The sequence below is a fragment of the Pseudomonadota bacterium genome, assembly GCA_026388255.1.
In the GTDB taxonomy this organism is placed as follows: Bacteria; Desulfobacterota; Syntrophorhabdia; order Syntrophorhabdales; family Syntrophorhabdaceae; genus JAPLKB01.
Genome location: JAPLKC010000084.1, coordinates 1 through 90,418 on the forward strand (window position 1 = coordinate 1; position 90,418 = coordinate 90,418).

82 protein-coding genes, 1 rRNA gene and 1 pseudogene are annotated in these 90,418 nt (G+C 43.1%); 53 read left to right on the forward strand and 31 right to left on the reverse strand.

All coding sequences use genetic code 11. The annotated features are described in order from the left end of the window. A partial coding sequence (locus NT178_10655) for a ParB/RepB/Spo0J family partition protein (GenBank protein ID MCX5812989.1) occupies positions 1 to 361 on the reverse strand: 361 nt, incomplete at its 3' end. A gap of 1,162 nt (positions 362 to 1,523) precedes the next feature. Then, positions 1,524 to 3,842 carry a hypothetical protein gene (locus tag NT178_10660; protein ID MCX5812990.1) on the reverse strand — a complete coding sequence of 773 codons (2,319 nt, stop codon included), beginning with the start codon at positions 3,840 to 3,842 and terminating at the stop codon, positions 1,524 to 1,526. 370 nt (positions 3,843 to 4,212) lie between these two features. On the opposite strand from NT178_10660, the gene NT178_10665 reads away from it, so the two are divergent. The 9 genes from NT178_10665 (at position 4,213) to NT178_10705 (ending at position 11,649) form a co-directional block, all read left to right on the forward strand. Further along, positions 4,213 to 5,079, forward strand: coding sequence for a pirin family protein (locus tag NT178_10665; GenBank protein ID MCX5812991.1), 867 nt, complete (start codon positions 4,213 to 4,215; stop codon positions 5,077 to 5,079). A 59-nt stretch (positions 5,080 to 5,138) separates the two neighbouring features. Next, positions 5,139 to 5,456 carry a holo-ACP synthase gene (acpS, locus tag NT178_10670; GenBank protein ID MCX5812992.1) on the forward strand — a complete coding sequence of 106 codons (318 nt, stop codon included), beginning with the start codon at positions 5,139 to 5,141 and terminating at the stop codon, positions 5,454 to 5,456. Between the two features lie 15 nt (positions 5,457 to 5,471). After that, on the forward strand, positions 5,472 to 7,046 hold the full coding sequence (locus NT178_10675; protein MCX5812993.1) for an NAD(P)H-hydrate dehydratase: 1,575 nt from the start codon (positions 5,472 to 5,474) through the stop codon (positions 7,044 to 7,046). Next, a complete protein-coding gene (tsaE, locus tag NT178_10680; GenBank protein MCX5812994.1) occupies positions 7,009 to 7,425 on the forward strand; it encodes a tRNA (adenosine(37)-N6)-threonylcarbamoyltransferase complex ATPase subunit type 1 TsaE in 417 nt (138 codons plus the stop codon). The genes NT178_10675 and tsaE overlap by 38 nt, the downstream gene beginning before the upstream one ends. Positions 7,426 to 7,568: 143 nt before the next feature. Further along, complete coding sequence (locus NT178_10685) at positions 7,569 to 8,801, forward strand: aspartate kinase (protein MCX5812995.1); 1,233 nt, start codon at positions 7,569 to 7,571, stop codon at positions 8,799 to 8,801. Further along, positions 8,798 to 10,363 (forward strand): citramalate synthase, encoded by a 1,566-nt coding sequence (gene cimA / locus NT178_10690; GenBank protein ID MCX5812996.1) that lies wholly within the window; start codon positions 8,798 to 8,800, stop codon positions 10,361 to 10,363. Before NT178_10685 ends, cimA begins: the two co-directional genes overlap by 4 nt. Before the next feature lie 193 nt (positions 10,364 to 10,556). Beyond that, positions 10,557 to 11,012 carry a hypothetical protein gene (locus NT178_10695; protein MCX5812997.1) on the forward strand — a complete coding sequence of 152 codons (456 nt, stop codon included), beginning with the start codon at positions 10,557 to 10,559 and terminating at the stop codon, positions 11,010 to 11,012. A 133-nt stretch (positions 11,013 to 11,145) separates the two neighbouring features. After that, a complete protein-coding gene (locus NT178_10700; protein MCX5812998.1) occupies positions 11,146 to 11,475 on the forward strand; it encodes a zinc ribbon domain-containing protein in 330 nt (109 codons plus the stop codon). Between the two features lie 18 nt (positions 11,476 to 11,493). After that, positions 11,494 to 11,649, forward strand: coding sequence for a hypothetical protein (locus NT178_10705; protein MCX5812999.1), 156 nt, complete (start codon positions 11,494 to 11,496; stop codon positions 11,647 to 11,649). Positions 11,650 to 11,709: 60 nt separating this feature from the next. Here NT178_10705 and NT178_10710 read toward each other — a convergent pair whose 3' ends face one another. The 6 genes from NT178_10710 to NT178_10735 form a co-directional block, all read right to left on the reverse strand. Further along, positions 11,710 to 12,384: a PilZ domain-containing protein gene (locus NT178_10710; protein ID MCX5813000.1), complete on the reverse strand. Its 675-nt coding sequence runs from the start codon at positions 12,382 to 12,384 to the stop codon at positions 11,710 to 11,712. Between the two features lie 187 nt (positions 12,385 to 12,571). Beyond that, the gene (locus NT178_10715) at positions 12,572 to 13,312 is read right to left on the reverse strand and encodes a L,D-transpeptidase family protein (protein ID MCX5813001.1); all 741 of its coding nucleotides are present in this window, start codon (positions 13,310 to 13,312) and stop codon (positions 12,572 to 12,574) included. After that, on the reverse strand, positions 13,309 to 15,753 hold the full coding sequence (locus NT178_10720; protein MCX5813002.1) for a glycogen/starch/alpha-glucan phosphorylase: 2,445 nt from the start codon (positions 15,751 to 15,753) through the stop codon (positions 13,309 to 13,311). Before NT178_10720 ends, NT178_10715 begins: the two co-directional genes overlap by 4 nt. 217 nt (positions 15,754 to 15,970) lie before the next feature. Beyond that, positions 15,971 to 16,375, reverse strand: coding sequence for a carboxymuconolactone decarboxylase family protein (locus tag NT178_10725; GenBank protein MCX5813003.1), 405 nt, complete (start codon positions 16,373 to 16,375; stop codon positions 15,971 to 15,973). Between the two features lie 13 nt (positions 16,376 to 16,388). Then, positions 16,389 to 18,329 carry a SpoIIE family protein phosphatase gene (locus NT178_10730; GenBank protein ID MCX5813004.1) on the reverse strand — a complete coding sequence of 647 codons (1,941 nt, stop codon included), beginning with the start codon at positions 18,327 to 18,329 and terminating at the stop codon, positions 16,389 to 16,391. Beyond that, a complete protein-coding gene (locus NT178_10735) occupies positions 18,316 to 19,317 on the reverse strand; it encodes an ABC transporter substrate-binding protein (protein ID MCX5813005.1) in 1,002 nt (333 codons plus the stop codon). The genes NT178_10730 and NT178_10735 overlap by 14 nt, the downstream gene beginning before the upstream one ends. A gap of 263 nt (positions 19,318 to 19,580) precedes the next feature. Here NT178_10735 and NT178_10740 point away from each other — a divergent pair, with 263 nt between their 5' ends. The 8 genes from NT178_10740 to NT178_10775 all read left to right on the forward strand — a co-directional run bounded on the left by NT178_10740 (position 19,581) and on the right by NT178_10775 (position 30,136). Next, positions 19,581 to 21,218, forward strand: a complete 1,638-nt coding sequence (locus NT178_10740) for a methyl-accepting chemotaxis protein (GenBank protein ID MCX5813006.1) — start codon at positions 19,581 to 19,583, stop codon at positions 21,216 to 21,218. A gap of 517 nt (positions 21,219 to 21,735) precedes the next feature. Next, positions 21,736 to 22,446 carry a peptidoglycan editing factor PgeF gene (pgeF, locus tag NT178_10745; protein MCX5813007.1) on the forward strand — a complete coding sequence of 237 codons (711 nt, stop codon included), beginning with the start codon at positions 21,736 to 21,738 and terminating at the stop codon, positions 22,444 to 22,446. Between the two features lie 41 nt (positions 22,447 to 22,487). Then, positions 22,488 to 24,626, forward strand: a complete 2,139-nt coding sequence (locus NT178_10750; GenBank protein MCX5813008.1) for an ATP-binding protein — start codon at positions 22,488 to 22,490, stop codon at positions 24,624 to 24,626. A 15-nt stretch (positions 24,627 to 24,641) separates the two neighbouring features. Then, positions 24,642 to 25,541, forward strand: coding sequence for a ParB N-terminal domain-containing protein (locus tag NT178_10755; protein MCX5813009.1), 900 nt, complete (start codon positions 24,642 to 24,644; stop codon positions 25,539 to 25,541). Continuing rightward, positions 25,522 to 26,469 carry a hypothetical protein gene (locus NT178_10760; GenBank protein ID MCX5813010.1) on the forward strand — a complete coding sequence of 316 codons (948 nt, stop codon included), beginning with the start codon at positions 25,522 to 25,524 and terminating at the stop codon, positions 26,467 to 26,469. The genes NT178_10755 and NT178_10760 overlap by 20 nt, the downstream gene beginning before the upstream one ends. Then, on the forward strand, positions 26,466 to 27,251 hold the full coding sequence (locus NT178_10765; protein ID MCX5813011.1) for an SDR family oxidoreductase: 786 nt from the start codon (positions 26,466 to 26,468) through the stop codon (positions 27,249 to 27,251). Before NT178_10760 ends, NT178_10765 begins: the two co-directional genes overlap by 4 nt. A 1-nt stretch (position 27,252) precedes the next feature. Beyond that, positions 27,253 to 27,912, forward strand: coding sequence for a DUF4013 domain-containing protein (locus tag NT178_10770; protein MCX5813012.1), 660 nt, complete (start codon positions 27,253 to 27,255; stop codon positions 27,910 to 27,912). A gap of 85 nt (positions 27,913 to 27,997) precedes the next feature. Further along, entirely contained in the window at positions 27,998 to 30,136 is a 2,139-nt protein-coding gene (locus NT178_10775) for an AMP-binding protein (GenBank protein ID MCX5813013.1), read from the forward strand. A gap of 1 nt (position 30,137) precedes the next feature. Here NT178_10775 and NT178_10780 read toward each other — a convergent pair whose 3' ends face one another. The 4 genes from NT178_10780 to NT178_10795 all read right to left on the reverse strand — a co-directional run bounded on the left by NT178_10780 (position 30,138) and on the right by NT178_10795 (position 35,104). Beyond that, entirely contained in the window at positions 30,138 to 32,189 is a 2,052-nt protein-coding gene (locus tag NT178_10780; GenBank protein MCX5813014.1) for a PAS domain S-box protein, read from the reverse strand. A gap of 13 nt (positions 32,190 to 32,202) precedes the next feature. After that, a complete protein-coding gene (locus tag NT178_10785; GenBank protein ID MCX5813015.1) occupies positions 32,203 to 33,345 on the reverse strand; it encodes an FIST C-terminal domain-containing protein in 1,143 nt (380 codons plus the stop codon). Positions 33,346 to 33,417: 72 nt separating this feature from the next. Further along, positions 33,418 to 34,032: an RlmE family RNA methyltransferase gene (locus NT178_10790; protein ID MCX5813016.1), complete on the reverse strand. Its 615-nt coding sequence runs from the start codon at positions 34,030 to 34,032 to the stop codon at positions 33,418 to 33,420. Continuing rightward, complete coding sequence (locus tag NT178_10795) at positions 34,025 to 35,104, reverse strand: hypothetical protein (GenBank protein ID MCX5813017.1); 1,080 nt, start codon at positions 35,102 to 35,104, stop codon at positions 34,025 to 34,027. Before NT178_10795 ends, NT178_10790 begins: the two co-directional genes overlap by 8 nt. 232 nt (positions 35,105 to 35,336) lie before the next feature. Here NT178_10795 and NT178_10800 point away from each other — a divergent pair, with 232 nt between their 5' ends. Then, positions 35,337 to 36,062 (forward strand): MBL fold metallo-hydrolase, encoded by a 726-nt coding sequence (locus NT178_10800; protein MCX5813018.1) that lies wholly within the window; start codon positions 35,337 to 35,339, stop codon positions 36,060 to 36,062. A 9-nt stretch (positions 36,063 to 36,071) separates the two neighbouring features. Here NT178_10800 and NT178_10805 read toward each other — a convergent pair whose 3' ends face one another. The 5 genes from NT178_10805 to NT178_10825 all read right to left on the reverse strand — a co-directional run bounded on the left by NT178_10805 (position 36,072) and on the right by NT178_10825 (position 40,207). Then, complete coding sequence (locus tag NT178_10805; protein MCX5813019.1) at positions 36,072 to 36,248, reverse strand: hypothetical protein; 177 nt, start codon at positions 36,246 to 36,248, stop codon at positions 36,072 to 36,074. 89 nt (positions 36,249 to 36,337) lie between these two features. Next, positions 36,338 to 37,279 carry a phosphotransferase gene (locus NT178_10810; protein MCX5813020.1) on the reverse strand — a complete coding sequence of 314 codons (942 nt, stop codon included), beginning with the start codon at positions 37,277 to 37,279 and terminating at the stop codon, positions 36,338 to 36,340. A gap of 77 nt (positions 37,280 to 37,356) precedes the next feature. After that, positions 37,357 to 38,088, reverse strand: a complete 732-nt coding sequence (locus tag NT178_10815) for a nucleotidyltransferase family protein (protein ID MCX5813021.1) — start codon at positions 38,086 to 38,088, stop codon at positions 37,357 to 37,359. Next, positions 38,085 to 39,503: a SpoIID/LytB domain-containing protein gene (locus NT178_10820; protein ID MCX5813022.1), complete on the reverse strand. Its 1,419-nt coding sequence runs from the start codon at positions 39,501 to 39,503 to the stop codon at positions 38,085 to 38,087. Before NT178_10820 ends, NT178_10815 begins: the two co-directional genes overlap by 4 nt. Before the next feature lie 578 nt (positions 39,504 to 40,081). Continuing rightward, positions 40,082 to 40,207: a hypothetical protein gene (locus tag NT178_10825; protein ID MCX5813023.1), complete on the reverse strand. Its 126-nt coding sequence runs from the start codon at positions 40,205 to 40,207 to the stop codon at positions 40,082 to 40,084. A gap of 269 nt (positions 40,208 to 40,476) precedes the next feature. Between NT178_10825 and NT178_10830 the strand changes: the two genes are divergently transcribed. The 7 genes from NT178_10830 to NT178_10860 all read left to right on the forward strand — a co-directional run bounded on the left by NT178_10830 (position 40,477) and on the right by NT178_10860 (position 50,461). After that, positions 40,477 to 41,124, forward strand: coding sequence for a hypothetical protein (locus NT178_10830; protein MCX5813024.1), 648 nt, complete (start codon positions 40,477 to 40,479; stop codon positions 41,122 to 41,124). A 134-nt stretch (positions 41,125 to 41,258) separates the two neighbouring features. Continuing rightward, on the forward strand, positions 41,259 to 44,903 hold the full coding sequence (locus NT178_10835) for a protein kinase (GenBank protein MCX5813025.1): 3,645 nt from the start codon (positions 41,259 to 41,261) through the stop codon (positions 44,901 to 44,903). Positions 44,904 to 44,921: 18 nt separating this feature from the next. Continuing rightward, positions 44,922 to 45,512, forward strand: coding sequence for an ATP-dependent Clp endopeptidase proteolytic subunit ClpP (gene clpP / locus NT178_10840; protein ID MCX5813026.1), 591 nt, complete (start codon positions 44,922 to 44,924; stop codon positions 45,510 to 45,512). Positions 45,513 to 45,560: 48 nt separating this feature from the next. Next, positions 45,561 to 47,771: a serine/threonine-protein kinase gene (locus NT178_10845; protein ID MCX5813027.1), complete on the forward strand. Its 2,211-nt coding sequence runs from the start codon at positions 45,561 to 45,563 to the stop codon at positions 47,769 to 47,771. A gap of 82 nt (positions 47,772 to 47,853) precedes the next feature. Then, complete coding sequence (locus NT178_10850) at positions 47,854 to 48,294, forward strand: hypothetical protein (protein MCX5813028.1); 441 nt, start codon at positions 47,854 to 47,856, stop codon at positions 48,292 to 48,294. Between the two features lie 596 nt (positions 48,295 to 48,890). After that, entirely contained in the window at positions 48,891 to 49,688 is a 798-nt protein-coding gene (locus NT178_10855; protein ID MCX5813029.1) for a hypothetical protein, read from the forward strand. A 191-nt stretch (positions 49,689 to 49,879) separates the two neighbouring features. After that, positions 49,880 to 50,461 carry a hypothetical protein gene (locus tag NT178_10860; GenBank protein ID MCX5813030.1) on the forward strand — a complete coding sequence of 194 codons (582 nt, stop codon included), beginning with the start codon at positions 49,880 to 49,882 and terminating at the stop codon, positions 50,459 to 50,461. Positions 50,462 to 50,731: 270 nt separating this feature from the next. On the opposite strand, the gene NT178_10865 is transcribed toward NT178_10860, so the two are convergent. Then, positions 50,732 to 51,139: a transposase gene (locus NT178_10865; GenBank protein MCX5813031.1), complete on the reverse strand. Its 408-nt coding sequence runs from the start codon at positions 51,137 to 51,139 to the stop codon at positions 50,732 to 50,734. A gap of 186 nt (positions 51,140 to 51,325) precedes the next feature. Here NT178_10865 and NT178_10870 point away from each other — a divergent pair, with 186 nt between their 5' ends. The 3 genes from NT178_10870 (at position 51,326) to NT178_10880 (ending at position 54,802) form a co-directional block, all read left to right on the forward strand. Continuing rightward, positions 51,326 to 52,090: a hypothetical protein gene (locus tag NT178_10870; GenBank protein ID MCX5813032.1), complete on the forward strand. Its 765-nt coding sequence runs from the start codon at positions 51,326 to 51,328 to the stop codon at positions 52,088 to 52,090. 538 nt (positions 52,091 to 52,628) lie between these two features. Further along, positions 52,629 to 53,558 (forward strand): ParB/RepB/Spo0J family partition protein, encoded by a 930-nt coding sequence (locus NT178_10875; GenBank protein ID MCX5813033.1) that lies wholly within the window; start codon positions 52,629 to 52,631, stop codon positions 53,556 to 53,558. Between the two features lie 92 nt (positions 53,559 to 53,650). Continuing rightward, positions 53,651 to 54,802 (forward strand): PQQ-binding-like beta-propeller repeat protein, encoded by a 1,152-nt coding sequence (locus tag NT178_10880; GenBank protein MCX5813034.1) that lies wholly within the window; start codon positions 53,651 to 53,653, stop codon positions 54,800 to 54,802. 92 nt (positions 54,803 to 54,894) lie between these two features. Here the strand turns inward: NT178_10880 and NT178_10885 are convergent, their stop codons facing one another. From NT178_10885 to ftsH, 5 genes and pseudogenes are all read right to left on the reverse strand, one after another. After that, positions 54,895 to 55,608, reverse strand: coding sequence for a pyridoxine 5'-phosphate synthase (locus tag NT178_10885; protein MCX5813035.1), 714 nt, complete (start codon positions 55,606 to 55,608; stop codon positions 54,895 to 54,897). 64 nt (positions 55,609 to 55,672) lie between these two features. Beyond that, positions 55,673 to 56,317 carry a CdaR family protein gene (locus NT178_10890; GenBank protein MCX5813036.1) on the reverse strand — a complete coding sequence of 215 codons (645 nt, stop codon included), beginning with the start codon at positions 56,315 to 56,317 and terminating at the stop codon, positions 55,673 to 55,675. 59 nt (positions 56,318 to 56,376) lie between these two features. Further along, positions 56,377 to 57,117: a diadenylate cyclase CdaA gene (gene cdaA, locus NT178_10895; protein ID MCX5813037.1), complete on the reverse strand. Its 741-nt coding sequence runs from the start codon at positions 57,115 to 57,117 to the stop codon at positions 56,377 to 56,379. A 51-nt stretch (positions 57,118 to 57,168) separates the two neighbouring features. Beyond that, a pseudogene (folP, locus tag NT178_10900) lies at positions 57,169 to 57,832 on the reverse strand (dihydropteroate synthase). A gap of 16 nt (positions 57,833 to 57,848) precedes the next feature. Further along, positions 57,849 to 59,660: an ATP-dependent zinc metalloprotease FtsH gene (gene ftsH / locus NT178_10905; GenBank protein ID MCX5813038.1), complete on the reverse strand. Its 1,812-nt coding sequence runs from the start codon at positions 59,658 to 59,660 to the stop codon at positions 57,849 to 57,851. Positions 59,661 to 59,806: 146 nt separating this feature from the next. Here ftsH and rplM point away from each other — a divergent pair, with 146 nt between their 5' ends. The 4 genes from rplM to NT178_10925 all read left to right on the forward strand — a co-directional run bounded on the left by rplM (position 59,807) and on the right by NT178_10925 (position 62,319). Next, on the forward strand, positions 59,807 to 60,253 hold the full coding sequence (gene rplM / locus NT178_10910; GenBank protein ID MCX5813039.1) for a 50S ribosomal protein L13: 447 nt from the start codon (positions 59,807 to 59,809) through the stop codon (positions 60,251 to 60,253). Then, entirely contained in the window at positions 60,246 to 60,638 is a 393-nt protein-coding gene (gene rpsI / locus NT178_10915) for a 30S ribosomal protein S9 (protein ID MCX5813040.1), read from the forward strand. The genes rplM and rpsI overlap by 8 nt, the downstream gene beginning before the upstream one ends. 9 nt (positions 60,639 to 60,647) lie before the next feature. Next, positions 60,648 to 61,670, forward strand: coding sequence for an N-acetyl-gamma-glutamyl-phosphate reductase (gene argC / locus NT178_10920; GenBank protein MCX5813041.1), 1,023 nt, complete (start codon positions 60,648 to 60,650; stop codon positions 61,668 to 61,670). Positions 61,671 to 61,833: 163 nt separating this feature from the next. After that, on the forward strand, positions 61,834 to 62,319 hold the full coding sequence (locus NT178_10925) for a response regulator (GenBank protein MCX5813042.1): 486 nt from the start codon (positions 61,834 to 61,836) through the stop codon (positions 62,317 to 62,319). Between the two features lie 479 nt (positions 62,320 to 62,798). Here the strand turns inward: NT178_10925 and NT178_10930 are convergent, their stop codons facing one another. Next, positions 62,799 to 63,821: an SPASM domain-containing protein gene (locus tag NT178_10930; protein ID MCX5813043.1), complete on the reverse strand. Its 1,023-nt coding sequence runs from the start codon at positions 63,819 to 63,821 to the stop codon at positions 62,799 to 62,801. 300 nt (positions 63,822 to 64,121) lie between these two features. On the opposite strand from NT178_10930, the gene NT178_10935 reads away from it, so the two are divergent. Continuing rightward, positions 64,122 to 64,820 (forward strand): RluA family pseudouridine synthase, encoded by a 699-nt coding sequence (locus NT178_10935; GenBank protein ID MCX5813044.1) that lies wholly within the window; start codon positions 64,122 to 64,124, stop codon positions 64,818 to 64,820. 330 nt (positions 64,821 to 65,150) lie between these two features. Beyond that, the gene (locus NT178_10940) at positions 65,151 to 65,351 is read left to right on the forward strand and encodes a hypothetical protein (GenBank protein ID MCX5813045.1); all 201 of its coding nucleotides are present in this window, start codon (positions 65,151 to 65,153) and stop codon (positions 65,349 to 65,351) included. A 60-nt stretch (positions 65,352 to 65,411) separates the two neighbouring features. On the opposite strand, the gene NT178_10945 is transcribed toward NT178_10940, so the two are convergent. From NT178_10945 to NT178_10975, 7 genes are read right to left on the reverse strand one after another with little or no spacing between them, the layout of a single operon-like run. After that, positions 65,412 to 65,828, reverse strand: a complete 417-nt coding sequence (locus NT178_10945; GenBank protein MCX5813046.1) for a secondary thiamine-phosphate synthase enzyme YjbQ — start codon at positions 65,826 to 65,828, stop codon at positions 65,412 to 65,414. Positions 65,829 to 65,831: 3 nt separating this feature from the next. Further along, positions 65,832 to 66,875, reverse strand: coding sequence for a hypothetical protein (locus NT178_10950; GenBank protein ID MCX5813047.1), 1,044 nt, complete (start codon positions 66,873 to 66,875; stop codon positions 65,832 to 65,834). After that, positions 66,872 to 68,047, reverse strand: coding sequence for an MFS transporter (locus NT178_10955; GenBank protein ID MCX5813048.1), 1,176 nt, complete (start codon positions 68,045 to 68,047; stop codon positions 66,872 to 66,874). Before NT178_10955 ends, NT178_10950 begins: the two co-directional genes overlap by 4 nt. Positions 68,048 to 68,050: 3 nt before the next feature. Beyond that, positions 68,051 to 69,502, reverse strand: coding sequence for an FAD binding domain-containing protein (locus tag NT178_10960; protein ID MCX5813049.1), 1,452 nt, complete (start codon positions 69,500 to 69,502; stop codon positions 68,051 to 68,053). Further along, the gene (locus NT178_10965) at positions 69,499 to 71,802 is read right to left on the reverse strand and encodes a xanthine dehydrogenase family protein molybdopterin-binding subunit (GenBank protein ID MCX5813050.1); all 2,304 of its coding nucleotides are present in this window, start codon (positions 71,800 to 71,802) and stop codon (positions 69,499 to 69,501) included. Before NT178_10965 ends, NT178_10960 begins: the two co-directional genes overlap by 4 nt. 4 nt (positions 71,803 to 71,806) lie before the next feature. Beyond that, complete coding sequence (gene hisC / locus NT178_10970) at positions 71,807 to 72,919, reverse strand: histidinol-phosphate transaminase (protein MCX5813051.1); 1,113 nt, start codon at positions 72,917 to 72,919, stop codon at positions 71,807 to 71,809. Further along, positions 72,912 to 74,192: a hypothetical protein gene (locus tag NT178_10975; protein MCX5813052.1), complete on the reverse strand. Its 1,281-nt coding sequence runs from the start codon at positions 74,190 to 74,192 to the stop codon at positions 72,912 to 72,914. Before NT178_10975 ends, hisC begins: the two co-directional genes overlap by 8 nt. 317 nt (positions 74,193 to 74,509) lie before the next feature. Between NT178_10975 and NT178_10980 the strand changes: the two genes are divergently transcribed. The 19 genes from NT178_10980 to NT178_11070 form a co-directional block, all read left to right on the forward strand. Then, positions 74,510 to 75,154, forward strand: coding sequence for a DedA family protein (locus NT178_10980; GenBank protein ID MCX5813053.1), 645 nt, complete (start codon positions 74,510 to 74,512; stop codon positions 75,152 to 75,154). A 69-nt stretch (positions 75,155 to 75,223) separates the two neighbouring features. Then, on the forward strand, positions 75,224 to 75,658 hold the full coding sequence (locus tag NT178_10985; protein MCX5813054.1) for a DUF192 domain-containing protein: 435 nt from the start codon (positions 75,224 to 75,226) through the stop codon (positions 75,656 to 75,658). 679 nt (positions 75,659 to 76,337) lie between these two features. Then, on the forward strand, positions 76,338 to 77,831 hold the full coding sequence (locus NT178_10990) for a S1 RNA-binding domain-containing protein (protein ID MCX5813055.1): 1,494 nt from the start codon (positions 76,338 to 76,340) through the stop codon (positions 77,829 to 77,831). Between the two features lie 189 nt (positions 77,832 to 78,020). Next, positions 78,021 to 79,778 (forward strand): cache domain-containing protein, encoded by a 1,758-nt coding sequence (locus NT178_10995; protein ID MCX5813056.1) that lies wholly within the window; start codon positions 78,021 to 78,023, stop codon positions 79,776 to 79,778. A gap of 67 nt (positions 79,779 to 79,845) precedes the next feature. Continuing rightward, positions 79,846 to 80,499 carry a 50S ribosomal protein L3 gene (rplC, locus tag NT178_11000; GenBank protein ID MCX5813057.1) on the forward strand — a complete coding sequence of 218 codons (654 nt, stop codon included), beginning with the start codon at positions 79,846 to 79,848 and terminating at the stop codon, positions 80,497 to 80,499. A 143-nt stretch (positions 80,500 to 80,642) separates the two neighbouring features. Continuing rightward, positions 80,643 to 81,011: a 6-carboxytetrahydropterin synthase gene (locus tag NT178_11005; protein MCX5813058.1), complete on the forward strand. Its 369-nt coding sequence runs from the start codon at positions 80,643 to 80,645 to the stop codon at positions 81,009 to 81,011. Positions 81,012 to 81,018: 7 nt separating this feature from the next. After that, a complete protein-coding gene (gene folE2 / locus NT178_11010; GenBank protein ID MCX5813059.1) occupies positions 81,019 to 81,810 on the forward strand; it encodes a GTP cyclohydrolase FolE2 in 792 nt (263 codons plus the stop codon). Continuing rightward, positions 81,807 to 82,286 (forward strand): hypothetical protein, encoded by a 480-nt coding sequence (locus tag NT178_11015; GenBank protein ID MCX5813060.1) that lies wholly within the window; start codon positions 81,807 to 81,809, stop codon positions 82,284 to 82,286. Before folE2 ends, NT178_11015 begins: the two co-directional genes overlap by 4 nt. A gap of 59 nt (positions 82,287 to 82,345) precedes the next feature. Then, positions 82,346 to 82,468 carry a hypothetical protein gene (locus NT178_11020; GenBank protein MCX5813061.1) on the forward strand — a complete coding sequence of 41 codons (123 nt, stop codon included), beginning with the start codon at positions 82,346 to 82,348 and terminating at the stop codon, positions 82,466 to 82,468. Positions 82,469 to 82,503: 35 nt separating this feature from the next. Further along, entirely contained in the window at positions 82,504 to 83,229 is a 726-nt protein-coding gene (yqeC, locus tag NT178_11025; protein MCX5813062.1) for a selenium cofactor biosynthesis protein YqeC, read from the forward strand. A 97-nt stretch (positions 83,230 to 83,326) separates the two neighbouring features. Beyond that, positions 83,327 to 83,548, forward strand: a complete 222-nt coding sequence (locus tag NT178_11030; GenBank protein ID MCX5813063.1) for a hypothetical protein — start codon at positions 83,327 to 83,329, stop codon at positions 83,546 to 83,548. Between the two features lie 7 nt (positions 83,549 to 83,555). Continuing rightward, a complete protein-coding gene (locus NT178_11035; protein ID MCX5813064.1) occupies positions 83,556 to 84,629 on the forward strand; it encodes a Xaa-Pro peptidase family protein in 1,074 nt (357 codons plus the stop codon). A gap of 120 nt (positions 84,630 to 84,749) precedes the next feature. Beyond that, complete coding sequence (gene efp, locus NT178_11040; protein MCX5813065.1) at positions 84,750 to 85,313, forward strand: elongation factor P; 564 nt, start codon at positions 84,750 to 84,752, stop codon at positions 85,311 to 85,313. 316 nt (positions 85,314 to 85,629) lie between these two features. Beyond that, complete coding sequence (gene tmk / locus NT178_11045; GenBank protein MCX5813066.1) at positions 85,630 to 86,253, forward strand: dTMP kinase; 624 nt, start codon at positions 85,630 to 85,632, stop codon at positions 86,251 to 86,253. Continuing rightward, complete coding sequence (gene holB / locus NT178_11050; GenBank protein MCX5813067.1) at positions 86,243 to 87,205, forward strand: DNA polymerase III subunit delta'; 963 nt, start codon at positions 86,243 to 86,245, stop codon at positions 87,203 to 87,205. Before tmk ends, holB begins: the two co-directional genes overlap by 11 nt. Continuing rightward, positions 87,202 to 87,981 carry a regulatory iron-sulfur-containing complex subunit RicT gene (gene ricT, locus NT178_11055; GenBank protein ID MCX5813068.1) on the forward strand — a complete coding sequence of 260 codons (780 nt, stop codon included), beginning with the start codon at positions 87,202 to 87,204 and terminating at the stop codon, positions 87,979 to 87,981. The genes holB and ricT overlap by 4 nt, the downstream gene beginning before the upstream one ends. A gap of 101 nt (positions 87,982 to 88,082) precedes the next feature. Beyond that, entirely contained in the window at positions 88,083 to 89,609 is a 1,527-nt protein-coding gene (gene metG, locus NT178_11060; GenBank protein ID MCX5813069.1) for a methionine--tRNA ligase, read from the forward strand. Positions 89,610 to 89,706: 97 nt separating this feature from the next. Next, positions 89,707 to 90,000, forward strand: coding sequence for a DUF721 domain-containing protein (locus NT178_11065; protein MCX5813070.1), 294 nt, complete (start codon positions 89,707 to 89,709; stop codon positions 89,998 to 90,000). A gap of 280 nt (positions 90,001 to 90,280) precedes the next feature. Then, a 16S ribosomal RNA gene (locus tag NT178_11070) occupies positions 90,281 to 90,418 on the forward strand; the annotation flags it as partial.

The following is a 90,418-nucleotide window of genomic DNA, read 5'->3' on the forward strand; positions in this document are numbered from 1 at the left end:
GAATCCCCTTTGCCTGATCTATGGGATTTAAGTCTTCCCGCTGGAGGTTCTCAGTGAGTTGAAGGGCTATGGTTTCACCCAATTCCTTACCTGCTTCTATCACCCGCACCGGTACAGATTCCAGTCCGAGTTGTCGGGCTGCAACAAGACGCCTCTCCCCGCAGATAAGTAGATATGTCCCGTCTTCCTGTCCGGTTACAATAAGAGGTTCCAGGACTCCTTTGTCTTTGATAGACTGCATAAGCGACTTGAATGAATCTGTTTCGACATTAATATTTGATCTAACCTGTTCCAACACCACGATGTTTGCTACGGGAATGTACAAAAACTCCGGGCTTACACTTGTTTTCTTCGTTGCCATATTGTTTCCCCCTTATTATTTCAGTGAATAGTCGTCAGTAGGCAGTGCATGGTCGTAACCTATTCACCGCTTTCATCACTGTTCACTATCTACTGACGACTATTCACTGCCTTTAATCCTCCTTGATGTCGCTATTTATTGTAGATATTTAGAAACAATGTGTCAAGACATTTACGAGCTTCTTGCAGGGAATACTGGCAACCCTGCACTCTTTGCGTCGAGTATTTCAGAACGGGATTTGTTTTATTTGGAATTGGGTAGTGCACCAATCGCGCATAAGGACTTTTGACTTTGATCGTAGGTTACGGGAACAAATGCTGGTTTCATGAACAGCACAATCGGTGCAAAAAACAAGACCTGACCCCCGAGCCTCTCTGGTGGTCGTGATGGGCCAATGGGCATATCAGCATGACGCCGGAATAGCGCGATGCATAAAAACGCCTGCTGGGCATACTGCCAAGGCATTTCCCTAACATCAGACACAGTCATCAAACGATAACGCGCCGAACCGCGAAACCAAAAAAGCTAACTAAATAATTCGCGGTTGCCGCCCCCGATCAATCAGCAAATACCTTTTTGCACATATCCTCGCACTGGGCGCGGTCATTCGGGCTAACCTGATCCGGTCGTACGCAAACATCACTGCAACCAGTTCTGGCGTTAGCAAACGCTGTTCGGCCCTCCCTCATACAGGATTGCATGAAACTGCCGCTATAATGAGCAATATCACTACCGGAGTAGGTCCTCAAAGCCGCTTGGCATTTGTTCATTATGAAATCATTTATCTCGGATGACAAGCTCCGCCCCGGCGCAAGGACAACGAAGCTGACTACTACTAATAAAATAAAAAACAGTATTTGTACTCTGTGGACTAAATAACGCATTTCTAACCTCCTGATCGATATTCTGTGCTGAATAAAAAACCGTGGAAAATCAAGAATTATAACTTTACTACTTAACTGACTATGTAAATTTAATCATATCAATTTCCTCCACTCTTCATTGAATAATATTACTTAAGAACCTTAAAACATTACAGGGGGTGCATAAAACCAGTCTGAAGAAAGCGCAACACTCATATTTACCACGAGGCCCTGGGGGTCGTACCCTTCTGCTATTCCTTAACCCGTGCGCTGTCTGCATCCTTTCTCCTCTCCCGGCATTACTTGCCGGGTGGTATCAACCGTAACAGTCGCCCCACATGACCCAACTGGTTGTCAAATACCCGCCCGGTTTCGTCAAATCGGAAAACATGGCCCCAAATGCTGAATTCACGGTTCTCCGGTTTTCCGCCAGGATACGTCCATGTGCCTGCTGCTTTTGTTCCTTTATTGTAACCCGTTGCTTGCCATTGTCCTGACGAAGAGATATACTGGACAGTGTAACGTTCTCCCCCCTTAATCGTTCCAAGAGGCCAGTTTTTTTCATTAGAATCTGTTACCGCATCCAAAATAACGCTCACTGGATTCCCTTTGGATAAGATAGATACCCAATCCAGGGACTGAGGCTTGCTGGTGTCGGCAATACGGAAGGAACCGGCGACGATTTCCTTAGAACCGGATGAGACAACCACTTTATATTCACCCGTTGGCCAGCGTTTTCCGGGCGCCAATGTGTAATTGAACTCTGCCCAATTATTATTTGGGTTCAGGTTAATCTCTTCTCCACCCATAAAAAAGGGATCTTTCTGGCTCAGAAAATACCAGGCTGATTTGATCTTTCCCTGTAATCCGGTCCTGTCCAGACGCACCCACATGTAAATGGGGTTGGTATCCGGCGAAAATGAACCGGCAACACCAACTGGTTTACCGTCACGAACACCCGTTGCAAATACAATCTCCTTAACAGCAGGCATTGTAAGCGTGGTATCCTGTCGTTTGTCAGTGCCTTCCCACCAGCGGCTTATCTTTATCTCCGATGCTTTGATCGTCCTGCTGATTCCAAAGCCGGGGATAGCATATACAACAGACCCTGCAGGTACTTCCCGCTCCGAGCCTGTTACAGATTCTTTCACCCTTGCCTTTCCTTCGAGTACCAGAAGCCCTGTTTCACCATTGTATCCCACATCCACAACCGCCTTACCTGCAAGTGTCATCTGGGCAGAGGGTGTTAAAATAAACACATACTCCGGAGAACTTGAAGCTGCAAGGATAATAGGATATTTTATGAAATCAGCCGCTGTCGAGCCGTCATTTGCATTCGAGAACGCCAGGAGGGTCTTTTTATCAGTATTTTTGATAAAATCTCCACCGCCGTTTACTTCTCCTTTAACGCTGGAATGCTCGGACGAACAGAATACTGCTTGTGGTCCTAAATATTTAAAATCATAAACATTATCTTTTATTTTCGCATATTCAGTATCTGATGATTTGCTTTTCCTGTATTTCACCTTTGTTAAGCTCTTTGGGCAAATATTCGGGTATGTCGCTTCGAGGATAAGTCTGTTCAGTTTGACAATATTTTTTGCTTCAGACTCAGATAGTTGTGAAAAACGTTTTTGACGGTAATTTTGTGTTTCATAGACAAGTTTTTCAGCTTCAAGGCTTAGCATCTTATTCTTCTCGCGCCAGATATCATAAAAATTGGGCATCTGGAGGAGCTCGTTCAGCCTTTCTATGGAATCGTCCGGCTTTTGCAATACAATTTTATATCCATCTCTTGCTATTGCCTTACTGAGGACTCCAACCACCCCGGCCTGGAATTCATCCATGGAAAAGTAGGTAGCAGCAGTGTAAGTACTTATTATTTTACCATAGTTCTCGGGAAAAAGATTCCTGACCGTATTTTCAAAACCCCTTTCCTTTTCCTTAATTTCTTCTTCCGGGGCTTCTGCGGGAAGCAAAACCGGCAAAAGCGCGGGCTTATTGGAAAAGGCAAGTTTATTACTTAACGATTCAGGGATGTTCATGCTTTTACCCTTATTATTAACTGCATAAAATTTCCCTGTATTATCTCTGACCACTAAGAATGCATCCTTGCCGATAATCTCCTGTATGGCCTTTTGGAGCGGAGGTTTAGCTTCCATCAAACGCCTGACGCTTTCAAAAATGACGCTTTCAAAAAGAAAAGGAGGCGATTCTTTCTGAACGTATGGCTCAACCTTCTGGGAGCCGCACATTGAAACAAGTTTCTCCAGCCGGGACATGTATTGCGGCCATGAGCATTTTTCATAATCCTGGAATGTGCCTTTGCTCCATACGGTAAGGCATTCGGCAGGTCCCGAATAATTTTGTGCGGCTTTAGGCAGACCCCCATCAACCGCTTTCCAGACATACTCAAGGTCTTCGGGAATGACCGCATACCATGGGCTTGTCCCGGTGTAGAACCGTCTACTCTTCTCGCCTGATTGAATCTTTTGGTAGCTTTGTCGTTCGGATTCAATTTGAGACCTCGCTTTTAAGCAATCCTTTTCTGATGGACCTGCGTATACAAAAGTGCTTAAACCAAATGTTATTATAGTAATAAAGAGAAATAATTGCATAATGCCCCCTATCTTGCAGGTAGTCAGGTTTCTTTGGCAATTGACCCTCCTCAAGTATAGCGAATTCACAGAGAATGTCAATTTGCTTTTCGAAACATTGATCTGACAAATCTATCCGGGCCAAAACCGCGCAGCGTGCATTGCAGGAATCTATTCGCGACTTTTGGTTGCCGACCAACAGGTCGATCACATTGAAGATTCATTCCCGCATTGTTTTTTCACTGAATAAGGCTTATGATTTTGAGTAGAAGACCCGGTAGGACCCGAATTAATGCTACAGCTCGGAACGGGATCAAAGAAGGCCAGAGCTATAAAGAGTCAGGATTATGGCTGCGGAAGAGACCGATTTTCAGAGACAAGGAGGATAACGATGGCAGAAATCAGAACAATTCGGAAGGTGATAAAGAGCAAACCTACTATCGAGGGGGCGGGCGTTCATCTGAAACGGGCCTTTGGTGCGAGCGAAGTCCCCGAATTCGATCCGTTTCTGCTGCTCGACGATTTTCGTTCGGATGACCCGCGGTTTTACTCGAAAGGTTTTCCCTGGCACCCGCATCGTGGAATCGAAACGATTACCTACGTTCTCCGTGGCAATGTCGAGCACGGGGATAGTATGGGAAATGTGGGTGTAATAGCCGATGGCGATGTTCAGTGGATGACGGCGGGCAGCGGTATTATCCACCAGGAGATGCCTAAGGGGGATGAATCGGGACGGATGGGCGGTTTTCAGCTCTGGGCAAACCTTCCGGCATCCCACAAGATGATGGAACCCCGTTATCGTGGGCTGACGAAGGATCAGATACCGGAAATTTCTATTGGGAATGGAGTTAAAATCCGGATTATTTGCGGCGAAATAGATGGTACAAAGGGCCCTGTCACCGATATAGTCATTGACCCGGAATACCTCGACGTGACCATCCCGAGCCATTCAGCTTTCACCCGCCAAACCAAGCCGGGCCACACAGTCCTCGCTTACGTAATAGGAGGAGAAGGCTATTTCGATATGGAAAGAACATTTTCAATCGGCAACAACAATCTTGTGGTCTTCAACGATGGTGAGCAGGTGGTGGCTTTCACGGATGTGGAAAATATACGCTTCCTGCTTATCTCGGGAAAACCGATAGGTGAGCCGGTGGCCTGGTATGGGCCAATAGTGATGAACACCCAGGAGGAATTACAGATCGCCTTCGAAGAATATCGCGCGGGCACCTTCATCAAGCACGGCAAAAAGGAGTAAAATATCTCCTTTAAAATCAGTATATTTTATGTTAATGTGTTTGTCTGTGCGAGTTTACTATGGTCGGTATTGATATTATTGAAATTATAAGGATGCAGAATATGATTGACAGGTACGGTGACAGATTCCTCAACAAGGTCTTCACCGATAACGAAATTCAATACGTCAGCAACATGCGCAGAATCTCCGAATCCCTTGCCGGACGGTTTGCTGCCAAAGAGGCATTCATAAAAGCCCTCGGCAGAAAGGTGCCCTGGAAACTTATCAACGTATTGCAGTCCGGGGGGAAACCGTATATCGAATATCTCGGGGAACGCTATGACGGGGTAAGCATCTCACACGAGAGAGCATACGCAGTATCAGTAGTAGTAATTTAGTAGGGGAGTACAGATATGAAAGTGCTGACGCCTGAACGGATGGCAAAATACGATGAGTACGCGATAAAAACGTGGGGCATACCCTCGGCTGTGCTCATGGAAAACGCTGGTCGAAATATGTACAGGCTCATTAAAGAACGATATCTTGAGGGCAAACACCGCATTGTAATCTTTTGCGGAAGAGGGAACAACGGCGGTGACGGATTTGTAATCGGCCGGTATGCCCTTGAGGCCGGTTACCGTGTCAGGGTTTTTCTTTTGTGTAAAAAACAGGATCTGAAAGGTGATGCAGCTTTGAATATGGGGTTATATGCGTCTATGGGCGGAGATATCGTCGAGGTGGACGACTCATTCGACATGCTACGGAGAGGCATACAACATGCCGACATTATCATAGATGCAATTTTTGGGACAGGACTTTCAAAACCAGTAGAAGGCATAGAAAAGGCAGTTATAGAGCAGATTAATGAGTCAGGTAAACCTGTTATAGCCGTTGATATCCCATCAGGCATTGACGGAAAAACCGGCATCCCCCTTGGATGCGCCGTCAAGGCAATCCATACATTTACCTTTGCTTATCCGAAAATCGGACAGATCCTCTGCCCCGGTGCATACCATACAGATAAATTGACGGTTATAGACATATCCATACCATCCTTTGTCGAAGATAAAATAGGGTTTGACGGACATGTTGTTGACGGCACTATGTTGAGAGGTGCTCTGAGGGAAAGAACTCCCTGGTCGCATAAAGGGACATACGGCCATGTGGCAATAATAGCCGGCTCTCCCGGAAAGACCGGCGCAGCTTATTTGGCTTCACTGGCTGCCTTAAAAATAGGTGCAGGTCTTGTAACGCTTGTTATCCCTGAAAGCTTGAACAACATCATGGAAGCAAAGCTGACGGAGGTAATGACATATCCTGTGGCAGATAATGGTAAAGGGTATTTTACACTTTCTTCTTACGACAGTGTAAAGGCATTTGTGGAAGATAAGGATGTGATAATCGTAGGCCCCGGTCTTTCGCAGAACCAGGCGACAATGGAATTTGTAAGAAAACTCTATATGGATATAGATAAGCCCTTTGTCATTGATGCCGACGGCATCAATGCCTTTCAGGGGTACTTTGATATGATAAAGAAGGCAAAAAGGAATGCTGTTTTTACCCCGCATCCGGGCGAACTTGCACGCCTCACCGGGCTTTCAACAAAGGAGATAAATGAGGACCGGATTGGTGTCGGCAGGAAATTCGTTGAAGAGACCGGGGTCAACCTTGTGTTAAAAGGCGCCCGGACTGTTGTTTTCAACCCACAGGGGGATTTTTTTATAAACCCCACAGGCAATCCGGCCCTGGCAAAAGGCGGAAGCGGCGACATACTGACAGGTTTTATAGGAGGATGCGCTTCCCAGGGCAGTTCCCTCATTGAAGCTTCTTTGGCAGGTGTATACCTCCACGGTTATATAGCGGATGACTGGGTTGAAGCCAAAACGGATATGGACCTCCTTGCCGGCGACCTCCTTTCTGGTCTGAGTAAGGCCATACGGGATATACGTGATGGAAGAGAAAGAGTTTATATCGAAAAGTCCCTCTGATACATGGGATATAGGTGAGCAACTCGGTAAAAATGCAAAACGAGGCGATTTGTATACCCTCTATGGTGAGCTTGGCGCAGGGAAGACCCAGCTTGTGAAAGGAATGGCAAGGGGCATCGGGGTAAAAGACTGGCAGTATGTAGTAAGCCCCTCTTTTACCATTATGAATATTTATGAAGGAGACCTCATCCTTTGCCATGTAGATCTTTACAGGATTGACGGGGGCGAGGTTGAGAGCTTTGCGCTTGAAGAGTTTCTTGATAACGGTATAGTTGTGGTAGAATGGGCACAAAGGGCAACATGGCAGGATGGAGTGATCAGGATAAAGATTGAAGCAGTAAGCGAGGAAGAAAGAAAAATTGTGGTAAACAGACCATGAAGGCTTTTGTGTAGTTTGTAATGTGCAGTTTTAGATTATTTCTACTTTGCAGGGATTGAACCGCAGTTGCTTAAATCTTCAATCATGATTTAACCTCTACGGAAAGCGGGACGATCTGCAATTACAAAGGATGGAGGTATAAGATGCTTGTCGTACAGAAGTATGGAGGGACATCGGTCGCAGACCTTGAAAGAATAAGCAATGTAGCCAAACGTGTTATCGAGTATCGGGAAAAAAATAATGATGTAATTGTTGTTGTTTCCGCTATGTCAGGCGAGACAGACAAATTGCTCAACCTTGCGCATAGTATCAGCAAAACCCCTGATGAAAGGGAGGTTGATGTACTGATTTCAACAGGCGAACAGGTAGTCTCTGCGCTTCTTGCCATTACATTGAAAACAATGTTATGTGAAGCTGTTTCAATACTTGGTCACCAGGTAAAAATCCTAACAGACTCAAGTCATACCAGGGCAAGGATAATGAATATTGAAAAGCATCAAATTATGTCTGAGATCAGTAAAGGAAAGGTTGTTGTTGTTCCGGGATTCCAGGGGGTAGATGAATTGGGGAACATAACAACGCTCGGCAGGGGAGGCTCGGATACATCGGCAGTGGCGTTGGCTGCGGCGTTGAATGCCGACCTTTGCGAAATATACACGGATGTTGACGGTGTGTACACGGCAGACCCGAATATATGTGATCGCGCAAGAAGGCTTGACAGAATATCCTATGAAGAAATGCTTGAAATGGCAAGCCTTGGGGCTAAAGTCCTGCAGATAAGATCTGTCGAATTTGCTATGAGATACAACGTGCCAATTCTTGTAAAGTCTTCCTTCACGGACGGCGAGGGAACATTAGTATGTAAGGAGGTATCGGATATGGAAAAAATGGAAGTTACAGGCGTTACGCATAACAAGAACGAAGCCAAGATAACTGTAAGCAAGGTACCGGATATGCCGGGAGTGGCATCAAAGGTATTCACCGCCCTCTCTGATGCAGGCGTTGTTGTCGACGTAATAGTCCAGAACGTGAGCAGGGATAATATTACAGACATAACATTTACAGTTGGCAAGGCCGATGGAAGAAAGGCCTTTAAGCTTATGGAAGAGACAGCAAAAAAGATCGGCGCCGAAAAGGTATCGCTTGACGAAGATATAGCGAAAGTGTCTATTGTCGGACTTGGCATGAGATCACATGCAGGCGTTGCATCGAAGATGTTCTCTGTCCTTGCAAAAGAGGGAATAAACATTGAGGCAATAACTACATCTGAGATCAAAATCTCCTGCGTAGTAGAAGGGAAATATGGAGAACTCGCTGTTCGCGCTCTTCATAAAGCATTCGGGCTTGATTCTGAACTGGTGGAGGAAGGGGCTTGAAGGTTGAGTTCTACGATACCACATTACGCGATGGGGCACAGTCGGAAGATATAGCGTTCTCCCTGAATGACAAGCTCAGGATTTCCGAGAAGCTTGACGAATTCGGGATGCATTATATTGAAGGGGGATGGCCGGGCTCAAATCCGAAAGACCTGCAGTATTTTAAAGAGGTTAAGAAGCTTTCTCTTAAGAATTCTAAGATTGTTGCCTTCAGCAGCACGATAAAGCTCCATACAGATCCTGACAAAGATGATATCGCAAATGCCATTCTTGATGCGGATACAGGATATGTAACAATTGTCGGCAAAAGCTGGGACCTTCACGTAAAGGACGCGCTAAAAGTTACCCTTGATACAAACCTGAAGATGATTGATAAAACGATAGCGTACTTGAAAGGGCATGGTAAAACAGTTTTTTTTGATGCGGAGCATTTTTTTGACGGTTACAAAAAAAACGATGTATATGCAAAAAAGGTCATTAAAACTGCGGAAGATGCCGGCGCGGATGTAATAGTCCTGTGTGATACAAACGGCGGGAGTATGCCCTATGAGATTTACGACACAGTTCTGGAAGTGCGGAAGTCAACGGGTATACAGCTCGGCATTCATACCCATAATGACACCGAAATGGCTGTTGCAAATACATTGATGGCAGTTCAGGCAGGATGTACACATATCCAGGGTACAATCAACGGTTATGGAGAACGTTGCGGGAATGCGAACCTCTGTTCTATTATCCCCAATGTTATCCTGAAGATGGGGCATGTGGGGATTGAAAAGGAAAAAATTGCACATTTAAGGGATTTGAGCCTCTATGTTGATGAAATGGCAAATTTTAAACCCGATAAGCACAAACCCTATGTGGGTGATAGCGCCTTTGCCCATAAAGGCGGTATTCATGTCAGCGCAATAAGGAAAAATGCCGAGACCTATGAACATATAAAACCTGAGTTGGTAGGCAATATCCAGAGGGTCCTTATATCCGACCTCTCCGGAGAAAGCAGCATCCTGTATAAGGCGAAAGAATTCAACATCGACATAGAACAGGACAGGAGACTTGTTAAAGATGTGGTAAAAAAGGTAAAAGATCTTGAAATGTACGGGTACAAATTTGAAGGAGCGGAAGGTTCGCTTGAACTCCTTATGAAAAAGGCCCTTGGTATTCATAAGAAGTTCTTTGAACTTATCAGCTTTAAGGTAATAGTTGACAAGAAAGAAAAGGGGCACCCGGTTTCTGAGGCGACTATAATGTTAAAGGTCGGCGACAGGATAGAACATACGGCAGCGCTCGGTAAGGGCCCTGTAAATGCCCTTGATGCTGCCTTGAGGAAGGCATTGTATAAGTCTTATCCCGGACTGAAACAAATGGAACTTGTAGACTATAAGGTACGGGTATTAACAACAAAAAATGGAACCGGGGCAGTGACAAGGGTGCTCATAGAAAGCAGCGACGGGAAACGCACCTGGGGCACCGTGGGCGTATCGGAGAACATTATTGAAGCAAGCTGGCAAGCCCTCGAGGACAGCATCGATTATAAACTGCTCATAGATGCCCACGAGTAGGTTCGAGGCACCAGGTTTCCGGGGGATGTAGGATGTACAGTCGCCATGCTCCTTCGGACGTAGGACGTGAATGCTTTTACGTCCGAGCGCAAGCGGACGTCCCAGCGAACGTAAGTGAGTGGACACGCCACGTTCATACGGGAAGTAAGGAGGGGGCGACGTGAGCCCCGGTAATAGTAAGGAGAAAGATTAAATGAAGAGGCTTCTTGATATCCATGATGCCACAAAGGAACTTAATATACTCCGTGCCCTTGAGAACTACAAAAGCCCCTTTGAGATAGTGGGAACATACAGGCTTATTGATGATGGCATCAGGCCTGAAGCAACGGTTATTATAAAAGCAGACAACAAGCAGATGCATGAAGCTTCAACCGGAGTGGGGCCTGTCGATGCGCTTGCGAAAGTGTTAAAAATATCGTTGTCATCTATCTTCCCAACAATCCAGGGTATTAAACTTGTAGATTTTTCTTCAAGAATACACGACTCAAGGTCCGGGACCTCAGCAAAGGTTGAGGTTTCCATCATCTTTACCGATGGCAAAGACATATGGAGCGTCACAGCAGTTTCTGATAATATCAACATGGCATCTTTTATGGCCCTCATAGACGGGTTCGAATACGCGATCCTTTCGAAAAGCAGTAATGGATAAAACCGGTTTTACTTTATAAGCTAATGGTTTAAGCATCACTAAAAGAAACATTGCCTTGACGATCCGTTATACAAGAGTTATATTACTACACAGTTTAAAAGCATTTTTTTGGGAGTTTGGGAGGTAAATAATAATGCCGATATATGAATATGAATGCACAGGCTGTGGTAAAAGGTTCGAAATATTCCAGAAGATCAGCGATAAACCATTAACAAAGTGTAATTTTTGCAAAGGTCCGCTTAGTAAACTGATTTCAAGCTGCTCTTTCCACCTCAAAGGTACAGGCTGGTATGCAACTGACTACAAGAAGCCCATCGATTCGGCTGGAAAAAAAGCAAGCTCTGGAAATGGCGAGGACCATGCTGATACAACAGAAACAACTGAAACGGCTTCAACTGAAACAACGACTGAAACAAAATCTGAAACAAAAACCGAAACAAAAACCGAAAGCACAAGCGCATAATATTGACGGAGGAAGATAATGAATGTAGGAGATAAGGTGAAATTTACTTTTGCAAAGAAAGAGATGGCGGGGCAGGTAGAAAGGATATTTTCAAAATCTGTCTATATAAAGGCCGACTTCCCAAAAGACAAAGGGAAGACTGTCAAAAGAAAAATAAAGGACATAAAATCATAATCAATTCACAGTGAACCGTGAATCTTTGAGCTTCAGCTTGATGGTTTTTAGTAAATGTACCTATAAGATCTCTCTGGAGCGCAGCTCTCTTTGAATACTGATTATTTTCTTTCCCAATATATTTTTGAGTTGCATGCTTGTATTTATAAACTCTAATGCAACAAATTCCAGACTTTTGACCATCTTTCCTTCTTTAGGATCCCAGGTCCTGACGACAACAGCGTTTAGATCGAAAACAGCGCCGTCAATAGAAAGCTTTATATCTAATATTCTCCCGGGCTCAAGTTTTAGCTCCCTGTGATGACTGATTTTTGCGCCTCCAATAGAGATATCGAGTATATTGACAGGTTTTCTGTAAATAGATAAATCAAGACCGCTGTTGCTTGGAGGTTCAGCCCTGAAAAAGAAGCGTAAATTATACTGTACGGGATTTGTTTTGCTCAAAAGAATAACAGCCTGTGTAATATTATCGGCCGACAACTCGTAATTATTGACCAGGTCAACGATACTTGCTTCAAAACCATAACGCACATCTTCTTTATTTTCTTTAGTAAGGTAAGTAAGAATAATGGCTTTATTGATCCTGCTTTTTAAAATAGGCGGTTCGGTCTGTGCTATTAACAGTTTCTTTTCAATAACATCGAAAATTATCGAATTTCTCACATCATTGGTTTCTTTGATATGATTTATATCTACTACAATCTTGAGTCGCAGTCCTGGTCTTATTATGTCCATTATTTTTTGTTAAATTATGTTAAGTTAATTTGTTTATAATTACATTTTTTATAGCACGGAAACAATAGAAAAATATTTAGCATATTCCTTTAATTTTAAATGCACTTGCGAAGAGGGGCGTATATCCGTAGTAAAGATCTGAACATTTTCGGGATGGATATTTCACTTAAAAGAATATCCTTAATCCTTAATCCTTTTTCTTTGCTATGCCCTTTAATATCTTTGCAGTTCCCATCATGACAAGGGGCTTGTGGGATGGGTCCAACCATTCGAGAATAGTCACAATATCCTCTTCTGACATTGCAATACATCCTGCCGTAGATTTTTCTTTCCCTCTCCAGACATGAAAGAAAATAGCGCTTCCAAGGCCTCTGTCAACAGGATTTGTATTATACCCGATTACAATGCCGTATTTGTACATGTTATCATTTCGTCTCATATCTTCAAAGGAGGATGCCTTTGTCTCCCCCCTTTTTAACAATTGGTTATAGTCAACTGAATCAGCATCGTCTACCCAGACATCGTCTTCAGTTGTCTGAAAATAATTCATTTTTGTATGCATTCCCTGGGGATAGCCAAAGGCAAATTTCAGAGGGTAAACACCGGAGGGCGTTCTGCCATCCCCTTCCCTCTTTTTATCCGGCAATGCAAAACCGTTCCTTCCCATTGATGCATCAATGGGCTTAAGCATCAAATCCCAATGGCCATTATGCCTTTCTAAGGGGTATATTTTAGCTGAAAACCCGGGATTGCCGCCTATAACCAAGAGTACCTGATTCGACTCTCCTGCATTTTTTTCAACAAAACTCTTCATCCAGGGCAAAACGGTCGCCCCGATGGTTTTCTCATGGGCAGCAGCAATTGTGGCGAACCCGGACATGAATAATGCATAGAAAATAATTGTTAAGAGAACAAGTGAAAGGTTCACGTTTCAAGGGAAGATGACACCGGCACGATATTCCAAATATGTTCTGCGTATTCACGTATAGCCCTGTCGCTTGAGAATTTACCTGAACGTGCAACATTCAGAATAGACATTCTTGTCCATAGCGCTTCATCCTGGTAGGCTTTACTCACCTCTTCCTGACATTGGATATATGATGCGTAATCGGCCAGAACAAAATACGTGTCATGCTCTAAAAGCGGATTAATAACAGGGTGAAACAATTGAGGCATGTCAGGCGAAAAATACCCCCCTTGAATCTGATTTATAGCCTGTTTAAGTTCTCGATTTTCTTCATAGTATTGACGTGGATTATAGGCGGCACGGAGTGCTAAAAGCTCTTCTGTATCATACCCGAAGAGAAAGAAATTATCCTCTCCTACCTCTTCCCTGATCTCTACATTGGCTCCGTCAAGGGTTCCGATGGTCAGGGCGCCGTTTAAGGTAAATTTCATATTGCCTGTTCCCGATGCCTCGTATCCTGCAGTAGATATCTGTTCGGATAGCTCTGCCGCAGGCATGATACGCTGGGCAAGACTCACATCGTAATTAGGGACAAAAATAACGCGCAATTTCTTGCTTACCGCCGGATCGGCTTCACATGCAGCGCTTATGTTATGGATAAGTTTAATAATCAGCTTGCAGATGAAATATCCCGGTGCAGCCTTGCCGGCAAAAAGCACTGTCCTGGGCGGAAACGCGCCGTCTATTTTCCCTTCCCGGATCCTGTTAAAAAGTGTGATAACATGCAATATGTTTAAAAGCTGCCTTTTATATTCATGGAATCGTTTTATCTGGCAGTCAAGAAAATAATCTGAAGGGAGAGACAGCCAGAATGCCTTGTAAAGATAATCGGAAAAAGCTTCTTTGTTCAATTTTTTTATCCTGCGAAATTCCGCGCAAAAAGTTTTATCATCAACAAGGGGCTCCAGTTTTTTTAACTCTTCGAGGTTTTTTAACCACCCATCCCCTATTGCTTCGGTAATCAGACCTGAGAGTAGCGGATTAGACTCAAAGAGCCAGCGTCTCTGAGTAATACCGTTAGTTACATTCCTGAACTTCTCAGGCATCATTTCAAAAAATGATTTCAATAAATCATGTTTCAAAATTTCTGTATGGAGGGCTGACACACCATTGACGGCATGGCTACCTGCAATCGCAAGACGAGCCATGTGTATAACCCGCTCACCGTTACCTGTAATAATGCTCATCCGGCCCTTTCGCTCAGGCTCATCAGGAAACCGCTCTGACACCTGAACAAGAAACCTTCTGTTTATCTCTTCTATGATCTGAAAGTGGCGGGGGAGAAGATTGGAAAAAAGCCCCTCTGACCAGGTTTCAAGTGCCTCCGGTAAGACTGTATGGTTGGTATAGCCAAAGGTATTTTTAGTTATGTCCCATGCTTCATCCCAGACAATCCGGTTTTCATCAACAAGGATTCTCATGAGTTCGGCTATTGCAATGGACGGATGGGTATCGTTGAGCTGGATAGCAACTTGATCGGGAAACTCTTTATAATCCTGGTGGAACTTCTTATACCTCCTTATAATGTCGTTAAGGGTGGCGCACACAAAGAAATATTGCTGTTTCAGCCGCAGCTCTTTGCCTGCTTCATACTGGTCACTCGGATAGAGCACTTTGGATATGCTTTCGCTATGGCTTTTGTCCTCAACAGCTCCAATGTAATCGCCACTGTTGAAATATTCGAGGTTAAAATCCCTGCTGGACTTTGCCGACCATAGACGCAATGTATTTACCGTTTCATTCCTAAACCCCGGGACAGGATAATCGTAGGCCATGGCCATAACTTCTTCCCCACCCACCCATTTCATACTGAACTTACCATTTGAGCTGGTGATGGTCTCAACTTCACCGTAAAAACGAACCGGGAAGAGAAGCTCCGGCCTCGGCAGTTCCCAGGGATTGCCGTATCTCAGCCAGTTATCCGGCGCTTCAACCTGAAAACCATCTTTGATCCTTTGAAAAAAAATGCCGTATTCATAGCGAATACCATAGCCATATGCCGGATACTGAAGCGTGGCAAGGGAATCCAGATAACATGCAGCAAGCCTTCCCAGACCGCCATTGCCCAGTCCTGCATCCCACTCATGATCAAGGGCGTCTTCATAGGCAATTCCCAGGATATCTACAGCCTTTGAATATTCGTCGGATAAGCCACGATTTAGAATATAATTCCGCAGCAATCTACCCAGAAGAAACTCAAGGGACATGTAATACACTCTCTTTGCATCTACATCGTAGTATTTTTGCTGGGTCTTAATCCACCGCTCTACCAGCAGGTCCCTTACAGAAAAAACAAGGGAGTTGAATTTATCCCGTGAAGTGGCAGAGTACATGTCCTTTGCAAGACCATAGGTAAGATTGTCCAAGAGTGACTGACGCAATACATCAGTGTCTTCTTTCAATTAAAACCCCCTTATTTATCGTTTTTACACCATAGCACGGGCAAGCCCCGGTAACAGATTATAATACCATGTTAACAACATTGGTACAAAAAAAACCGATGGTCTCCTTGTGGCTGTTCATGTCTGTAATTTGATAACCAGGTCAAAACCTCATACTTTTTTTAAGTGCACCTGATATCTTCTATAAGATCCTGGAGTTTCGCACCATGCGGATCATTCATGGAGAGCCCTTGAAGCTCTCCCATTCACCCCTCTCTCTCAATACTTCCCGATACACCTCCAGGGCATCATTTACTTTTGGCATCCCTCCGTAGGTGGCAAGCTGGAATATGGCTTCCGCAAGCTTTTTGGGGTCACAACCCACATTCAGAGCGCCATTCAAATGGAGCTTCAATTCCTTTGTTGCTCCCAGGGCGGCAAGCATGGCACATGCAACCAACTGTCTTTCAGGCAGCGTCAGTACGGTCCTTGAATAAAGGTTGCCGGTAATAAACATGGAAAGGTCATTGGCAAGGTCTCTGTCAAATTCTTTCCACATTAGATATGGCGGGTCCATTTTTATGCCTTTACCGAAAAGCTTTTTTGCAGTTTCCTGTGTCCTTTTTCTTATTTCGTCATCCACGGTTCATATCCTCCTATCCTTCTTTTACGTTTCCTCTGTATTGTATAACCATCATGGTTATGTCATCTGATTGCGGCGTGTCTTGAGCAAAAAGCTCGATTTCGCCCATAATGCCGTCAATGATCTCCTTGATGGATTTTTCCTTTAGTCTTATTATTCCCTGTTCAAGCCGTTTATCCGAGAAAAGCTCGTTGTTCTTATTCATCGCCTCATTAACACCATCTGTAAAGAGATATATACTGTCGCCCGGCTCCAGAGTAAGCTTATCTACCGTGTACTTCGCATCATCTATGACGCCTACAACAATCCCCCCCGTGCTTTTGAGTACGCTTACCTCGCCTGTCTTCCTGATAATCAGCGGAGGATTGTGCCCTCCGTTTGTGTATTCCATTTCCCCTGTGCGGACATCCAGGATAGCGCAAAAAACAGTTACGAACATATTATTGTCATTGCCAACGCACAGCTCTTCGTTTACCCTCGAGACAATCCTGTCCGGGGTGAGGCCAACCGCAGCCTTTGCCTTGATGAGCGTTTTTGTCACTGCCATGAAAAGAGAAGCAGGGATGCCCTTTCCTGAAACATCTGCCATAACAAAGCACAGGTGGTCATGATCTATCTGAAAGAAATCGTAAAAGTCTCCGCCTACTTCCTTTGCAGGCTGTATCATTGCGTAGATATCAAATTCCCTCCTGTCCGGAAATGGAGGGAACATCTTTGGAAGAATGCTCATCTGTATATCGTGGGCAACCTTTAATTCGCTCTCCATCCTCTCCTTTAAAGCAGTGGTTTCTGTAAGTTGCTCTATATAAGCCTTAAGGGACGCCTTCATATACCCGAAGGCTTCCGTGAGCTTTCCGACTTCGTCGCCTGATGTTACAACCGGCATTTCTATGTCAAGATTCCCTGCGCCTATACCTTGTGTTGCCTGCGCCATTGCCCGTAAAGGTCCTGTTATCGACCGGGCAATATATACTACCGCCATAGCAAGAAGAAATATGCCGGTAATTCCAAGAAAAATAACCATCTTATTGAGCTTGACAATATCCTCCATCAATTCATCCTGCGGAAAAAGGATTGCAAGAGACCAGCCGTTCGATTTGATCGGGACATGCGTCATCCAGCATTTTTTACCGGTAAGAATACTATCGGCCATGAACGGGGTAAGGCTCGATTCGCCCTTTATCATCTTCCGCCCGATTTCCCTTAAGCTTTTCTTATTACGCGCCTCGGCAATCGAAAAGATGGTTTCATTCATTATCACATCTTTCATCGGATGGGTAACGTACGTACCGTTTTTAGAGATCAAAAAACCGTATCCGGTCTTAAGAATTTTTATGGAAGAAACAATTTCTCTCAAGCTTTCAACAGATATGTCAATAACAATAACACCGGCAAGCAGTCTTCTGTCGCCGGTTTTTTTATAGAAAGGGACTCCGTAAGAGCACATCAGGATACCCCTGCTCTCATCAAAATAGGGCTCTGTCCATTCAGGGTGTTGTAGTTCTTTCGGTATCTGGTACCAGTCCAAAAGAAAATAATTATATTTCTTATCCAGATGCTTAAAACTGATCCCGCCTTCTTCCTTAAAAAAACATGGCGCAAAAAATTCAACATCTTTTTTAAAAACGTAAGGTTCAAAGGCTATTGCAGCCCCGTATATCTCAGGGTTTTTTTTCACAACCGTATAAAGAAGCCGGTAAAGTTCCGTTTCATTGTATGAACTGTTTTCAAGAAAATAGGATATATTTTCCGGAATTTTCTGGGCAGCGGCAAGGGCAGCCTCAATCTTGTTTGTTGATGCGAGGATAAGGTTTTTTGAGTTTTCCCCGATCCCTCTTTCAATTGTCTGTCGGGAAACATAATAATTATAGCCGAAAATCAGCGTAAAGATACATGTGCTGCTCAGCGTAAAAAGAAGGACAAGCTTGAATGCAATACCTTTATTTCTTAACATGGCCTGTAAAATTTACATAGAAAGTATTAAAAACGGGCATTTTCCCTATGATACCGTTTTCTTTAAGGACATTGCATACCCTTATAAAATCCGATTCTGTCAATGTACCCATGGGGGGTGACTTGTCGTTTTCAGGCAACACAAGGTCTTTCATTCTGTCGAGCATCCATTTCTGATGAACCCTGTTTGCCGGGATGTTTGCTCCGGACATATATTTAAGTGCAATATCCAATGCCTCATCCGGATGCGCAAAAGCATAGAGCCAGCCTTCTATAGAGGCATTTACAAAGGCACGAACAAGCTCCGGGTCTTTCTTTAATGTACTTTCAAGCGTATAAATGCCGTCTTCAGGAAAATTCAACCCGTGTTCATAAAAAAAGAAGGTTGTCAACTCGTCGGGGTTTAGTCCGGCGTTGAGGATTGTATGATATTCGTTATACCACATAGCAGATGCTACATCTACGCCATCCCTGAGAAAGAGGTTTATAGAATATGACTGGGGTACAATGATTGCTTTCAAATTGTACTTTTTTAAAAAAGCCAAAGGTTGCAACTGAAAATCAGCGCTCCAGATTCCCACTTTCCTGCCGTTTATATCCTCCGGTCTGTAAATACCACTTGCCTTCTTTGCAATAAGCATGAGTGCTGAGCGCTGGATGATTTGTCCGACATTGACAAGCTTTATCCCCTGCGAGCTTTTCTGAATAGCGGCAGATAGCCATGCGGTGGCAAAATCCGCCTCACCCTTATCCAGCAAATCCAAAGAAGGTCTGTTTGGCCCTCCGGGCAGTATGTTGAGGATAATCCCCTGCTTCTTATAAAAACCTTTTTCAAATGCAACAAAATATCCTGCAAATTGTGCTTGAGGGCTCCATTGCGGTATAAAAGTGGCCCTTTTCAGATTTTCCTGTCCATGAACCGTATCAGGCACCCAGAAAAAAAGGAGGGTACAGGACAACAGGCAACATATAAAAATATCTTTAGCCATTGTTGAAATATACATATTATGCCGATAAAAATAAAGGGATTATTGTATACCATTGGCACTCAGCGCCTTGAAAAATACTAAAATCCAAAAAAAGCACTAAAGCGAATTCGATCTTTGCCGATAACATGGGTAACATCATAAGGGAGATACTAAAAAAGAATGTTTCTTTGTATAATCTTAAGCTTTTCTCTATTAATAATAAGTAAAACAACATTTTTTAATACTATTAATTCCGATCATATCTTTACAAATGGAGGAAATAAATGAAGCTCTTTACGGACGTTAAAATTGGTAAAAGACTGGCAATAGGGTTCGGCATTACCCTCGGCCTGATGGTGATCAATGTAGTCACAGGCATTATTTCAATCAACGGGATTAACAGTGATCTTGATCGGATGGTTGTAGTCAATACAGCCAAGATAAAGCACGCAAATGATATCAGAACCGCCTTTGCCGACATAACATACCTCGTTGGGCAAATCGTAACTACTCAGGAAAGTAGTGTCAGGGAAGAGGCAAAAAAACAGATTGACGAGAAAAGGGTAAACTATAAAAAGGCTATGGAAGGGCTTGAAAAACTGGAGATAAATGAGGAAGGTAAAACGCTTATTGCTAAGCTCAAGGAAGATGTTATGCAAGGCAGAGATGCAAATACCAGTACCATTGAGCTTAGCATGGCAGGGAATACAAAAGAAGCGGCTGAAAAATATGGAACGTTGATAGGGTTTGTTCAAAAATATATTAAAGCCGCTGAAGCGGTTTTAAAATATAACGAAGGCAGACTCCAGTACAGATATGAAAAGGCACAGAAAGATGCTTCCACAACACGTCTTATCTTTATACTTCTCGGCATCGTAAATATCGGTATCGGCATGTTTTTCTCCCGTGCGATCACACGTAGTATTGCCATACCCATCATACGTTCTTCAAGCCATATAGATTTAATGGCAAAGGGTGACTTTTCAATACCTGTTTCCGTGCATGCAACCAACAGAAAAGATGAAATGGGTATTTTTGCAAAGTCAATGGATACAATGAATAAGAACCTCGGACAAACGATTAAGGATATGATGACATCGGCAGCAAGTGTGGCATCTGCAAGCACACAATTGAACGCATCTGCCGAAAAGCTGTCAAAAGGGGCAATGGAACAGGTGGAGATGGCTACCCAGATTGCAACCGCCTCCACTCAAATGAACCAGTCTTCGGAGGATATTGCCAGAAACTCAAATAGGATAGCGGAATCTGCAAGCGAGACCGTTAATATTTCAAAACAGGGACAGATAGTTGTAGACAAGGCAATCCGGGAAGTAAACATAATCGCAGAAACCGTAGAGGCAGCATCAGGATTTGTAAAAGAACTGGGAAACCAATCACTGAGAATCGGGGACATAATAACGGTTATTGAAGAGATTGCAGACCAGACAAATCTTCTTGCCCTCAATGCGGCAATCGAAGCAGCCCGTGCCGGGGAACAGGGGAGAGGTTTTGCAGTAGTTGCCGATGAAGTAAAAAAGCTTGCAGAAAGAACATCTGCCTCCACTACTGAAATAGCCGGCATGATAAGAACAATAAGGGGAGGCGTGGAAAGAACTGTTGAAACAATGGAGAAAGCAAAAAATAATGTTGTCACAGGAGTACAGTACTCTTCACAGGCTCAGACAGCGCTGCAGGACATTACAACAAGCATTGACGGCCTTTATGGCGGTATTCATGAAATAGCAAGCGCCATTGAAGAGATGAGTGCTACTACAGATGAAATTACTCAGGATATGAATCAGATTTCAAGTGTCACAAAGGAAACCTTCTCTTCATCAGAGGAGATATCCGAAGCTGCCAGAGGACTGTCCAAACTCGCAAGAAGCCTTGAAAGTGAAGTCCGTAGCTTTAAAGTTCAGTAAGGGATTCACAATAATAACAGCCATATATGCAAAACAACCCCATCCAGTTAATGGGGTTGTTTTGCTGTTAACTAATCATCGCTTTTAAAATTCCTTGTCCCATTTATTATTTGTTGTTATCTTAACCTGAACATTTTTCTAAAAGGGAGTTTAAACCATAAACAGGTATTCATAACCTTGTATCCTTCCCGGGAATTTTCTTTTTTAATGGAACTGTTTACTATGTAGGGATCATGGAAAAGGTGATAGGCATATTCATCCGGATGTTTACAAAGGTCATGGGTATCAGCGGCACAGAGTCACTGTGCGCATCAACCTAGATATTCCCCGGTACAAAATCCAACCTCATAGTACGTCCTTATCTCAGAGAGATGGTACAATCGGAATTAATGGTCGTCATGACAACGGGCACAGTCCAGTTGTTTCCGCATTGTTTCCCATCCGCAAAAATAGTATATTGACTACAAAGCAAAATAAATTGAAATAACTGACATAATAAACATATCACAGGAAATTTATGAAATTCGAATTAAAACATATAGGCGATTGGTCATATTACTACATACCCAAGCTCGAAGAAACAGGCATAGCCCACGGTTTCTTTACAAAAGATTCACCATCGCATATGCTGGAAGGACAGAAAAAAGAAGAGTTTCTCCATGCTTTTTTCCTTAAGGATGCAATCGTTATGAATCAGGAGCACGGCGATATGGTCCATATCGTAAGAAACGGTGACAAGCCGGCATCAGGAGACGGCATCATCCTTATAGAAAAAGGCATGGCAGGCATCATCAAAACGGCCGATTGCCTTCCTGTTATTATCGCAGAGTCCGGTTATCCCATGGTATCCATAATCCATGCAGGGTGGCGCGGCACTGTAAAGAAAATTGTACAAAAGGCTGTCCATGCAATGACAGAACTCGGCGCAGAAAAAAAACATATGACAGCGCTTCTGGGACCGTCCATAAGTTCATGCTGTTATGAAGTCGGACAGGATGTTTACACGGCTTTTCAAAACAAAGGTTTTTCAGGAGGTATCTTTCGTAAACCGGGGGAGTCGCTTTTTCTTAATATCAGGCAGGCAAACAGGGAAATATTAGAGAATGCGGGCATAAAAAATATATTTGATATTAACCTGTGCACCTTCTGCAGCAAAGATCTTTTTCACTCATATCGTAGAGGCGAGACAGAAAAAAGGCAGATAAACTTTGTTTCTTTGATGGAATGAAGTATAATTGAAAAATGTTCTTTAGCTGTGAACCGTAAACTGTGAACAATTTTAATATGAAATATAAAAAAGAGATATTCTTTACATCCCTCGTTTTTTTAATCTTCGGGTTCTTCTTTTACCTTGAAATACAGCTCCCCTTCTTCAAAAAATTCCTCCCTATTGAGGAAAACAAATTGATCGTCATTATACTGAATATCAACCTGCTCCTGATCCTGCTCCTGCTCTTCCTTGTCACACGGACACTGGTAAAAACATATATTGAAAAAAAACGGGGTATCTGGGGCTCCGGTCTGAAAACCAAGCTCACCCTTACGCTCCTCATCGTCTCCATCATCCCGTCATTTACCCTTTCGATCCTCGCAACAGGCTTTTTTCACATAAGCATGGACAAGTGGTTCAGCCAGAAGATCGAAGATACACTTGATAGCGCACTTGAACTTTCACAGTTTTACTATGGCAACCTGTTCCAGCAATATGAAAAAACAGGAGAAACGCTCGCGTCAACCATTGGTAAGCAAAAACTCTTAGAAGATGAGGAAGGGCTTAATAAAACCCTCAAAAAAGATGTAAAGGCAAGGCGTATAGAATACTACTCGATACATGATCTTTATGGAAACTTGATAAAAAGTAATCTCAGTCAGGAAATTGATGAGAAACTTTCAGGAAAAGCGAATTCATATACAAAAGACGACCTTATCAGGGAAATAATCCCCTTAAAAGAGGGAGAGCTTATTATGACCGGCATAAAGATTAACGACGAATATGGTGACCCACAGGCTATACTGTTTATCGGCAATACAATAAAAATGCACGGCACATATAGGATTAAAGAGATCACCTCCACCCGCAAGGAGTTCAAAGAATCAAGGGCATTCAAAAAAATACTGAAATACAGCTTTTATATACCGCTGTCACTCATAACGATATTGACAATCTTCTTTTCTGTATGGGTCGGGATAAAAATGGCAACGGAAATCACTACCCCCATAGAAAAAATGAAAGAAGGGGCAGCAATCATTGCAAAAGGAAAATTTGACATTAACCTTGAAGACAGGGGCAAGGACGAAATAGGCACTCTGGTGGGCGCATTCAACAGCATGGCAAAGGAATTGAATATTGCCAAGGATGAGATTGAGGCAAAGAAAAAGTACATGGAAGTAATTCTCGACAATGTAGCTACCGGCATTATTTCTACAGATAAAACAGGTGGTATTCAGCTCATAAACAGTGCGGCCAGGAAAATTATCGGGATCGAAAAAGAAACACTGACCGGCACGCACCTGAGACAGATTTTCCCTGATGACTTTAAAAAATATATGAAATCTTTTTTAAAGGAGGCAAGGGATGCAAGCTGGGGGAGTATCACAAAAGATATGAGGCTCAATCTTCAAAACGATATAAAATACATACGGGCTTCTCTCACAACTTTGAAAGATGAAGCGAGCAAAACAGAGGGGTTTATTATAACCTTCGACGATGTTACACACGTTGTAAGGGCTGAAAAACTTGCTACATGGAGGGAAGTGGCAAAAAAACTTACCCATGAGATAAAAAATCCCTTAACCCCCATCGTCCTTTCTGCCGAACGCATTCGGAGAAGATTGCTCTCCAATTTTAAGGGTGATGACAAGGAAATACTCGATGAAACCACTTCCATCATAATTAAATCGGTTGATGACATAAAAGGTATAGTAAACGAGCTGACAAAACTAACACATATCTCGCAAACAAAAGCTATAGAAGATATTAACTCCATAGTCGAAGAAACTATCTCTCTCTACAGGAACCTTTATCATAATATTAGCTTTCAATTCAACCGTACAGAGGTTCCCAAATTCAGAGCAGACCGGGACGGCATTAAAAGGACAATCATAAATCTGATCAGCAATTCAGCAAAGGCGATAGACAACAAACAGGGCACAATTGTAATTACAACAAAATACGATGAAAATAAGGGGGCTGCCATTTTAGAGGTCGCTGATAACGGCGCAGGTATTCCCGGAGAAAATAAGGAGAGGATTTTTGACCCATATTTTACTACAGACAAGCACGGCATGGGTCTCGGGCTTGCAATTGTCCATTCTATCATTCTCGAACATCACGGCAGAATACGCGTAGAAGATAATATGCCTGAAGGCACGAGATTTATTATCGAACTGCCTATTATTGAGGCATAAAGCACATTTTAAATTATGAAAACTATCGACATTGACCATATAAACATCAACGACAAGAGGTTCTGCATATCATATCCAATGTATGACAATACCCTCCTTTCATCAATTAAAAAAGTCGGTATTATACAACCTGTTATTCTTCTTAGCACAATGCCTTATGTTGTCATAACCGGATTTAAAAGGATCCTATCGGCAATGCAGGCAGGTTTTACAAAAATTCCCTCTGTGATTGTCAATATCAGTGAAAAAGACGCCCTTCTTTATGCCATCCACGACAATATAAAAAGAGGACTGAATATTGTCGAAAAGGCTCACGGTATTGAAAGGATGCTTCATATGGGATTCTCTTTGACCGAAATTCATGAAGCAATGATGCTGTTATCCCTTGATCCGCATGAAAAAATCATGGAAAGGTTGACCGCTATTGCAGACATGGAAGATATCTTTAAAGCATTTATAACTACAAAAGGCGTTGCAATGAAACAGGTTGAAATGATGATGCGTTTTAACAATGAAGAGAGGGCATGCATTATTGATATACTTACCTCCATTCACACAACGGAAAGCTTTATAAGGGAAATTCTCGAAATGTTGAATATTGTAAAAATAAAGAGGGGCAACGTAGATTTTGATTCGTTAAAAAACGCGCCGGACGCACAGGAACTAAAGAAAATACTGAAAAAACTCACGAACCCGATTCTCGTATCGCTTGAAGAAGAATTGAAACAAATAAAACTCCGATGTGCGCTCCCCCCTGATATTGACATAAAAGTAGACCCTTTTTTTGAAAAAGGATATATTGATATGGTGATAAGGGCAAAAACCGAGGATAAGGCAAAAGACGCCATTGAAAGACTCAACAGCATTTTAAGCAGAGGATACATAAGGAGTATACTTGAACTTACAAGAGGTTAGCATTGAAGAGGCAAAGGGAAATATCGTAAGGGATTGCCCGGGCACAAAATATCACATATGCTGCGGGTATAAAACGATTGACCTCATCGAAGGCTGTATAATGTCCTGCTCATATTGTATTTTAAAGGCCTATATCAATAACCCTTGTATAAAAATCAACAGGGATATCCCTTACATCACATCCCAGATCGCACTCATGATCGATTCTGAAACAAACCATACATTGAGATTCGGCACAGGAGAGCTATCCGACAGTCTCGCCCTTGACCGGAAACTCGGGCTCAATCGTCCACTCATCGAATTTTTCGGGGAAAAGAGAAAGGCGCTTTTTGAATTAAAATCAAAATGGGCATATATCAAACATCTTGTTCCATACCTGAACCCATATACGGTAATCTCCTTTTCTCTGGCGCCCCAAAACATAATCAACAAGGAAGAGAAAAGGACAAGTCCTCTTTACAAAAGACTTCGGGCAGCAAGAAAGGCTCAGGAGTCGGGATGTTTTGTGGGCCTCCACTTTGATCCGATCATAATCTATGAAGGATTTGAAAAAGATTATGAATACCTCATAGATGACATAGGCAGGATACTTGATCTGGAGAAGGTTATCTGGGTCAGTTTGGGGCTGCTCCGTTTCCCGCCAAAACTCCTTGACCGCTTCATCGAAGAAGGCAGGAAAAACCTGCTCTACGGTGAGTTCATAAGGGGCGAAGACGGAAAATACAGGTATATAAAGCAAGAGAGAATAAAGGTGTACCGGATGCTTTATAGTCTCTTAAAGGCAAGGGAAGAAGGGCTTTTTATATACCTGTGCATGGAAAGGGAAGATGTATGGCACAAAACAACAGGTTTGACCGTAGAAGACAACGAAGCCCTCATAGGGCTTTTTGATAAGAGAATAGAAAATCTTTTTGGAGGAAACATATGAAATTCAAAGATAAAGTTATATTTGTTACAGGGGGGACGAATGGACTGGGTAAGGCAATGGCAAAGGCATTTCTCGAAGAAGGGGCGCTTGTGGGAGTAAACGGAAGAAATAAGGAATCTATCGCAAAATTTGAAGAAGAGTTCAATGATAAACAGACGATGGTCTTTAATGCAGATATTACAAACTATGATGAGATGGAAGGTGTTGTTGAAAAGGTTTTTGAAACATGGGGCAGAATTGATGTATTGATAAACAATGCCGGGGTTATCAACCCCCTTACGGTGTCTGAAAAGATGAAAAAAGAGGATTTTGACAGGGTAATCGATGTAAACCTGAAAGGTACTTTCTATGTGACACAGATTTTCGGTAGAAAAATGATAGAGCAGAAACAAGGAAGAATTCTATTTATTGCATCACAGGTGGCACACATGGGGGAAAAGGGTTTCCTGCCTTATTCAATCAGCAAGTCTGCCCTTATGTTAATGACAAAGTCCCTTGCTTATGAGTGGTCAAAATATGGTGTTACCACCTGTGCAGTTGCGCCCGGTTTTATGAAGGGTGGTATGAATGAGGGTTTAATAAGAAAAGAGGCCTTTGTGGATTACCTCTCAAAAAGAACGCCTATGGGCAGGATGGGTAATATAGAAGAGCTTGTATCCCTTATACTTTTTCTCGCTTCAAACGATGCCCGATATATAAACGGCGAGACTATAACCATGGATGGCGGCATGACCGGCTTTACGCAGGAATCTCTGTTGGATTTCATCATGAAAGGGCGATAAGATGGAACTCTTTCCCTTCATACAATTTACATTAAATACACAATATTTCATGCGTTGGATTTCCGGCGGGATCATCCTCTATATCCCTGTCCTTAATTTTTTCTCACTGGGTTATCTGGCAAAGGCATCGAGGCTTCTTATGATAGGCAGTGTCGGGCTTCCCACATGGGAAAGGAAAAGTGAGATATGGATGGAAGGGGTAAAACTCCTTTTTATTTTTATACTTTATGAGGCCATACCGTTTTTTCTTTTTTCTTTCGGGTTTTTTCTTACAACCTTAACCAGTATAACGGCTTTTTTTGGACACATACTTATCAAATTATCTTATCTTGCCCTTTTTCTGTGTTCTTTTTTCATCCCCTTTGCCTTTGCTGCATTTTCCGAAGTAAGCGATTTTAAAAAAGCGCTTGAATTCGACAAGATTCTCAATGGAATAAAAGAGGTGTTCATTCCATACGCAGGAGGGTATATAGGTGCTCTCATTGTCCTTTATATCTGCAAGATAGTCATTCGTATTCCATATCTCGTCGGGTTTATCCTTTCGTCCGCCCTTACTTATTATACCCTTCTCATTGCAACATATTACTTTACCCGGTTATATATTAAAACGACTCTTTCTGAAGATAAGATAACAGAGAAAGATATTCAGGGTAGCGAGTGATCGAAGGAGGGACAAGGATACCAATTTTCGCCACTCTAAAATCAACTTGACAAACTATCCGGTTACATATATAAACGAAACAAAAATGAATATTATTTTAGAAAAGAGTGCGAGAGCCTTGTTCAGGTTCTACTTTCGTTTTTTCCATAACATTAAAATTGAAGGTAGCGAAAACATACCGAAGAGCCCGGGTAAACTGATCATTATTGCAAATCATGAGAGCTTGCTGGACGGTCTGATTATCTGGACATATCTGGATTTGAAATTCAAGATTGTTGTTGACAGGACGAGGGCGCAGGAATGGCTGCTGAAGCCCTTTATGCAGAATACATATACCATACAGATAGATTCTATGAACCCCTATTCACTGAAAGGGGTGATAGAAAAGGTCAATCAAGGCATTCCCCTGCTCATTTTTCCTGAAGGCCGTATCACAAGGACCGGCGGCATTATGAAAATCTATGAAGGCACAGGCTTTGCTGCTTATAAGGCAGGCGCAAGGATACTCCCTGTATACCTGAAGAATACCTTTTCAACGATCTTTTCAAAAAAACAGGGTAAGAGAAAGATTTTTGCCCCTATAACAATGAGCATCGGGAAGGTACATGAACCTATAGATGTTGCGGATCTGCTGCCGCGGAAACGAAAAAAGGAGGCTGCAGCGATCATCTACAAGCTCCTCTGTAATGCATCCTATGAGGCCCATAATAAGCCGTCCACATTAGGACATGAATTTATAAGTGCCTGTAAAAAACATCGGAACAAGATACTCTATAAGGATGTCACAAAGAATGAGATAAGTTATAAAAAGGCGCTGACAGGCGCCTTTATCCTTGGCAGCCATCTTTCACACATCCAGGACCAACATATAGGGATACTGCTTCCAAATCTTACGGCAACCGCATTGATTTTCATGGGTTTACAGCTTTTTAGGAAGGTCCCGGTTTTTCTCAATTACTCAAGCGGACCGGGTGCATTAAAACATGCTATGGAACTTGGCGATCTGCATGTTATTGTAACGTCACGCAAGTTTATTGAAACCATAAAGATTGATTATGCTGTCTTTGAGGGGAAAAGGCTTGCCTTCATAGATGATCTAAGGCAGGAAATCCGTCTTGGAGATAAACTGCTCGGTTTGTGGAGAAGCGCACATCCGGGGTCATTTTCCAGGGTTTTACCTGATGAGCATAAAGAAACAGCGGTCATCCTCTACACATCAGGCTCTGAAGGCGTGCCCAAAGGGGTTTGCCTGTCCCATGAAAACATCATTTCCAATATCCATCAGTCACTCTCAAGGATAGATCTGAGAGAAACCGATTACTTTTTGAATGCACTCCCCATGTTCCACAGCTTCGGACTGACCGTGGGGACAATTCTTCCTATGTTTGCCGGAGCAAAGGTTTTTCTCTATGTAAGCCCCCTGCACTACAGGATTGTACCGGAGATCGCCTATGATCAGGGTTGTACCGTCTTAATGGGGACAAACACATTTTTGAACGGCTTCAGTAAAAAAGCTCACCCCTATGACTTCCACGCAATGCGTTACATATTCTGCGGCGCCGAGGCCCTAAGCGACGCAGTCTTTGAAAGGTATGCGAAGACATACGGCATCCGGATATTGTCCGGCTACGGAGTCACAGAATGTTCGCCAGTCATCAGTATCAATAATGCACTTGAGCATGAGTATGGAACAGTAGGGAAAATACTGCCTGGCATAGAGCATAAACTCATGCCCGTTGAAGGCGTAGACAACAAAAACGGTCATGTGGGCCGGCTTTATGTGAAGGGTAAAAATGTGATGAAGGGGTATCTTAAGAATGAGAAGGCAAACCGAAAATACCTCATTGAAAATCAGGGCTGGTATGATACAGGGGATATTGTAGAGATAACTGATGAGGGTTTCTCCAGGATTGTAGGCAGATTAAAACGATTCTCTAAGATAAGCGGCGAGATGATATCATTAACCGCCATAGAAGAAGCATTAACAAGGGAGTTTGGCGATCGTAAAGATATAGCCGTAATGGCAGTTGCAGATGAAAGGAGGGGCGAGAAACTCATTCTTATTACTAATAACCGGCAGATCGAATTAAAGACCGCAAGGGAAAAATTAAAAACAAGGGGATTCTCAGAGCTTGCCTGTCCAAAAGATATACGGTTTACAAAAGAGATTCCGAAGCTTGGCAGCGGCAAAGTGGATTATATGAAACTAAAAGAAATGATATGACTTATTGCAGCGTTTTTCTTTTATCCAAGGCTTCCCTTATCTTAATTGCGATATCTTCAAAGGAATAGGGTTTTTGGAGCACTTCAACGCCCTGTTTGAGGATAAAATCAGTATGGCTGCCGTTTAGGCTGTATCCTGTTACAAAAAGACACGCCACATCGGGTTTTATTTTTTTTATTTCTTCATAGACTTCGCGTCCGCTAAGCTTGGGCATAACCACATCAAGGATGACAAAGTCAATTTCGTCATGCCTTTCTGTAAAGATATTAAGGCCCTCTTCTCCGTCTGAAGCAATAATAATGTTGTACCCAAGGGCCTGGAGAATTTCTGATATAATCTTCCTCATATCTTCATCATCTTCAACAATAAATATTGTTTCATATCCTCCTTTTATGGTTTTTTCTGCAAGATCTTCGCTTTCTACAACGGTCTCATCTACTGACGGAATGTATATTTTGAATGTAGTGCCTTTGCCGGGCTCACTGTAAACATTAATAAAACCTTTATGCTGCTTGACGATACCATATACAACAGAAAGCCCGAGTCCGCTTCCGATATCCTTTGTTGTAAAAAAGGGCTCATAAATTTTGTTTACAATGTTTCTGGGAATACCATATCCTGTGTCCGTAACAGAAAGCACAACATAATTCCCTGGTTTTAAATCAGGATAAAAGCTTGAGTATTCCTGGCTTATCTGTGAAGCATATGTTTCTACTGTTAATTTTCCCCCTTCAGACATGGCATCTCTTGCATTTACCACAAGATTAAGCAAAACCTGGTTGATCTGTGTAACATCAGCCTTTATTTTAGGGAGTTCGGGGGAAAGAATCATGTTAATATCGATATGCTCTCCTATTACCCTTTGGATCATTTTTGTAAAGCTTACAAGGACTTCTTCTAAATCGACCACCTTCAGCTCAAGTACCTGACGGCTGCTGAAAGCAAGGAGCTGTTTTACGAAGTCCGCTGCACGGGAAGTAGCTTTTTCGATTGTGGAACAGTATTCATATATCTTGTTTTCCGGCGATGAATGCAGTTTTGCAAGCTGTGTGTTGCCCAATATTACACCAAGCATATTATTGAAATCATGGGCTATACCGCCTGCAAGTCGTCCAACAGTCTCTAATTTCTGCGATTGAAGAAGTTGCTCTTCCAATATCTTCTCTTTGCTCATATCAAGAAGCGTACCTATAAAGGACAGATTCCCCTGGTATGTTATATAGCTTCCAGTGGCTTTAATAGGTCGTATTTCGCCGGATTTATTACGGATTCTAAAATCAAACCTGGCTGTTTCCCATACCTCCTTGATCTTTTTCATTTCATCCTTGACAAGAGGTAAATCTTCCGGCAGCACAAAATCTTTCGGCCCGAGCTTATCAACAAGCTCATCGTATTTATATCCATAAATCTCACAGAATCTTTTGTTGACAAACCTGAACAACTTGTTTCGAACAATGAAGACACCAAAATGAGACTCTTCGACTATGCTTCTATATTTCGCTTCAGACTCAAAAAGCGCCATTTCAGCAAGTTTTCGCTCAGTGACATTCCTTACAATGGCAATGATCTGGTTTTCCGGCACCGGTATCAGCCTTGCTTCGTAGTAGTTATCCTTGCCGTCTAAAGTGATGGAATATTCCATATTGACTGCTGATATTGTTTCTTTTATCCGTTCCAGGGCACTTTTGAAAATGTTCGCAATATTTTCAATGGGAATTTCATATATCTTGTTTCCAATAAGTCTTTCCCTTGCAATATAGAGATCGGAAGTATTGCCTGTCTTACAGTCGATGATGGTGCCTTCATAATCCAGGCGGAAAAAAAGGTCCGGTATCGCCTCGAAGATTGCCCTCATTTCAGAATTTGTCTGGAGAAGTTCATGTGAGCTTAATTCAAGGGAGCGCTCAAGCATATTACGGTCCATATCGAATTCCTGATATGCATCATTAATCGATTCAATAAATGCTTGCCATTGAGCTGGAATTACGAATGAGTCACCGAAAGATCTCTTTAGCTGACGCCGAAGCAAGCTATGCATAATTGTTTTATCCATAGGCTGTTTTTTGCTATTTCTCCTCAAAAAATGTGGTAATGGTCATGGTCTGATTATGCAGTGAACACTGTGCGCCGGGCATAAAAGGAGATATCTCCCCATAAGAATAAAATCCTGTCATTGTAGTATGGTTTCCGAAAATATCACCGGCAATCTCCACCTCTTCTTCTGTCCGCTGTTTGAGCACCAATTTCCTGCCTACACAGCTTATAAGAATAGCAAGATCAGGGGAACGGGAATCTATAGCCTCATAGCTCGTTTTTGCTGCACCATGAGCCCCGTCAATGAGTCGTTCGAAATTTGCCTTCATAAAGCGTGCGTATGCCCCTTCAGGGATATCCCCTGCGAAGGTCATACTCTGGTTTTCATCGTCGACTGAGAGGATTGTCCTCACTATTCCGGCTTGGCCGCTCTTGGTCCTTATACTCAAAGGGAAGAGCAGTCCTGTGGCCGGCAAACCCTTGGCATGTTCGCCGAGATATAGTTTGTAGGTTTCCAAAGCAGATTTTCCGTCCAATTCATAAAGTACATTTTCTTTTGATTTTGTTATAAGTCGTTCAGGACCAAAGGGGTCCCAGCCTCCCATAGAACCGAAACCTATTTTAAGTTTATTTCCATAAAATCCGACAATGGCGATTGTATTTTGTTTCGGAATATCATCCCAACAAACCAACGTTTTCCCAAAACGTGCACCATCTGCGGCAAGACCGCCTGTAATGGTAACCCCTTCAGGCAGGCACCCGGTCAACCCCCTTACCAGTTCACTGCCGTTTACATTAAGACCGTCGGAGAGGACAAAGACATGTGTCAGGTTTTCCTTGTCTATAGAGCGGGCAAGCTGCTCGCCGGCTTCAAAACTGCTCTCGACATTTCCCAATTCGATCTTGGCGCCTTTGAGATGCGTAGATTCAAACTGGATTGCCGTAACGACAATGGAGTTATCATATACACTGGTGCCGCATATTTCCCCGGCAGTAGAACAACCGAGGATGTGTGCTTCAGGGTATAATTCTCTGATTTCCTGAAAGACTTTAAAGCCTTCGCAGATTGCCGTTGTTCCGAACACACAAACCAGTTGCGCATTGCTCTTCAAGCTCTCTCCACGTACAGACAGCCATCCTGTATCCTCTTTCCAAATAATTTGTTCGGTTTTCATGCTTAACCCCTCAATAAGCTAAAGATTGCATAACCATGTTCATTACTGTTATCGCATAATTATATTATACACTTAATCCTGCTGTACACAACCGTATTTCTTATCAACACATACAAGGTAGATTTCCGAGCTGGCGGTTCTTGATGCAACAGGCTTGAACACGGTAACCTTTTTAAAAAGTTTTTTCAGATTCAGATTTATGTCGCTAAAGGTGTCTGAGAAAAATGATTTCAAAAAGGCGTCCCCGCCTCTCTTCAACCCCTCCAGTATGATATCATAAACGGCATAATATAGTTCCTCTATGTTTTTATTGTCCACTTCACGTATACCGGTAAGATTCGGCGCAATATCACAGGTAATAACATCAAAATGTTTCATGGCATGTTTGCCAAGGAGTTCTTTAATATTGATATCCCTGATATCGCATGTAACGGTTATTGTATTATGAGCTTGGAATGGTTTCAGGGGCAGTATATCTATACCGATTACCATACCCTCCTGCCCTACGATGCCGGAAATTACCTGCATAAAGCTGCCGGGTGCACACCCGATGTCCAGGACTTTATCCCCTTTCCTTATAAAATGAAATTTATCAAGGGCCTCTTTTAACTTATAGGCGCTCCGAGCCCTGTAGCCGTCTTTTTTTGCCTTTTTAAAAAAGGTGTCTTTGGGAACAAATTTACCCATACGGGTTTTTAATAAGGCCCGGTTGTTTTACTTCCGATTTGTCAAAGACCTTCTTAGTAAAATGAGTTAACACATTTTGAGAGACATCCTTATCCTGTAGGCATTCCGTCAGCCCCTTGTAATATGGAAATTCATTGAGGCCGTGAAAAATATACGCATAATCTTCCAGCAGCCTCTTTATCAATGGGATTTTAGATTTCAGTTCTTCCGATTCAAGAAGCTTTGCTATGAATGCATGTTTTTTTTCTTCAACCATATAAGGCGGCAGTATAATGGCCGAACCTCCTCCGATATTGTTATACGTCTTTTTATCTTCCTTAAGGTTCTTCCAATCAAGAGAAAAAGGCTCAAATACGGGATGTTGTAATATCTTTTCTATAGGCAGAGACCGTGTTGTTTCCGGAATTATAAGGTTATATATATCCTTTGGTTTTCTGATATTATTTGTTATGGTTGCGATAAATTGGTTCAATTTGTTTATCTCTTCTTTATGTTTGCCTGATCGGGCAGCAGCCTCTTCCAACAAATAGCCCGCATATACGGGGGATATATCAACCATGGTCATGTTTCCCTTTGTGTCTCCAGGATGTTCCTTCATGATATTCTTGATTCCGGCTTTATCGACAGGCCCACTCGTCAGTTTAAAAAGTCCATTGGAAAAATGAAGGGCAGCATTGAAAAATATGAAGTTATTCTTCTTTAACCCATAGGATGCAACTATCAATCTCATATGCTCAATGTCGTAATTTGACATAAGCGCCCTGTGTTCCCTTACTTCTTCAACCCTCTTCAGAACCGTCCCGGCTGCTACCTTCGGCTCTTCTGTCTTTATTCCTAACGTTTTCAGTGTAAAGAGCAATCGCCTCATTTGTTTCTGAATGTCTTTATCCGTCTCACCAGTATATAAAGCATTGAGATAAACCCCTGCAGTTTCATCCTTTATGCCTCTCAAGGATGTTAAAAACATTACCTTATCGTTTTTTGATAACTGTTGAAATGCATTGAGGCTGTCATCCATAGTACCTGATACTTTTATGTCGTTAATGACTTTTTCAACCGCAGATTGTTCCATATTTTATAACCTTCTCTTTTATTATTCCGGGCGGTTTATTATAACATGAAACCCCGTGTAGCTCCAAAAGAATATAATGACAGTGGCGGCAGGAAAAATTACCTTGACCGCGTCATGAACGTCAAAGTAAAATAGCACACTAAAATAATTTTGAATTGTGAATTTTGGATTGCTGATTTTTTAAATCCAACATCTAAAATCTTAAATCTAAAATCTTTTCATGAGGTGATACATGGCTAATATAATAAATGGAGTTTATTTTATTCAGGGACAGGATGAATTCCTTCCCGATTCCCATGTCTATGTGATAGGCGAGCCATCATCGAATGACCTTTCGATTATTGATGTGGGGCTGACAGGAAAGGGTGCTTATAAAATCCAGTCTATTCAAAATATGGGGATTGAGCTTTCGGCAATCAAGCGGATTATCATGACGCATACCCATTTAGACCATATCGGCTGCTTATCCGAGATAAAAAAACATATTCCCCATGCCGAACTCTGGGTGCATAAACTTGAAGCAGAATTACTGGAAAAAGGCGACGACAGGGGCGTATACGGCATGAATGAGTTTAAAGGCATGTGTCAGATGCAGTTTGGTCTGAAACCTGACTCATTTACCCTTACAGTAGAGCGCAAGCTTCAAGGCGGTGAAACCCTGGAGATAGGCAACATGATCTGGGAGGTAATCCACATTCCAGGGCATTCAATGGGCGGGATAGCCCTTTACAGTCCTTCTTTGGAAGTGCTTATCCCCGGAGATGTAATCTATGCAGATAATGCCATAGGTCGTTTTGACCTTTTTGGCGCAAATCCGGATGAATTGAAGAAATCCCTTTACCTGCTTGCCGGACTGAAGGTTGACATCCTTCTTCCCGGTCATAATCAGATTGTAAAGGGACTCCCCGAAGGATATATCAAAAAAGTGGCAAAAACATGGGAACCATACCTGACATAGGGCATAGCATCAGGGAAAACAACCCAACTGACAGCCGAAAACCTTGATCTTCAGTTCATTCAGCATCTCCCCCAGTTCCTTTGAGGGGATATTCTCTTCCTCAGCAATATTGAGGGCCTGCTTGCAGGCAATCTTACCATCCTTCGTGTGCGCATTAATCTTTTCAATGACCGCCTCTTTATTCATCGTTCTCTCCTCATTTTTAAATCTTTCTTTATTTAATTATCTACCGATATCCCACCGAAGTCAACTGCCATTGCAAGACAGGATACAAGCTATTGCAAGGACAAGATACTGTTTTGCTTGATCCGTTTATGACAGATTTCGGAAAGTTCTCTCAGCCGTATAAGAGACGTTGCATGTGAAGCCGCACGTTGAAGGTTCATGAGTCCAACAGGAATATAACCAAGGAAGGTTTTTAGCCCCTTTTTCAACCCCAGAAAGCCATAGGCCCCAAGCGCTTGCATAAGACGCTGCGCCGAAGCCTCCCAGAAGGCATTCTGGAAATCGGGCCAATCAATGATCTGTTTTGACAGCCGGTAATAAAACAGGAGGAGATTATCAACCTCATCTTCGGAAAACCTTACATAAGGATCACAAAGCAACGAGCCAATATCGTAAAAGGGGCTTCCAAAGCGCATCCCCTGAAAGTCAATGAGAAAAGGTTCTCCGTCGCGAATCATCACGTTCTGGGATTGCAGGTCGCGGTGAACAAGCGTGCGTCCTTTTTCAACAAGCCGCCGGGCAAGATCAGAAAGTTCTGCCTCAATTTCATGCCATAGGGGCGTTTCCATGTCAATTCCACAGATACCGTTTACAAAATGTTCCCTGAAGTAGTTCTGCTCCCAGCGATAGAGTTCAGGATCAAAACCGTCCATGAGCCTCACCTGCTCCCGGGGGAAATCACTTTCAGGAAATAAATGGAGTCTATGTACAATCGAAAGTGTCTTCTGATAAAGTCCCTGTCTGGTTTCCCAGGGAGTATCTTTTAGAGACCAGAGATTTGCATCCCCCATGTCTTCCATGAGCATGAGACAGGCTGCCGGATCATGGCTGATCATTAAAGGCACAGGGATATAGATGCTTCGGAGGAATATCGCAATATCGGCATAGTACACGTTTTCTATGCGATTCGGGTTGTATTGAATCAGGATAGCCGAATCCTTGTCATTCCATTTCAAGCGAAAAAAATTACGATCCGACCCTCTTATTGCCAAAGGAGTAAACTCTATGAAGACCGATGTTGAAAGTCCCAGGGCGTCCCGCGCAAAATTGGTCAGCTTTTCATCGGTTTTTATAAGTCCTCCCTGCCGGTCTCCATAGCTGCCTTTAAATTTTCGTATGCCTCAATGGAACCGATATCGTACCACTGGCCTTCGTCTATAATAACCCCCCGGATAGACCCCGGTTCCTCAGCTATTCTTTTAAGAAAGGCAGGGATGATGGATTCAATTTTACCCGGTTCAAGAAAACGGAGAAATGATGTCTCCAGGGCATAAATGCCGGTAAAAAGACAACTTTGAACACCTTTGTTTTTTAATTTATGCCGCATATCACAAATCTCGCCAAGCTCATTGATATTTACATTCAACAAAGGGCCGCTGCTTCGCAGTGCAAGCGTCGCCTCAGGTCGTTTTTCTTCATGGGATTGCAAAAACCTCTGCAAGGAGAAATTGCTCATCACGTCCCCGTTATAGCAAAGGATAGCTTCGTCATCATCAAGGAGGTCTTCAATGTTTTTTAATCCTCCTGCAGTGTCCAGAAGCACCGGTTCATGACTAAAAACAATGGGTGCACCTTGCCAGAGCCTGTCCGGGAATTTTTCAGCATAGACCTCCGGACAATGATGGGTATTTATAATGAAACGGTCAACACCGTTTTTCAGGAGGTGATCCATCGTATAGGTAATAACAGGACGTCCTCCGATCTCAAGGAGCGGCTTCGGACATCGCTCGGTCAGGGGGCGAAGCCGCATACCCAGACCGGCGCCCAGGATAAAGGCCGTCTTAAACCGTCGTCCTTTCAATAGATCCTCTGTATTTCAGTACCCGGGAAATAATGCCTCAGGATTTCCTCTGCTGAAAAACCCTGTGTTGCCATAACAGCAGCGCCGATCTGGCAGAGCCCTACGCCGTGCCCCCAACCAGCGCCGTGAAATACAAAAGTCTTAACTTCACCGTGAGTGTCATATTCCATAGTTACAATAAAAGCACTGCTATAGAGGTGACTCCTGGAAAGCCAGCGCCGTATTTCAAGTTCTTTTCCCACAACCATGCTTTTTTTCGAACCGATGATCCTCAGCCTGAAGATACGTCCTGAGGGGCCACGGGACAGAGGCTGAATCTCCTTTAGCGTCCCGAAATCAATACCCGATTTTTCCAGGAGAATTTCTTCCAATTCCTCCCGCGTATATTCAATCTTCCAGCGGAAAAACGCCTTTGTTTCTTGGTCAAAGTCGGGAAGGACCTTTGTGAGAATATTCGCATCTTCCGTGTTGCAATAGGCATTTGGTTCCGAAAGGATCCAGCGTGCCGCATCTTCCTCTGTCACAATCGGGAGACAGGTTGTTGTTGCATCTGAAATACTTGCCAGATATGGGACCTGATTATCGCTCCAGGCTGTTTCAAATGCCTCTGTTATTCCCCCGCATGCCTTTGAATACCGGGCATCGCAGATTTCTCCCCGGTAAATAATTGCCAGCCCGCAGGTTTCCAGAACTGATTCTCCGGCATGAGCCGAGGCAATCTTTGTAACACCCTGATAGCGCTGGCAGTGGTCATCGGCACATACATCATATAGGTCATGGTCTTCCTGTTCATACCAGCGTGTGATCTCATTGTGCGAGCTGAAGAGGTTATCAGGGGCTTGTCCGTGTGAATCTTTTGTCCCCGGTTCTGCAACGAACACCTTTTTTGTTTTCCTTTTTCGATCCAGTGCTGCAATAAGCCAGCTTCTGGAAATAATTGCGTGCGCCTTCAGGAATTCCATAGGGGCATTGCTGCTCATCTCAGAAGAAACCACGCTCTTCAGATAATCCTCCAGAGGTATTTCATCGATTGCCGCTATTGTTCCACCATCACGGTATTTAAGGATCAGGTTCCCCTGAAAGGTCTGATTCTCTTTCCTCTCCCAGTGAAACTGTTTTCCGATAGTCACTTGAAATAGTGTAAACGTCGAATCTTTATCGGCTATGAGCCTGATCGCTGAGGCACAGGCAATTTCACGGTTATTATCGCCGGTCAGTACAATATTACCGGACGTTGCCTTTGCTGAAAATATGCCTGACACAGGGCCAAAACCATCCCCGTAAAAATTACCATTCAGACAACCGCTAACCTCAACCTGCCCGTCAATAATCCCTACAGTCATTGTCGGTTCATTCAATCCATATATAGAGGATTCAAGGATACCGGGCATAATGGATATGTTTTCTGAAATCATTTATTTACTCCATTCATTTTCTTCATACGACAGGGATACTTAGCTTCAAGCATCATGGATTGTTTTTAGAAATCATTCCGCTCAATCCCTTGGCCCCTTTTTATAGATAATTTTAAGAGTATTACTGCCATATATAACAGGATAAAAAAGGAATGAATATTTATAATATATTCAGCACATTATGCAAAATGATAGCAACCTCTTTTTTATCCTGTTATATATGGCATTTTATCACAATCCGTTAGAAAATGGTTAGAAGAAAAGCTGAGGTATCAACACACACAAGACCCCGCTTAGAAATAGGCGGAACTTTCTTTCTTCCTGAACTAAATAAATCACGCTATAATCAGGCATACTCGCTTCCAAATACAAATCTACTCCATACGCATTCGATGGAGCTTGTTGATAACCGAATGTAAGTGCGCCACGAGGTTGCATGACAGATAAGGGCGGGCCCCTCGGAGCCAATTTGCAGGAACAGGCTTTAAAACACCTTAAACTGCATTGGTAAAGAGCCATTGTGGTGAGCGTTTTTATAGACCGAGCGGCACCCGGCATGGAGGCGGCGGGAACTTGATTCAGGCTTTCATGTGCAACGTGGGAACCTGTAGTTCGATGATAAGGGAGAAATCAAGTGGACGACCCATAAGGATGAGAGCGCCGACGCATTCAGGATAGCGACCGACCGTTGTCTTAGGTGCCATTGTTTTTTCGTGTGTATCTGGAGAAAATAAACGAGGGTAACAGGCTAGGCGAGTTTGACTTAGAATTTTTCTAATATTTAGACAAATTTAATCATTAAAAGACATGTCGCAATCAAAATTCATAATTTCCTTTCTTCTGCTTTTTATTTATAACTCACTGAGTTAAAAGAACAATATTCGTACAGGAAGTTTCAATACAGTTTATCCTCACCATTTGGCACGGGGCTTGCTTATGTAAAGATATCAAATCATTTAAGGAGGAAAAGAAAATGTCTATCTCAGGATATTCAGAAACGAAAGGCATCAATGAAGCAACTGCAGAGAGATATTGCCTTGCAAATGATCAACCCGTAACCTCATTCAAGGTAAGGCGACCGCTTGGTCTGATGAAAAATGAAGAGTGGTTAGCCAGCATAACACCCAGTTCCGTACAGTTCTTTCTGCCTCAAAGCAACAAGCAAATCACTATTTCAAAGGAAACGGCTAATGCTCACATTCAGTTTCCCCGTGAATTTACTTTTTTCCCGAGCGGTATGGTACATATCAGGCATGAAAGGGAACTATACAAATTTATTTTAGATAAAGCCGACTGGTCAAGATTGTTTGGATGGCTACCCAAGAAGGCAGCTTCTGATTTGAAAAACGAACTTCGGAAGTGGGGTCTCGGGCTTATAGCACTGGGCTTTATCCACCTTGTGTTGACCAATTTTCTGGATCCTATCTGGGGCGTGCTGATAATAGTTATTGGTGCTTTAAACCTTTTAATTCATAGAAGAGGAATGTTTATAGTTAACGGGATAGTACTACTGTTGGCAGGTGTTATGAATATGGCTGCGGGTGGAGGCTGGAAATTCTTTGGGATGATACAGATCGTGTGGGGTGTACAGGAGATCCGCAAACTGAGGGAATATGAATAAATATCAGGAGAATCAAGGACTGTGTCTGATAATTAGTTTTCTTGACTTTAAGGGGTGGGTATTTTATAACATATCTAAATCACAGACATATTCTCCAACCAATGAATCTATAAAGAGCATAGGGGAGGCATGCTATGAGTTTATTCTCAAACCTGTTTAGCAAGGGAAGGAATAAGAAGTTAGACATCCCGATAACTAAGCTGACACCCTTGCTTGCCAAAAAACCTCTGCCTGAAAAAGACAGCACCCAGATAAGAATTCCAGCCTCGCCTGAGAAAAAAGACCCAGAACCCTGGGTAGCGAAGAACGTACCTGTCTGGGAGCCCGGCGATGTAGTGCTTGACCACTACAAAATAGAATATGTCATCACCTCAGGCGGCATGGGACTTATCTATATTACCAATCACCAGAACTGGAAGGTTAAGATTGCCATCAAATCCCCAACAGAGGAGATGCTTCAAGACAGAGACTTCTTTTCACAAGTTCAGAAAGAGGCAGAGGCATGGACAGAGCTTGGATTGCATCCCAATATTGCCTATTGCTACTTTGTCAGAAACATAGAGGAAGTCCCTCATATCTTTGTTGAGTATGTAGATGGAGGGAACTTAAAACAGTGGATAGAAGATGGCAAGTGCGCAGACCTGAAGACAGGACTTGACCTTGCAATACAATTCTGTCATGGCATGGCACATGCCCACAGCAAAGGAATGATACACAGGGATATCAAGCCCGCAAACATCTTAATGACACAGGACGGGACATTAAAAGTAACAGATTTTGGGATAGCAAAGTGGTTAAGGATAGATGAATCAGGCAATTTGCATGAACGCTCTGGAGTTGATCTCGGAGGCAAGACAACTGAATATGCTTCACCGGAGCAGTTCATAGATGAATTTAATGTCGGTCCTGAGACAGATATCTTTTCATTTGGATTATGTCTTTGGGAGATGCTCTGCGGCAAGAAACCTTATGACAAAGCTGTAGTCAAAGAAGTGATTCCCAATCCGAGGAAATTAAGGCATGACCTCCCGGAAAGCTTACACCAACTTCTTGAAGAGCTTGTTGCATTTGAGAAGGAAGAAAGACAGAAGCTCGGGGGGTTTGAAGGACTGAGGGAACGATTCAAAACAATCTATCAGGAGCTATTCGACAACAAGCCCTCGCCTCACAGTGAGCTGGAGAAGATTGATCTTGAGGCTGACGGGTTGAACAACAGGGGAGTGTCTTACTGGGAGATCGGGAAAAAAGACGAAGCATTAAAATGTTTCAGGAAAGCTCTGGAAAAAGATTCTATTCATCCGCATGCTACTTATAATCTTTCACTAATAGAGTGGAGGAACGGCCAGATAGATGACGCTGAAGTATTAAGAAGGCTCGCAAACTGCGAAAGCAATACATCAAATAAAGAAATCATTAAAGAACTGACTGCATACATCCATGCAGAGAGGTTTGATCCGGAATCAGCAGAAGAGACATTAAGAGACCTGCCCGGAAGATATCAAGCCATGTTCTCAGGAAATAAGCCGAGCCATATAAAGTGCATACGCACCATGGAAGGACATACTGATGATGTCAGTTCAGTAGTAATCAGCCCTGATAACAGATATGCGATTTCAGGGAGTGGGGATATGACCATAAAGCTCTGGGAAATAGGGACAGGTAGATGTATACGCACTATGGAAGGACATACTGGTTCTGTCAGTTCCGTAGCCATCAGCCCTGATGGAAGATATGCACTTTCAGGGAGTTTTGATAAGACCTTAAAGCTCTGGGAAATAGGGACAGGTAGATGTATACGCACCATGGAAGGGCATGCTGGAGCTGTCTATTCAGTAGCCATCAGCCCTGATAGCAGGTATGCGCTTTCAGGAAGTGAAGATAAGACCTTAAAGCTCTGGGATTTAGAGACAGGCAGGTGCATACGCACTATAGAAGGACATACTGGTTCTGTCAGTTCCGTAGCCATCAGCCCTGATGGAAGATATGCGCTTTCAGGGAGTAATGACAATACCTTAAAACTATGGGAAATAGAGATAGGCAAGTGTATACGCACCATGGTAGGACATACTAATTATGTCCGGTCAGTAGCCATCAGCCCTGATAACAGGCATGCGCTTTCAGGAAGTTTAGATATGACCTTGAAGTTCTGGGAAATAGAGACAGGTAAGTGCATACACACTATGGAAGGACATACTGATTTTGTCGATTCGGTAGCCATCAGCCCTGATGGCAAGCATGCGCTTTCAGGAAGTAGGGATAAGACCTTGAAGTTGTGGGATTTAGAGACAGACAGGTGCATACGCACTATGGAAGGACATACTCATTGGGTCGCTTCAGTAACCATCAGCCCCGATAGCAGGTATGCGCTTTCAGGAAGTTGGGATGAGACCTTAAAGCTCTGGGAGATAAATTATGAGTCTGGCTATACAACAGAGCTCCAGCCTTCAGAGCCCAAGGGATTTAATATCAGGAGGGAAGAAGAAGAATCACTAAGAAGATCTATCTCAGAGGCAAAGACGCTCTTTGAAAAAGGGGATTACAAGGGGTCTTATTCAGCGCTGTATGAGCAATGGAAAGGTATCGGGTTTATCAGCAAAGACGATATATTAGAAATCTATTCTATGCTGTCTCAGAAGGCAAGGAGAAGAGGGCTTGGTTTACATTACTGTGAAAAGGACTTTAAAGGACATACTCAAAATGTCACTTCAGTAGCCATCAGCCCTGATAACAGGTATGCGCTTTCAGGAAGTGTGGATCGTGTGGATCGTACCTTGAAGCTCTGGAATATAGAGACAGGCAGGTGCATACGCACCATGGAAGGACATACTCGCTCTGTCCATTCAGTAGCCATCACCTCTGATTGCAGGCATGTGCTTTCAGGAAGTTGGGATAGTACCATAAAGTTCTGGGATTTAGAGACAGGCGAGTGCATACGCACTATGAAAGGACATACTGATTGGGTCTCTTCAATATCCGTCAGCCCTGATAACAGATATGCGATTTCAGGGAGTGGGGATATGACCATAAAGCTCTGGGAAATAGGGACAGGTAGATGTATACGCACTATGGAAGGACATACTTCTGCGGTCTTGTCAGTAGCCATCAGCCCTGATAACAGGCATGCGCTTTCAGGGGGTGGGAATATTCTTTCAGAAAGTAGTGACAATACGTTAAAACTCTGGGACATAGAGACAGGCATGTGCATACGCACCATGGAAGGACATACTAATGCTGTCTATTCAGTAGCCATCAGCCCTGATAACAGGTATGCGCTTTCAGGAAGTAGTGATAGTACATTGAAGCTATGGGATTTGGAGACAGTCAGGTGCATACAAGTTATGGAAGGACATGCTGATTCTGTCCGTTCAGTAGCCATCAGCCCAGATAGCAGGTATGTGCTTTCAGGGAGTAATGACAATACCTTAAAGCTCTGGGAGATAGAGACAGGAAGGTGTATACGCACCATGGAAGGACATACTCGCTCTGTCAATTCAGTAGCCATCAGCCCTGGTAACAGGTACGCGCTTTCAGGAAGCGGGGATAAGGCATTGAAGCTCTGGTGCCTCATATGGGATCTGGAATTTCCGGAGCCCGTTGACTGGGATGAAGGCGTCAGGCCATATCTTGTGGTATTCCTCACATTGCATAAAGGCAAATGGAACGAAGCTAATTTCAATAAACTGATTCATGAACTCGCATCCATGCGCGGTTATGGATGGGTAAAACCCGAAGGCATACGAAAAGAGCTGGAAAAAATGACAAAGGAATATAAAAAATAAAACAACGGAGGTTTTATTATGGGAATTTTAAGAATGCCGTATGTTTTAGAACAGACGCCGCAGGGACAGAGGCAGTTGGATATTTATACGAGGCTTTTGACTGACAGAGTGGTTTTTCTGACAGGTGAGATCAATGATGATGTGGCAGATGTTATTATTGCCCAGTTTTTTTATCTGGAGTCAGCAGAGAGTAAAAAGGATATTTATTTTTACATCAACAGCCCCGGTGGAGTGGTAACGGCAGGTCTGGCTATTTACGACACCATGCAGTATATCTCCTGCGATGTGGCAACCATCTGTCTTGGCCAGGCGGCATCCATGGGCGCTGTGCTTTTAGCTGCCGGGGCCAGGGGAAAGAGGATGGCAATGCCCAATGCCAGAGTAATGATTCATCAGCCTCTTGGCGGAGCGCAGGGGCAGGCGTCTGATGTTGAGATACAGGCAAAGGAAATGGTCAGGATGAAGCAGCGGTTAAATGAAATCCTTGTTGAGCATACATGCCAGTCCATGGAAGTAATCAGAAAGGATACAGATAGAGATTTTTTTCTGACGGCTGAAGAGGCAGTGGAATATGGTCTTATAGATAAAGTGATAAAAAAGAGAAGCTGATAGATTCTCACCCCAAATGAAATATAAAGGGCATAAGGAGAACATGTTATGAGCTTTTTCTCGGACATTAAAAAGCTTTTTAAGAAAGAACAGCCTGCCCATGCAGCAGGAAAAGATGAGGCAGCTATCCCTGCCAAAGCGCCAAACAAGGGTGGAACCGTCTTACGTAAACCGGATGAAGTTGAGCCAATTGTTGAAAACAGGTCAGATGAGGATGCCGAGGCTTCTCCATGGAAGGTCGATAGAATCATCCTAAATGAGTACATTATTGAGCGTGAATTGGGTCAAGGCGGTATGGGAACCGTGTATCTGGTTGCAAAAAGAGCATCCGATGGCACCCGCTTTGCGGTAAAGACGCTTCTTTCATCAGTGCTTAAAGATGAGATATATAAGAATCTATTCATGAAAGAACTCAGGACATGGATAGAGCTTCCCGAACATCCTCACATCACAGCCTGCAGGTTTTTCCGCACGGTGGATGACCGGCTCGCCATCTTTGCGGAATACATAGACGGCGGCACGCTCCGTGACTGGATCAGGGGAAAGAAGCTCAACAGTCTTGAGAAGATACTTGATGCTGCAATTCAAACCGCATGGGGTCTTGAGGCAGCGCACACTCAAGGCGTGATTCATCAGGACATGAAGCCTGCCAATGTGCTTATGACCAAAGACGGCACTGCCAAGATTACTGATTTTGGCCTTGCCCGTGCGAAAAACACCCTTGGTGTGGACAGGCTGACGGGGGACATACCAAAATCCGCAGGAGTAAGCACCCTCGGCATGACTAAGGAGTATTGTTCACCTGAGCAGGCAGCCTGGCAGGAACTTGCGCACAAAACAGACATATGGAGCTGGGGGCTTTCAGTATTTGAGATGTTTAAAGGCTCTGCAACATGGGGGCCTGGAACCATTGCCATGCATGCCCTTGAAGAATACATTAAAAGCAAGCCTGCTCCTGATCTTCCCAGGTTGCCTGAAAGCGTAGCAGCAGTATTGAGGCGCTGTTTTGAGGATGAGCTTTCAAAGCGCTGGGATAATTTAGGAGAAGCAGCAAAGGAACTTATAGAAATTTACCGAAAGGAAACAGGCAAGGAATATCATCGCAAGAAACCTGAAATAAAGTCCCGGCAAGGCCTTGAAGATATTACCCATGACCGAAGGACAATAAGAGGTACAAAGTGGGAGGATCCGAGGGTGCATCTTGCAGAGGCATTGAAGCTCTCGGGCCGTGATCAGTCTGAGCTTGAGGCTCTACTAAAGGAGCAGAAGGGTTCAAGAAAGGCGCAGGCGCTTCTGGATCTGGAAGTGTATGAACGGGTTTTGAGTCTACATTCTAACCTAATAGAACAGGGGAGAAAGGAATTCCAAACAACTCTTGCATCGCTTTTAGTCCACAAGGCATTTGTTCATGAAGACGTAGCTGATGTTCCGGGGGCTATTGCGATGTATGATAAGGCGATACAGATATATGAGAGGCTTGTGAACGAGGAGGGCAAGACTGAGCCTTCAAATGCCCTTGCTGATGTCTACATCAACAAGGCAAATGCGGTAATGCAGCTTGGAGACAACCGTTTTGCAGCAGAGATATCTGATAAGGCGATACAGATATATGAGAGGCTTGTGGACGAGGAGGGTAAGACTGAGTTTTCAAATAATCTTGCCAGGGTCTACATGAACAAGGCAATTGCCGTAAGTGCCCTTGGAGACAACCGTTTTGCAGCAGAGATATCTGATAAGGCGATACAGATATATGAGAGGCTTGTGGACGAGGAGGGTAAGACTGAGTTTTCAAATGGTCTTGCCACGGTCTACATGAACAATGCAGTTGCCGTAAGTGCCCTTGGAGACAAGCTTTCTGCGGTAGAGCTATATGAGAAGGCGATACAGATATATGAGAGGCTTGTAAACAAGGAGGGTAAGACTGAGTTTTCAAATGGTCTTGCCACGGTCTACATGAACAAAGCAGTTGCGGTAATGCAGCTTGGAGACAACCGTTTTGCAGCAGAGATATATGAGAAGGCGATACAGATCAGGGAGAGGCTTGTGAACAAGGAGGGCAGGACTGAGCTGACAGGTGATCTGGCATGGGTAAAGATATACAAGGCGACTGTTTTAGATATTTTGGGAGAGACACAAAAGGCAAGAGAAGAATTTCAGCAAGCCTTGCCTGCCCTGCGCAAAGAGGTGCAAAGCACACGCCGGGCTGATCTTGCGAATGTGTTGAAATGGGCAGAGACAAATTTGCAGCACCTTATGTGAAGTCTCTGATGAGACAAGAAAAACTCTACACAAAAATGGACAGGACAAACATATAGGTGCCCTGGCGACAAGGAGGGAACATATGCATTTCGTCATAACTGTGCTGGGCATCGCGGCGGGTGTCTGGTTTGGCATTCGCTCTGAAGTGTATTTTCCAATGATTCTTGTGTGGGCCATGGGCGGAGCTTTCGTGACGATTATGACTGCTACGCTTTCGGTGCCGACCTCGGTGAATGCCTTTCAGGGTCACCCGGATCCCGACATGAGCCCTGAGCAATATTCCCGGGGCATCGCTGTGTTGTTCTTTGTCGCAGCCGGGTTCTTTATCATCTTCACCCCGAGCAATTTGAAGGGACCCTTCCTTGGATGGGCGAATCCTGCGATTCCATCGGCTCTCCAGTGGGGCAGTCTCATGAGTGTGATTCGCCTTAAGAATCCGCGAGTTAATCTCACTGTCCTTGGAATATTTTTCTGGCTCTCGATTGCCGGGGCATTCTGGGTCTATCCGTTGCAGCAACGGTAGGTAGCGCGTACGTTTTGCTTACGAATGCCCCATAGTAAAGGGATAGACAGCAGGAAGCGGGATAGGATTAAAGCTCTGCAGCTTCTATGGGATTTAGAATTCTTCTAAAATTTAGACAAATTCCATCATGAAAATACATCTGCTGCAATCAAGTTCATAATTGCCCTTCTTCTGCTTTGTATATATAACTCACCGAGTTAAAAGAACAATATTCGTACAGGAAGTTTCAATACAGTCTATCCTCACCATCTGGCACAGGATTTGCTTAATGTAAAGATATCAAATCATTCAAGGAGGAAAAGAAAATGTCAATGAACAGTATAGTACTTCGTAATATGAAGTGTACGTTACTGTCTTTAGCAATAGTTTTAACGCATGGATGCGGCGGGGTAATTATTCTTATACCAATTCGCTATCTATTAATAAACATCATTAATATGAAATATCTAATATATCAACATGATGAGTTATGCTTTATTTATCCTATGATGATAGCTAATTGGTATCAGTCGCCGAGAACTGATATTGAAACTTGTGCACTTATACAGATCAACGAGAAAATAATAAGCAATTAACAGTGAGGCCATAGAAGAAGAATGAATGCCTGGCTCAAGAGTATACTCAAGCGACCGTTTATCATGATCACAATCGCCTTCCTCGTATTGGTTCATGGTGGTTCTACCTATCTTCAAGTCCCTATAATCGCGTCAGCGGAGTATAGTCGGAATGCTTTTGACCTCAGCGTTACGGCGAAGTGGAGATATGGCTATGTCGTCGAACACCATGGGGCATTCCTGGTGAAAGCGCGTAATATACCGGAAACCGTGCCATATCTCGACCCCGGGTTGTCTGAGGACAAAGAGCTTGCTTCTGCAATGTCACGCAAACTTGAGACGTATCCCTTGAGAGCTGCACTTGAAGCTCTTTTTTACTCATTTCTTGTCGGGTATGCTTTATTCCTGGTGCCATGGCTGAGAAGCAAGTTTGCTGCCAAGAATTCACGTTACAGCCATGGGACTCTTTTCGAAGGTGCGGTATGGGCACTGGGCTGGACATTGGCATGTCTGCCGCTTATCTGTTTTGGGTATGGATCATCACTTTTCTCAACGTGGGCTGGACCTGGTGCTTCAGGGTACAGCGGTCCTTATCCAGGCCTCATTACGGGGCTATCCGGCGAAACCATCACCTACCGCCCGCTTCTTGAGGGCGCCAGCATCATTCCGATGATTGCCGTTGAGGCAACCGGTCTGGGCCGGTGTCTTCCCGAGATGACCATGGGACTATTTGTCTGGATCTCTGGTGTTCTGTTCTATTGTACGGTAGCTTTCCTGGTCTGGGGAGCCGTATGTTTAATTGATGCTCTCGTTGCAAAACACAATGACAGGCAAAATTAAGGTTTGATGAGTGTGAAACGTGTGTCAACCCCCAGATAGACGATTGCTTTTTTGCAACCAGACAAGAGGCTATGAAAGACATTACAGAGTACAACGAGATTTTCTATAACGACCACAGCAGTGGACTATCCTAAAATATAAGGTTATATGATTTTAACCCTTTTATTTGGCATCAGGAGCTCGTGAGATTTATGCTTGGGAAACAGATTTACCTCATCCCTGGAAGGGGAGAAAAGTTGGATGACACCCTTGGCCGGATACTTAAGATGCTGGGCTATAATTATGAGGGTATGGCATTGACCCTCGATGTTGAACATTTATGGTTTTCTGAACAACTGGAATTAGTGAGGTCCGATTTGACACTACAGTTCTGGGATGCGGGTTCTGTCTTAATTGGCCGTTCTTACGGAGCTTATCTGCTTCTTCATACATTAGCAGATATGCCTCCTTTCCCCGGCCGGGTGCTATTATTTTCACCTGTGCTCGGTGCGGCTTCCAGCAAGGATCATCACTACGGGTCTATCCCACCCCGTGCCGAAAAACTTTTCAAACTGGCCAAAAGCAATACCTTCCCTGCACCGGCGTATATGGAAATACATACAGGGGCAGAGGATCACGACTGTTCCCCGTTGCTGGCGGAGAATTTTAAGTCAGGCGTCAAGAACACTACATTAGTAATGGTAGAGGGAGCTGGTCATAATTTGAGTGAAAATTATCTGCGAGATATTCTTATCCAATTTTTTAAAAGGTCATGTGAAGTAGGGCGAAGATAGGATTTATAGATATTGCAGGGTGGGAGGACACAATGGCATGCTGGGCTGCCTTTATGATTCCATATTTTGGTTTAGGGACCCTGAGCCTTTTATCTTTGTGCTGAAATGCCTGGATAATGTATGCAGGGTCCGCATCCCTTATGAGTCGCGCTGAAGGTATTTCCGTTGAAAGAGAAGCATCACACCACCGAAGACATTACAGATCTTCTCCAGTTCGGGGAAAGTGCTCTTGAGCATCCTTTTAATGTCGTTCTTTTCCGATCCAATGAGCTATAAGACAAACTTCCTCTCCCTCGCAATATCCTTCAGGTCCATACACTGGTGGACAAAAAACTGATCCATGGAATCTTTCTGTGCAAAAAGAAATCGTGCTATAGTATGGGCAACCTTCTTATCAGTTTTTGTCTTTCTCAAAGAAAGCTTACTGAAATTTATGATGAGTAAGGGATTTACAACAATCGTGCGGATTTCTTCTGAAGTCAAGAAAGAGAAAAGGTTCATATGATACGATCCGGTAGATTCCATAGCAACCACAACGTCAGAGAGATCATTGCTGTTAGAAGAGATTGCCTTCATGCATTCGGAGAAACCGCTTCTGTCCATACCGGCAATAAGAGAAAATATTACATATTCCTTTCCGTCAATACCGAATACAGAAAATGAATCCTCTGTATTCAATTAACTTTCTCGTATTTACTGCTTGAAGTTAATATACAATTGATGGATGATAAATACTCGAGTAGGAAGTCAGTGAAGCAGGAATGTGAAATATAATTATGTTTTCATGGGGGGTATATTGTTTGATGTTTTTATATTTCAGAAGAATACTATGCAGAATTTCTGTATACTTAATTGTTCGACCCGATGAGTATTCTCTTGAATAGCGGTGCCAGCCACATGTCCGTCACCACATTTGCTGATGGAAGCGAGATTCAGCTTCCTGAAAAGAGCCGTCATGTATCAACAAGGGGACATGGGCATTATCTGATGATTGATCGAACCGATGATTTTTTTATCAAGCGTCCAACATCTTATCACTTTCAGGTTCTGAGCGTCGCCTTCCCTCGTTCATGGGGATTTTTGGGCCGCCTGATGCATCGCTTGTTTGGTGGGGCGAGGATTACCGCTATCCGGGACGCGTTGTACGAAGAAAGTATTGATAACTTGCCGCAGCTGTGTAAACGATTTCCGGAATTAGCAAACACAAACACGATTGCTGAGTACCGTTACTTTCTTGCACTTTACAAACTCCAACATGAGCGCTTGCGGGCACTGTTTGGGAAAGGTATCCCAGATGCTGCATTTGTACTTGTTGTTGGTAATCACAATAGCCGTTCAGACCCAGCGGTTGTACAGCAGGCTATTCATGGTCATTCACTGTGGGACATGGTTGACCACCAGTCCGCACTCCTGCTACCCCAATGGAAACACGTCCAACGACCGATAGCTGAACAACTGAGTAGTTACATTGAATCAGAGTTCATTGATTGTAACATTGACAACTTTTTCTTTTCAGAGGAGTCCAGTACGTTACATTACGTTGACTGCAAGCCAACATTTGTGAGCACCAGACGGGTAAATGAGCACAATAAGAGAATTATGAAGGAATATCTGATTGCCCGTGTATAGCATGCTGGCATTACGTCGGTCCGCAAAAGCCGGCCTGAACCAGGTGCAGCTTGGTCGTTACTCTCTTTTATACTACAATGTGAACTAACATAAATGATAAGTAGGAGGTGGCGTCAACAACCGGCAATTTTAATTTTCCCAATGATACTTTCGTACATTACGAGGTGAAAGGCGCTACAAAAGCTTATCTGTCGTAAATCTCGATTACAATAAATAATCATTGGATTCATCAAAATGCCCCTATGCTTGCTTTGTAGGTGAATCTAATAATTTTCATAAAACACATCCCGTTCTGAAATACTCGACGCAGGCGGAGCACAGGGTTGCCGGTATGCCCCGCAGAAAAATCGGAAACATCTTGACACATTGTTTCTAAATACCTACAATAAATAGCGACATCAAGGGGGATTAAAGGCAGTGAATAGTGAAAAAGGCAGTGAATAGTGAATAGTAGATAGTGAACAGTGATTAAAGGCAGTAAACAGATTATGACTATCTACTGACGACTATTCACTGAAATAATAAGGGGGGGAACAATATGGTAACAAAGAAAACAACTGTAAATCCTGAATTTCTGTACATCTCCGTAGACAAGATTATAGTGTTGGAACAGGTGAGATCGAATATTAACATCGAAACAGATTCATTTAAATCACTCATCCAGTCTATCAAGGACAAAGGCATATTAGAGCCACTTATTGTAACCGGACAGGATGACGGAACATATCTACTTATCTGCGGGGAAAGGCGTCTTGTGGCAGCCCGGCAACTTGGATTTGAATCCGTACCAATAAGAGTTATTGAAGCAGGCAAAGAATTAGGTGATACCATAGCCCTTCAACTTACAGAGAACCTCCAACGGGAGGACTTGAATCCCATAGATCAGGCTAAAGGAATACTCTCATTTATTCAGGCGAAACATTCTGACAAGGGGTATGGTATGGAAGGGGTTATGAGTGAATTAGCAATGTACAATCGGAGGCCCGAAGACCTACCGGAGGAAATTGCTATCACTGTGATAGCAATTTCTGAAATCTCCGGAAAGTCAATAATGACGCTGCATCGCACGATTTCACTTTTAAAACTTTCTCCCGAGATTCAGGCCGAGATTCAGGCAGGAACACTCCCCGTTTCTCAGGGTTATCTCTTTGCTGCAAACCTTGATTGTCCCGATAGGATGAAGATATTCACCGACATTATAAAAACACCAGTGACCTATACAACTTTAGAGAGCAGACTCACAGCATATAAAAAAGTCAAACCTGACCCGAATAATACAAAGCCCAAATCAATGAAGAAACAGGTTAAAAGTCTTGTATCTATGAAGACAACCTTTGAGACGGGCCTTGGAACTTATGTGAGGGAAGATATTGAAAAGTTTCTTTATGAACTACAGGTTTTCTGTGATTTTGTACAGCAACAGGCACCAATGGCTCCATACGGCAAGAAAAGACCGCCACAAGTGTGAGAGGGGCAGTGAATAATAGATAGCAAATAGAATGTCAAGGTTTGATCCAGAATTTGTTTTTGACTATTCACTATTCACTAAATTCAGTTATAATGTCGTTACGCCAAATAAACTCGACCATTGAGGTATCGAAATTGCTTAAGACCATTTGTTTAATTTATTGGATCATCATTACAACCACGGTTCTTCTCCCCGGTGATGCCTTATTCGGGAAGGAAATGGAGATTGCCTTGTTTCGTTCGGGTAGCCAACGGCTCGGGGATTACCCGGCAAGAGGCGTTGGCGGGTCCATTGAATTAAACTGGAAGTTCAAAACAGAAGGAAAGGTCATTTCTTCTCCTGTTGTAAGCAATGGAACGATATATTTAGGGAGCATGGATGATAATTTTTATGCCATAAACAGCGCAACCGGTCAGGAACGGTGGCGATTCAAGACCGGGGGCCGTGTCGCATCTTCGGCTGCCGTAGTGGACGGGATTGTCTATTTCGGAAGCCTTGATGGAAACCTTTACGCCGTGGAGAGTTCCACGGGACGTGAGATGTGGCATTTTAAGACAGCAGATTGGGTTGGCTCCTCTCCTTTAATAGCAGGGGAAGTGGCGTATTTCGGCAGCGCCGACGGCAACCTCTATGCTGTCGATATCAAGACCGGTCAGGAGAAGTGGCGATTCAAAGCAGAAAAGGAGGTCTACTCCTCTCCTTCCATATCTGGTGATATGGTCTACTTTGGTAGTAGAGGAGGATATTTTTATGCCGTTGATATCAAAACCGGCCAGGAACGGTGGCGGTTCAAAACCCAATGGAAGGTCTATTCTACCCCTGCCATTGCAAGTGGAGCCGTTTTTTTCGGCAGCACCGACGGGAATTTATATGCCCTCGATTTGGAGACAGGTAAGGAAAAGTGGAAATTTCAAACAAAAAATAAAGTCTATTCTTCCCCTGCTATAGCAAATGGTATGGTTTTTTTTGGCAGTAACGATAGGAGCTTTTACGCACTGGATTTGGAGACGGGTAAAGAAAAATGGAGGTTTAAGACAAAGAGCAAGGTCTATTCGTCCCCCGCTGTGTCAAAGGACATGGTCTATTTTGGCAGCAATGATGGAAATCTATACGTACTCAATATGGAGACAGGTAAGGAAAAGTCGAGATTCAAAACAGGGGGCTGGATTGTCTCTTCCCCTGCCATCGAAGAAGGAGTAGTCTACTTCGGAAGTCTTGATGGAAATCTCTATGCAATACGATGATTGTTGGTCGATCCTGCCGCAACTGACTTCCCATATCTTATTCATCGACAACACACAAGATGCCCCGCCACAAGATCATGCCATTTGGCAATTCATTGCATCAATACCAGCATGTCCCGAATGGCCTTATCCAGGCCTGTAAAAACCGCCCTGGCAATAATACTGTGGCCGATACTCAGTTCATCAATATCCCGTATTGCAACTATTTCCCTTACATTATGATAGTGCAAGCCGTGTCCTGCATTTACGCCCAGTCCTAATTCTTTTCCTCTTCTTGCTGCATTTACTACCTTTTTTAGTTCCTTCTCCCGTATTGCTTCATTCTTAGCATCGCTGTAAGCGCCGGTATGTATCTCAATCATATCCGCCCCTATTTTATGAGCCTCCAGAATCTGTTCTTCTTCCGGATCTATAAACAGGCTTACTTTTATTCCCTTTTCTTTTACGCCAGCGATAACAACTTTGAGTTTTTTGGAAAGACCCACCGCATCAAGTCCGCCTTCTGTCGTCAGCTCTTCCCTTTTCTCCGGAACAAGGGTTATCATATCCGGTTTTACCCCTCTTGCTATGCTTACCATTTCCGCAGTCGCAGCCATTTCAAGGTTCAGCTTTGTTTTCACTGTCTCTCTTAAAATAGTCAGATCCCTGTCTTTTATATGACGTCTGTCTTCACGCAAATGTATAATAATTCCTGAAGCGCCTGCCGTTTCCGCTATGCCTGCTGCAAAGACAGGGTCCGGATAATTTGTTCCTCTTGCTTCCCGTAATGTTGCTACGTGATCGATATTCACCATCAGCTTTTGCATTTCACTCCTCCGAAAGATATCATTTTTGACTTATGGCCTGTACGGGGCGGTCTTTGCTCGCCTCTTAGTTTCTCCTGAGGATGACCTTTATTGTATCAGGCTTGATTTTCCTTATTATCAAATCTTTAGTATCCAGGGGAACGTCAATTGTTTCTTCTTCAGATATAAAGTTGCCATCAGTAGGAACAGTTTCAATAACATCAACGTTATTCAGGGCGCCCCTGGAGCCTTCCGCGTTCGCATAATGTGGAGCCCACGATTTTATACTGTACATGCCCATCCATTTTTTTTCTAATTTTACAATAGTTTTCAATCTCTTTTCTATAGTCCCGTCAATTTCTACAACGACATAGTCCGGTTTGACCTCCTCAATTTGTATGCCTTTAGGTACACGGATGTTGTTTTTTTGCAGATCGTAGACATAGCGTCCCTCTTTTACGTTTGACAGGTCAAGCGATACCCCTACATCACGGGCACGAATATCTTTGAGTATAGATACCGGACCGTTTAGTGTAACAAGCACCTCTTCGGCGCCTATCTTGCTTACAATAAGATCCCTGCTCAATTTGTCGGCAGAAATCCTTACCGAGATGCTCATCCTTGATTCTCCCATATAGGAAACGGCAAGCCACAGCATTGAGGCGAGAACCAGAGAGAGCGCTTTGAGCTTGAAGTCCTTAAATATATATCCGGTTATGAAGTTCATCATAGTCTTTTTTTCTGCACCATTGTCAACAGCCTGTCATATGCATCGTAAAAAAACGACATTTATCCCAAAAATTCCTTCAGCATCTTCTTTAGGTCATCGCCGCTGATTTTTGTGAATATCTCACCTTTATGGGCATATGAAATCCAGCCCTTCTCTTCCGAAACCACTACAGCAACGGCATCCGTTATCTCTGTAATGCCGATAGCAGCCCTGTGTCTTGTACCGAATGCCTTATCAAGATCATCCTTTAATGTCAATGGAAGGATACAGCTTGCAGCCCTGATCCTCCCCTCTCTGATTATCAGCGCACCGTCATGGAGAGGCGCTGTTTGTTGAAAAATGCTCAATATCAGCTCTGTATTTACGCTTGCATCCATTTTTATGCCAACTTCCATGAATTCTTCAAGTCCGATCTCACGTTCAAGAACAATGAGCGCCCCCGTCTTCCTTTTGCCCATAATTATGCATGCATTGGAAAGCTCGTCGTAAAACATCGTCTCCTCGACATATGTAATCTTTTTAAAAAAAGGGCTTCTACCGAGGGCCAGAAGCATCCTCCGTATGTCGTTTTGAAATATCACTACAATAACAAGTATTATTGAACCTACAAAGTTGTTGAAAATCCATCCGAGAGTAAAAAGCTCAAGTTTTTTCGAGAAATAAAAGACAAAAAAGATCATAATAAAGCCTATAATGAGCTGTATTGCCCTTGTCCCTTTTATCAGCAGGAACATCCGGTAAAGAATAAAAGAAACTATTAAAATGTCTAAAAGATCCTGCCAACGAATGGTTGGTATCATAACTTTATATCCTTTAAACTGCCGGTGATAAAACAGTCAGCATCTTAACGGCTATGAATTCATTATAGCAGAAACAAGCTTCACAACCTTTTTTGCCTTCTTCACATCATGGACCCTGACAATATTTGCCCCGTTCCAGGCTGATATGGCAATGCTTGCAAGCGTGCCTTCAACCCTTTCCTGGAGCGGAGAATCCGTAATGTGTCCGATGAAAGACTTCATTGATGTACCCATAAGGATCGGCCTTCCCAGTTCTTTGAAATCACCGAGTTGCCTGATGATTCTCAGATTATCTTCAACCCTTTTTCCGAAGCCGATGCCAGGGTCAAGTATGATGTGTTCTTCATTAACTCCATGCTTCCGGGCGAATGCCATCCTTTCAACAAAGAATGCCTTTATTTCAGATATGACATCTTCATATTGGGGATTTTGCTGCATATCCTTCGGCGTCCCTTTTATGTGCATGATAATCGCATACATGTTGAGTTCAGCCACAGTTGCCGCCATATCCGGATCAAACATGAATCCGCTTATGTCGTTTATGATAATCATCAACAGAAATAAGTTCCGAAAAAGGTCTTGTGGATTCTCCCCCAATATCTATAATATCCGCCCCGTCTTCAATCATTTGCAGGGCATATGTCATGGCATCTTCTATTGTGAAATATCTCCCCCCATCATAGAAGGAATCCGGGGTAATATTCAAAATCCCCATTATGAGAGGACTTCCGTTACACTGTATCTCCCTGACCATGTATGCTTTCCTTGATTATTACGTCCAGTTCCTGTCCGTCAAGGGCTTCCTTTTCTAAAAGGTTGTTGGCAATGTTATTCAAGGCGACAATATTTTTAACAAGCATCCCCTTTGCCCTCTCATGACAATTGTTAATAATCCTCCTCAGCTCTTCGTCTATTTCCTGTGCAGTATTTTCACTGAAGTCTCTGTGACGGCCGATCTCTTTACCGAGAAAAATGTGCTCCTCTTCCTTCCCGTAACTTAATGGTCCGAGCTTTTCACTCATACCCCATTCGCATACCATCTTTCTTGCTATCTTCGTTGCACGCTCTATGTCATTCCCTGCGCCTGTCGTAGAATGATTGAGAACAATCTCCTCCGCTACCCTTCCGCCAAGCAGGATCGTAATATTATCGAGCAGATATTCCTTTGAGTATGTATGCCTTTCGTCTATGGGCAACTGCTGTGTGAGACCCAGCGCTCTGCCCCTTGGAATAATCGTTACTTTGTGTATAGGATCTGAGTTCGGGATCATCTTTGCTACAAGGGCATGTCCAGCCTCATGAAATGCAGTGTTTCTCCTCTCCTGTAAAGGTATTATCATGCTTCTTCTTTCAACGCCCATGAGCACTTTATCTTTTGCATGTTCAAAATCATCCATTTCTATGTCTTTCTTATTTTTCCGTGCAGCAACAAGGGCAGCTTCATTCACGAGATTTTCAAGGTCGGCCCCGGTAAAACCCGGTGTTCCCCTTGCGATAATGGAAAGGTCAACATTGGCGGCGAGTACAGTCTTCCGCGAATGCACTTTAAGGATCGCCTCTCTTCCCTTAACATCGGGGATGGATACGACAATCTGTCTGTCAAACCTTCCGGGCCTCAAAAGTGCGGGGTCAAGTACATCAGGTCTGTTTGTTGCAGACATTACGATTACCCCTTCATTCGATTCAAAACCATCCATCTCCACAAGGAGCTGGTTCAATGTCTGCTCCCTTTCATCGTGTCCCCCGCCAAGACCAGCGCCCCTGTGTCTGCCGACTGCATCTATCTCATCAATGAATATGATACAGGGTGCATTCTTTTTTCCTTGATTAAATAGATCGCGCACACGTGAGGCGCCAACGCCGACAAACATCTCGACAAAATCAGAACCGCTTATGCTGAAAAACGGCACATTTGCCTCTCCTGCTATTGCCCTTGCAAGGAGTGTCTTTCCGGTGCCGGGAGAGCCGACAAGCAACACACCTTTGGGGATCCGCCCGCCGAGTTTTGTAAATTTTTTAGGATCAACCAGAAATTCTATGATCTCCTGAAGTTCTTCCTTTGCTTCTTCTACCCCTGCAACATCCTGAAACGTTACCTTATTTCCTTTATTTGTAAACAACCTTGCCTTGCTTTTGCCAAAGGCCATTGCCTTGCCGCCGCCGGCCTGCATCTGTCTCATAAAAAAGATCCAGACGCCTATGAGCAGGAGCATGGGGAACCAGGATATTAATATATTCTGCCACATGCCTGATTCCTCATCCGGTTTTGCATTGATTTTGACGCTGTGTTGTCTCAGGATTTTTACAAGTTCAGGGTCATCAGGGGCATAACTTTTAAACTCTTTTCCATCCTTATAAGTACCGAGAATGTTCTTTCCCTGAATTGTCACGGAAATGATGTTGTTTGACTGGACAGCTTCTACAAAGTCACTGAAGATGACCGTATCGTAGGCCTTTTTTGGTTTATAATAGATATTAAAAATAAAAAGCCCCAGCAGCACGATAAATAACCATATAAAAATATTTTTATTCACAGGATTCATGTTCACATTTTTCGACATGCATTTTTTTAACATAAAACCCCTATACTATCAATCAATTTAACGATTATTTGAGGGATAATGAAGTTTTGCTTGACTTAAACAGCTTAATATATTAATTTAGACAAATTCTTTGCAGGATAATAACTATGAAAACATTTTTTCCAAAAACTGATGAGATTTTAAGAAACTGGTATCTGGTAAATGCAGAAGACCTTACTTTGGGCAGACTTGCAGTAAAGCTGGCAACAATCCTCAGAGGGAAAGACAAACCAAACTTTACTCCGCACACGGACACAGGCGATTTTATCGTTGTCATAAATGCAGAAAAAGTCAAGCTCACAGGGAATAAGTTGTCTCAAAAAATGTACGCAAGACACAGCGGTTACCCGGGTGGTTTGAAGGTTGTAAATGCAAGGACAATGCTGAGCAAGAAGCCTGAAGATGTTATAACCCTGGCCGTAAAAGGCATGCTCCCGAAAAACATTCTCGGAAGACAGATGCTGAAAAAGCTGAAGGTTTACAAGGGTAATGTGCATCCCCACAAAGCTCAGATGCCAAAGGAATTAGAATTAAAGGAGGTAAAAGGTGCCTGAAAAAAGGTACTACGCTACCGGCAAAAGAAAGACCGCTGTTGCAAGAGTGTGGTTGAAACAAGGTGCAGGCAACTTTATCATAAACGGGAGAACAATTGATAACTATTTTCCCGTTGAAGGTCTGAGGATCATGGTAAATAAACCATTGGTGATAACAGGCCATATCGGGAAATTCGATGTTGTTGCAAATATATACGGCGGAGGTATCCCTGCTCAGGCTTGGGCTTTAGGCCATGGAATTGCAAAGGCCTTGCTGGAATTCAACAGCAATCTTAGAGCGACCCTGAAGAAACAGGGGCTCATCACAAGAGACCCAAGGGCAAAAGAGAGAAAGAAGTACGGTAAAAAGGCAGCAAGGGCAAGCTTCCAATTCTCGAAGAGATAATAATCTTCCATGTTGAAAGTCGGTATTATAGGCGCCACTGGATATACAGGGGCAACTCTTATATCACTGCTTCTGACCCACCCTGATGTAAAAATTTCGCTTATTACCTCAAATACGTACAAAGGGGAAAAACTATCCGATGTTTTCCCTGTCTTTAAAGGGGTGTTTGAGGAAACACTCGTTTCCACCAATGAAGATCATCGCGGCACATGCGATGTCTATTTTCTGGGTCTGCCCCATGGTACATCCATGGAGACTGCAGCACGCCTTTACGACGACAAAGCTGTTATTATTGACTTGAGCGCTGATTTCAGATTTGAAGATGTCGATATCTATGAAAGCGCATATGTGAAACATACTGCAAAAGAACTCATCCAACGGGCTGTCTTCGGCCTTCCTGAGATTTACCGGGATAAAATAAAGGGCGCTAAAATCATTGGCAACCCCGGTTGTTATCCGACTTCTGCCATCCTTGCGCTTTACCCCCTTTTAAAAAGAGGCCTGCTGACCGGTGACATTTTTATTGACTCAAAGTCGGGTGTGAGCGGAGCCGGCAGAGACACAAAACCCGGTAGCCTTTTTTGCGAGGTATCGGAAGGCTTCAGGGCTTATAACTTAGGAACACATCGTCATGAGCCGGAGATACAGAAGGAAGTAAGCAAGTTTCAGCCATTAAAAGTCATGTTTACACCGCACCTCCTGCCGATGAACAGGGGCATTCTTTCAACAACATACAGCAGGCTTAAAATGCCTGCGACAACAAAAGATATATTGGAACTATATAGGGAAACATACGAGAGAGAGCCTTTCATGCGTATCATGGATGAAGGGCAATATCCGGATACACGTTTTACCAGATATTCAAACTACTGCGACATAGGACTCAAGGCCTTTGATGACGGAAGAATTGTCATTATCTCCACAATAGACAATCTTATTAAAGGGGCATCAGGCCAGGCAGTCCAGAACATGAATATTGCTCTTGGTATAGACGAAGCCACTGCACTGAGGGGTATCCCCCAGTATCCATAGTCGTTGACCACAAAAAATATCAAGTTGATAATCGGAAGGAAATATTTCCCGCGATGCATCTATGTATTTTTCTCCAATAGCTGATGTTTTGATTTCAAGACTTTACAAATAAATTTATTTCTGAGATACTGTTTGTATACTTCTTTTTAGAAGGGATGATTGTATGGTTTCAAAAAAGATTAAAACAGGTAGGGAGACCATGTCTGATAAGCTGGATGTGATTATCGTAGATGATGACACGAATGTATGTAGTGTCATCAAGGAAATTGTAGAAAGATTTTATACCTGGGGTGATGTTATTGCCTTTACGGATAGCGATGAGGCAATCGCCTATTGTCGAAATATGAAGGCAGGGGTTGCGATATTCATACTGGATGTCTTTATGGGACATGAGACCGGATTCGGTTTCCTGGATGAGATTATCGATAAGTTTCCCATGGCATATGAGGACACCATTATCATGACCGGGAATGCCAGCAACGATGTGGTAAATATGTGCGTTGCATCCGATATAACCTATCTCATAGAAAAACCCATAAAGGCCTATACCTTGCAACTGGCAATCAGGGCAATTATTGCAAAATATCTGCGATTCGCTAAGAGACTTCTTCAGGACCCTGCATTAGCCGAAAGTATTGCAGGATTTTGATACCACAAAGCATTGCGGGAACCTGTAGTAACTATATTTCAAAGCTCCCGGATGACCCATTGGGTTTCGGATAATTGCCTTTTTAAAGGTCGAACACATACCAATCTCCTCAATATGTAATCAGCAAAAATAGTGCCATATAACATACTGCGGCGGGGGATGCTCTGTAAAACATTGCTGGTTGGACGAACTCAAGTGAAGTTATATATCAGTAGTATCATGAATTTACCTTCGGAAATACGTAGCTTTCTAAGTTATGTTTACAGGTAAATAAGGCTTTTTGACATGCTAAAGACAGAATCTTGACGTAAGATTAGAATTTTTATCCATACCATGTTATCCGGTAGGGACATCCTGAATAATTTAATTCAAAATTTTATATCATCATGCATTACATAGAAGGTTCAAATATAGAATTAATTACTAACCGGCGACAAAGATATTGAAGTGTTTCTGTACAGGTGCTGTTATTTCATTCTTTAAAATCCGAGAATCTTGTGACAAGTCATGCAGAACTGAGGTGGGTGCTGTTTTTTGGTAAAGCAGTCCCTGAAGTCAGTGTATTCTTTTTTGTTCCATATTGATTCAAAAGGTTCACGAAAAATATTACCAAAACTTACCTTTTCTGCAATGCACTCTTTATCACAGAATATCTTTTTGAATTTTCCGGGTACAGGCGGGTAAAGATACACACAAGGCGACACATTGCCTTCAACAGATATATAAAGATTTTTAAGAGGATTTTCGCTGCATACTGTTGTTTTGCAAGGAGTAAGATTGGGTATAGTAAGCCTGATATTCAACTGTCCGGCTCTTTTCATAACTTTTTTCAGTAATTCCTTATAGGGTTTCTCGTTTTTACAGGTAAAAACTTTTTTCTGGTTTTGAAATGAATTTGAAATCTGGATTATATTTAAAAGAATAATTTCTTGAATGCCCATTTCTTCAGCAAGATCTATAAGAACCGGCAACTCACCGATATTTTCTTTCAGCATCAGATAAACTATGTGTAATGCCGGCTTGCGGGAAAAATTATTTTTGTCGGCCAGCTTCCCTAAAAACTTAATCGAGTTAATCAATGTATGAAAATCAGAATTTACCCTTATGGCATTGTGTGTTTGAGGGGTAGCCCCCGACAGTGAAAATCCGATAAAGTCTATTTCTGCGCTTATAAGCTTTGCAGCATATTCATCAGTGAGACCCATACCGCTTGTGACAAATCCCGCCCTTGCACCTTCCTGTTTTACAAGACGTATACACTCTATTAAATCTTTATGAAGCAATGATTCCCCCCATCTTTCAAGCACTACGTTTTCCACATCTTTTAAATAAGGGAGAATCTTTTTGAAGTCATCAATATTCATGTCCCTGTGATGATCAATTTTATACTCTTCTTTTATACACATTGTGCATAGCAGAGAGCATCGCGTTGTAAGCTCAATCTGCCATGCTGAAAATTTCTGTTTTTCCCCTTGATTAAGAAGTGTCTGTAAGATGTCCATGTTTATCGTAACCTTCTTAAGTACTTCAGCTTTTCACATTTTAGCATAAGCGCAGATAATTTAAGCAATGTAATTTTTGAACGGTTTTTATACGTGATGGGGGGCTGCAAAAATATTGTCTGCCGGAGTTCCCCCGGTCCCGGATTCACCTTGACAACATACCAGAGTTGCAGGACAATATAAATAAGGAAAAATCAGAGCACGCAGCATCAGGGGCAAACCAAACTCACAGCAGAGCAGAGAGAGGGCAGGGGAAGGTCATTGAATTATTGGAGAATGTGCCCTTAATCGAAATAAATTATGAAAGAAATTAAGCCGATACCCTATAGACATAAGCCCAAGGGTTTAACTATTCTTTATGAAGACCAGGATATTATTATCATCGATAAAAGCTCAGGCCTGTTAACCGTAAAGGCAAATTATGAGAAACAAAAAACAGCTCATCAGATCTTAATCGACTATGTACGCAGGGGCAACGTCAGGTCAACAAAACAACTTTTCGTAGTACATAGGCTGGATCGCGACACTTCCGGTGTTCTCGTATTTGCCAAAAGTTATGAAGCCAAAGAAAATCTCAAACAACAATGGAAAAGTGTCGAGAAGAAATATCTGGCAGTTGTTCATGGGATATTAACTGAAAAAAGCGGGACGATCACTTCTTATTTAGCTGAAAATGATGATTATGAAGTTTCTTCGGTGCAGGATTCTGAAAAAGGAAAATTAGCAAAAACCCGTTATAAGGTTATAAAAGAATCAAAAAGATTCAGTTTGCTTGAAATTGAGTTATTAACAGGCAAAAAGAATCAGATCCGTGTCCATTTTTTTGAGAAGGGGCATCCGATAGTTAACGATGATAAATACAGTTATAAAAACAAGGTTGAAGGCCGTTTAGCTCTTCATTCACAATATTTATCTTTTAATCACCCATACAGCGGCAAAAGATTAACCTTTGAAGCAAAAGCCCCTGTTTATTTTGATACCTTTTTTGATAACCCATAAAAATTGATGCACTCGTAAAAAGTCAAAAAACCGTCACTCCCGTGAATACCCTGAAGGGTACAAGCACGGGAGTCCAGAACACATTGAAATAACTGGATTCCCACTTTCGCGGGAATGACAAAGCGACAGAAATACGACTTTTTACGAGTTCATCAAAATTTGATAACCCATAAAAAACAGATCAGGAAGATCAGGGAAAAGCCCGGTATGTGCTGTAAATGGATACGGAAGTTTAGTGCTACCATCTACATAATTTTCACATTGCCGGACAGAATGTATGGTATGATCAAAACTGGCTGATAGAAAGTCGGAAATAAGGAGTTTGTACTCATGAAAGAGTCTAAAGACAAAGAGGAACTTTACAACGAAGCGCGGATTTTACACAAATCTCTTGATGAGAAGTTGCAAATGCTACAGACAAAGCCCTACCTGACAGAAGATGAGGAACTGGAGATAAAACTCCTCAAGAAGAAAAAACTTTATTTCAAAGACATCATGGAAAAAATGAAGGAAGAACTGAAGGAAAAATAAACACAAAATATCTAATCCATTCTATTCGAACAGTTTTTAGATGATCCTTTTCCTGCCTTTTTATTCTCCTATAATCTTGACGAGGACCCGTTTTTTCCGCCTTCCGTCAAACTCGCCATAAAAAATCTGTTCCCAGGGTCCGAAATCTAATTTTCCTTTAGTGACGGCTACAACTACCTCTCTTCCCATTACCGACCGCTTAAGGTGGGCATCGGCATTATCTTCACCAACGTTATGCCGGTACCGGGAGACCGGCTCATGTGGAGCCAACCCTTCAAGCCAGTGATCAAGGTCATGATGGAGGCCGGATTCGTCGTCATTAATGAAAACAGAGGCTGTAATATGCATTGCATTTACGAGTATGAGTCCTTCGGTTATCCCGCTTTCCCTGATGCACTCCTCTGCCTGCCCTGTAATATTTATGAAGCCCCGTCTTTCCGGAATATTAAACCACAATTCTTTTCTGTAACTTTTCAATGCTTACCCCCTTATTGATGCAATTACTTGAGAGGACCAGTCGTCCTTTACGATTCTCATAATTTTCTTTGCATGTTCACTGTAAAGCTGAATGCCTTCCCAATTCGGTTTCCCCATAATCTTCTGCATGAGAAGGCCGTCTGTGCCGAACCATCCGGGCAGCACACCTCCGAGGAAATAGCCCCTCGTCCTGAGGTATTCCACAATGCTGCCGACCCATGGCCAGGAGAGTTTGAGCCAGACCTGAATAACAACGATGCCCTGATCCGGCATATCATTTGTCTGTTCGTTGAATACTGCCGGGAAATCATCGCCAGCTTCATGAACTGTCAGTCGCGCCACCTTTGCAAAGTCAAAAACCTGCTTTTTAATTTCTGTGGACAATCCCTTCCCCGGTTCCTCTATGGAGATATTGAATGTCCGCTCGTCGTTCATGTGAGTATATATATACTTCAGCGCATCTTCATACACGGGCGGCACATAAACAATTTGAGGTCTGGAACGACAGTTCCTGAACATAAGCAGACATGCAACCCTTCCTGATGCGCTTAGCTCTTTTGCGTATGCCTCGGCAGGCATAAGGTCAACTTCAAGGGCAGTGGTAATGTTTGCAAAGACCTGCCATGACTTCTGCATATAGACGTTATTACAGACAGCCTCCCCGAAAACAGCATCAATATCCATCCCGGGAGCTATAACTTCACAAACATATTGGTTTATTTTATTAATAATATTGTTTTTCCGGTATGCAGGCAACACCAGGCCCTGGCCGGCCTCATAGACCAGCGGGTTCGGACAGGAGCGGTAAAGGGCCTCGTATGCCGCCAGATCGCCCTTTGATGTCCGTGCAACAACAGGTATATTCTCAAGGGTATTAAAGGCATTGATAAGCTGATCCGGATCATATACAAGTTTTACCGGATATCCATTGCCGTAGACTGCCCTGAAAAGCCTTGCCACACCGGGGGCGTCTTCAGGCCGGAAGGTATCGATCACAAAGGACTGACCCGGTTCTATCGCCTCCGTTTGAAGTTCCTCTTGTGTCATAAAGGCCTCCTTTTTATGATTGTATGCATGAGCACGGCGGCAAATATACTCAGTATGCCGCAGAGGTAGAAAATGCTATTGTAACCCCAGCGGCCTATCAAAACTCCCCCGAGAAAAGGCCCGATAAAAAATCCGCCCTGCATCATCACAAGGGAGAGATTGAGATTAGTCCCTCTGAACCGGGGAGGGGAAAAATCAAACATCAAGGCATTAAGGAGAGGCATTACTATGCCCCATCCGAGGCCGATGAAAAAGGCAAGGATGTAGAACATGCCTGTGTTTAAGATATGGGCAACCAGTGTATAACAGAGTGCAAGTCCGGCCATGCAGAGTGCAGTAAGGGTTGCCTTATTCAGCCTGTCAAAAAAAGTTCCGCCTATGAGCCTGATGCCGATCATAACAGCAGTTGCAATGGTGAAAAAATAACCGGGGTTTTCTATGCCTTTCGTGTGACTATATTCTTTTATGAAAAAAAAGATGATCGTATATGTGCTGTATAATAAAAGATTGACAGCAAATAGAACAGCTATGCCTTTATCTTTTAGGTTGTCAAATAGCCCCTGTATGTTGATGCCCTGTTGATTGCAGGAGCGGTCCTGCCCGACAGGCTGAGAAGGTTTAATCTGAGATACCAGCGATAAAGAAAGGACCATAAGAAGCGCACTGTACATCAGGGTTGCCTGAAAATCTGCCGGTGTTTTATTTGTTGCCGTGAGAATGGGCGGTACTATTGAGTAAGGGACGAGCCTTACAATAGATACGAGCCCGAATGCCTGTCCGCTTTTTTCTGAAGGTATATAATTAACCAGCATTGCCATTATGGTAGACATTAGGCATACAAAAGCAGCGCCGTGCAGTATGCGAACGACAATGAGCGACGGAAGGCTCAATGCAAATTTGTAGGAAAACAACATGACAGCCATTCCGGATATGCTGATCAAGAGCCATTTTCTGGCGTTATTAATGTTCAGGTATACGGAAAGAAAAGGCTGGAGCACAAAACTTGCCAGAGAATCTGCGCCCATGAGAAATCCGAACCACGCAAAAGCAATGCCCAATGACTGAAGATAGTGCTGGAATTGAAAAAAGACGGCCATAATAGCGGCAGCTAAGAAAAAGATGCTGTTAAGGATCAGAAACTCTTTTTTAAACATATTTTCAGACTGTGCCATTATTTACCCAAGCAGGCGGAAAACGAGATTCCCTGCCACAGCCCGTCTGTACGCTGCACTTGCCCGTATGTCGTCAATGGGGGAGACCGTGTCTTTAATAATTGGTATCAAAGCTTTAAGCGTATTTTCGGATAAAGGTTTCCCTGTTAGCGCCGCTTCGACATCCGCAGATGTTACTATGGCAGGGCCGACGCTTCCCCAGGCAAGCCTCGCCTTTTCTATAATCCCGGTTTGTGTAGTCTTTATAAGAACTGCAAGGCTTGCAATTGATATGGCAAGGGAGCGCCGCTGCCCCACCTTTTCAAAGTGATGAATGTTATAGTCACTATAGTCACCATCTCTTTGCAGCCATACGCCGTAGAGTATTTCACCTTTTTTCAGGTTTGTTTTTCCAGGGCCGACAATAAAATCATTAATCGGCATACGTCTCGATTTATCCCTGGAGCGTATTTCCACTTCTGCATCCAGTACATATAACGGCGGCAGTGTATCGCCTGCCGGGGAAGCTGTGCAGATATTGCCGCCTACAGTGCCCATATTTCTTATCGGAGGCGAACCCAATGTTTTTAATGCCTTTATAAGTACGGGAAACCGATGCTGGATAAGGGGGTTGAACAGCAGTTGACTATGTGTGCAGCAGGCACCGATAAATACATGACCTGCGCTCTCATATATAACCTTAATCTCTTCTATCCGCTCCAGACAAATAAGAGCAGCATCATGCAATACATGAGCAGCCCTTAATTTTACAAGGAGGTCTGTGCCGCCGGCATAAAGTGTTGTGTCAGGTCGATTTTCGAGTATACACCATGCTTCATTTAGGGTTTCGGGTACAAAGGTTGTTGCCGAGGCTTGGCACTTGCCCTTTTCTACTTCAAACGGTTTAAACGGCTCGAACGGTTTAAAAGGTTCATTTGGAGTCCCCTGCACCTGCAAGCAGGTATCAGGCATAACATGTGTGCTAAATATATCCTGTACCCCGGCCTGTCCTTGGGCATTTATTTTGCGTGCTGCCCCTTCTACGGCTTCCACAATCTTCTGATAACCGGTACAGCGGCACAAGTTACCACTCAAGGCCTCCTGTATTTCTGTCCTGTCAGGTTCGGAGTTTGTCGTGAGAAGACTTGCTGCTGCCATAACCATGCCGGGGGTACAAAATCCACACTGTACAGCGCCGTATTCTATGAATGCCTCCTGCAGGGGGTGCATCTTTCCTTTTGTTGCCAGTCCTTCGACGGTTGTTATACACCGACCCTCAAGCTGGGGTGCAAGCATGAGACAGGCGAGCCTGCTTTTCCCGTCCACAAGGATCGTACAGGCCCCGCAATCCCCTGCGCCGCAGCCCTCCTTTGTGCCTGTCATGTGCATGTCTTCACGCAGAATATCTATCACCCTTGTCCTTGGGCCTGCCTCGATTTCAACGCATCTGTTGTTGAGGATGAAAGCGATCTTCAATGGGGACACCTGTTGTTTTTATTATCAATCAGCATGGTCAGCATCTTTTCACCTGTAAAGGGTGCACTGAAGGCTCTTATCCTGCATCCGTCCGCTATGGCATTTGCTATCACAGGCACGGCCCCGCTCATAGCAATCTCGCCGACACCCTTCATGCCGAAAGGCCCTGATTCTTCTTCTATTTCCACAGGGATGGATATGATTTCAGGCACATCCATCGACGTGGGAATAGTGTATGTTGCAAGGTTTTCAGTCATAATCCGTCCGTCCCGGATTTGAAAGGCCTCTGTCAGTGCATAACCGATGCCCTGGGCTACCGAGCCCTGAATCTGCTGCTCGTAGGCCTGGGGATTCAGGACCTTGCCCGCATCCGTAACTGCAAGATATTTCTTTACCTCAATGATGCCGGTCAATGTATCGACCTCCACGTATGCAAGATGCGCTCCGTAGGAATATATTAAATGGGGGCCCATATAAATGATGTCGAGTTTTTCCTGGGCTGTGGGCATCCTGAAATAGTCTGTGCAAACCCGTTCCGAATCATCAAAAAGACGTGCTATATCGATAAGAGGGATTTTCCTTCCTGATGGAGTGTGTTTTATGAAGCCCGGCTCAAGAGTAAAGTCATCTGTCGTTGACCCTTCAACGAAGGTCGGTGCCTTGTCTAATATGCGCACGCTTAAGGCGCGCGCCGCTCCTATAAGGGCATTACCGTATGTATAGGTGGTGCGGCTTGCCGAAGAGGAGCCGCAAGGCAATGTAAGTGCCGTATCCGGCAGGACCAGCTCCATCATGGACGCGTCCTGTCTCAGGATGTGACCTGCAATTTGTACGTAGGTGCTTGCGTTGCCCTGTCCCATATCTACTACGCCTGCATAAACTCTTATCTTGCCCTTATCGGTAATCTCAATCTTCGCAAATGCCTGATCCGGTACAATCGGCGGATAACCCATGGCATGGCCCATACAGGCAATGCCTACACCCCTTATTTTATGAAGCCCGGCGTTTTTCTTCCATTGATCCTTATCCTGCCACAGAGGGTGATCTGAGATTGTTTCCAGACACTGCGCCGCCCCCACGGAATGTGTAAGGGTAACGCCAAGGCTGTTTTTGTCGCCTCTTCGCACAACATTTTTAAGGCGCAGATCAAGGGGGTCCATACCGAGTTTCCCGGCCAGCATATCCATCATCTGTTCCATGGCTGCTGTTACCTGGGGCACGCCGAATCCGCGGAAAGGCCCGCCGACAGGATTATTGGTATATACGCACCAGCCTTTAATGCTTACATTGGGTATACGGTAGGCTGAGCCTGCGTGTTCTACCCCGAGGGTCATAATCTCCCCTCCGAGGGATGCATAGCCGCCGCCGTTGTAGTAAAGCCTGCATTCAAGCGCCTGGAGTTCGCCGTCAATATTTGCGCCAAGCCTGTAATACATCCGTGTTGAAAGGCGTTTTACACCAGCCAGAAAACTTTCTTCCCTATCCCACCACATCTTTACCGGCCTGCCTTGCGAATGAAGCACGGCAAGACCCAGAAGACACTGCACGGTAATGCCGTCCTTTCCGCCAAAGGCGCCGCCGAGATAGGGCGCTATTACCCGTATCTTTTCCATATCGATGCCGAGAACAGGGGCGATTTCAAAACAATCGCGGAAAGGCGTCTGAGTTGAGGCGACAATGACGATTCCCCCGTCTGTCTTCTGATATGCCCAGCCTGCTTCTGTTTCAAGATAGGCATGTTCCTGAATGGGCATGTCGAAAAAGCCTTCAACTGCCGCATAGCATCCCTGCAGGGCATCGGCCCCGATCCCGGTTACTACTGATACGGTCCTTATCACATTCCCTTCCGGGTTGTCCTCGTGCACCCTGGGGGCATTGTTGTCAAGAGCTTCCTCTACGTCAAATATCCCCGGCAATAACTCATAATCAAAAGAGATGTTTTGAATGGCCTGTGTCAGGGCCTCTTTATTCTCTGCCAGTATCAGCGCCAAAGGTTCACCGCAATGGCATATTTTTGTATCTGCAAGTACAGGCTGGTCTTTACGGATTACCCCGATTCTGTTTATGCCGGGAATATCCCTGTAGGTCATGACAGCAACCACGCCAGGGACGCTTTGCGCCTTTTGAGTATGGATATTTTTCAGCAACGCATGGGGTATGCCGGCCCTTTTTAGACCGGCCCAAAGGAATGTTTCTCCGTAGTAGTCGGCAGCATATTTTTCCTCACCAGTTACCTTGGTATAGGCATCTGCTCTTGGTGTTGTTTTGCCGACCCGAAGACATTCCTGCTTATGTGCCATAGCGTCAATCGGATGAAAGGGTATGTTTCAGGGCTGCAACAAAGGCTTCCATGGCTTCGTGTTTTCCTATGCTGACGCGTATCCAGTTCGGGAACCTGAAGCCTGTCATGCTGCGGATCATAACACCCTGCGACATAAACTTCCGGTACGCAAGGGTATCGCTCACAGGCAACTTAATCATTATGAAGCACCCCTCTCCGGATTGAACCTGAAGGCGCAAGAGCTCCAGCTCTTCTCTTAGATAGGCCTTTTCCAGTCTTATAAGGTCACGGGTAGCCTGTACGTGATTATTATCATCAACTGCCGCCAGGGCGGCATCCTGAGCCACTGTATTCACTGAATAAACCACGCATGTGCGCCGTATAACATCCACAACTTCCATGTTTCCCACGAGATAACCGATGCGTAACCCTGCGAGACCATACATCTTTGAAAAGGTTCGGAACACCACAAGGTTCGGATATTCTTCAAGGAGTTTTATCCCATCAGGGAAATCTGGGTTTTCGACAAATTCGCAATACGCCTCATCAATCACCACAATCTGACGGCCGCCTATCACATCCAGAAAACGGCGGAGCTTTGCCGCGTTCCAGTAAGTACCGGTAGGGTTGTTAGGATTACAGACAAAAAGTATCTTTGTGCGTGCGTCAATCCCTTCTAGCATACCATTATCGTCAAATCCGAAATCTTTTAGAGGCACAAGCCTTGCTTCAAAACCGGAGAATGTAGCTACCCATTCGTAGACGGCGAAGGTCTTATCGGCAGTTATAATATTATCGCCTTCCTGGCAGAAAGCTTTTATGACAAAGGCGATGACCTCGTTAGCCCCATTGCCGAATAGAAACTGGTCAGGATCAAGGCTGTACTTTTCCGCAAGCCTTTTCCTCATGTAATAAGAATCACCGCTGGGATACAGGCCGGACTTGGGAGGCCAGAAACGTCTGATAATATCCTGAGAAGCAGCCGGCGGCCCCAGGGGGTTTTCATTATTGTTCAGGCGATACAGATGGTCGCACCCATAGAGCTTCATCAGTTCCTGATCGGGTTTACTCGGGATATAGGGCTCAAACCCTTTGATGTATGCAGGGACAAGGTTGTTTAACGGAACATCAAACATGGGTCTTTATGCCACCTGTATGCTGGAAGACGACTATATCTCCCATGCCTGCATAAGGAAGAATCATTTTTGGTACAAAGTTTTGTTCCATCAATGCAGGTGATAGATTTGCCTGCCATGGACGGGCAAGATCGATCTCAAAAAGGATGTTAAGAATGCCTTCGGCTTTGAATATTTGTACATGCCGGTCAAGGATATCCGGAAAGTCTGTGCCGTCCCAGATGGCGTGCATGCTCACAAGATGCTGAGGCCTGTTAAACCTGGGGGAAATCACTGAATGATCCGGGCGTTCTTCGCCTGCATAGCTGGTTGGTATAATGTTACGGGCAAAAACAAGACGTCTGTATTCTGCCTCCAGAAACGGCAGAAGATCGGGATGCGCCCATACCTGTACACCCAAATCTTCTTTATGGTGCCGGTAGTAAAATGGCCATTGATACTTATTGTCGTCGGGCAGAAAACAATCCAGCGATCCCAATAATTCGAAATAACCTTTCGGCAATTCTGGTGTTGCAAATATATCAATCAGACAGACTGCATCGGTTTTTGCAACAGCCATGAGAAAATGATCAACCAGGCCCTCTGCCATACAGTATTCCGGGGGCTGGTTAAAAAGATAGGGCCCGAAAATCTCTATCATTTTCGCGCTAGTCTTGCGCCACACAATGCCGCCCGCCACTTCTCCTTTGCCGTCGGATGCAATAAGGACATGATAGTGGCCACTTGCAACCATATCCACTATCTTGCCGGGGCACATGAAGTCAACAGGGAAAAGGTGGCTTGGGTAATGTAAAATGGTATGAAAGGCAAAAAGCTTAAGTGTCTCGCTGTCAGGGACAACGATGTTGTAGTTTGCAAGCGGTTTCACAGCAACGGTTGCCTGTTTACCTGCCTCCGGGTAAGATTTTTCCTTCAAGAGCCCGATGCCGAGGCCTTCTCTCGCATCATGGAGCATATAGAACCTCTCAACAGACCTTGAGGCAATGATAAGGCCCATCTGCTTCAGGTCTGCCTCAGAATCAAGGGATATTTTTGCAGTGAGATTAAAGGCATGGGGGTCAAAATTCCGGGCATCGAAAAGGAACCTTATACCCGTATAATAGACGCCGTTTTCCGCCTCTACAGTAATAGTATTACCATTGTGGTCTGACTCGGAAAGATAGGCAAAAACCTCTTCACAGGCAAGCCTCAGCTTCAGCACCTCAGGAATGCCAAGCCCGAATGCCTTGGCCGATTCTTCCACAAAAGACATGGTAAGGGGGAAATATGCCATATCAAGGTATGTCTTGAGAGTAACTTTTTCAAGATGGTGCTTCAGGCAGACCTCCAATGAAACAGTATGTTATTTGAAGCAGTACATTTATACCAAGAACTGAGATTTCCGTCAATGGCTTTAGAATCGGTACGGCAATTTTTTTTCGGACTTTAGACGGCGCAGGGGAATTGCCACGATGAATGGCATTCTGTTGACTCCTTGTCGTTATCATTGTAGTATTAAATCTTAACCCTTTATTATTTGAATTATGGAGTTTTAATATTGGAATCCATTTTACAGCATTGAATCTGGAAAATAAAAAAAGAGGAATTCATATGGAATTTATTAAATATATATTGGATTTTATTTTACATATTGATGTGCATCTTGGCGCTATAATAAAAGATTACGGTCTCTGGACATACCTGATCCTTTTCATCATAATTTTTTGTGAAACCGGACTGGTAGTTACTCCATTATTGCCGGGAGATTCTCTCTTGTTTGCGGCCGGAACATTTGCCGCTATCGGATCACTGGATGTACTCTGGTTATTCATCCTTCTTTCCGCTGCTGCAATTGCAGGTGATACTGTAAATTACTGGATAGGTTGTTTTGTCGGACCAAAGGTTTTCCATAAGGATCATGTGCGCTTCCTGAAAAAGGAATATCTTGACCGTACACATCAATTCTATGAAAAGTATGGCGGTAAAACAATTATCATAGCAAGATTTGTCCCGATTATCAGAACCTTTGCGCCTTTTGTTGCAGGTATCGGCAGCATGACATACTTGAAATTCATAAGCTATAATGTCATCGGCGGCATTGCATGGATAGCCATTTGTGTTTTTGCAGGTTATTTTTTCGGCAATCTGCACTTTGTGAGAAACAATTTCAGTCTTGTGATACTTGCTATCATTATTATATCAATAATGCCGGGAGTTGTTGAGATAGTGAAGCATAAGTATGCAAGAAGGTTATAAAGTATAGGCCGGTGTTCATTCAGGATTATGCATAAATCGCCGGGTTGTTTAAGCAGTAAAACATTTATCATGCTCCTTTTTTTAGTGTTTTTCAAAATATTTCTGTTGTGCAACTACGTATCGGCAGACGATAGGGCTATTACCTTTTATACCGAAGGCATGCAAAAATTATGCAGTTTCAAGACTGAACTTGCCGTGACACCCGAAGAACATGAAAGAGGTTTGATGTACAGGAAATCGCTTGCACCTGATGCCGGTATGTTGTTTGTTTTCAAAGAAGACAACGTGCGGTTTTTTTGGATGAAAAACACTTATGTACCCCTCGATATGGTGTTTATAAGTTCAAGGCTTGAGGTAACCGGCATATATCGATCCGCAAAGCCCCTTGATGAAGCTACCCTAACATCTTGGTCCCCGGCTATGTATGTGCTGGAAATTAATTCAGGAAAGGCTGATAAATGTAATATCAGGGTTGGTTCAAAGATAAAATTCAAAAATTATTGAAAAAAAGATTCCCATGGAGCCGTGTCTGTAGTGCTCCATACAATGTCGAATTCAAAAGCACGACACACCCACCGGGTGGGTGCCCAGGCAGGGAGCAAAATAGTGTTCCGGCCACACCACTGATTATTTTACAGCTTCCAACCTGCAGTGAGTGAATTGACATTTAAGCAATAAACAGAACTTCATTAAATCTAACGAGTTGCTGAAGTTATCAACAATTATTGTGAAAAACTTGTTTATAAGTTGTAGAAGTCAGATCGTAACTTATTGATATGTTGAACATAACAACTAAATTGATTACTCATTAGGCAAGTGAAAAACCCAATAGATACAACGCTAATCGAAAAAACAACATATCCTGAGGCATGATTTCCCATATCGGGACCCGGATAAAATTATAAATATTATTAGAGTGTTACAATAGTCTAATTTACATCGTCTGTAGCTGCTTCAATTTAATAGCTTTTTTGTATCAAATTTATTTGTTCGTGAGTAAGGATTAGATTTTCAAAAAAACGTGGATATAATTCTATCATGATTAACAGGATGATGGACATAGTAAAAAATAAAAGGTATAATCTTTGTCCTCCGTGTCCATATTTTCGACACGTCGTAGACAGTCTGGAAAAACAAAAACGCAATAATGCCGATCATCTGATTGGCAAAGAGGACAGAAGATATGTTAGAAAAAATTGAAATGAACCCTCAAAACGAGGGGGATGCAGATGAGAATATTGAAGAGGAAGAAAGCTTTGCCTTGCTATTCGAAAAAAACAGCAGGCTCCCCGGACGTCTTGAGCCCGGCCAAAAGGTTATTTCCAGGGTAGTCAGTATTTCAGGGGATTTTGTTTATGTTGACATGGACGGAAAAAGTGAAGGCGCGATAGACCTCAAGGAGTTCAAAAATGAAAAAGGGGATTATTCAATCCGGATAGGCGATGAGATTGAGGCTTTTTTTGCATCTTTCCAAAATGGTGTGAAAAGACTTACAACCATGAAACACGGTCTTTCTATACTTAGCCTCAGCGGTATCCGGGATGCTTATGATGCTAATTTGCCTGTAAGTGGAAAGGTTTCCGGTGAGCTGAAAGGAGGCTTTGAGGTATATGTCGGCGGCAAGGTGCGATGTTTCTGCCCGTTCTCTCAAATTGATCTAAAGGGAAATCATGAAAAAGAAACATATCTTGGCCAGGTATTTTCTTTTAAAGTTGTTGAGTACGAAGAAAATGGTCGCAATATTATACTTTCAAGAAGAGCCCTTTTGGAAGAAGAGCGACAGATTGAACGCGACAGGATTAAACAGACACTTGAAGTGGGGATGGAGGTTGCCGGAACAATCCGTTCTATCCAAAAATTCGGTGCCTTTATCGACCTTGGCGGCATTGATGGACTTATTCCGCTGAGTGAGATTGGATGGGGCAGAACCGAGAACACAGAAGATGTGCTGTCTGTCGGCCAGGAGGTTACAGTAAAGATTATATCCATTGACTGGGAAAAAAACCGACTTACCTTAAGCCTCAAGGCTACTCAATCAGACCCTTTTTTAAGTGCAGCAGAGAAATATCCCGTTGACAGTCTGGTTCATGGGACTATTGTGCGACTTACGCCCTTTGGCGCTTTTGTGAATCTTGAACCGGGGGTGGATGGATTAATTCATATCTCGAGGCTTGGCGCAGGAAGGCGGATTAAACACCCCAAGGAAGTTGTTGAAGAGGGTCAGGTTGTGGATGCTTATGTATATGAAGTTGACCCGAAGAATAAGAGAATATCCCTTTCCATGGAGTCAAGACAGAAATATGAAGCCGCTGTCCTGCCCAAGATTGGTGATATACTTGACGGTGTTGTTGAAAAGGTGCTGCCGTCCGGTATAATCTTAAGATTGAATGACGGGATGACAGGTTTTATACCAAACTCGGAGGTGGGTACCCTCCGCGGCACCAATCATAACAGGATGTTTCCTGTTGGAACAGGCATGCAGGTTATTGTAAAAGAAGTTGATAGTGCACGCAACAGGGTAACACTGAGTCGAAGCGGTGTGTCGGAAAAATTAGAGCAGGAAGAACTTAACCAATACATGAATAAAGTCGTCAATGATGAAAAAACCGACAACAGACTTGGCAGCCTTGGAGAACTTCTCAGGGCTGCAATGGATAAGAACAAAAAGACAGGATAATTCTTGATGCTTTATAATACATCGTTCATGCAGTTAGTAAATAACCCCGCCCACAAAAGCGGGGTTATCATTTGAAGATTAATTGAAGTTACCGGAAAATGTTAAAAACACGGGAAAGGCAGGAATAATGCTATATTGTATGGGACTGCCATCCTTTGTCTTCCTGATTACGGCAAAATGAGGAGGGATGTGAGAAATTTCAGGATTACCTTACCGCCCATGAGTATAAAATCAAGGCTTTTAATTTTCCTTGTTCCTTCGATACTTATTTTGTTCGGTATATCAATAATTGCCAATCTTAAAATTACTGAGAAAACTGTCCTTGAGCATACGGGACATGAAGCGTATTATTCCGGACTTTCTCTTGTCAATGAAATGGAAATCTATTTACAATCCTCACAAGAGATTGCCGAAGGCATGGCGCTTACACTTGAGGTTATTCCGGAGTTGGAGGATGTTTTTATTAAAAAGCTATTAAAGATTAATGTTGAACAAAATCCCTATATTTATGGGTCGACTATATCATTGTCTCCCGATGCGACCGGACTTGGAAATTATGCTCCTTATTATTATAGAAACGGAAAAGAGATCAAATATAAATCATTGAGTTCCCCGTATTACGACTACAAAAAATGGGATTGGTTCAGAATACCGATGGAGACGGGCAAAGGTTCATGGGGAGAGCCGTATTACGATGAAGGCGGTGGGAATATACATATGGTTACCTATTCTGTCCCGATTTTCAGGGCCGGCAGAAAGATAGGCGTTGCAACAGCGGATATCGGCCTTGATAATTTGATACAAAAGGTGCAATCGTTAAGAGTCGATAACTCCGGCTATGCCTTGCTTCTCAGCGATCACCATTACATTATTGCCCATCCGGACAAAAGACTTTTATTAAAGAAATTATCGCCTGACCGTACAGAAGGTTTTAAGAAAGGAGCTTTGAAAGAACTTTACGAGCTTATGAATGCAGAGGGGATAGTCTCTTCAACAATTATAGACCCTTTCACAGGTAAAGAGTCCTGGATTATTGCTATGCCCATAAAATCCGCCAAATGGACGCTTGGAATTGTTTATCCCTATAATGAAATCTTGCGTCCTGTTTTTAACGTTCAGTATGTGCTGGGGGTCTTTTCTTTAGTGATTGCAGCGCTTATGGTTATTTTAATATTGTGGATATCTGCATCGATTGCCTCCCCTGTCTCGAACCTTGTAAAACAGACAAGGCATTATGCTGAAGGCGACTTTGACTACAGACTGGACGAGGCCGGGGGTTTTAAGGAAATCCAGGAACTCTCATATGCTTTCAATATTATGGGAGAGGCAATAGACAAGAAAATTGAAGAATTACGTGATACGCAGAAAGAAATCGTTTTTCGCCTTGCCCGTGCTGCCGAATATCGTGACAATGATACCGGCATGCACATAAAACGTATGAGCCATTATTGCGCCGTATTAGGGAGGGCATTCGGATTGAATGACGAGGAATGTGATATATTGCTTCATGCAAGCTCCATGCATGATATCGGTAAAATAGGTATTGCTGACGCTATACTTCTAAAAAAAGGGAAGCTTGAACCCGATGAGTGGAGAACGATGCAAACTCACGTTCAAATTGGCGAAGTAATCCTGTCAGGCGGAAATTCAAGGTTAATTCAGATGGCACAGATTATTGCTTCGACTCACCATGAACATTGGGATGGATCGGGCTATCCGAGAGGAATTAAGGGAGAAGAAATCCCGATAACCGGCAGGATTACCTGTATCTGTGATGTTTTTGACAGCCTTACATCGGAACGTCCTTATAAAAATGCCTGGACAGTCGAAGAGGCATTGAATGAAATTAAGATAAACAGCGGTAAAATATTTGACCCTTATATGGTTGAATTGTTTATACGTATATTGCCGGATATCATTGATATTAAGGATAAGTTTATCGGATAATATTACATTTGCCTTGACTTTGTGATCGTTATTTACTATAGTTTTAGGCATTTTTGGAGGTGCATATATGGGAATTGGACTTCTCGGAAAAAAAATTGGAATGTCGCAGATATTCCTTGAAGATGGCAGTGTAGTGCCTGTTACGGTTATTAAGGCAGGTCCCTGCGTTGTAATTCAAAAGAAGACAGAGGACAAGGAAGGATATAATGCCCTCCAAGTTGGCTTTGATGAAATTACAAAGGCAAAGCTTGTTAAAAAGCCCCTGAAAGGACATTTCAGCAAAGCTAACGTATCTCCCATGTCATTTATCAGAGAATTCAGGATAAATGCAGAAGAGAGCGAAGCAAACGATCCTGGTTCGCAAATCATGATTGATATGTTTGAAAAAGGTGAGTATGTGGATGTTACGGGCACGTCAAAAGGAAAAGGTTTTGCAGGTGTAATGAAAAGGCATGGTTTTGCCGGTGCACCCGCTTCTCACGGTACACATGAATATTTCAGGCATGGCGGTTCCATCGGGCAAAATATGACCCCCGGCAGGACGATGAGGGGCATGAAGATGCCCGGGCATATGGGAAACAGAAGGGTTACCGTTCAAAATCTTAAGGTTGTGGAAGTAAGGGGCGATACGAATGTTCTTATGATTGAAGGGGCTGTCCCGGGGCCAACCAACGGATACGTGATAATCAGGAAAGCGGTAAAAAAAGCAAAACAGTTTTGATCAGAAGAGTTTTATAGCCTTGCTTCAGGGTAACTCTGTTTTAATTGAGGTTTTAGTAATTATCGCCCTGCAACTTCCGTTGCAGGGCGATAATTTTATCGGTTTCTATTGACAAGAAAGATCCCAAAATATAGATTATCTCCATGTTTACTCTATGTGTGAAGGATACATTCTCTGCTGCTCACAGGATAGAAGACTATAACGGACAGTGCGAAGCGCTGCATGGCCATAATTTCCTGGTTGAGGTGCTGTTTACAGGAGAAAATCTGGGTAAAGGCGGGATGTTGGTAGATTTTAAAATCCTGAAAAACTATTTGAAAAATATCCTGGAGACCCTTGATCATCGTTATATAAACGAAATACCTTTTTTTATGGAGAGATCGGGCTCTTCCGAGTATTTATCTATGTATATATTTAATGAATTAAAAAAACTGCTTAAAGAAAAAGAGATAACATTGAAAGAAGTAAGGGTATGGGAATCGGAGAAGACATATGCAGCATACTGCGAATAAAAACGGTATGATTGATGTTCAGAACATGTATGATTTCCGCCAGATTGAGATCGACAAGGTCGGCGTAAAGAATGTAAAATACCCGATTGTAGTGCTTGACAAGGCAAACGGTTTTCAGCATACAATTGCTACAATAGATATGTATGTTAATCTTCCACATAATTACAAAGGTACACACATGAGCAGGTTTGTCGAAATCCTGCACGAAAACAAAAGTATGATAAATATGAAAAATTTCCCCGGTATCTTAAGGGAGATGAAAGACCGGCTGAACGCGGAAGCCGCACATCTTGTAGTGAGATTCCCTTATTTTGTTAAAAAAGAGGCCCCTGTTACAAAGACCCAGGGTTATCTTGAATATCAATGTGGTTTTGTCGGGCATATGGACGGTTCCGGGGAGATGAAGGAGTTTATAGTTTCAGCCTCTGTTCCTGTGAATACGCTCTGTCCCTGTTCGCAGGAAATAAGTGAATATGGAGCTCATAACCAGAGGGGCATTGTAAAGACAGATGTCAGGTTCAGGAGGTTTTTCTGGCTGGAGGATTTGATAAATATTATTGAGAGAAGTGCAAGTAGCGATATATATTCAATACTGAAAAGGGAGGACGAAAAATTTGTAACGGAAAAGGCTTTTGCCAACCCGAAATTTGTGGAGGATGTTGTAAGGGGTATTGCCCAAATACTGGAAAACGATGGAAATTTTACATGGTTTTCCATTGAAGCGGAAAATTTTGAGAGCATCCATAACCACAGTGCCTACGCGTGTCTTGAAAGAAAAAGCAAAGGAGGGAGTATATGAGGAAGATTGTTGTAGTGTTTTTTATAGTGTTGCTGTTTTTCTCGGGGTGTACATATTTTCAGAAGCCGGTTAAAGATGAAACGCCGCAGTCCGGACAGGACGCCTTAAACCAGACTTTTTACGGGTTTCCTGATATTCCTCTGCCAACGGAGCTGAAATTTGTAAGGGAAAAGAGCTTTATATATGAAACCGCTAACCTGAGGGCAGGGGTGATGTACCTTAACGGTAATGTTGATCTGCAATCACTTGAAAATTATTTCAAGATTAATATGATTAAGAACGGCTGGAAGTTTGTCAACAGTTTCAAATTCAGAGATATAGCCCTGAACTTTGTGAAGGACGATAAAACGTGCAATATCAAGATGGTAAAAGACAGCTTTAACGCAGAAGTGGAAATATGGGTTGGTCCTGCTTCTTCCAACGATAAGGGGTCTGCGTACAAAGGAAATGATTTAAAATCGATAAATAAAGATTAATGATATCGGGGGTATCTTGAAGCTGCATATACTTGATTCCAATTTTAAATCAAGATGCAATGAACTACCCCGCTGTAACTTGCGGGGCAATCAAGGCGGCAAGAAAGAGGCGACGTAGTCGTAATACACAATACATCGAGGAGACTGATGACGAAGCCAACGAAGATAGCGCTTTGATTTAGAATTGGAATAAGATTGCCCCCGATTTTCCATCCTAATGTGGAATTTTAGAAAAATTGATTTAATAAGAGCGGTATCAGCGCAAAAATATATTGCCTTTACAGGTTCCGGCGGCAAAACGAGTCTCATGGAGTACATTGGCGGCGAATTTCTCAAGCAGGGCCGTACTGTAGCAATTACGACGACAACAAAGATTTTTGCAAAAAAGCCTTATCTATTGCTTGAAGAAAGTTCTGATGCACTATCGGGCATTCCTTTTATAAGAGTTGGTAAGAATATTAAAAACGGAAAGCTTACGGCAGTAAGGTTTGAAGATATTGAAATGCTTGGCAACGTATACGACGTTGTTCTTATTGAGGCAGACGGAGCGAAGGGTATGCCCATCAAGTTTCCGGCGAGCCATGAGCCTGTCATACCGCCTTTTTGTGAAAAAGTTATTGTTTTATGTGGACTTGATGCGTTTTACATGAGGGTTAACGAAATGGTATTCAGGTGGAAGCTCTTTTGCGAAGCAACCGGGATAACCGGTGATACCCTGATTACCCGGCAGGTTTTTCTGCGGTTTTTTGCCGGTGATGCCCTTTTAAAAGGTGTTGATATTGAAAAATGTATGATTGTTTTAAATAAATACGATGCTTTGGGCGCAAGGAAAGAAGCCACTGAAACAGGAAAGGAGATAATTGCCCAAACAGGTGTTAAGGAGTTGATAATATCGAGCATCTTATTCAAGGTTTTTTATGAAATTGAAGTCTTTAATCCGTAGCTTATAACTGATAGTTTTACCGGGAGCCACAAGCCGTAAACCATGAAGCATACGATTTAGCTTGATTTTTATGAGGAGATTCATTTAACTATCCCATATGGAAGTAGACAGCAAAAGCAAAATATTATCGCCTACCCTTGCGGACATTTACCTTGAGCAGGGCTATATCGAAAAAGCGATAGAGTTATATGAAAGGCTTTTCAAGAGGGAGCCCGAAAACGAATTTTACAGAAAACGTATCATTGCTTTAAAAAGGGAATTGAAAGAGCGTCGCAGCTTACCGGGATTTAAGAGAATTTTAAGAAAGAAGCTGTGGTAGATACATTATGAGAGAAAACAGGATCGAAAAAGTTCATAATTTAATTTACGAAAAAGATTTAGACGCATGCGTCATAAGAGGTATGGATAACATATTTTACCTCACGGGGTTCAAGGGATCCGAAGGCACCCTTGTTATTACGAAAGGCGATGTATTACTTATCACGGATTTCAGATATGTTACCTATGCAAATGAAGTAACAAAGGATGTAAAAATAGTAGAGCTTATGAGCAAGAAAAACGTGCTTTCAGAGATATGCGAGAAATATGTGATCAGGCGTATGGGATTCGATAGCTATCATACTATGTATAAAATATATAGTATGTGGAAAGATACTATCACTAACACTGAATTTATTCCTCTGGAAAATGAAATTGAGGAAATAAGACAATGCAAGGACCCTGAAGAAATTGATGCAATAATAAAAGCCGTTGATATTTCAACGAATGCATTTATAGAGGTTTTTGAAAAAATTTGCTCTGACAAAACGGAGAAAGAGATTGCCGATGAACTTGAATATACGATGAGGCGAATGGGAGCAGATTGCCCTTCTTTTGATACTATCGTGGCTTCAGGCGCAAGGGCGGCCCTTCCACATGCTGTTCCGACAAACAAGAAGATAAAGGAAGGGGAAACGATCATCATAGATTTCGGCTCATGTGTAGATGGCTATTGCAGCGATGAGACCTGTACGATATTAATAGGGCAGGTTAATGGAAAAATTAAAGAGATTTTCAAAATAGTTAATGATGCACGGGAACTTGGAATTGAAAAGGCGAGAGCCGGAATGTCTACCAAGGATCTGGATATGATTGTCAGAGGCGTTATAGATGATGCAGGCTATGGGAAATTTTTTGGGCATGGTGTAGGTCACGGCGTCGGAGTTGCCGTTCATGAAGCCCCTTCTATTAACAGCACAGGAGAAGGGATACTGGAAGAAAATATGGTGATTACAATTGAGCCGGGTATTTATTTACCTGCACTGGGTGGTGTCAGGCTTGAAGATATGCTCCTTATTACAGACAATGGAACCAAGGTGCTCACACATATCAGGAAGGATATGCTGCAAATTAGTATATAGTTAATAGTGAACAGCGAATAGCTATAAAGGCAGTGAATAAATAGTCATTAGTGAATAGTGAATATTTTTCACTAACTACTATTCACTAATGACTATTCACTGTATTAACGGGAGGTTTTAATGTTTGCTTCAACAGCAGAGTTCAGAAAAGGGTTAAGGATTCTAATGGATAATGAGCCATTTGTTATAGTTGAGTTCCAGCATGTAAAACCTGGCAAGGGAGGCGCATTTGTCAGAACACGAATAAAAAGCCTTATCAGCGGGAATGTGCTTGACAGGACTTTTCGCTCCGGAGATAAGGTTGAGTTGCCCGAACTGGAAGAAAAGGATATGCAGTTCCTCTATAAAGAGAGCGACAAATACTATTTTATGGATACGAATACCTATGATCAGTTATTCATCGATGAGGAGCAACTGGGTGATGCAAAAAATTATCTCAAAGAGGGACTGGTAATTGAAGTCCTCATATATCAGGGCAGAACAATCGGCGTGGAGATTCAGAACTTTGTAAGCCTTTTGATAACCAGTACAGAACCCGGTGCAAAAGGGGATACCGCTCAGAATGCAACAAAACCTGCATTGCTTGAGACAGGTTATACGATCCAGGTCCCGCTTTTTGTGGACGAAGGCGATGTGGTAAAGATAGATACGAGAAATGGTCAATATATAGAAAGGGTAAAATAGTTTCCGTCCGGAAAGGGTCCTTTTCCGCCCTGGCAGCGTCAATCTGTGGTTTTGCTTGTGCGACGTACATTTTGCACGCCTTCGCGCAATTCCTTGATTTTCTTACCAGAACGAAAAAATCCTCCTTTCCTATTCGGAAACATTTAGTTTCTCATCTGGAGTTTCAGGATGGAAACTGAATATATCTGAGTTTAGCAGCTCGCACGGGGAGCGAGAAGAGGTGTTGATGGAGAAATTACAAATTGTCCCGCGCTGGGTGGGATTAAACCGTACAAATTTGAAATGTCTGCCGAAGGCAGGCCGGTAAAGGAAATACATGCTGATAACGTTTGAAGGAGTAGATGGTAGCGGCAAGACAACCCAGGTAGATCTTCTGTATAATTATCTTATGGATAAAGGGTACAAAACGTTAAAAACACGGGAACCCGGAGGTACTGCCTTCGGTGAGGCTTTGAGAAAGTCTCTCTTGCAGCATGATATCCATGTGTTCCCGCTTTCAGAGCTTCTTGTGCTTATGGCCATGAGAGCCCAGCACGTGGAGGAGCTGATCGGGCCGGCTCTTCAGGATGGAAAGATCGTTATATGTGACAGGTTTACTGATGCAACGTATGCATATCAAGGGTATGGAAGGGGCATGGACCAGGGGATTATCCTGACCCTGAACAGACTTGTTACAAAAGGGATAAGACCAAACCTTACGGTACTTCTCGATTGTAAGGTTGAGGAAGGATTTAAGAGAAAGGTGGAACGAGATTTTTTGATGGATCGGTTTGAAAAAGAAGCGCTTTCTTTTCACAATAAAGTTAAAGCAGCATATGCTAAGCTTTCAGAAGAAGAGCCCGAGAGATTTTTTGTAGTCAACGGCAGCGCAGAGGTTGAAGAGGTGCAAAAAAAGATAAGGGATAAAGTAGGAAAACTTTTAAAAAGTTATGGGATTTAATGAGATTATCGGTCACGAGAAGCAGAAACAGATGTTCCTGGCTATCCTGAAAAGGGAGAGGTTGCCCCATGCTTTTTTATTTACCGGTCAGGAAGGCATAGGGAAAAAGAAGACAGCAAAGGAATTTGCAAAGCATATTCTATGTGAAAAACATAATAACTGTGGCGTATGCCGTCCTTGCATCAAGGTCGAGCGTGATATACACCCCGATGTTTTAATCATTGAAAACGAAGATACCATAGGGATAGAACAATCAAGAACAATCGGCAGGGAGGTTTATGAGTATCCTTATGAGGGCGACAAAAGAATAATCTTGATTGACAGAGCCGATGCAATGACTCATGAGGCTACAAACGCCCTTCTTAAGACCCTTGAAGAACCTCCTCTGTTCAACATTTTTTTTCTTATTACATCCTCGGAAAGGGATGTTCCTTTAACTATACGGTCACGTTGTGCAAGAGTAGGTTTCAGTCCGCTCTCGAGGGAGCGCCTGCAACAGTACTTTATAAATACTGCAAGCATGGATGAAGGGAAGGCCAAGTTGTTATCTCACGTTTCTCAGGGGAGTATCGGGTGCGGACTTTTCTGGATGGAGAAAGATCACCTTTTGTTGAGGCATAAGCTTGCGGAGTTAATTATGGGAAAAGACAGAAGCTTTATACATACGACCTTGATGTCGGAAAGGATAAGCAAAAGTCATAGAGAATTGACGATGTTTTTGTCATTCCTGCTTTCCTTTTTCAGAGACATATCTGTTATGAGTGAATACCGGGATACATCTAAGGTGATCAACAGGGATATGTTTGAACTCCTCAAAGCTGAATCCGTGGATACAAGGTGGATTGAGGCTTCGGTCAGAAGAATTCAGGAAACTTTCGGTATGTTGAGGTATAATATAAACAAGCTTCTTGCTATTGAAACGATGTTATTGGATATAATGGAGCAGAAATGAAGAGTTCTTATATAAAAATTGATATATTAACAAACGTAATCGAAATGGAAGTGCCCGAAGATGTAAAGGTTGGTGATTACCTTATCGGTGAAATTGATAAAGGTGTCTGCTTGGGTATGGTTGTATCCGAACCGCAGGAAGCAACAAAGGAAGGCCTGAAGAAGGCGACCAGAAAGGCGACTGAAAGCGAGATATCAGAGCATTTCTCTTTAAAGGAGAAAGAAAGTTATGCCTTTGATTTTTGTAAAAAGAAGATATTGGAGATGAATCTGCCGATGAAGCTGCTGTATGCGGAATATCTTTTTGGTGGCACAAAACTCCTGTACTTTTTTGTTTCTGAAAGCAGGGTAGATTTCAGGGAGTTGGTGAAGGAACTTGCGAAAGAATTCAAGATACGTATAGAGTTAAGGCAGGTTGGCGTGAGAGACGAAGCAAAAATTGTCGGCGGTCTCGGCAATTGTGGAAACGTATGCTGTTGCAGAAGATTCTTGAATGCCTTTTCAATAGTTTCGATTAAAATGGTGAAGGAGCAGAGCCTTGCATTAAACCCTGCGAAAATTTCAGGAATATGCGGAAGGCTTATGTGCTGTCTTGCTTATGAATTCGATATGTATATGACTTGCAAGAAGGATTTCCCGAAGGTAGGAAAAAAGGTAACTCTCCAGCTGGGAGAAGGTAAGGTCGTAAAACATAACACACTATGTTCCACAATAACTGTTGAGCTTAATGACGGCAAAGAGGTTACTGTGCCTCTGAGCGATATCAAGAAGCAATGATATCCGATAAGATATGCACGATGCATGACAAATGCAATGGAACTCAAGACCCTTTGTCAAGCATCATAAATATAAAAAAATAAGCGTTACGGAGCATATACATGAATAAGCATTATTATGTAACAACGCCGATCTATTACATCAATGATGTTCCCCATATCGGCCATGCATACACAACAATAGCTGCCGATGTTATGGCCCGTTATAAAAGGATATGCGGGTATGACGTCTTTTTTCTGACCGGCACTGATGAACACGGGCAGAAAGTTGAAAAGGCAGCAGAGCAGCAAGGAATCCACCCGAAAGAACTTGCCGACAGGATGGTTTCCAGGTTTACCGATCTATGGGAAGTCCTTAATATCTCCAATACCGGCTTTATCAGAACCACCGAAGAAAGGCACAGAAAGGTTGTGCAGCAGATATTCAGGAAGGCCTATGAGAGCGGAGATATATACCTTGGAGAGTATGAGGACTGGTATTGTGTGCCATGCGAGAGTTATTATACAGAATTGCAGTTGAAGGACGGGAAGTGCCCTGATTGTTTGCGACAGCCGGAAAAATTGAAGGAAGAGAGCTATTTTTTCAGGTTGTCAAAGTATGGAGAACGGCTGCTTGCGCTTATGGATGCGCATAAGGACTTTGTCATGCCTGAAATCAGGTATAACGAGGTTGCAAGCTTTGTCAAGGGTGGTTTACGGGACTTGAGTATAAGCAGAACAAGCTTTAACTGGGGCATTCCTATACCCATGGACCCCAGACACATTATCTATGTCTGGTTTGATGCGCTTACCAATTATATAACAGGCATAGGCTTTCCTGACGATATGGATACTTTCAGTAAATTCTGGCCATGTGATGCCCACCTTATGGGCAAAGATATCTTGCGGTTTCACGCCGTATACTGGCCAAGTTTTTTAATGTCTGTCAATATTGAACCGCCTAAGAAGGTGTTTGCACACGGTTGGTGGACTATAGAGGGACAGAAGATGTCCAAATCCCTTGGCAATGTTATAGATCCCCATGAGGTTGTGAAGACTTATGGAGTGGACGAATTCAGGTTCTTTATGTTTAGGGAAGTGCCCTTTGGTCTTGACGGTGATTTTTCAAAAAGTGCACTTGTCCACAGGATAAATGGAGATCTTGCCAATGATTTCGGAAATCTAACGAGTAGAAGTGTTACTATGATAGGAAAGTTTTTAAAAGGAAAGATTGAGAGACCGGAGAAGAAAGGCGGTATGGATGAGTATGTTGAAGAAAATATCGAACGACTGGTAGAAGGATATCAAAAAGATATGGAGATTTTTGCCTATCACAAGGCTCTACAGGACGTTTTTGAAATTATATCTATCTTGAATAAGTATATTGATACGGAAGCCCCATGGAAGCTTTCCAAAGAGGGCGATGCGAGGATTAAAACAGTGCTATACAACATCTGGAACGGGTTGAGAATTGCGGCGATGCTTCTATACCCGTTTATGCCCAGGAAATCTCAAACTATATGGGATGTACTTGGGATTGGCAGGGAAATCGAGAAAGCATCGTTTGAAGCAGAGAAGGTTTTTTACTTTGAGGAAGACATTTCATATATAGATAAAATTAAACCTGTTTTTCCGAGAATAGAAAGCTGATGAAGATTCCCGATTGTGGATTACTGAATCAGATGCTTATGCCTTTGGCGGATTTGAGCCTTTTTTGCGAGACCACGAAATGTAACGGGTGTAGAATATGGCCTTTGTTTCGATAAAAAAAGCGCTTGAAAATGTGTTAAAGGAATATGATATCAAAGGGGATGTAGAAGCTCACAAAATCTTCTTCCTCTGGGATGATATAGTGGGAGAGAAGACGGCGCGCCATACCAAACCTGCAAGAATAGGGAATAGCACACTATTTGTTGAAGTAGACGACCCTCTCTGGCTGACCCAGCTACGGTATATGAAGGTAGATATACTGGAGAAGATTGAAAGCAAAGTGAAGAAGGGTGTTCTGAAGGATTTGAAATTCTATCTGAGACGCAACTGATGACGGCCAAAGGATGGTATGAATATAGAAGGCAGCGGAAAAATATGAAAAAGAGTAGGATTACCTGTCAGATGCCATCCCTTACGTATCAATGGTTTATAAAATATGGCCTCTAATTGCCCGAAACTGATGGATTATTTTTTTATTAAATTATTTTTATCTATATAGCTTGACATCGGCCAAAAAATAAGTATAATTAGAACTGCTTTAAGGTTGGTTGTTCTTTGAAAACAAGATAGTAGGTCCTCGTTCAATAGATTTTGAACAAGATTTTTCAGTTTGTTTTGAGAGTTTGATCCTGGCTCAGAACGAACGCTGGCGGCGTGCCTAACACATGCAAGTCGAGCGCGAAAGTCCCCTCGGGGGCAAGTAGAGCGGCAGACGGGTGAGTAATACATAGGTAATCTACCCTCGGGAT

What these genes read in the sequence shown, in the direction of transcription:
- rplM (MCX5813039.1), top strand. Translation starts at nt 59,807, where the DNA reads ATGAAAACATTTTTTCCAAAAACTGATGAGATTTTAAGAAACTGGTAT.
- tmk (MCX5813066.1), top strand. Translation starts at nt 85,630, where the DNA reads ATGCTGATAACGTTTGAAGGAGTAGATGGTAGCGGCAAGACAACCCAG.
- NT178_10980 (MCX5813053.1), top strand. Translation starts at nt 74,510, where the DNA reads ATGGAATTTATTAAATATATATTGGATTTTATTTTACATATTGATGTG.
- NT178_10665 (MCX5812991.1), top strand. Translation starts at nt 4,213, where the DNA reads ATGGCAGAAATCAGAACAATTCGGAAGGTGATAAAGAGCAAACCTACT.
- NT178_10775 (MCX5813013.1), top strand. Translation starts at nt 27,998, where the DNA reads ATGAATATTATTTTAGAAAAGAGTGCGAGAGCCTTGTTCAGGTTCTAC.
- NT178_10825 (MCX5813023.1), bottom strand. Translation starts at nt 40,207, where the DNA reads ATGGCACCTAAGACAACGGTCGGTCGCTATCCTGAATGCGTCGGCGCT.
- NT178_11065 (MCX5813070.1), top strand. Translation starts at nt 89,707, where the DNA reads ATGGCCTTTGTTTCGATAAAAAAAGCGCTTGAAAATGTGTTAAAGGAA.
- efp (MCX5813065.1), top strand. Translation starts at nt 84,750, where the DNA reads ATGTTTGCTTCAACAGCAGAGTTCAGAAAAGGGTTAAGGATTCTAATG.
- NT178_10870 (MCX5813032.1), top strand. Translation starts at nt 51,326, where the DNA reads ATGAGTATTCTCTTGAATAGCGGTGCCAGCCACATGTCCGTCACCACA.
- NT178_10885 (MCX5813035.1), bottom strand. Translation starts at nt 55,608, where the DNA reads ATGCAAAAGCTGATGGTGAATATCGATCACGTAGCAACATTACGGGAA.
- NT178_10765 (MCX5813011.1), top strand. Translation starts at nt 26,466, where the DNA reads ATGAAATTCAAAGATAAAGTTATATTTGTTACAGGGGGGACGAATGGA.
- NT178_10740 (MCX5813006.1), top strand. Translation starts at nt 19,581, where the DNA reads ATGAAGCTCTTTACGGACGTTAAAATTGGTAAAAGACTGGCAATAGGG.
- NT178_11005 (MCX5813058.1), top strand. Translation starts at nt 80,643, where the DNA reads ATGTTTACTCTATGTGTGAAGGATACATTCTCTGCTGCTCACAGGATA.
- NT178_10675 (MCX5812993.1), top strand. Translation starts at nt 5,472, where the DNA reads ATGAAAGTGCTGACGCCTGAACGGATGGCAAAATACGATGAGTACGCG.
- NT178_10735 (MCX5813005.1), bottom strand. Translation starts at nt 19,317, where the DNA reads ATGGCTAAAGATATTTTTATATGTTGCCTGTTGTCCTGTACCCTCCTT.
- hisC (MCX5813051.1), bottom strand. Translation starts at nt 72,919, where the DNA reads ATGTTTGATGTTCCGTTAAACAACCTTGTCCCTGCATACATCAAAGGG.
- NT178_11020 (MCX5813061.1), top strand. Translation starts at nt 82,346, where the DNA reads ATGAACTACCCCGCTGTAACTTGCGGGGCAATCAAGGCGGCAAGAAAG.
- NT178_10770 (MCX5813012.1), top strand. Translation starts at nt 27,253, where the DNA reads ATGGAACTCTTTCCCTTCATACAATTTACATTAAATACACAATATTTC.
- cdaA (MCX5813037.1), bottom strand. Translation starts at nt 57,117, where the DNA reads ATGATACCAACCATTCGTTGGCAGGATCTTTTAGACATTTTAATAGTT.
- NT178_10850 (MCX5813028.1), top strand. Translation starts at nt 47,854, where the DNA reads ATGCATTTCGTCATAACTGTGCTGGGCATCGCGGCGGGTGTCTGGTTT.
- NT178_10965 (MCX5813050.1), bottom strand. Translation starts at nt 71,802, where the DNA reads ATGGCACATAAGCAGGAATGTCTTCGGGTCGGCAAAACAACACCAAGA.
- holB (MCX5813067.1), top strand. Translation starts at nt 86,243, where the DNA reads ATGGGATTTAATGAGATTATCGGTCACGAGAAGCAGAAACAGATGTTC.
- NT178_10890 (MCX5813036.1), bottom strand. Translation starts at nt 56,317, where the DNA reads ATGATGAACTTCATAACCGGATATATATTTAAGGACTTCAAGCTCAAA.
- NT178_10730 (MCX5813004.1), bottom strand. Translation starts at nt 18,329, where the DNA reads ATGTTAAGAAATAAAGGTATTGCATTCAAGCTTGTCCTTCTTTTTACG.
- NT178_10935 (MCX5813044.1), top strand. Translation starts at nt 64,122, where the DNA reads ATGAAAGAAATTAAGCCGATACCCTATAGACATAAGCCCAAGGGTTTA.
- NT178_10830 (MCX5813024.1), top strand. Translation starts at nt 40,477, where the DNA reads ATGTCTATCTCAGGATATTCAGAAACGAAAGGCATCAATGAAGCAACT.
- pgeF (MCX5813007.1), top strand. Translation starts at nt 21,736, where the DNA reads ATGAAATTCGAATTAAAACATATAGGCGATTGGTCATATTACTACATA.
- clpP (MCX5813026.1), top strand. Translation starts at nt 44,922, where the DNA reads ATGGGAATTTTAAGAATGCCGTATGTTTTAGAACAGACGCCGCAGGGA.
- NT178_10705 (MCX5812999.1), top strand. Translation starts at nt 11,494, where the DNA reads ATGAATGTAGGAGATAAGGTGAAATTTACTTTTGCAAAGAAAGAGATG.
- NT178_11035 (MCX5813064.1), top strand. Translation starts at nt 83,556, where the DNA reads ATGAGAGAAAACAGGATCGAAAAAGTTCATAATTTAATTTACGAAAAA.
- yqeC (MCX5813062.1), top strand. Translation starts at nt 82,504, where the DNA reads ATGTGGAATTTTAGAAAAATTGATTTAATAAGAGCGGTATCAGCGCAA.
- folE2 (MCX5813059.1), top strand. Translation starts at nt 81,019, where the DNA reads ATGATTGATGTTCAGAACATGTATGATTTCCGCCAGATTGAGATCGAC.
- argC (MCX5813041.1), top strand. Translation starts at nt 60,648, where the DNA reads ATGTTGAAAGTCGGTATTATAGGCGCCACTGGATATACAGGGGCAACT.
- NT178_10855 (MCX5813029.1), top strand. Translation starts at nt 48,891, where the DNA reads ATGAATGCCTGGCTCAAGAGTATACTCAAGCGACCGTTTATCATGATC.
- NT178_10835 (MCX5813025.1), top strand. Translation starts at nt 41,259, where the DNA reads ATGAGTTTATTCTCAAACCTGTTTAGCAAGGGAAGGAATAAGAAGTTA.
- NT178_10955 (MCX5813048.1), bottom strand. Translation starts at nt 68,047, where the DNA reads ATGGCACAGTCTGAAAATATGTTTAAAAAAGAGTTTCTGATCCTTAAC.
- NT178_10695 (MCX5812997.1), top strand. Translation starts at nt 10,557, where the DNA reads ATGAAGAGGCTTCTTGATATCCATGATGCCACAAAGGAACTTAATATA.
- tsaE (MCX5812994.1), top strand. Translation starts at nt 7,009, where the DNA reads ATGGAAGAGAAAGAGTTTATATCGAAAAGTCCCTCTGATACATGGGAT.
- NT178_10880 (MCX5813034.1), top strand. Translation starts at nt 53,651, where the DNA reads ATGTCGTTACGCCAAATAAACTCGACCATTGAGGTATCGAAATTGCTT.
- NT178_10925 (MCX5813042.1), top strand. Translation starts at nt 61,834, where the DNA reads ATGGTTTCAAAAAAGATTAAAACAGGTAGGGAGACCATGTCTGATAAG.
- NT178_10975 (MCX5813052.1), bottom strand. Translation starts at nt 74,192, where the DNA reads ATGGCATATTTCCCCCTTACCATGTCTTTTGTGGAAGAATCGGCCAAG.
- ricT (MCX5813068.1), top strand. Translation starts at nt 87,202, where the DNA reads ATGAAGAGTTCTTATATAAAAATTGATATATTAACAAACGTAATCGAA.
- NT178_10950 (MCX5813047.1), bottom strand. Translation starts at nt 66,875, where the DNA reads ATGACACAAGAGGAACTTCAAACGGAGGCGATAGAACCGGGTCAGTCC.
- NT178_10685 (MCX5812995.1), top strand. Translation starts at nt 7,569, where the DNA reads ATGCTTGTCGTACAGAAGTATGGAGGGACATCGGTCGCAGACCTTGAA.
- NT178_10785 (MCX5813015.1), bottom strand. Translation starts at nt 33,345, where the DNA reads ATGAAAACCGAACAAATTATTTGGAAAGAGGATACAGGATGGCTGTCT.
- NT178_10845 (MCX5813027.1), top strand. Translation starts at nt 45,561, where the DNA reads ATGAGCTTTTTCTCGGACATTAAAAAGCTTTTTAAGAAAGAACAGCCT.
- NT178_10860 (MCX5813030.1), top strand. Translation starts at nt 49,880, where the DNA reads ATGCTTGGGAAACAGATTTACCTCATCCCTGGAAGGGGAGAAAAGTTG.
- NT178_10660 (MCX5812990.1), bottom strand. Translation starts at nt 3,842, where the DNA reads ATGCAATTATTTCTCTTTATTACTATAATAACATTTGGTTTAAGCACT.
- acpS (MCX5812992.1), top strand. Translation starts at nt 5,139, where the DNA reads ATGGTCGGTATTGATATTATTGAAATTATAAGGATGCAGAATATGATT.
- NT178_10985 (MCX5813054.1), top strand. Translation starts at nt 75,224, where the DNA reads ATGCTCCTTTTTTTAGTGTTTTTCAAAATATTTCTGTTGTGCAACTAC.
- NT178_10990 (MCX5813055.1), top strand. Translation starts at nt 76,338, where the DNA reads ATGTTAGAAAAAATTGAAATGAACCCTCAAAACGAGGGGGATGCAGAT.
- rplC (MCX5813057.1), top strand. Translation starts at nt 79,846, where the DNA reads ATGGGAATTGGACTTCTCGGAAAAAAAATTGGAATGTCGCAGATATTC.
- metG (MCX5813069.1), top strand. Translation starts at nt 88,083, where the DNA reads ATGAATAAGCATTATTATGTAACAACGCCGATCTATTACATCAATGAT.
- NT178_10930 (MCX5813043.1), bottom strand. Translation starts at nt 63,821, where the DNA reads ATGGACATCTTACAGACACTTCTTAATCAAGGGGAAAAACAGAAATTT.
- NT178_11015 (MCX5813060.1), top strand. Translation starts at nt 81,807, where the DNA reads ATGAGGAAGATTGTTGTAGTGTTTTTTATAGTGTTGCTGTTTTTCTCG.
- NT178_10875 (MCX5813033.1), top strand. Translation starts at nt 52,629, where the DNA reads ATGGTAACAAAGAAAACAACTGTAAATCCTGAATTTCTGTACATCTCC.
- NT178_10940 (MCX5813045.1), top strand. Translation starts at nt 65,151, where the DNA reads ATGAAAGAGTCTAAAGACAAAGAGGAACTTTACAACGAAGCGCGGATT.
- NT178_10800 (MCX5813018.1), top strand. Translation starts at nt 35,337, where the DNA reads ATGGCTAATATAATAAATGGAGTTTATTTTATTCAGGGACAGGATGAA.
- NT178_10700 (MCX5812998.1), top strand. Translation starts at nt 11,146, where the DNA reads ATGCCGATATATGAATATGAATGCACAGGCTGTGGTAAAAGGTTCGAA.
- NT178_10755 (MCX5813009.1), top strand. Translation starts at nt 24,642, where the DNA reads ATGAAAACTATCGACATTGACCATATAAACATCAACGACAAGAGGTTC.
- NT178_10710 (MCX5813000.1), bottom strand. Translation starts at nt 12,384, where the DNA reads ATGGACATAATAAGACCAGGACTGCGACTCAAGATTGTAGTAGATATA.
- NT178_10790 (MCX5813016.1), bottom strand. Translation starts at nt 34,032, where the DNA reads ATGGGTAAATTTGTTCCCAAAGACACCTTTTTTAAAAAGGCAAAAAAA.
- NT178_10795 (MCX5813017.1), bottom strand. Translation starts at nt 35,104, where the DNA reads ATGGAACAATCTGCGGTTGAAAAAGTCATTAACGACATAAAAGTATCA.
- NT178_11030 (MCX5813063.1), top strand. Translation starts at nt 83,327, where the DNA reads ATGGAAGTAGACAGCAAAAGCAAAATATTATCGCCTACCCTTGCGGAC.
- NT178_10780 (MCX5813014.1), bottom strand. Translation starts at nt 32,189, where the DNA reads ATGGATAAAACAATTATGCATAGCTTGCTTCGGCGTCAGCTAAAGAGA.
- NT178_10820 (MCX5813022.1), bottom strand. Translation starts at nt 39,503, where the DNA reads ATGATTTCAGAAAACATATCCATTATGCCCGGTATCCTTGAATCCTCT.
- ftsH (MCX5813038.1), bottom strand. Translation starts at nt 59,660, where the DNA reads ATGAATCCTGTGAATAAAAATATTTTTATATGGTTATTTATCGTGCTG.
- NT178_10805 (MCX5813019.1), bottom strand. Translation starts at nt 36,248, where the DNA reads ATGAATAAAGAGGCGGTCATTGAAAAGATTAATGCGCACACGAAGGAT.